The sequence below is a fragment of the Natrinema sp. 1APR25-10V2 genome, from assembly GCF_031626495.1.
GTDB lineage: Archaea > Halobacteriota > Halobacteria > Halobacteriales > Natrialbaceae > Natrinema.
The window spans coordinates 110692-222264 of sequence record NZ_JAMQOJ010000008.1 but is presented as its reverse complement, the minus strand read 5'-3'; the positions used below and the strand labels follow the sequence as shown (position 1 = coordinate 222264).

General features: G+C 66.1%; 116 protein-coding genes (2 of these 116 cut by a window edge). 65 read left to right on the top strand and 51 right to left on the bottom strand.

Features of this window, described 5'->3' with window-relative positions:
• The 6 genes from NDO75_RS23465 to NDO75_RS23440 form a co-directional block, all read left to right on the top strand.
• Positions 1-276: the 3' end of a succinylglutamate desuccinylase/aspartoacylase family protein gene (locus NDO75_RS23465; RefSeq protein WP_310909055.1), read on the top strand. Its footprint begins 522 nt before the window's first position; only the last 276 of its 798 coding nucleotides appear in the window; its start codon lies off the left edge, out of view; the stop codon is at positions 274-276.
• A 123-nt stretch (positions 277-399) separates the two neighbouring features.
• Positions 400-744 carry a glutaredoxin domain-containing protein gene (locus NDO75_RS23460; protein WP_310909054.1) on the top strand — a complete coding sequence of 115 codons (345 nt, stop codon included), beginning with the start codon at positions 400-402 and terminating at the stop codon, positions 742-744.
• A gap of 156 nt (positions 745-900) precedes the next feature.
• Positions 901-1485: a hypothetical protein gene (locus NDO75_RS23455; protein WP_310909053.1), complete on the top strand. Its 585-nt coding sequence runs from the start codon at positions 901-903 to the stop codon at positions 1483-1485.
• A 120-nt stretch (positions 1486-1605) separates the two neighbouring features.
• The gene (locus tag NDO75_RS23450; protein ID WP_310909052.1) at positions 1606-2592 is read left to right on the top strand and encodes a patatin-like phospholipase family protein; all 987 of its coding nucleotides are present in this window, start codon (positions 1606-1608) and stop codon (positions 2590-2592) included.
• Positions 2593-2798: 206 nt separating this feature from the next.
• Positions 2799-4067, top strand: coding sequence for a PQQ-dependent sugar dehydrogenase (locus tag NDO75_RS23445; protein WP_310909051.1), 1269 nt, complete (start codon positions 2799-2801; stop codon positions 4065-4067).
• A gap of 149 nt (positions 4068-4216) precedes the next feature.
• Positions 4217-4543 (top strand): zinc ribbon domain-containing protein, encoded by a 327-nt coding sequence (locus NDO75_RS23440; protein WP_310909050.1) that lies wholly within the window; start codon positions 4217-4219, stop codon positions 4541-4543.
• A gap of 43 nt (positions 4544-4586) precedes the next feature.
• On the opposite strand, the gene NDO75_RS23435 is transcribed toward NDO75_RS23440, so the two are convergent.
• Positions 4587-5327, bottom strand: a complete 741-nt coding sequence (locus NDO75_RS23435) for an SDR family oxidoreductase (protein WP_310909049.1) — start codon at positions 5325-5327, stop codon at positions 4587-4589.
• Positions 5328-5419: 92 nt separating this feature from the next.
• The gene (locus NDO75_RS23430; protein WP_310909196.1) at positions 5420-6532 is read right to left on the bottom strand and encodes a glutamate-cysteine ligase family protein; all 1113 of its coding nucleotides are present in this window, start codon (positions 6530-6532) and stop codon (positions 5420-5422) included.
• Between the two features lie 364 nt (positions 6533-6896).
• On the opposite strand from NDO75_RS23430, the gene NDO75_RS23425 reads away from it, so the two are divergent.
• Entirely contained in the window at positions 6897-7868 is a 972-nt protein-coding gene (locus NDO75_RS23425) for a phosphoadenosine phosphosulfate reductase family protein (RefSeq protein WP_310909048.1), read from the top strand.
• Positions 7869-8008: 140 nt separating this feature from the next.
• Here NDO75_RS23425 and NDO75_RS23420 read toward each other — a convergent pair whose 3' ends face one another.
• From NDO75_RS23420 to NDO75_RS23400, 5 genes are all read right to left on the bottom strand, one after another.
• On the bottom strand, positions 8009-8203 hold the full coding sequence (locus tag NDO75_RS23420) for a hypothetical protein (RefSeq protein ID WP_310909047.1): 195 nt from the start codon (positions 8201-8203) through the stop codon (positions 8009-8011).
• A 603-nt stretch (positions 8204-8806) separates the two neighbouring features.
• Complete coding sequence (locus NDO75_RS23415) at positions 8807-9577, bottom strand: hypothetical protein (RefSeq protein WP_310909046.1); 771 nt, start codon at positions 9575-9577, stop codon at positions 8807-8809.
• 112 nt (positions 9578-9689) lie between these two features.
• Positions 9690-10532: an aldo/keto reductase gene (locus tag NDO75_RS23410; RefSeq protein WP_310909045.1), complete on the bottom strand. Its 843-nt coding sequence runs from the start codon at positions 10530-10532 to the stop codon at positions 9690-9692.
• A gap of 125 nt (positions 10533-10657) precedes the next feature.
• The gene (locus tag NDO75_RS23405) at positions 10658-12082 is read right to left on the bottom strand and encodes an amidase (RefSeq protein WP_310909044.1); all 1425 of its coding nucleotides are present in this window, start codon (positions 12080-12082) and stop codon (positions 10658-10660) included.
• 128 nt (positions 12083-12210) lie between these two features.
• Positions 12211-12954, bottom strand: a complete 744-nt coding sequence (locus NDO75_RS23400) for a proteasome assembly chaperone family protein (protein ID WP_310909043.1) — start codon at positions 12952-12954, stop codon at positions 12211-12213.
• Between the two features lie 124 nt (positions 12955-13078).
• On the opposite strand from NDO75_RS23400, the gene NDO75_RS23395 reads away from it, so the two are divergent.
• Both NDO75_RS23395 and NDO75_RS23390 read left to right on the top strand, forming a co-directional pair.
• Complete coding sequence (locus NDO75_RS23395) at positions 13079-13990, top strand: RsmB/NOP family class I SAM-dependent RNA methyltransferase (RefSeq protein WP_310909042.1); 912 nt, start codon at positions 13079-13081, stop codon at positions 13988-13990.
• Entirely contained in the window at positions 13987-14535 is a 549-nt protein-coding gene (locus tag NDO75_RS23390; protein ID WP_310909041.1) for a hypothetical protein, read from the top strand. Before NDO75_RS23395 ends, NDO75_RS23390 begins: the two co-directional genes overlap by 4 nt.
• Before the next feature lie 64 nt (positions 14536-14599).
• Here NDO75_RS23390 and NDO75_RS23385 read toward each other — a convergent pair whose 3' ends face one another.
• The 5 genes from NDO75_RS23385 to NDO75_RS23365 all read right to left on the bottom strand — a co-directional run bounded on the left by NDO75_RS23385 (position 14600) and on the right by NDO75_RS23365 (position 18529).
• Positions 14600-14947: a four-helix bundle copper-binding protein gene (locus NDO75_RS23385; RefSeq protein WP_310909040.1), complete on the bottom strand. Its 348-nt coding sequence runs from the start codon at positions 14945-14947 to the stop codon at positions 14600-14602.
• Between the two features lie 162 nt (positions 14948-15109).
• Complete coding sequence (locus NDO75_RS23380) at positions 15110-15238, bottom strand: hypothetical protein (RefSeq protein ID WP_310909039.1); 129 nt, start codon at positions 15236-15238, stop codon at positions 15110-15112.
• A 150-nt stretch (positions 15239-15388) separates the two neighbouring features.
• Positions 15389-15853, bottom strand: coding sequence for a response regulator (locus NDO75_RS23375; protein ID WP_310909038.1), 465 nt, complete (start codon positions 15851-15853; stop codon positions 15389-15391).
• A 75-nt stretch (positions 15854-15928) separates the two neighbouring features.
• Positions 15929-16897, bottom strand: a complete 969-nt coding sequence (locus NDO75_RS23370) for a lactate dehydrogenase (RefSeq protein ID WP_310909037.1) — start codon at positions 16895-16897, stop codon at positions 15929-15931.
• A gap of 45 nt (positions 16898-16942) precedes the next feature.
• Entirely contained in the window at positions 16943-18529 is a 1587-nt protein-coding gene (locus NDO75_RS23365) for a DUF790 family protein (RefSeq protein ID WP_310909036.1), read from the bottom strand.
• Between the two features lie 140 nt (positions 18530-18669).
• On the opposite strand from NDO75_RS23365, the gene NDO75_RS23360 reads away from it, so the two are divergent.
• A complete protein-coding gene (locus tag NDO75_RS23360) occupies positions 18670-19245 on the top strand; it encodes a diadenylate cyclase (protein ID WP_310909035.1) in 576 nt (191 codons plus the stop codon).
• 26 nt (positions 19246-19271) lie between these two features.
• Here NDO75_RS23360 and NDO75_RS23355 read toward each other — a convergent pair whose 3' ends face one another.
• Positions 19272-20714, bottom strand: coding sequence for a DEAD/DEAH box helicase family protein (locus tag NDO75_RS23355; protein ID WP_310909034.1), 1443 nt, complete (start codon positions 20712-20714; stop codon positions 19272-19274).
• Between the two features lie 125 nt (positions 20715-20839).
• The gene (locus tag NDO75_RS23350; RefSeq protein ID WP_310909033.1) at positions 20840-21850 is read right to left on the bottom strand and encodes a sulfurtransferase; all 1011 of its coding nucleotides are present in this window, start codon (positions 21848-21850) and stop codon (positions 20840-20842) included.
• A gap of 171 nt (positions 21851-22021) precedes the next feature.
• On the opposite strand from NDO75_RS23350, the gene grpE reads away from it, so the two are divergent.
• The 3 genes from grpE (at position 22022) to dnaJ (ending at position 26826) form a co-directional block, all read left to right on the top strand.
• Positions 22022-23161, top strand: coding sequence for a nucleotide exchange factor GrpE (gene grpE, locus NDO75_RS23345; protein WP_310909032.1), 1140 nt, complete (start codon positions 22022-22024; stop codon positions 23159-23161).
• A 189-nt stretch (positions 23162-23350) separates the two neighbouring features.
• Positions 23351-25291, top strand: a complete 1941-nt coding sequence (gene dnaK / locus NDO75_RS23340) for a molecular chaperone DnaK (RefSeq protein WP_310909031.1) — start codon at positions 23351-23353, stop codon at positions 25289-25291.
• Between the two features lie 353 nt (positions 25292-25644).
• Entirely contained in the window at positions 25645-26826 is a 1182-nt protein-coding gene (dnaJ, locus tag NDO75_RS23335) for a molecular chaperone DnaJ (RefSeq protein ID WP_310909030.1), read from the top strand.
• Between the two features lie 63 nt (positions 26827-26889).
• Here the strand turns inward: dnaJ and NDO75_RS23330 are convergent, their stop codons facing one another.
• On the bottom strand, positions 26890-27123 hold the full coding sequence (locus tag NDO75_RS23330) for a UPF0058 family protein (RefSeq protein ID WP_310909029.1): 234 nt from the start codon (positions 27121-27123) through the stop codon (positions 26890-26892).
• A 220-nt stretch (positions 27124-27343) separates the two neighbouring features.
• Here NDO75_RS23330 and NDO75_RS23325 point away from each other — a divergent pair, with 220 nt between their 5' ends.
• Both NDO75_RS23325 and NDO75_RS23320 read left to right on the top strand, forming a co-directional pair.
• Entirely contained in the window at positions 27344-27937 is a 594-nt protein-coding gene (locus NDO75_RS23325) for a DJ-1/PfpI family protein (protein ID WP_310909028.1), read from the top strand.
• A gap of 112 nt (positions 27938-28049) precedes the next feature.
• A complete protein-coding gene (locus NDO75_RS23320; RefSeq protein WP_310909027.1) occupies positions 28050-28796 on the top strand; it encodes a hypothetical protein in 747 nt (248 codons plus the stop codon).
• Between the two features lie 30 nt (positions 28797-28826).
• Here NDO75_RS23320 and NDO75_RS23315 read toward each other — a convergent pair whose 3' ends face one another.
• Entirely contained in the window at positions 28827-30401 is a 1575-nt protein-coding gene (locus NDO75_RS23315; RefSeq protein ID WP_310909026.1) for an FAD-dependent oxidoreductase, read from the bottom strand.
• A 144-nt stretch (positions 30402-30545) separates the two neighbouring features.
• On the opposite strand from NDO75_RS23315, the gene NDO75_RS23310 reads away from it, so the two are divergent.
• The 3 genes from NDO75_RS23310 (at position 30546) to NDO75_RS23300 (ending at position 32100) form a co-directional block, all read left to right on the top strand.
• Positions 30546-31118: an FAD-dependent oxidoreductase gene (locus NDO75_RS23310; RefSeq protein ID WP_310909025.1), complete on the top strand. Its 573-nt coding sequence runs from the start codon at positions 30546-30548 to the stop codon at positions 31116-31118.
• Between the two features lie 108 nt (positions 31119-31226).
• A complete protein-coding gene (locus tag NDO75_RS23305) occupies positions 31227-31736 on the top strand; it encodes a DUF892 family protein (RefSeq protein WP_310909024.1) in 510 nt (169 codons plus the stop codon).
• 82 nt (positions 31737-31818) lie between these two features.
• A complete protein-coding gene (locus tag NDO75_RS23300) occupies positions 31819-32100 on the top strand; it encodes a ubiquitin-like small modifier protein 1 (protein WP_310909195.1) in 282 nt (93 codons plus the stop codon).
• 110 nt (positions 32101-32210) lie between these two features.
• Here the strand turns inward: NDO75_RS23300 and NDO75_RS23295 are convergent, their stop codons facing one another.
• A complete protein-coding gene (locus tag NDO75_RS23295) occupies positions 32211-33890 on the bottom strand; it encodes an aldehyde ferredoxin oxidoreductase C-terminal domain-containing protein (protein WP_310909023.1) in 1680 nt (559 codons plus the stop codon).
• A gap of 144 nt (positions 33891-34034) precedes the next feature.
• On the opposite strand from NDO75_RS23295, the gene NDO75_RS23290 reads away from it, so the two are divergent.
• Together NDO75_RS23290 and NDO75_RS23285 are read left to right on the top strand one after the other, a co-directional pair.
• Complete coding sequence (locus NDO75_RS23290) at positions 34035-34685, top strand: HAD family hydrolase (RefSeq protein WP_310909022.1); 651 nt, start codon at positions 34035-34037, stop codon at positions 34683-34685.
• A gap of 58 nt (positions 34686-34743) precedes the next feature.
• Positions 34744-35673: a hypothetical protein gene (locus NDO75_RS23285; protein WP_310909021.1), complete on the top strand. Its 930-nt coding sequence runs from the start codon at positions 34744-34746 to the stop codon at positions 35671-35673.
• Positions 35674-35825: 152 nt separating this feature from the next.
• Here the strand turns inward: NDO75_RS23285 and NDO75_RS23280 are convergent, their stop codons facing one another.
• Both NDO75_RS23280 and NDO75_RS23275 read right to left on the bottom strand, forming a co-directional pair.
• Entirely contained in the window at positions 35826-36491 is a 666-nt protein-coding gene (locus NDO75_RS23280) for an HD domain-containing protein (RefSeq protein WP_310909020.1), read from the bottom strand.
• A gap of 180 nt (positions 36492-36671) precedes the next feature.
• Positions 36672-36935 (bottom strand): HalOD1 output domain-containing protein, encoded by a 264-nt coding sequence (locus NDO75_RS23275; RefSeq protein WP_310909019.1) that lies wholly within the window; start codon positions 36933-36935, stop codon positions 36672-36674.
• A gap of 215 nt (positions 36936-37150) precedes the next feature.
• On the opposite strand from NDO75_RS23275, the gene NDO75_RS23270 reads away from it, so the two are divergent.
• The gene (locus tag NDO75_RS23270; RefSeq protein ID WP_310909194.1) at positions 37151-38074 is read left to right on the top strand and encodes a M48 family metalloprotease; all 924 of its coding nucleotides are present in this window, start codon (positions 37151-37153) and stop codon (positions 38072-38074) included.
• A gap of 47 nt (positions 38075-38121) precedes the next feature.
• Here the strand turns inward: NDO75_RS23270 and NDO75_RS23265 are convergent, their stop codons facing one another.
• Positions 38122-38844, bottom strand: coding sequence for a DICT sensory domain-containing protein (locus tag NDO75_RS23265; RefSeq protein ID WP_310909018.1), 723 nt, complete (start codon positions 38842-38844; stop codon positions 38122-38124).
• A 192-nt stretch (positions 38845-39036) separates the two neighbouring features.
• On the opposite strand from NDO75_RS23265, the gene NDO75_RS23260 reads away from it, so the two are divergent.
• Positions 39037-39621: a GNAT family N-acetyltransferase gene (locus tag NDO75_RS23260; protein WP_310909017.1), complete on the top strand. Its 585-nt coding sequence runs from the start codon at positions 39037-39039 to the stop codon at positions 39619-39621.
• A 23-nt stretch (positions 39622-39644) separates the two neighbouring features.
• Here NDO75_RS23260 and NDO75_RS23255 read toward each other — a convergent pair whose 3' ends face one another.
• Entirely contained in the window at positions 39645-39884 is a 240-nt protein-coding gene (locus NDO75_RS23255) for a hypothetical protein (protein ID WP_310909016.1), read from the bottom strand.
• A gap of 56 nt (positions 39885-39940) precedes the next feature.
• Here NDO75_RS23255 and NDO75_RS23250 point away from each other — a divergent pair, with 56 nt between their 5' ends.
• The 5 genes from NDO75_RS23250 to mce all read left to right on the top strand — a co-directional run bounded on the left by NDO75_RS23250 (position 39941) and on the right by mce (position 45941).
• The gene (locus NDO75_RS23250) at positions 39941-40297 is read left to right on the top strand and encodes a hypothetical protein (RefSeq protein ID WP_310909015.1); all 357 of its coding nucleotides are present in this window, start codon (positions 39941-39943) and stop codon (positions 40295-40297) included.
• Positions 40298-40410: 113 nt separating this feature from the next.
• The gene (locus NDO75_RS23245) at positions 40411-42093 is read left to right on the top strand and encodes a methylmalonyl-CoA mutase family protein (RefSeq protein WP_310909014.1); all 1683 of its coding nucleotides are present in this window, start codon (positions 40411-40413) and stop codon (positions 42091-42093) included.
• A gap of 176 nt (positions 42094-42269) precedes the next feature.
• On the top strand, positions 42270-44531 hold the full coding sequence (locus NDO75_RS23240) for a PQQ-dependent sugar dehydrogenase (protein ID WP_310909013.1): 2262 nt from the start codon (positions 42270-42272) through the stop codon (positions 44529-44531).
• 109 nt (positions 44532-44640) lie between these two features.
• Entirely contained in the window at positions 44641-45471 is an 831-nt protein-coding gene (locus tag NDO75_RS23235) for an aldo/keto reductase (RefSeq protein ID WP_310909012.1), read from the top strand.
• A gap of 83 nt (positions 45472-45554) precedes the next feature.
• Entirely contained in the window at positions 45555-45941 is a 387-nt protein-coding gene (gene mce, locus NDO75_RS23230; RefSeq protein ID WP_310909011.1) for a methylmalonyl-CoA epimerase, read from the top strand.
• 16 nt (positions 45942-45957) lie between these two features.
• Here the strand turns inward: mce and NDO75_RS23225 are convergent, their stop codons facing one another.
• Positions 45958-46860 carry a hypothetical protein gene (locus NDO75_RS23225; RefSeq protein ID WP_310909010.1) on the bottom strand — a complete coding sequence of 301 codons (903 nt, stop codon included), beginning with the start codon at positions 46858-46860 and terminating at the stop codon, positions 45958-45960.
• Positions 46861-47218: 358 nt separating this feature from the next.
• Positions 47219-47857, bottom strand: a complete 639-nt coding sequence (locus NDO75_RS23220) for an FAD-dependent oxidoreductase (RefSeq protein WP_310909009.1) — start codon at positions 47855-47857, stop codon at positions 47219-47221.
• A gap of 275 nt (positions 47858-48132) precedes the next feature.
• On the opposite strand from NDO75_RS23220, the gene NDO75_RS23215 reads away from it, so the two are divergent.
• Positions 48133-49887, top strand: a complete 1755-nt coding sequence (locus NDO75_RS23215; RefSeq protein WP_310909008.1) for a 2-oxoacid:acceptor oxidoreductase subunit alpha — start codon at positions 48133-48135, stop codon at positions 49885-49887.
• Complete coding sequence (locus NDO75_RS23210; RefSeq protein WP_310909007.1) at positions 49887-50753, top strand: 2-oxoacid:ferredoxin oxidoreductase subunit beta; 867 nt, start codon at positions 49887-49889, stop codon at positions 50751-50753. Before NDO75_RS23215 ends, NDO75_RS23210 begins: the two co-directional genes overlap by 1 nt.
• A 162-nt stretch (positions 50754-50915) precedes the next feature.
• Here the strand turns inward: NDO75_RS23210 and NDO75_RS23205 are convergent, their stop codons facing one another.
• Positions 50916-51584 carry a DUF6517 family protein gene (locus NDO75_RS23205; RefSeq protein ID WP_310909006.1) on the bottom strand — a complete coding sequence of 223 codons (669 nt, stop codon included), beginning with the start codon at positions 51582-51584 and terminating at the stop codon, positions 50916-50918.
• 211 nt (positions 51585-51795) lie between these two features.
• Here NDO75_RS23205 and NDO75_RS23200 point away from each other — a divergent pair, with 211 nt between their 5' ends.
• Positions 51796-52119 carry a hypothetical protein gene (locus NDO75_RS23200; protein ID WP_310909005.1) on the top strand — a complete coding sequence of 108 codons (324 nt, stop codon included), beginning with the start codon at positions 51796-51798 and terminating at the stop codon, positions 52117-52119.
• 32 nt (positions 52120-52151) lie between these two features.
• On the opposite strand, the gene NDO75_RS23195 is transcribed toward NDO75_RS23200, so the two are convergent.
• Positions 52152-52769 (bottom strand): TlpA disulfide reductase family protein, encoded by a 618-nt coding sequence (locus NDO75_RS23195; RefSeq protein WP_310909004.1) that lies wholly within the window; start codon positions 52767-52769, stop codon positions 52152-52154.
• 199 nt (positions 52770-52968) lie between these two features.
• Between NDO75_RS23195 and NDO75_RS23190 the strand changes: the two genes are divergently transcribed.
• Positions 52969-53592 carry a methyltransferase domain-containing protein gene (locus tag NDO75_RS23190; RefSeq protein ID WP_310909003.1) on the top strand — a complete coding sequence of 208 codons (624 nt, stop codon included), beginning with the start codon at positions 52969-52971 and terminating at the stop codon, positions 53590-53592.
• A 13-nt stretch (positions 53593-53605) separates the two neighbouring features.
• Here the strand turns inward: NDO75_RS23190 and NDO75_RS23185 are convergent, their stop codons facing one another.
• Together NDO75_RS23185 and NDO75_RS23180 are read right to left on the bottom strand one after the other, a co-directional pair.
• On the bottom strand, positions 53606-54595 hold the full coding sequence (locus NDO75_RS23185) for a TlpA disulfide reductase family protein (protein WP_310909002.1): 990 nt from the start codon (positions 54593-54595) through the stop codon (positions 53606-53608).
• Positions 54588-57611: an N-6 DNA methylase gene (locus NDO75_RS23180; RefSeq protein WP_310909001.1), complete on the bottom strand. Its 3024-nt coding sequence runs from the start codon at positions 57609-57611 to the stop codon at positions 54588-54590. Before NDO75_RS23180 ends, NDO75_RS23185 begins: the two co-directional genes overlap by 8 nt.
• Positions 57612-57859: 248 nt before the next feature.
• On the opposite strand from NDO75_RS23180, the gene NDO75_RS23175 reads away from it, so the two are divergent.
• Positions 57860-58459, top strand: a complete 600-nt coding sequence (locus tag NDO75_RS23175) for a hypothetical protein (protein WP_310909000.1) — start codon at positions 57860-57862, stop codon at positions 58457-58459.
• Positions 58460-58788: 329 nt separating this feature from the next.
• Complete coding sequence (locus tag NDO75_RS23170) at positions 58789-59469, top strand: LysE family transporter (protein WP_310908999.1); 681 nt, start codon at positions 58789-58791, stop codon at positions 59467-59469.
• Positions 59470-59474: 5 nt separating this feature from the next.
• On the opposite strand, the gene NDO75_RS23165 is transcribed toward NDO75_RS23170, so the two are convergent.
• The 5 genes from NDO75_RS23165 to NDO75_RS23145 all read right to left on the bottom strand — a co-directional run bounded on the left by NDO75_RS23165 (position 59475) and on the right by NDO75_RS23145 (position 63737).
• Positions 59475-59783 (bottom strand): hypothetical protein, encoded by a 309-nt coding sequence (locus NDO75_RS23165; RefSeq protein WP_310908998.1) that lies wholly within the window; start codon positions 59781-59783, stop codon positions 59475-59477.
• 30 nt (positions 59784-59813) lie between these two features.
• Entirely contained in the window at positions 59814-60020 is a 207-nt protein-coding gene (locus NDO75_RS23160) for a hypothetical protein (protein WP_310908997.1), read from the bottom strand.
• Between the two features lie 198 nt (positions 60021-60218).
• A complete protein-coding gene (locus NDO75_RS23155; protein ID WP_310908996.1) occupies positions 60219-60893 on the bottom strand; it encodes an HD domain-containing protein in 675 nt (224 codons plus the stop codon).
• Between the two features lie 157 nt (positions 60894-61050).
• Positions 61051-61392 (bottom strand): hypothetical protein, encoded by a 342-nt coding sequence (locus NDO75_RS23150; RefSeq protein ID WP_310908995.1) that lies wholly within the window; start codon positions 61390-61392, stop codon positions 61051-61053.
• Positions 61389-63737 carry a penicillin acylase family protein gene (locus NDO75_RS23145; RefSeq protein WP_310908994.1) on the bottom strand — a complete coding sequence of 783 codons (2349 nt, stop codon included), beginning with the start codon at positions 63735-63737 and terminating at the stop codon, positions 61389-61391. The genes NDO75_RS23150 and NDO75_RS23145 overlap by 4 nt, the downstream gene beginning before the upstream one ends.
• 278 nt (positions 63738-64015) lie before the next feature.
• On the opposite strand from NDO75_RS23145, the gene NDO75_RS23140 reads away from it, so the two are divergent.
• From NDO75_RS23140 to NDO75_RS23130, 3 genes are all read left to right on the top strand, one after another.
• Positions 64016-64432, top strand: coding sequence for a cobalamin B12-binding domain-containing protein (locus NDO75_RS23140; protein WP_310908993.1), 417 nt, complete (start codon positions 64016-64018; stop codon positions 64430-64432).
• Positions 64429-65529 carry a methylmalonyl Co-A mutase-associated GTPase MeaB gene (gene meaB, locus NDO75_RS23135; protein ID WP_310908992.1) on the top strand — a complete coding sequence of 367 codons (1101 nt, stop codon included), beginning with the start codon at positions 64429-64431 and terminating at the stop codon, positions 65527-65529. The genes NDO75_RS23140 and meaB overlap by 4 nt, the downstream gene beginning before the upstream one ends.
• Positions 65530-65604: 75 nt before the next feature.
• A complete protein-coding gene (locus NDO75_RS23130; protein ID WP_310908991.1) occupies positions 65605-66543 on the top strand; it encodes an alpha/beta hydrolase in 939 nt (312 codons plus the stop codon).
• A 1-nt stretch (position 66544) separates the two neighbouring features.
• Here the strand turns inward: NDO75_RS23130 and NDO75_RS23125 are convergent, their stop codons facing one another.
• The 3 genes from NDO75_RS23125 to NDO75_RS23115 all read right to left on the bottom strand — a co-directional run bounded on the left by NDO75_RS23125 (position 66545) and on the right by NDO75_RS23115 (position 68823).
• Positions 66545-67201, bottom strand: coding sequence for a DUF502 domain-containing protein (locus NDO75_RS23125; protein ID WP_310908990.1), 657 nt, complete (start codon positions 67199-67201; stop codon positions 66545-66547).
• A 63-nt stretch (positions 67202-67264) separates the two neighbouring features.
• Positions 67265-67657 carry a Zn-ribbon domain-containing OB-fold protein gene (locus tag NDO75_RS23120; protein WP_310908989.1) on the bottom strand — a complete coding sequence of 131 codons (393 nt, stop codon included), beginning with the start codon at positions 67655-67657 and terminating at the stop codon, positions 67265-67267.
• The gene (locus NDO75_RS23115) at positions 67657-68823 is read right to left on the bottom strand and encodes a beta-ketoacyl synthase N-terminal-like domain-containing protein (protein ID WP_310908988.1); all 1167 of its coding nucleotides are present in this window, start codon (positions 68821-68823) and stop codon (positions 67657-67659) included. The genes NDO75_RS23120 and NDO75_RS23115 overlap by 1 nt, the downstream gene beginning before the upstream one ends.
• Before the next feature lie 170 nt (positions 68824-68993).
• Here NDO75_RS23115 and NDO75_RS23110 point away from each other — a divergent pair, with 170 nt between their 5' ends.
• A complete protein-coding gene (locus NDO75_RS23110; protein WP_310908987.1) occupies positions 68994-70061 on the top strand; it encodes a M20/M25/M40 family metallo-hydrolase in 1068 nt (355 codons plus the stop codon).
• Between the two features lie 81 nt (positions 70062-70142).
• On the opposite strand, the gene NDO75_RS23105 is transcribed toward NDO75_RS23110, so the two are convergent.
• The gene (locus tag NDO75_RS23105) at positions 70143-71570 is read right to left on the bottom strand and encodes a heme o synthase (protein WP_310908986.1); all 1428 of its coding nucleotides are present in this window, start codon (positions 71568-71570) and stop codon (positions 70143-70145) included.
• A 127-nt stretch (positions 71571-71697) separates the two neighbouring features.
• On the opposite strand from NDO75_RS23105, the gene NDO75_RS23100 reads away from it, so the two are divergent.
• The gene (locus NDO75_RS23100; protein WP_310908985.1) at positions 71698-72105 is read left to right on the top strand and encodes a hypothetical protein; all 408 of its coding nucleotides are present in this window, start codon (positions 71698-71700) and stop codon (positions 72103-72105) included.
• 17 nt (positions 72106-72122) lie between these two features.
• On the opposite strand, the gene NDO75_RS23095 is transcribed toward NDO75_RS23100, so the two are convergent.
• The gene (locus NDO75_RS23095; protein WP_310908984.1) at positions 72123-72407 is read right to left on the bottom strand and encodes a hypothetical protein; all 285 of its coding nucleotides are present in this window, start codon (positions 72405-72407) and stop codon (positions 72123-72125) included.
• Positions 72408-72547: 140 nt separating this feature from the next.
• Here NDO75_RS23095 and NDO75_RS23090 point away from each other — a divergent pair, with 140 nt between their 5' ends.
• Both NDO75_RS23090 and NDO75_RS23085 read left to right on the top strand, forming a co-directional pair.
• Positions 72548-73456, top strand: a complete 909-nt coding sequence (locus NDO75_RS23090; protein ID WP_310908983.1) for a DUF3267 domain-containing protein — start codon at positions 72548-72550, stop codon at positions 73454-73456.
• A gap of 61 nt (positions 73457-73517) precedes the next feature.
• Positions 73518-73802, top strand: a complete 285-nt coding sequence (locus tag NDO75_RS23085) for a helix-turn-helix transcriptional regulator (RefSeq protein ID WP_310908982.1) — start codon at positions 73518-73520, stop codon at positions 73800-73802.
• A 40-nt stretch (positions 73803-73842) separates the two neighbouring features.
• On the opposite strand, the gene NDO75_RS23080 is transcribed toward NDO75_RS23085, so the two are convergent.
• Positions 73843-74988 (bottom strand): acyl-CoA dehydrogenase, encoded by a 1146-nt coding sequence (locus NDO75_RS23080; RefSeq protein ID WP_310908981.1) that lies wholly within the window; start codon positions 74986-74988, stop codon positions 73843-73845.
• A 139-nt stretch (positions 74989-75127) separates the two neighbouring features.
• Here NDO75_RS23080 and NDO75_RS23075 point away from each other — a divergent pair, with 139 nt between their 5' ends.
• Positions 75128-76885, top strand: coding sequence for an alkaline phosphatase D family protein (locus tag NDO75_RS23075; protein ID WP_310908980.1), 1758 nt, complete (start codon positions 75128-75130; stop codon positions 76883-76885).
• A gap of 50 nt (positions 76886-76935) precedes the next feature.
• On the opposite strand, the gene NDO75_RS23070 is transcribed toward NDO75_RS23075, so the two are convergent.
• Positions 76936-77574: an SDR family oxidoreductase gene (locus tag NDO75_RS23070; RefSeq protein WP_310908979.1), complete on the bottom strand. Its 639-nt coding sequence runs from the start codon at positions 77572-77574 to the stop codon at positions 76936-76938.
• 162 nt (positions 77575-77736) lie between these two features.
• Here NDO75_RS23070 and NDO75_RS23065 point away from each other — a divergent pair, with 162 nt between their 5' ends.
• Complete coding sequence (locus tag NDO75_RS23065) at positions 77737-78783, top strand: phytoene/squalene synthase family protein (RefSeq protein WP_310908978.1); 1047 nt, start codon at positions 77737-77739, stop codon at positions 78781-78783.
• A gap of 83 nt (positions 78784-78866) precedes the next feature.
• Positions 78867-79289 (top strand): thiol-disulfide oxidoreductase DCC family protein, encoded by a 423-nt coding sequence (locus NDO75_RS23060; protein WP_310908977.1) that lies wholly within the window; start codon positions 78867-78869, stop codon positions 79287-79289.
• A 23-nt stretch (positions 79290-79312) separates the two neighbouring features.
• Here the strand turns inward: NDO75_RS23060 and NDO75_RS23055 are convergent, their stop codons facing one another.
• The gene (locus NDO75_RS23055; RefSeq protein WP_310908976.1) at positions 79313-80617 is read right to left on the bottom strand and encodes a hypothetical protein; all 1305 of its coding nucleotides are present in this window, start codon (positions 80615-80617) and stop codon (positions 79313-79315) included.
• A 65-nt stretch (positions 80618-80682) separates the two neighbouring features.
• Positions 80683-81537 (bottom strand): 3-hydroxyacyl-CoA dehydrogenase NAD-binding domain-containing protein, encoded by an 855-nt coding sequence (locus NDO75_RS23050; protein WP_310908975.1) that lies wholly within the window; start codon positions 81535-81537, stop codon positions 80683-80685.
• Positions 81538-81673: 136 nt separating this feature from the next.
• Here NDO75_RS23050 and NDO75_RS23045 point away from each other — a divergent pair, with 136 nt between their 5' ends.
• Both NDO75_RS23045 and NDO75_RS23040 read left to right on the top strand, forming a co-directional pair.
• On the top strand, positions 81674-81967 hold the full coding sequence (locus NDO75_RS23045) for a hypothetical protein (protein ID WP_310908974.1): 294 nt from the start codon (positions 81674-81676) through the stop codon (positions 81965-81967).
• Between the two features lie 58 nt (positions 81968-82025).
• Complete coding sequence (locus tag NDO75_RS23040; RefSeq protein ID WP_310908973.1) at positions 82026-82178, top strand: AbrB/MazE/SpoVT family DNA-binding domain-containing protein; 153 nt, start codon at positions 82026-82028, stop codon at positions 82176-82178.
• Positions 82179-82197: 19 nt separating this feature from the next.
• On the opposite strand, the gene NDO75_RS23035 is transcribed toward NDO75_RS23040, so the two are convergent.
• Entirely contained in the window at positions 82198-82887 is a 690-nt protein-coding gene (locus tag NDO75_RS23035) for a nucleotidyltransferase family protein (RefSeq protein WP_310908972.1), read from the bottom strand.
• The gene (locus NDO75_RS23030; protein WP_310908971.1) at positions 82884-84113 is read right to left on the bottom strand and encodes a molybdopterin molybdotransferase MoeA; all 1230 of its coding nucleotides are present in this window, start codon (positions 84111-84113) and stop codon (positions 82884-82886) included. The genes NDO75_RS23035 and NDO75_RS23030 overlap by 4 nt, the downstream gene beginning before the upstream one ends.
• Positions 84114-84274: 161 nt before the next feature.
• Here NDO75_RS23030 and NDO75_RS23025 point away from each other — a divergent pair, with 161 nt between their 5' ends.
• The 12 genes from NDO75_RS23025 to NDO75_RS22970 all read left to right on the top strand — a co-directional run bounded on the left by NDO75_RS23025 (position 84275) and on the right by NDO75_RS22970 (position 97396).
• Entirely contained in the window at positions 84275-84871 is a 597-nt protein-coding gene (locus NDO75_RS23025) for an SRPBCC domain-containing protein (RefSeq protein ID WP_310908970.1), read from the top strand.
• The gene (locus NDO75_RS23020) at positions 84868-85755 is read left to right on the top strand and encodes a xanthine dehydrogenase family protein subunit M (protein ID WP_310908969.1); all 888 of its coding nucleotides are present in this window, start codon (positions 84868-84870) and stop codon (positions 85753-85755) included. Before NDO75_RS23025 ends, NDO75_RS23020 begins: the two co-directional genes overlap by 4 nt.
• Complete coding sequence (locus NDO75_RS23015) at positions 85752-86411, top strand: 2Fe-2S iron-sulfur cluster-binding protein (RefSeq protein WP_310908968.1); 660 nt, start codon at positions 85752-85754, stop codon at positions 86409-86411. Before NDO75_RS23020 ends, NDO75_RS23015 begins: the two co-directional genes overlap by 4 nt.
• A complete protein-coding gene (locus NDO75_RS23010; RefSeq protein ID WP_310908967.1) occupies positions 86408-88891 on the top strand; it encodes an aerobic carbon-monoxide dehydrogenase large subunit in 2484 nt (827 codons plus the stop codon). Before NDO75_RS23015 ends, NDO75_RS23010 begins: the two co-directional genes overlap by 4 nt.
• A 66-nt stretch (positions 88892-88957) precedes the next feature.
• Positions 88958-90073: an XdhC family protein gene (locus NDO75_RS23005; protein ID WP_310908966.1), complete on the top strand. Its 1116-nt coding sequence runs from the start codon at positions 88958-88960 to the stop codon at positions 90071-90073.
• Complete coding sequence (locus NDO75_RS23000; protein ID WP_310908965.1) at positions 90070-91062, top strand: MoxR family ATPase; 993 nt, start codon at positions 90070-90072, stop codon at positions 91060-91062. The genes NDO75_RS23005 and NDO75_RS23000 overlap by 4 nt, the downstream gene beginning before the upstream one ends.
• Positions 91059-92474, top strand: coding sequence for a VWA domain-containing protein (locus NDO75_RS22995; RefSeq protein ID WP_310908964.1), 1416 nt, complete (start codon positions 91059-91061; stop codon positions 92472-92474). The genes NDO75_RS23000 and NDO75_RS22995 overlap by 4 nt, the downstream gene beginning before the upstream one ends.
• Positions 92471-93379, top strand: coding sequence for a DUF364 domain-containing protein (locus tag NDO75_RS22990; RefSeq protein ID WP_310908963.1), 909 nt, complete (start codon positions 92471-92473; stop codon positions 93377-93379). The genes NDO75_RS22995 and NDO75_RS22990 overlap by 4 nt, the downstream gene beginning before the upstream one ends.
• On the top strand, positions 93376-94545 hold the full coding sequence (locus tag NDO75_RS22985) for an XdhC family protein (protein ID WP_310908962.1): 1170 nt from the start codon (positions 93376-93378) through the stop codon (positions 94543-94545). Before NDO75_RS22990 ends, NDO75_RS22985 begins: the two co-directional genes overlap by 4 nt.
• Before the next feature lie 261 nt (positions 94546-94806).
• The gene (locus NDO75_RS22980; RefSeq protein WP_310908961.1) at positions 94807-95538 is read left to right on the top strand and encodes a hypothetical protein; all 732 of its coding nucleotides are present in this window, start codon (positions 94807-94809) and stop codon (positions 95536-95538) included.
• 191 nt (positions 95539-95729) lie between these two features.
• Positions 95730-96524 carry a class I fructose-bisphosphate aldolase gene (locus tag NDO75_RS22975; protein ID WP_310908960.1) on the top strand — a complete coding sequence of 265 codons (795 nt, stop codon included), beginning with the start codon at positions 95730-95732 and terminating at the stop codon, positions 96522-96524.
• Between the two features lie 2 nt (positions 96525-96526).
• On the top strand, positions 96527-97396 hold the full coding sequence (locus NDO75_RS22970) for a class 1 fructose-bisphosphatase (protein WP_310908959.1): 870 nt from the start codon (positions 96527-96529) through the stop codon (positions 97394-97396).
• A 41-nt stretch (positions 97397-97437) separates the two neighbouring features.
• On the opposite strand, the gene NDO75_RS22965 is transcribed toward NDO75_RS22970, so the two are convergent.
• Both NDO75_RS22965 and NDO75_RS22960 read right to left on the bottom strand, forming a co-directional pair.
• Positions 97438-97674: a hypothetical protein gene (locus tag NDO75_RS22965; protein ID WP_310908958.1), complete on the bottom strand. Its 237-nt coding sequence runs from the start codon at positions 97672-97674 to the stop codon at positions 97438-97440.
• Between the two features lie 65 nt (positions 97675-97739).
• Complete coding sequence (locus NDO75_RS22960; RefSeq protein ID WP_310908957.1) at positions 97740-98915, bottom strand: hypothetical protein; 1176 nt, start codon at positions 98913-98915, stop codon at positions 97740-97742.
• 1007 nt (positions 98916-99922) lie between these two features.
• On the opposite strand from NDO75_RS22960, the gene NDO75_RS22955 reads away from it, so the two are divergent.
• Complete coding sequence (locus tag NDO75_RS22955; protein ID WP_310908956.1) at positions 99923-100273, top strand: DUF5658 family protein; 351 nt, start codon at positions 99923-99925, stop codon at positions 100271-100273.
• Between the two features lie 14 nt (positions 100274-100287).
• Here the strand turns inward: NDO75_RS22955 and NDO75_RS22950 are convergent, their stop codons facing one another.
• Together NDO75_RS22950 and NDO75_RS22945 are read right to left on the bottom strand one after the other, a co-directional pair.
• Complete coding sequence (locus NDO75_RS22950; RefSeq protein WP_310908955.1) at positions 100288-100908, bottom strand: PH domain-containing protein; 621 nt, start codon at positions 100906-100908, stop codon at positions 100288-100290.
• Positions 100886-101491 carry a PH domain-containing protein gene (locus NDO75_RS22945; RefSeq protein ID WP_310908954.1) on the bottom strand — a complete coding sequence of 202 codons (606 nt, stop codon included), beginning with the start codon at positions 101489-101491 and terminating at the stop codon, positions 100886-100888. The genes NDO75_RS22950 and NDO75_RS22945 overlap by 23 nt, the downstream gene beginning before the upstream one ends.
• 388 nt (positions 101492-101879) lie before the next feature.
• Here NDO75_RS22945 and NDO75_RS22940 point away from each other — a divergent pair, with 388 nt between their 5' ends.
• The gene (locus NDO75_RS22940; protein ID WP_310908953.1) at positions 101880-102137 is read left to right on the top strand and encodes a carboxypeptidase regulatory-like domain-containing protein; all 258 of its coding nucleotides are present in this window, start codon (positions 101880-101882) and stop codon (positions 102135-102137) included.
• Between the two features lie 42 nt (positions 102138-102179).
• Positions 102180-102647 carry a carboxypeptidase regulatory-like domain-containing protein gene (locus tag NDO75_RS22935; RefSeq protein WP_310908952.1) on the top strand — a complete coding sequence of 156 codons (468 nt, stop codon included), beginning with the start codon at positions 102180-102182 and terminating at the stop codon, positions 102645-102647.
• A gap of 209 nt (positions 102648-102856) precedes the next feature.
• Here NDO75_RS22935 and NDO75_RS22930 read toward each other — a convergent pair whose 3' ends face one another.
• Positions 102857-104257, bottom strand: a complete 1401-nt coding sequence (locus NDO75_RS22930; protein ID WP_310908951.1) for an NAD-dependent succinate-semialdehyde dehydrogenase — start codon at positions 104255-104257, stop codon at positions 102857-102859.
• 121 nt (positions 104258-104378) lie between these two features.
• Between NDO75_RS22930 and NDO75_RS22925 the strand changes: the two genes are divergently transcribed.
• The 3 genes from NDO75_RS22925 (at position 104379) to NDO75_RS22915 (ending at position 106928) form a co-directional block, all read left to right on the top strand.
• The gene (locus NDO75_RS22925) at positions 104379-104591 is read left to right on the top strand and encodes a hypothetical protein (RefSeq protein WP_310908950.1); all 213 of its coding nucleotides are present in this window, start codon (positions 104379-104381) and stop codon (positions 104589-104591) included.
• Positions 104592-104772: 181 nt separating this feature from the next.
• Entirely contained in the window at positions 104773-106029 is a 1257-nt protein-coding gene (locus NDO75_RS22920; protein WP_310908949.1) for a Glu/Leu/Phe/Val dehydrogenase, read from the top strand.
• Between the two features lie 125 nt (positions 106030-106154).
• Positions 106155-106928, top strand: a complete 774-nt coding sequence (locus NDO75_RS22915) for a DUF6517 family protein (protein ID WP_310908948.1) — start codon at positions 106155-106157, stop codon at positions 106926-106928.
• Positions 106929-106985: 57 nt separating this feature from the next.
• Here the strand turns inward: NDO75_RS22915 and NDO75_RS22910 are convergent, their stop codons facing one another.
• Positions 106986-108128: an acyl-CoA dehydrogenase family protein gene (locus NDO75_RS22910; RefSeq protein WP_310908947.1), complete on the bottom strand. Its 1143-nt coding sequence runs from the start codon at positions 108126-108128 to the stop codon at positions 106986-106988.
• Positions 108129-108188: 60 nt separating this feature from the next.
• Positions 108189-109379 carry a hypothetical protein gene (locus tag NDO75_RS22905; protein ID WP_310908946.1) on the bottom strand — a complete coding sequence of 397 codons (1191 nt, stop codon included), beginning with the start codon at positions 109377-109379 and terminating at the stop codon, positions 108189-108191.
• A gap of 158 nt (positions 109380-109537) precedes the next feature.
• Here NDO75_RS22905 and NDO75_RS22900 point away from each other — a divergent pair, with 158 nt between their 5' ends.
• Together NDO75_RS22900 and NDO75_RS22895 are read left to right on the top strand one after the other, a co-directional pair.
• Positions 109538-110347, top strand: coding sequence for an RIO1 family regulatory kinase/ATPase (locus NDO75_RS22900; protein WP_310908945.1), 810 nt, complete (start codon positions 109538-109540; stop codon positions 110345-110347).
• A gap of 94 nt (positions 110348-110441) precedes the next feature.
• On the top strand, positions 110442-110957 hold the full coding sequence (locus tag NDO75_RS22895) for a hypothetical protein (RefSeq protein ID WP_310908944.1): 516 nt from the start codon (positions 110442-110444) through the stop codon (positions 110955-110957).
• Between the two features lie 28 nt (positions 110958-110985).
• Here NDO75_RS22895 and NDO75_RS22890 read toward each other — a convergent pair whose 3' ends face one another.
• A protein-coding gene (locus tag NDO75_RS22890) for a GIDE domain-containing protein (RefSeq protein ID WP_310908943.1) crosses the window boundary here: on the bottom strand, positions 110986-111573 show its 3' portion. 258 nt of this gene lie beyond the right edge of the window; only the last 588 of its 846 coding nucleotides appear in the window; its start codon lies beyond the right edge, outside the window; it ends in the stop codon at positions 110986-110988.

Genomic DNA, 111573 nt, shown 5'->3' with positions numbered 1-111573 from the left:
GTCGGCGTCCTGCCTGGCGATACCGTCCGCCGGGAGCTACCCGTCTATCGGCTCACCGACGTCATTCGCAAGGAGCAGGCAGAGACCTACGAGGTGTTCGTCGACAACTTCACCGAGGTCGAGGCTGGCTCGCCGTTCGCCGCAGCCGACGGCGACAAACAGATCGCCGAAGAGTCGTTTTATCCGGTCCTCATGTCGCCGAACGGCTATCAGGACGTCTTCGGCTACACCGCCGAGAAACTCGACGTACTCGAGACGGCAGCGACGGCCGACTAGATCGTCGGGAGAGTGACCCGTTCAGGACGCTCGCCACCTTCGTTCGGCGCCGTCGAGTCGCGTCCCGGCTCGCGAGTGCCAATGACGCAAGGCATATCCCCCCTCACTGCCATATACTCCAGTATGGAATTCCCACCGAATCAGGGTCTCGACCAGGACGAGGTCAACGAGCAGGTCGCCGAGGCGATCGAGGAGAACGAAGTCGTCCTCTTCATGAAGGGAACGGAGCTCATGCCCCAGTGTGGCTATTCCCGCAAGGCACTCGGCCTGATCGATCACCACCGCGACGAGTTCGAAACCGTCGACGTGCTCGAGTCGCTCGACGAGTTCCGACAGGCGCTGTCGGAACGCAGCGACTGGGAGACGATCCCGCAGACGTTCGTCGACGGCGAGTTCGTCGGCGGCTCCGACGTACTCGAGGAACTCGAAGAACGCGGCGAACTCGCCGAGACGCTCAACGCGGCCTGATCGGTTTCCCGGCGAGCGTCTCGTCGGCGACGACGTGCAGTCGTAACCCCCACATACGTTTCTCCAACCTGATATTTCACGGATTTAATAGCAGGTCATATAAGTCACGCCCTCGTACTAGCAGACCACGACTGTCGCCGTACCCACCTTCCCACTATGTCAACAGAGGAATCCAGACACGTATATCGGCTGCACTCGACGCTCGAACTGCCCCTCGAAGACCTCCGCGACCACATCGACGACGCGACGTTCCCGGACGGTGTCGACGATGTCGAGATCACGCGACGCAACAACACGCTGATTCTGAAAGCCGTCGCCGAGGACCAATCCGTCAGCAAGTACACGCCGACGGCCCAGCTCAAGGCCAGCGTCACGGAGAACCGGGTCTACGAGGAAGACCCCGACGAACGGCGACAGAAATCCTTCAGCTGGGACGAGGAAGAAGAGGAGGAGATCGAATCGGAACTCGTCGAGTTCGCCGCGTTCAAAGGCGACCGCGAGACCGTGCTCCAGAACTCGCTGTTACAGTACCAGATGTTCCTCGTCCTCTGTGGCATCGCGGAAGCCGCCGAGAAGGGGACTCTCACGGCGATCTCCGAACGCGACGGCGACCTCGAGGCGACCCGAATCGTCGACGGCGAACCCCGCCCCGCAGATATCGAAGTCGTCGAAGGACCACGCGACCGCGGTTCGGGACAGGGCGGCGTCAACTGGCGTGACAACAAGTTCATCACTGACTGACCGAATAGACGGGCTACCGACAGGGCCACGGTCGCCACGGCCTCGAAGCGGATAGCCGCTGTTCGTTCCGGCGTCTGACATCTCCCTACCACTATCTCGAGGCGCGGTGGCGTGGTATCCATGGCGACCGATGTCGATGCCGGCGATTCCACTCGCGTTGCGATCGCCTGTCAGGGAGGCGGTAGTCACACCGCGTTCACCGCAGGCGTGCTCAAGCGTCTCCTCAGAGAGTGTGGTACGGACTCGTACGAGCTCGTCGGACTGAGCGGGACGTCCGGTGGGGCCGTCTGTGCCACCGCCGCTTGGTACGGACTGGCCACGGGTGGGACCGACCGCGCCGTCGCGACGCTCGACGCGGTGTGGCGTGACCTCTCGGCGCAGTCGCCGTTCGAACGGCTCTCCAACGCCTGGCTCGTCGCGTTGGCGCGGTTCGCCGCACGCGGCGGGCCGTTACCGCTGTTCAGTCCCTACGAACTTCCGACCACCGACGCCGGCCGTGCGCGGTTCCTCGAGACGCTCGAGGCGCACATCGAGTTCGAGCGGTTTCCCGCGCTCGCAGACGACGCGTCGACGGATCTGATCCTCGGAGCAGCGGACGTGACCGAAGGCGAGTTCGATACCTTTCGCAACGGGGCCGTCACCGCGGAAGCGGTCCTCGCGTCGGCGGCGATTCCGACGCTGTTCGAGGCGGTCGGAATCGGCAACCACTGGTACTGGGACGGCCTGTTTTCGCAGAACCCGCCGATTCGAGACTTTCTGACGGTACCGGACCGGGCGGCGGAGAAACCCGACGAAATCTGGATCGTCCAGATCAATCCCAGATATCGCGAGGAGGTCCCGAAATCCGTCGAGGAGATCGCCGACCGGCGCAACGAACTGGCGGGCAACCTCTCGCTGTATCAGGAAGTCGACTTCATCGAGACGATCAACGAACTGATCGAGGACGGCAGCCTTCCGGACGAGTACAAGCCGGTCGCCGTCGAATTCATCGATCTCGGGAGCGACCTGAGCGCATCGTCGAAAGTCGATCGCGATCCGGTATTCATCGATCGGTTGATGCAACGCGGCCAGCGGCGCGCCGAGCGGTTTTGCAGGGGTCGGGCGTAAGCGACCTTCGCACGCGAGCGGCGACCAGCCGACCTCGGTGTTCGCGCCAGCGGTCCGACGAGATGCTCTCGGTATCGCCACGAAAGCGACGACGAGAACCCGGTGGTCCGGGGATCGACCGCTCGCTTTCGGACACAGTCGCGGCCGTACGACGTTCTCCGCGGACCTGACAGGCGTATTTTCCGCTCGAGGTGGTACGGGCCACCATGCGAACTGTCCAGAGTCGACGGCGGTTCTTGATGGTCGCAGCCGCTGGCGCGGCCGGAACCGTCGGGTCCGCGCGGCGGTCGGCCGTCGCGCAGGAGTCGAACGACCGAGCGGACGGACTCGATCGATTGCCAGATGCGATCGGGCTCGAGCCGGTGACCGACGAGCTGGCGTTCCCGCTGGCCGTCGAATTTGCCCCCGATGCGGACCGCCGGTACGTCGCCGAGCGCGATGGCCGGATTCGCGTTCACGAATCGGACGGGCTCCGAGACGAACTGCTCCTCGATCTGCGCGAGACGGTGCTCAGCGGTGGCGAACGCGGGTTACTGGGTATGGTGTTGCACCCCGAATTCGGCGACAACCGGCGGCTGTTCGTCCACTTCAGTGCGCCCCGTCGGTCCGGGACGCCCCAGGAGTTCGACCACACGGGCATCCTCGCGGCGTTCGAGGCGAGCGCCGACGGCAGGCGGGTGAAGCGCGACTCCAGCCGCGTCGTCCTCGAGATCCCGCAGCCGGCGGACTTCCACAACGGCGGCGGACTCGCGTTCGGGCCGGACGGCTACCTCTACGTCGGTATCGGTGCGGGTGGCGGCGGTGGCGGCGGCGGTCAGGACGTGACGACGGATTTCCTCGGGAGCGTCCTCCGGATCGACGTCGACGAGCGGGCGGCGGACCGGGCCTACACCGTTCCGGATGACAACCCGCTCGTCGGCCGCGACGGACTCGACGAGTACTACGCGTGGGGATTTCGAAACCCGTGGCGGCTGTCTTTCGACGGCGAGGACTGTTACGTCGCAGACGTTGGCGAGAGCGACTACGAGGAGGTAAACCTCGTCGAGAAGGGCGGGAACTACGGCTGGAACGTCAGAGAGGGGACGCAATGCTTCAAGGCCGATGATTGTCCGGAACGGACCGCCGACGGCGTCCGGGGCGGCGAACGGTTCCGCGACCCGATCATCGAATATCCCCATCCACCCGCCGACACGGCCGTGAGCGGCGTGTCGGTCATCGGCGGCTACGTCTATCGAGGGACGGCACTACCGGCGCTCGAGGGGGCGTACGTCTTCGGCGATTTCGTACCGTCGGGGCGGCTGTTCGCTGCCGTTCCATCCGACGACGGCCTGTGGCCCACGACCGCCGTCCGGGTCACCGACGGTGCGACTCCCGAGCGATTGATTTCGTTCGGCCAGGATGGTGACGGGGAACTGTACGCGCTCGGAGCCGGCGGCGACGGAGGTGGCGTCTTCCGTATCGTTCCGACCCAGTGAGCGGTCTGGGGTCGGTCTCCGGCGACCCGCGGGGCCGCGCCTCGAGACGGTTCCAGTGCGACCCGGGGCGGTAGCTGAGAGATCTAGAGAACGCGCTTCCGGGTTCCGTTCGGCGATAGAGGTTTGATCTCCGGGAGCCAACGACGGCCATGAACGATCCGGGACCGTACGCGCTCGTCGGCCGCCTCGCCGTTGCGGCCTTCGTGATGATCGCCCCGACGCTGTGCTTTCTGGGATTGGTCCGGGGTCTCGAGCGTCTCCGTGATGACGACCTCGTCAACGAGTGGGCGCGGACGCGCGGATACGACGGCGACCGCGATATCACGCCCTCGGACGACGTGCTCTCGACGCTGGCGACCGAACTCGGTGTCGAGGGCGAGGGGTCGTCGACCGTCCAGTGCTCGGCGTGTGGAACGCTGAATCAGCCGGGCGTGAGCTACTGCCACGGATGCCAGAATCAGCTCTCGTCGTCGTAGGTCGATCGATCGTCGGTCGTAGCGACGCGGCACAAAAGCGGCGTTACTCGAGCCGGTCTTCCCACTCTCCGGCGGTCATCGACTCGCCGGTGACCCCGTCCGCACCTTGGGCCGCGAGCAGCGCGACCGCATCGTCCATTACGTCGGGTTGGAGTATCTCCTGGCGCTCGTGCTCGGGCAGGTGGCCCCAGATGCGCGTGTTGACGCGCCCGCCCGGATCGATCGCGTTGACGTTGATTCCCTCGTCTTCGGCCTCGAGTGCGATTGCGCGCGTAAAGCCCTCGAGGCCCCATTTCGACGTGATGTAGGCTGCTGCTCCGGGGACTGCGTGCCGGCCGAGGCCCGAGGAGACGTTCAGAATGTTTCCCGATTCCTGACCGCCCTCGAGCATCGCCTCGAGGACGCGCTTCGTGAACAGATAGACGCCCTTGACGTTGACGTCCATGATCCGATCCCACTCCTCCTCGTCCGTCTCGACCAGCAGCCGGCGCTCGTCGCCGAAGCTGAGCCCCGAGACGCCGGCGTTGTTGATCAGCGTGTCGACGGTCCCGAACCGCTCGAGCGCCGCTTCGACGACGGCGTCGACCGCCTCGGCGTCGCGAACGTCGGCCGGGACGACCAGCGTCTCGCCGTCGGCCTCGTCGGCGACGGCCTCGAGGTCGTCCTCGCTGCGGGCCGTGAGAACGACGTTCGCCCCGAGTGCCGAGAGGTGAAGCGCCATCGAGCGACCCAGTCCTTTGCTCGCGCCGGTCACGATTATCGTCTCGCCGTCTAGGTCCGTCATGCGACCGTCGGTTTCGGCGCCACGGAGTAATACGTTGCCCGCCGGTGGCAGGTGACACACCCGAGAAACGGCGCCGACGGTCGGCGGCCCCGTCAGTCGCCGGTGATCGCCGTCGTGCGCCGAACGTCGTCCTCGAGGCGCTCCGCGTACTCGAGTCGGAGTCGACGCGCGTCCTCGCGGTCGACCGATCCCCGGCCGGCCAGTTCGTGCGCGATCGGCTCGTAGGCCCCGACGTCGAACCCCATCCGCTCGAGGTAGGACCGAACGGCGTCCGAGGCCAATCCGTCCCGGATCGCGGCGTTGACGTACTCGATCACGGCGTCGAAGGTCGGCAAGACGATTTCCTCATCGGTCACCCGCCCGGTGTCGCCCTCGATCCGAACGTCGGCCCCGCGGAGTCGATCGACGGCGTCGACCAGCCGATCCGCCAGTCGGACGACCTGACTCGGGAGGGCGGTGTCGGGCGAGCGCCACTCGACGGTCGAAAACGCCTCGCGCAACTGGACCGGGGTCCAGACGGCGCTTTCCGGATCGAAGTTGGACCGAATAGTCGCCCGATCGACCCCCGCGTTGGTCGCCGCCGTTACGAAGTCCTCGTATCGGCGCTCGAGGCGGCGCGTCCACTCCTCGGTGTCGTCGACGTAGGGCCAGAGCCGGCCCTGGTGGGGCACGTCGTCGTAGGCCATCCAGCGGTACAGCTTCGAGCGGGCGCCCGTCGCCAGGTTCCGGCCGCGGAAGTACGGCGAGGAGTTGACCAGCGCCAGCGCCGGATCGAGGGCGATAAAGGCGTTCAACTGGTCGATCGTCCGCCCCGGCTGTTGCTCGACGTGGATGTGCGTCCCGGCGCAGTGGCGGACGTACTCGAAGTCGTCGCCGATGACCTGCGCCTGGACGCGGGTTCGGTCGCTCGGTCGGTCCCCGATCTCGCCGTGATCGATCGGCGTCGCGAGCGGGACCAGTCCCAGATCGCGTTCGGCTGCTCGCTCGAGGACGGCCCCGAGCCGTTCGTACAGCTCTGCACGCAACTCGGCAGTCGACTCGCAGGGCGTCGTCTTGATCTCGAGCAGCGGCTCGACGAACTCTCGTTCGGCGCCCGGCGACGCGTCGACGAGATCGCCCGGTTCGACGAGCCGGCCCCGGTGATCGACGACCCAGTACTCGACCTCGATGCTCCGTCGTATCGGCGGTGATTCGTGTGCTGACACGGTGTGAGTAGTCGTCGTCTCGGTTCGGACGGCCGACCGATCCGTCCATCCGTCAGTCATCCATCTATGCTAACTGTCCACATTCAAGCGTGGGTGAACGGCTACAAAGAATGTGTCGTGAGTGGAAATATTCGCGGTCGGTTCGCTCGGGCCGCCGCCCGTGGGCGAGACGTTTGCCGGTATCGGTGACTTCGGGTGTCGTCCGCCGTCGTCCCCATTCACGACCGCTCCCGGAGCCGGATATCACCCGATTTTCGCACCCGGATCCATTGCAGCCGAAACCGCTATTCGGTGGGCCGGAATGGCGTCAGACCTTTCCGCCGCCACAAGGAATTTACACCTCCTAATTATATCTAATTACGAGATGGCCGAGAACTTTCCCGACTACGTAGACGTCGACTATACCGACGGCGAGGGCGAAGACCCCGAAGACTATCCGCACATTCAGGACAAGATCGAGAAGGCGATCGAGGTCACCCGAGAAGGCCTCGAGGAGTACGAGAACCCCGCCGTGATGTGGACTGGCGGCAAGGACTCGACGCTCACGCTGTACTTCATCAAGGAGGTCGCCGATCGCTTCGACCTCGAGGTACCGCCCGCGGTCTTCATCGACCACTTCCAGCACTTCGACGAGATCCACGACTTCGTCGATCACTGGGCCGACGAGTGGGACCTCGAAGTGATCTACGCGCGCAACGAAGACGTCGGCGAGTACGCCGAGGAACACGACTTAGAGCCCGGCGACGACATCGACATCTCGGAGCTCTCCGAGCACAACCAACACCACGTCCGCGACATCCTCGAGTACGAGGAAGCGGAGTTCCCGTTCCTGCTGGACACCTACGTCGGCAACCACCTGCTGAAGACAGTCGCGCTCAACGACGCGCTCGAGGAGTACGACATCGACGGCGTCATTTCCGGCGTCCGCTGGGACGAACAGGAGGCCCGCGCCGACGAGACGTTCTTCTCGCCGCGCCACGATCCCGACATCTACCCGCCCCACGACCGCATCCAGCCCATCCTGCAGTTCGACGAGGCCGCCGTCTGGGAGGCCTTCTGGAACTTCGTCGTGCCGGACACGGTCGAGAACTTCCCCGAGGAGGGCTACGTCCCCGAGAGCGACGACGACCTCCCCGAGGGCGTCGACCAGGACGACATCCCGATCTCACCGAAGTACTTCGCCGGCTTCCGCTCGCTGGGCAGCGAAGTCAGCACCGAGAAGAGCGACGAGGACCCCGCGTGGCTCCAGGACCTCGAGGGGACGACCGAGCGTGCGGGCCGCGCCCAGGACAAGGAGGACCTGATGGAGCGCCTGCGCGATCTGGGTTACATGTAGGCCGCCTGCGGACGACGATCGCTCGATAGCTACCCCGGTTTTCCCGGTTCGATCGACTCGAGAGCGACGGCGCCGTCGCTCATCGTATATTGTCCGGCCACAACGTACCGCGAACGCCGGTTCTCGAATCCCGTTCGTCGTTATCGACCCACCGTGCGGTATTCGCCGTGTTTGAGCCCGAGGCCGAACATGATGAGTCCGAAGACGATCATCGACGGCGCGACCATCATCAACACAGTATCCATGGCCATCATGGGCGCGGCGATCAGACCGACGACACCGATCGCGATGACGGCGATGAACGCGGCAGCGGTCGTGGGGAGGTCGAACTCCATATACCGTGTTGGGGACCGGATAATTAAAAATTGGGAGATTGCGGCCTTTTGTGTGACCTACCGGCCGGTACCTGTGAATCACGGAACGCGTACGAACGCGACGAGCGGACGAGGGACGCACCTGTCTCCCAGCGGTGGCAGACGACATCGGAACCCCGGCGGTGTCGTCTGATGGCGATCACAGTACTGGTTCGTGGCGGGACGAGGAAACCGTGCAGGGCGTCCGGTGACCGACACTGGACCGATCGCCTCCTCAGATCACCGCTGCGACCTCGAGTCCGACTAACGCACCGCTCGTGACCCCGATTCCGATCTCGGGTCGTCGGACAAGGCAGCGCGTCACCCATCGAACTGCCCGCCCCAAGCGCCGAGGGGCCGAGTCGGCCGGATCGATGTCGGGGGCGTGAACCCACTCATCGGTATCCGGATTCGAAGCGTAGAGGGACGGACCCGAAGGATCGTCGTCTGAAACTGTCACACGGATGTCCAGATAGGCGGAGAATTAATAGCGCTCCAGGCAGGATCCGCATCTTCTGAAGCGGATGTGAAGGCGAGAAAGCTGCTGACTCGAAACGTTCGGAACAAGCGGGCGGAGTAGTCGGGCTACTCCGACGGGCGAACGAGGTTCGCCAGCGCGACGATGGTCCCGAGGAACCAGCCCAGCGGGAACGAGATGCCCAGCCACATGGCGGCGTAGGCGGCCCCCTCGAGGCTGAAGTTGCCCCGGAGGTAGTCGTTGATACCGCCGACGACGAGCACGTTGTCGAGCGCCCAGGCCGCGAACTCGTAGCTGGGATCGAGGACGTACGGATGGAGCGACGGCGTCACGAGCGCCGCGACGACGGGCGGGAGGAACAGCGCCGTCATCGCGAACGGGTAGGCGAAGACCACCGTCACTGCGCGGCCGCCTTTCTTGGTACACGTCGCGGCGAGCGCGGTCGACACCGTCGCGACGCCGCTGGCCGCCGCGACCGCGAGGACGGCCTCGATGGGAATGTCGACCTGGCTCATGTACGACATCGCGCCCCAGGCGATCGTCAACAGCCCCCAGCCGAGCAGCGCGACGGCCGTCACGCCGACGATACCGAGTCTGGTTCGAGTCGAGTCGAGTTTCGCCGCGTAGAAGCGGGTTGCGAGGCCGAGAACGGTCAGCGGATAGAGGACGAGCAAGCCGATGAGTCCGAGGACGCTCCAGCCGTGATAGCCGACCTTCTGCGGGAGCGTCTCAGGCTTCCACTTGCCCATGACGGAGTGGCCGCGGCCGCGCTGCCTGGGGAAGACGATCTCCATCCAGGCACCGTGTAACCGCTGAACGTCGGCCCTGATTGCACCGACGAACCCACCACCACCACCTCGTTGTGAGCGGGTAGACATACGCGAGCCAAAAGGCCGGCGTACCGTAAACTTTCCTGCTTTTTCTCTACGGCCGACAGGTCTTCAGCCGGCGGAAAAACGAGCGTCTCGCCGTCCGAGCGGCGGCAGTGTGTCAGTTCCAGGGAGCGAAGTCGGGATCGACCTCGCGGCTCGTCTCGTCGATCGCGTCGATCGCGTTGATATCCTCCTGGTCGAGCTCGACGGTCAACGACTCCCAGTTGTCGCGGATGTGCTCCGCGCCGGTCGCTTTCGGGATCGCCGTGACTCCCTTTTCGCGCGCCCAGGCGAGGCTGACCTGCGCCTCGGTGGCGTCGTGTTTCTCCGCGATCTCCTGAATCTCGGGCTGGTTGAACACCTGCCCGCGGGCCAGCGGCGAGTAGCCGACGACCTCGATATCGTAGTTGTCACAGGCCTCCCGGATCTCCTCCTGTGGCAGCATCGGGTGGAGTTCGACCTGATTCGCGAAGATCGGCGCGTCGCAGACGTCGACGGCGACCTCGAGGTTCTCGGGGAGGAAGTTGCTGACCCCGACGTTCTCGATCAGCCCCTCGTCGTGCAGTTCCGAAAGCGCCGACAGCGTCTCTTCGGGGTCGTACTCGCCGGACGGCCAGTGAACGTACAGCAAGTCGACGTAGTCGACGCCGAGTCGGTCGAGACTGTCTCGGGTGGACTCGATGACGTCGTCGTGGCCCAGCTTCGAGATCCAGACTTTGGTCGCGAGGAAGATCTCCTCGCGGTCGACGTCAGCGGCCGCGATGCCGTCGCCGACGGCGTCCTCGTTCCGGTACGCCTGGGCGGTGTCGATGTGTCGGTAGCCCGTCTCGAGGGCCGTTCGGACGCTTTCGGCGCACTGGTCGGCGTCCTCGTTCTCCCACGTGCCGAGTCCGAGCATCGGCATACCGCTGGCGGTCGGGCACGTCCCCGGAGCGATCGCGTCGGCGTCTTCTGTTGCCATGTGCGAACGGTGGAGGAGAACGCGAAAATGGGTTTGGGTTGCGGAGAGCGATTCGGGTTACGACAGCGAAATTCGCGGGTAGACGATTCGTGTGGCCCGGTAACGCCGATCAATAGCGCTCGCCCTTACTCGTACAGGTGGTCCCACGGCCGCTCGCGCTCGAGGGCCGCGCTCGCCGCGAGGATGTCGTCGTCGGCGAATCGACGACCGACGATCTGGAGGCCGACGGGGTGGCCGCGCTCGGTCAGCCCGGCAGGCGCGGAGGCGACGGGGTGGCCGGTCCAGTTGAAGGGCCATGTCATCGGCCACTCCCAGGCCTCGGCACCGAGGTCGGCGTGTAGCTCCACGTCGGCCCGCGAGAGCGTCGGTGCCACGAGCAGGTCGTAGTCGGTCAGCGCGTCCTCGACGGCATCGTAGACGCCCGTTCGAACGATCCCGGATCGGGCGACGTCCGCGGGGCCGTGCTCGTCGGCGATGTGGAGCATCGCGAGCAGGCTGTCGGAGACCTCGTCGGACTGCTCCCAGAAGTCGACGCCGTGGGCCTCCTCGACGATCGTCGCGCTCTCGAGGACGGAACTCGTGTACGCCGGCATCGCGGCCTCGCTCAGGTCGGCCATCGAGTAGCCGTGGTCGAGCGAGATTTCGTCGACCGTTGCGCCGGCCTCGGCCAGCGCGGTGACGGCCTCGTCGACGACCGCCCGCACGTCGTCGGTGACCGGAAAGACGTCGAGATCGGGGCTGTACGCGATCTGATAATCGTCGATCGGCCGCTCGAGCGCGTCCAGATAGTCGATATCGATCGGAACGCTGTTCGGGTCGGCCGGATGCGGGCCGTCCATTACCGAGAGCATGAGCGCAGCGTCTTCCACAGTGCGGCTCATCGGTCCCTTCGTGGTGTGCTGGAGTTCCCGGCCGAACGCGCTCGGCCGGCCGTCGTCGGGCACCAGTCCGAACGTCGGTTTGAAGCCGTAGACGCCGCAGGCCGCGGCCGGAATGCGCAGCGAGCCGCCCGCGTCGCTGCCGGTCGCGATCGGGGCCATGCGAGCGCCGAGCGCCGCCGCCGAGCCCCCGGAGGAGCCGCCCGCGTTCAGTTCGGTGTCGATCGGCGACGCCGTGGCGCCGATGACCTCGTTGTCGGTCGTCCCCTTGTGGCCCAGTTCGGGCGTGTTCGTCTTCCCGATCACGATCGCGCCGGCGTCCTCGAGGCGCTCGACGATCGCCGCCGTCCGATCCGCGACGTGGTCGGAGAACAGCGCCGAGCCGTACGTGTGGCGGATCCCTTCCTTCTCCGAGCCGAGGTCTTTCAGTGCCAGCGGGACGCCGTGAAGCGGTCCCACGTCGTCGCCGTCTTCCAGGGCTCGATCGGCCTCGGCGGCGGCTTCGCGCGCGTGCTCGGCGCTGACCGTGACGTAGGCGTTGATCTCGTCGTCGCGTTCGTCGATCCGCTCGAGGTGAGCCTCGACGGCTTCGGTCGCCGTCACGTCCCCGCTTCGGATTCGATCGGCGAGCTGCACCGCGGAAAGCCGCGTGAGGTCCGTCTCGCGTGACATACCGCTAGAACCACCCGGTTCCGTGATATACGTTAGCTTGACTTTCGAGACGGCGTAGCGTGAATCGTAGCGTGTTTTCGGCCGACTCTCGTGCACGAGTCCGGACGGGGCGAGCGCGCTGACTGCCGCTACTGGTACATCCGCAGGGGCTGGGCCTGCGAACTCTCGTTCTGATCGATCGCCTGCATCTGCTGAGCCAGTCGCTCGCGCTTCGCGCGGATCTCCTCGGCGTGATCGAGGAGTTCCTGCACGTCGACTGCGAGGTCGGCGAGCGGGCCGATCCCGTCCTCGAGCAGGACGCTCGCGGCCTTGGGGTCGGGGAACTGGGGATCGCACTGGACGACGAGCGCGAGCGAGTCGAAGTCCTCGCGAGCGGCGGCGTTGATGAGCGCCCCGGTCGGCCCGGTGATGACGCCGTCCTCCGGCGGGATCGGAATCTCGGCGGTCTCGAGTCGGTCGCCCCCGTCGCCGGTCGCGACGCCGTAGAGGTCGGGCCGCTCGTCGTCGCGCTCGGCGGGGAGGCCGCTGAGGTAGATCGGGGTGGCTCCCTGATCGACGATCCAGCCGGTCAGACAGTCGGCGACGCGCTCGACCGCCGAGGACGCGATTGGGGCGTCGCTCTGGAGCGCGAGCAGATCGTGCTCCTCGCTGACGTAGAGGCGCACTGGCGGTCGGGCCGTCCGGTCACCGCCGCGGTAGACGCCGATTCGGGCCAGCCCCTCGCAGTGGACGCTGGCGTAGTAGCGCATGTCGAGTTCGTCGACGAGGTGGTCGGTCGCGATTTTTCCGACGAGGCCGACGCCGGGAAAGCCCTCGACCAGCGTCGGATTCTCCAGTTCCGCCGCCTGTCCCTGCAAGCGAACTTCTGCCATACGCTACCAGAAGTGCGTCAGGAGCATAAAATCGCGGGCGTCGGGAACGCGGTCCGAAGACGACTCCCCTCGACCGCCGTCCGCTTCGAAACCCACAAACACCAGCCGCTCGAATCCGCGCTCGATGGAGCCACTCGAGCGGTATCGGTCGATCGTCGACGACTTCGACGCCTTTCTGGCGGCCTGCGAGCGGCCGCTGGGCAACGCCGTCCGCGTGAACACGATCAAGGCCTCGGTCGAGCGGACGCTCGCGGCGCTCGAGCGGGAGGGCGTCGGTTACGAGCAGGCCGACTGGAACCCGCGGGTGCTGGACCTCGAGACGGACTCGCCGGGATCAACGTGGACCTCGTTTCACGGGTTCACCCACGGTCAGGAGGAGGTCTCCGCGGTGCCGCCGGTCGTCCTCGACCCCGACCCCGGCGAGCGGGTCTGGGACTGCTGTGCGGCCCCCGGCGGGAAGGCGACCCAGCTCGCGGCGCTGATGGACGACCGCGGGACGGTCGTCGCGAACGACAACAACCTCGGACGAATCTCGGCGCTGCGATTCAACGCCGAGCGTCTCGGCGCGACCAGCCTCGCCGTAACCAACGCCGACGCGCGCAACTACTCGCTCGAGCGCTTCGACTTCGACGAATTCGACCGCACCCTCGTCGACGCGCCCTGCTCCTGTGAGGGGACGATCCGGAAGAACCCCGACGCGCTGGACAACTGGTCTGAAGGCCACATCTCCTCGGTCGCAGGCATCCAGAAGGGGATCATCCGGCGGGCGATCCAGGCTACCCGCGAGGGCGGAACGGTCGTCTACTCGACCTGTACCTTCGCCCCCGAGGAGAACGAGGCCGTCGTCCAGCATGCGCTGGACGAGGAGGACTGCCGCGTCGTCGACTTCGAGTTGGGCCTCGAGCACGCCCCCGGACTGACCGAGTGGGACGGGGAAGCGTTCGACTCGAGCCTCGAGCGAGCCGCCAGAATCTATCCCCACCAGAACGACACCGGCGGCTTCTTCGTGGCGAAACTGGAGGTGACGGCCGAATGAGCGACGGACGAGACGGCGACGGCGGCTCCGAACCGGAGACGAACGACGGACAGCGGTTCGATCGGTTGCCCGCGACCGCGGCCGAGCGGACCGTCGAGGGTCGCGCCACGCGCGAGGCGGTCGTCGACTACTTCGAGGACCGGTTCGGCATCCCGACGGAGACGTTCGACGGCTACACCTTCTGGGAGAAGGGCGCGGGTAAGATCTGGATCTACGGCGGCGCGGCTCCGTCGCCGATAGAAATCGAGGCGATCGGGATGACCTGTCTGCGCACCCGACAGGAACACTGGAAACCCACGACGGACTTCGTCCAGCGCTTCGGCCGGGCCGCGACCGAGTGCGTGATCGACCTCGAGCGCGAGGAGGCCCGGCGGTTCGCCGCCGGGGAGGATCAGGAACTCGAGCGGTGGGACGGCGACTGGGGGTATCTGATCGCCGCACACGAAATCGCGGGAGAGCGAGAACCGCTCGGCGTCGGCCTCTACGTCCACGGCGAACTGCGCTCGATGGTGCCCAAGGGGCGACAGCGCGACCTCGAGGCGTAGCGGGCGACGAATCGCGCACCCCCGTTATCGGAGCGGTTCCGCGAAAAGAGGACGAACGACCGCTTCAGGCCGCCTGCATCATCTCGCGGCAGGACTCGGCGCACTTCTCGACGACGTCGGCACAGGTCTGACAGTGGTCGTGGTCGTGACGCCGGCACTCCTCGGCACACTCCTCTGCGGCCCCGGCGGTCGCCTCGGTGAGTTGGTCGCTGTAATTCGAGTTACGCGCCATGAATCGGGCGTGGTCGCTGGCCAGATCGGCCACGTCTCGACAGAGGCGAATGCACCTGGACATGTCCATGTCCTCGTCGAGACACTGGTCTGCACACCACTCGCAGGCCTGGACTGCTTCGAAGCAGTTGTCGATACACTCTTGCTCGGTATCGTTCAGTTCGAGTTCTGCTAGTGCCATCGCATGGAATCCACAGTTGCGACGGGAAAGGGGATTGTGCCTTCGATTTCAGCGGCTCATCGATCCGGATCTGGCCCCATCTCGCTACCCATCTTCGCGGGGTTCGTCGTCCCTTCTTTGAGGACGGCGGAGATGAACTGGGGATGACGAAATCCGCCACGATCAGTCCGGTCGTGATCGAGGTGACGAGCCGGATTCGGTACAAACCTCGTCCGTGCCGGCCTCGCCGACGAGCCAGATGTCGGTATCGATGGCGACGACTCCCCGCGCCGCGCGGTACGTGGGATTCATAAGGACGTTCCGTATGGTCTGCCGGATCGCCGTGGTCGTCAGCGGGTGCTCGAGCGGGACGATCGTTCGACTTGCGCGAGCGGTGTTGCCCCATTCGGGATGCGATAGATCGTCACGCAGTCGACGGAGAACGGTGAAACGGATCGCCCGTTACGACGGCAGAGACGGAAGCGTCGCCTCGTTGACCCAGAACGATTCGACGGCTCGGCCGATGTCGACGAACTCGTCGGGATCGGTCGGCTTCGTGAGGTAGGCGTTCGCACAGAGTTCGTAGCTTCTGACAATATCTTCGGTCGCTTCGGAACTCGTGAGGACGAGAACGGGCAGCGATGCCAGCATCGGATCGTCCTTGATCTCCTCGAGAACGTCGAAGCCACTCGTTCGCGGCAGGTTCAGGTCCAGCAGCATCAGGTCGAGATCCGGTCCCGATTCGACGGCTGCCTGTTCCCGAAGAAATTCGAGGGCGGCGTCTCCGTCGGTCACCGTATGGAACGTCGTAGCGAACCCCGCCGATTTGAACGCTTCCCGTATCAGGCGGACGTCGCCAGGGTTGTCCTCGACGAGTAGGATGGTGACCGGTTCGCTGGTTGACTGATGGGACACGAGTGTGTTCATGTTGAGGTAGGGACGGTAACTGTATAAGATTGATCACTACAGACGTTGGGTCACGCCGCTCCATCGTCCGGCGTCTCACTCGAGCGAGTCCCGAACGGCGTCGGCCGCGCGCTCGAGACCCTCTCGCTCGACGGGCGCGAGCTCCCAGTCGACGATTTCGGCCACCCCGTGCGAATCGAGCAGCACCGGAACGCTCACACTGACGTCCTCGAGACCGTACTCGCCCGCTAGCGGCGTCGATAGACAGACCGGTTCGTCGGTGCCACCGCCGACGAGTCGGGAGACGATCGCCGCGATCCCCCGGCTGGTGACCCACCGCGACGACTCGTTTCCGCCGCGCTTGGCGATGACGTCGTAGGGAACGTCGCGGACGTAGTCGAGGATCGCCTCGCGCTCGGCCGGGGCGAGATCGATCGGCTCGCCGGCGACCGTCGTCTGCGAGAAGACCGGCACCATGTGTTCGCCGTGCTCGCCGAGGATCGGGCAGTAGACATCGCCCGGTGGGACGTCGAACCGACGAGCCAGTTCGTCGGCGATTCGCGCCGTTTCGGACAGCGAATAGCCGATGAAACACCGGCGCGGCCAGCCGCTCTCCTCCCAGAGACGGTGTGTTATTCTGTCCGACGGGTTGGCGGCGACGATCGTCGGTGTCGGCTCCGCATCGCCGACCCAGTCGCCCACCTCGGCAGCGATCTCGAGGTTCTGCTCGAGGATCGACAGTCGACCACCGCGCTGGAAACTGTCCGGCGGTCGCGCGGTGCTCGCGGCGACGACGATCACGTCGGCCCTGTCGACGGGCTCGAGTCCCGGCTCCGCGCTCGGGTCAATCGCGGTGACGGTCCCGGCGGACTCAGTGTCGAACGACGGGCGGCCTGCCGCGTGAGCCACGTGACACTGCGAGTGACGGAGATCGATCGCGTGTCCGTCGGTGACCTCGGTTTGTGGGTCGGCCAGCGTGACGGTCGCTGCCGGATGTTGTACCACGATCGTGTACGCGACGGTGCTGCCGATCGTGCCACCGCCGCCGACGACGAGCACGTTCATGCCGGTACTATCGGCAACGGTCGTTGTAACGGTCGGGGTCGTCGGCTAGCGCTTGGCGATCGTCCCGCCGGCGAGCCCGTCCCACTCGACGCGATAGCCGAGTCGGGAGAGTATCGCACTCGAGTCGGCGATGCCGTACTCCTCGAACGCCGCCTCCGCGTCGGCGAGGTCCATCCCGGGTTCGATCGCGTCGGCCAGCGACTCGAGAACGACCGGCCGGACCAGCGTCCGGCCGACGCGCTCGTGCTCGGGGAAGGACTTGTCCGCGAGGGCGTCCGCACTTACGCCGCGGCGCTCGGCCACCGCGTCCAGCGCGATCGCGTCCTCGTCCGGTCGCAACTCGTCGGGAATCCGGGCCGCGCTCTCGGCGACCAGCTGGCGTTCGTACTCGCGGAGGACGTCCGCCACGTCTTTGACCCGGACGGACCTCGAGTAGGGGACCGCCCGGTGGTCGCGGGCGGCGATCTCCTCGCCGACGCCCAGCGATTCGTCGACGGCGACGATCATGTCCACGTCCTCGAGGTCGGCGAGCTGGGCGAGCTTCTTCTCGACGTACTCGGGCGTCCAGAAGCCCATGATCTCGAAGTAGACGCGGAAGTCACGGCCGCACGTAGCGTCCCCTGCTCCCGAGTCGATACTGTCGGCGTCGGGACCGCCGTGTGCGTACTCGAAGGCGAAATCGGGGATCATCACTCGCGTTCCCGTCGCGAGCGGCTCAGGCTCGCGCACGAGGTCCCAGTCCAGATCCAGATTCGAAAAGCGGGCGGCGAAGTCGGCCTCGACGCCGCTGTCGAACGACACGTCCGCGACCGGCTCGGCGTCGGGCACTCGAATCGGATCCTCGTGGGACAGCTCGAGGATCCGTTCGGTGCCGCGATCGTCGATGGTCGCCTCGAGTCGCCACTCGTCGGCGTTCGCGACCGTCCGCAGGAGCCGTGCGAATCGGGTGCCGTACCGCCGGGTCGCGCGAAAGAGGTGTGTCGGGCCGGTGACGACGACCTCGCGCTCCGACAGCTCCTCATCTCCGGCCGTGGAATCGCCCTCGAGCCGCCGGATCTCGTACATCAGCCGCAGGCGTTTGATCGCCGAGATCAGCGCCTTCGGATCGCTCGAGCGCACCCGGACGTCGGTCGCGTCGAACAGCGCCGTCTGTGCCAGCGAGAGGTTGTACTGCGCGACGAGTCCGTCGGGGTCCCAGCGCGGCTCGACCGCCGTCAGGACCTGCCGCTCCTCGAGATCGGCGTAGAGCGCGGCCTCGAGGTCGTCAGCCGACACGCCGAGGGACTCGCCGGCACGGACGAGCGCGCGATAGCGCTCGTCCTCGGTGACGACGCCGACGTCTTCGGCGGCCTCGAAGGCCGCTTTGCGCGCCCGCTCGGGCTCGATTTCGGCGTCGGTTTCGAAGGTCGCCTCCCGCTCGAGCAGCGCCGCGAACCCGCGCGCGAGCTTGAAATCGCCCGCGTCGCGCTCGAGGTCGGTGAGCGCCTCCTCCAGCGCCGACTGCGGCTCGCCGACGTGACCCTGATACGTGCCGATGATGCGGGCCGCGAGCGGGCGGTGTTCGCGGCCGGCGAACTGCGGGTGATAGCCGCCGCCGGCCCGCGAGACGCGCAGCAGGTCCTTCGTCAGCATCTATCTCGAGTCAGTGTGGCGTCGGCAAAAGTGGCCCGGACGGCCGTGGACTCCGACCGTGTCCCGCCGACCGAACGCGCCCCCGTCGGCCGTCGCCGTTCAGGCAGCGCGATTACGGCCGTCGCCGTCCAACGGTCCGTATGGACGATTCGGAGCTCCGAATCGCGTACGAGAGCCACGACGGCGTCCGGGAGCTGATCGACTGCGTCCGCTATACCCTCGAGGGGATCAGCCTCGATTTCGACCGGTGGGGCGACCGGTACGTCAAGGGACCCGGGATGTACGTCGCCGTCGTCACCGGGCCGACCGTCGCGGAGTTCGCGGATCCGATGGGGCACAACAGGTGGCCAACGGACCGCTGTCGGGCGGTCCGTCTCGATCTCGAGACCTTCTTCGAGACGGCCCAGGAGGTGGCGATGACACGGGACGGCGCGATCGTCGTCAGCGTCGACGGCGTCGTTCAGGAGCAGATGGTTCGGTTTCGGGATCTCGTTCCCGGCGATCTCGAGGACGCCGACGGCGGCCGCGCCGAGTACGAGGACTGGATGGGGTCGCGACACATGAGTGCGCTGGACACCTCCCAACGAGCGAACGTGATCGCGACGGTGACGCTGAGCGAGGAGACGGGGCGGGTGACGATCTTCGAGCGCGGCTCGTTCGACACCCACGAGCGCGCGGAACTCGGTGGCGAGTGGAACGTGGACGGCTACGTCTGAGTGCCGGCACCGTGATTGGATTGCCGTCAACGACGGCGCTCCGCGACGCGCTCTTCCGAGGTGTCAGCTGTCACGACCTCGTAGAGCAAGGCTCTGTTTTCGCCCGCTTTCGGCCGCAGAATCCGACCGAGCCGCTGCGTGAACTCCCGTTCGCTCCCGCTGCCGGAGAGGACGACCGCGACCGAGGCATCCGGTACGTCGACTCCCTCGTCGAGGACGTTCGAGGTCGCGATGCGAGTGTAGGTACCCTCGCGGAAGCGCTCGAGGATTTCCCGGCGCTCCGCGGCCCCGGTCTGGTGGGTGATCGTCGGAATCAGAAATCGTTCGCTGACGTCGTACGCGAGGTCGTTGTGGGCCGTGAAGACGATGGTCCGTTCGTCGCGGTGGTCGTCCAGAATTTCGGCGAGTTCCTCGAGTTTGGCCTCGCTCCCGAGCATGATCTCGCGTGCGCGCTGGCGAGCGAGGAGCGCCTCCCGGGCCTCGGGATCGGAGCCGGAGCGTTTGACGAGTTCCTGGTAGTCCGAGCCGGTGCGCATGTCGATGTTCGAGCGCGCGAGGTAGCTCGTGAAGACCTCCTGATTGCGCTCGTACGCCTCGCGCTCGTCGGGCGTGAGCGAGACCTCGAGTCGCTTCACGTCGTAGTTCGCGAGGTGATCGCCCGCGAGTTCGTCCACGTCGACGCGGTGGACCAGCGGTCCGACGATCTCCTCGATGACCTCGTGTGCGCCGTCTGGGCGCTCGAAGGTCGCGGTCAGCCCCAGTCGTGCGGGCGCGGCGAGCAGCCGCGCGATCTCGCGGTAGCCCTCGCCGCCGAGGTGGTGGACCTCGTCGAAGACGACGCAGCCGAACCGATCGCCGACCGAGTCCGCCTTCAGATACGCCGAGTCGTACGTCGAGACGGTGATCGGCTCGAGTCGCTGCTCGCCGCCGCCGAAGCGACCGATGGGCCCGCCGAATTCGCGCTCTAGTTCGCGCTGCCACTGCTCGAGCAGGTCGATCGTCGGGACGACGACCAGCGTCGGGACGGCGAGCCGTTCGATCGCCTTCAACGCGATGACGGTCTTGCCGCTGCCGGTCGGCAACTCGAGGATGCCGGCGGGCGCTCGCCCGACCGACTCGAACGCCGACCCGTCGGCACCGGCCCAGCGGTCGGTCTCGAGCCACGTTTCGAGCCCCGTTCGCTGATAGTCGCGGAGTTCGTACGCCGACTCGGGGGCCGACAGGGAGGCGAGGTCGAGAACCTGATCGTCGATCGCGGCGTTCGTTTCCGCCAGCGCCGCGCGTAGAATAGCGTACCGATACGCAGGGACGCGCCAGCCGTCGGTCCGCCGGTCCGGCTCCAGGTCGGGGACACGCTGTTGGAGCGCCGACGGGGAGACGGGGGACTGCTCGAGGCCGTCGATCCGGACCGTTCCGTCCTCGTACCGGAGCTCGATCGCCGCCGGCTCGCCGGTCGGTTGCCGCGTCACGGATGACAGTCAGGAGGGAGACACACATATACCGTCGGGTGTTCGACGGATCGGATCGCTGTGCAGGTCCGTTTTCGTCGGTCCGTCGATGCTGAGAGCCGCCGGGGAACGCGTCTCTCGACGTTTCACGCGAAGGTGTCGATCACTGTGCCCGTCCCCTCCCCAGTGGTGTAGTAGTAGCCGTCCGCTTCGGAGAGCGTCCCCCAGTCGGCCCAGCTGCCCTCGTAGTTCCGGACGGTGTCCCAGCCGAGCTGTTCCATGACGAACCAGCCGACCGATCCGCGGACGGCGGTCGAACAGTACGAGATCGTTTCTTCCGTCGGATCGAGACCGGCGTCCTCGAGCCAGAGCGTTTCGAGGTCGGCCGGCGATCGTAACCGAGCGCCGTCGTCGACGAGGTTCTGCGTGAATTCGATGTTAATCGCACCGGTTATGTGACCGTATCGGCTCACACCGTCGTCTCGTTGGACGCCGAAGTACTCTGCGGGCGTCCGATTATCGACGAGCTGTACGTCTGCACCGTCCTCGCGAACGTTGGCTGCGACGCGTTCGCGGGTCGCGATGACGTCCATCTGGAGTTCGGGTTCGTAGGTCGCGGACGTCGGCTCGGGAGTCCCGGTTTCGGTTTCGCCGCCGGCGTCCGCCCAGACCGGATAGCCGCCGTCGAGCAACGCCACGGTGCCGTCGTGGCCGATCGCGCGAAGCGTGTAGATGGCGTACGTTTCCCACAGATTCGATCCCTCGCCGTAGACGATCACATCGTCGTCGGCCGTGATACCGGCATCCGCGACGGCCGTCGCGATCACGCCGGGCGACGCTTCGTAGCCATCGGGCGTCTCCTCGTAGTGCACCTCCAACAACGCGGTATCGGGAAACCGACGTGCACCCGCGATGTGGCCGTCGGTAAACGCACCTTCGTCTCGGACATCGAGCAGATCGACGCCGTCCAGGTTGTCGGAGAGCCACATACTATCGACGACAGCATCGAACTCACCCGCTGCTGGCGTCGTGTAGAGCTCCGGCTCCGTCCCCGTTTCCCGTGTCGTCCTGAGACAGCCAGCGAGCGAGAGCCCGCCGACGACTGCGCCGATGCCCCCAAGCACGGCCCGTCGACTGGCCCGGCCGGATGAGTCCATGTCCAGTAGCCCGTCCGTGTTGGCGAACCAAGAGCGTAGCGGCGATGTGGGAGGAAGGACACACAGGTAATTCTCGATCCGAAGTCGCTTCCACCCTTTTGGCCGCCATCGTTCGCCGACCGCGGACCGGGTACCTCAACCCTTTTATTACCGCTGTTCGTTGACTGCCACATGAGCGAAGACGAGGGCACGGACGCGTCCGCCCACGGTGTCCCGTCCGAGGAGGAATCCAACGACGGCGAGACGACCGACGCGGATCCCGTAGAGTCGACGGATGGGGAATCGAACCCGGCTCCCGACACGGACGAGGGCGAAACGGAGTCCGCGACCGCTGACGACTCGAGCCCGGACGAACCCGAACGGGAGTCCGCCGAAGCCGCTGAGACGGTCCCCGGTGCCGAAACGGACGATGCGACCGACGAGGCACCCGAAACGAGCGACGATATCCAGCGACTGCTCGACCAGGTTACCGAATACGACGACGAACTCGCGCGCCAGGTCAGTTCGATCGTCGACGAAGCTCGCAGTTTGAACGGGACCGTCAATCAGCAGCGCGAGGAACTCGAGGATCTCGAGGAGCGCATCGAATCTCAGGCCGAGACCATCGGCGAACTCCAGGCCGAACGCGAGGAGTACGAGCAGGCGCTGGCCGAACGCGACGAGGAGATCGAGGAGCTGAAGAGCCGACTCAAGCGCAAACAGGCTGACTTCCAGAACTACAAGAAACGAGCGAAAAAGCGCCAGCAACAGATCAAAGACCGCGCGACCGAGGATCTGGTCGAACGGCTCATCGGCGTCCGCGACAACCTCAAACGCGCCCTCGAGGAAGACAGCGGCGACGCCGAGAGTCTGCAGGACGGCGTCGAGATGACGCTGCGGGAGTTCGATCGCATCCTCGAGGACGAGAACGTCTCCGAGATCGATCCCGAACCCGGCACCGAGACCGATCCGCAGCGCCACGAGGTCATGATGCGGGTCGACAGCGCCCAGCCGGAGGGAACTGTCGCCGACGTCTACACGCCCGGCTACGAGATGGGTGACAAGGTCATCCAGAACGCGCAGGTGACCGTCTCGAACGGCGAACTCGAGGCCGACGGCGAGGACGCGGCCGACGAGGGATCGGAAGGCGCTGACGGATCGGCTGCCGATACCAGTGGCGAGGAGAACGACGGCGGCGATGCGTCGACCGACGATTCCTCCGGCGACGTCGACGCCGCCGATGACGACGCTGCGGACGACGACGGAGACGAAGCGATCTCGCTCGGCGGCGAGGTCGCCGGCGACGACTCGGCCGACGCGACCGACGAGTGAGATACCGGAACCGCTGATCACCGCCGCGATTTTCCGTCGAACGCTGCTCGTACACGATCGACTCGAGTCCGTTTTTACTGACTCACAACTGCCGTAAACGCGGGTGCACACCGACTGTACGGCGTTTTATTCGGTTCCTGCGCTCTCCTAGTAACCTTTAAAACAAAGTGCGCACAATAGCCGTCCACGATGGCGAGCAACAAGATTCTCGGAATCGACCTCGGAACGACGAACAGCGCGTTCGCGGTGATGGAAGGTGGCGATCCGGAGATCATCGTCAATGCGGAAGGCGAACGGACGACACCCTCCGTCGTCGCGTTCACCGACGACGAACGGCTCGTCGGGAAACCCGCGAAGAACCAGGCAATCCAGAACCCCGAAAAGACGATTTCCTCGATCAAGCGCCACATCGGCGAGGAAGACTACACCGTCGAGATCGAGGACGAGGAGTATACGCCCGAGCAGATCTCGGCGATGACCCTCCAGAAGATCAAACGGGACGCCGAGGACTACCTCGGCGACGAGGTCGAGAAAGCCGTCATCACGGTCCCCGCGTACTTCTCCGACCGACAGCGCCAGGCGACCAAAGACGCCGGCGAGATCGCCGGCTTCGAGGTCGAGCGCATCATCAACGAGCCGACCGCCGCGTCGATGGCCTACGGGCTCGACGACGATTCCGACCAGACGGTGCTCGTCTACGACCTCGGTGGCGGCACGTTCGACGTCTCCATCCTCGACCTCGGCGGCGGCGTCTACGAAGTCGTCGCGACCAACGGTGACAACGACCTCGGCGGCGACGACTGGGACGAGGCCATCATCGACTGGCTCGCCGACGAGTTCGAAGACGAACACGGCATCGACCTCCGCGAGGACCGTCAGGCCCTCCAGCGGCTCAAAGACGCCGCCGAGGAGGCCAAGATCGAACTCTCCTCGCGCAAGGAGACCGAGATCAACCTGCCTTTCATTACGGCCACTGACGACGGCCCCATCCACCTCGAGGAGTCCCTGACCCGCGCGAAGTTCGAGTCGCTCACGCAGGATCTCATCGACCGCACCGTCGAGCCGACCAAGCAGGCGCTCGAGGACGCTGGCTACGACGAGGACGACATCGACGAGGTGCTGCTCGTCGGTGGGTCGACCCGGATGCCACAGGTCGCCGAGAAGGTCGAGGAGCTGACCGGCAAGGAGCCCCAGAAGAACGTCAACCCCGACGAGGCCGTCGCGCTCGGTGCGGCGATTCAGGGCGGTGTCCTCGGCGGCGAGGTCGACGACATTGTGCTGCTCGACGTCACCCCACTCTCGCTCGGTATCGAGGTCAAGGGCGGTCTCTTCGAGCGGCTCATCGAGAAGAACACGACGATCCCGACCGAGGAGTCGAAGATCTTCACCACCGCGGCGGACAACCAGACCACGGTGCAGGTCCGGGTCTTCCAGGGCGAGCGCGAACTCGCTGAGGAGAACGAACTGCTCGGCGAGTTCCACCTGACCGGCATCCCGCCGGCCCCCGCGGGGACGCCACAGATCGAGGTCACTTTCTCGATCGACGAGAACGGCATCGTCAACGTCTCCGCAGAGGACAAGGGCAGCGGCACCACCGAAGAGATTACCATCGAAGGCGGTGCCGGCCTCTCCGACTCGGAGATCGAGAAGATGCAGCGCGAGGCCGAGAAGCACGCCGAGGAGGACCAGCAGAAGCGCCAGCGCATCGAGGCCCGCAACACCGCCGAGGCCACGATCCAGCGCGCCGAGACGCTGCTCGAGGAGAACGACGAGCAGGTCGACGACGACCTCCGCGCCGACATCGAGGGCGCGATCGAGGATCTCGAGGAGACGATCGACGACGACGATGCCGACGCCGAGGACATCGAGGCCGCGACCGAGAACCTGAGTGAGGAACTCCAGGAGATCGGCAAGCAGATCTACCAGCAGGAGGCCGGTGCCGGTGCGGCCGGCGGCGCTGCGGGTGCCGGCGGTGCCGCAGGCGCTGGCGGCGCGGCCGGTGCGGGCATGGGCGGCGGCCCGAACCCCGGTCCCGAGGCCGGTGGCGGCGCGGCCGGCGGCGAGGACGAGGAGTACGTCGACGCCGACTTCGAGGACGTCAGCTTCGACGAGGACGAAGACGACGAGTAACGGGTCTTCGTCGGCCCGCAGACGTGGATTTCATTTTCGTTGCCGGAACGGACATAACCGGGCCTACGTTGCCTTTTGAGATCGATAGGCGAACGCAGGGTTTCAATGGGCGGTTCGAAATGCGAGGGGTATGGAGAACCCACCGCGAGCGAACCGCGTGAGCGAGCGGGCCGAGGAACCCTCGAGGCCGCGCCGTTAGCGCGGCTGAGGGGGTGACGCTGTGCTTTTGATCAACCTTTTACCGAGGGACGTCGCAGGCGCGCCGATGTCGCGCCTGCGACAGACCGCAGAGTAAAAGGTTGGGGTGGAACGGTCGTTTCAAGTGGCTCAATCGACTATCAGGGACACAACGAATGAGCGAGGACTTCTACGACGTTCTCGGCGTGAGCCCCGACGCGTCTACCGAGGAGATCAAACAGGCGTATCGGACGAAGGCCACCGAGTACCATCCGGACGTCAGCGATGACCCCGACGCCGAGGAGAAGTTCAAGAAGATCCAGAAGGCAAAGCAGGTGCTGACCGACGAGGAGAAGCGCGAGGCCTACGACCAGATGGGCCACGATCGCTACGAACAGGCAGAGAAACACGGCTTCGACGCGGGCGAGGCCGGCGGTGCCGGCGGCATGGGTGGCGGCCCGTTCGGCGGCATGGGCGGCGGAATGGGTGGTGGCGGCATGGGCGGCGGTGGCGGTCTCGGCGACCTCTTCGAGCAGGTCTTCGGCGGCGGTGGGGGCGGTCGCGGTCGCCGCCGGCCCCGGAAAGGCCGAGACATGCGAACCGAACTCGAGATCGACCTCGAGGAGGCCTACGAAGGCGCTGAAAAGCAGTTTACCCTCGAGCGGCCCGAGGAGTGCGACGTCTGCGAGGGCGCGGGCCATCCGCCCGAGGCCGACGCCGAGACCTGTCCGCAGTGTCAGGGCCGCGGGCAGGTGACGCAGGTCCAGCAGACGCCGCTAGGTCGCGTCCAGCAGACGACGACCTGTCCCCGCTGCGAGGGCGAGGGGACGCTCTATTCCGAGACCTGCGACGAGTGTCGCGGTGAGGGCTACGTCCGCGAGGAGGCGACACTGACCGTCGAAGTTCCGGCTGGGATTCAGGACGGCCAGACGCTCCGGATGGAGGGCGAGGGCGCGCCTAGTCCCGAAGGGGGGCCCCACGGCGACCTGCTAATCGACGTGGCCGTTCGGGAACACGACGAGTTCGAGCGCGAGGGCGACGACCTCCACTACCGGCTCCCGGTCTCGTTCCCGCAGGCGACCTTCGGCGACACCGTTTCGGTCCCGACCCTAGACGGGGCCGCCGAGTTCGAGGTCCCCGACGGGACCCAGAGCGGCGAAACCTTCCGCCTCGAGGGGAAGGGGATGCCCCGACTGCGCGGACGCGGCTACGGCGACCTCTACGTGCAGGTTCAGGTCGTCACGCCCGAGAGTCTGAACGAGGAACAGCGCGAAGCGCTCGAGGCCTTCGCCGAGGCCGGCGGCGACGAGATCGAAGTGAAAGACGGCTTCTTCGAGAAGATCAAGCGCGCGTTCTAGACGGCCCGTCGAAGTCCTTGCTCCGTCTGTTTCGGTCACCGAGCGGCAGCGCTCGGATCGAACTCACCGACGCGCGACGGCGAGGTCGCTCTCCGTCTCGATCGACCGGACGATCCCCCAGAGGAGCAATCGGAGCGACCGCTTGTGGTCCCGTTTCGACCGGTGGAGGTGCATCGGCCTCGTGTGCTGGTAGTCGTACGCAGCGAACGCGTCGGGAGAGCTGTCGCCGTGTTGCTCCATGTACGTTCGAACCAGTCGAAGTAGCGCGTGAAGGTTCAGAAGTTCGTCGTGGCGCATTACCTCCGGTCATCGATGGACACTGTCCGTTAACGTTTGCCCTGAAAACGTAACGTCGGACGACGGTGTGAGCGACACGTCGGCAGCCCACACAGTCCGATCGTCGGACCGTTTGCCGGGGACGGTCGCTTTAAGGCGCTGCTCCCCCCGACGTGAGTGTCATGGTATCTAGTAACACAGGTTATGACCGACGCAGTCGAATGACGGAATGGGAACACCCATGTCAGCAAAACAGATACTACTCCTCGCGGGCGATTTCGTCGAGGACTACGAGGTAATGGTACCGTTTCAGGCGCTGCAGATGGTCGGCCACGACGTACACGCCGTCTGTCCCGAGAAAGAGGCCGGCGAGGCCTGTCCAACGGCGATCCACGACTTCGAAGGCGATCAGACGTATACCGAGAAGCCGGGGCACAATTTCGAACTGAATTACGACTTCGACGCCGTCGATCCGACCGGATACGACGCGCTCGTCGTTCCGGGCGGTCGCGCACCGGAGTACCTCCGGACCTACGACGAGGTTCTCGAGCTAACCCGTCACTTCTTCGAGGAGGGCAAACCCGTCGCGGCGCTCTGTCACGGCGTTCAGATCCTCGCGGCCGCGGACGTACTCGAGGGGCGGACCTGTACCGGCTATCCGGCGCTCGAGGCCGACGTGAAAATCGCCGGCGGCGACTGGGAGGACGGCGTCACGCGCGACGGCAACCTCGTGACGGGACAGGCGTGGCCGGACCACCCCGAGTGGCTCGCCGAATTCCTCGACGTTCTCGGGACCGACGTCGACCACGCCGAACCCGCTGCCGCCGACGACTGAGGCCGGCAGTCGCGGCCGGAGGGCCGCTAACCCCGCCGTATGGCGGGTGACGGAGACTGTACCCTGACCGCGAGTCGGCGCGCTTTTTCCGCCCCGGCCCCCACGTTCGGGTATGAACGCTGGGACGGTCGACGACCTGCTCACCCGGGAGCTTCGCGACGAACGGATCGGCCTCGTCGACGCGACGGGTCGAGAGTACGACTACCACTGGCTGTGTACGACCTCCTGGAAGGCCGGCAATTTCCTGCGTCACTCGGGCGTCCGCGAGGGCGTCACCGTCGGCGTCGTCGGGGACGGCCCGCTGGCCCTGCTCGCCTTCCTCGGCACGACGCTGCTCGAGGGGACGACCCGCTTCGAACCGCCGACGGACCTCGCCGACGACGACGAGTTCCGGGCGCTCGTCGCGCCTGTCGACGCGCTCGAGCGGTACGACCTGCCGCGCGGCGCACAGCGCGTCGGCTACGGCGACAAGCCCGACGCGCCGGACGTCCACCACTTCGACGCGGGCCTCTGGAGCGAGAACCCGTCGTTCCCGCCGCTGTCGATCGATCCCGAGACCGCGATCCTGACCGACGGCGAGCGGACCGTGAGCCACGGACAGGTTCTCGAGGCTGCGCGTGGCGTCGTCGACGACGCTGACCTCGCGGCGGACGACCGGGTCGTCGTCCGTGCGCCGCTGTCGGATCACCGGACCGTCGTCGCGGGCGTAATCGCACCCCTGCTGGCGAGAGGCGTGACCGTGCTCTCGGGAGACGAGGACGAGAGGGAGGGCGAACGCGGAACATACGCCGTCTCGAGCGCGTCCGCCGAGTCGGTCCCCGAACCGAACCGGATCGACCTCGATGCAGTTTCGCTCTGAAATCGGCAGTCTCTCGCTCGCTCGAGCAAGTTAGAGCTCTCGGTACAGCAGCCCCTCGACGGCGGGTCCCGAGAGTACGTCGCCGTCGTAGGTGAATCGCGAGCCGTGGCAGGGGCAGTCCCAGGTCCGCTCGGCGTCGTTCCACCGGACGAGACAGCCCATATGGGGACAGGTCGCCGACACGGCGTGGGTCGACCCCTCTTCGTCGTGGTAGAGTCCCACCGGCTGGCTCGCACGCCGGACGATGCGGGCGTCGCCGCGAGCGAGGTCCGCCGTACTTCCCTTCTCGAGGCCCGCGAGCAGCGATTTGATCCGGTCCGCGACGAAACTGCCACCGACTTTCGCGTTCTCCTCGAGGAAGCTCTTCGCCGATGCGCCGGGCGTGAGCCGCTGGGGATCGAAGGCGTCGGCCCAGGGACTCGAGCCCTCGACGATCAGATCGGCGAGGATCGTCCCTGCGGCGGTCCCGTTCGTCATTCCCCAGCCGTTGAACCCGGTACCGACGTAGACGTTCCCGGCCAGCGGGTCGATCTTCCCGATGAACGGGACCTGATCGACCGGCTCGTAGTCCATCGTCGACCAGCGGTACTCGATCGACTCGACGGTGAAGTGCTCGCGCACGAAGGCCTCGCAGCGCCGATACCGCTCGGAGGTCGGTACCCCGCTGACGCTCGGTTTGTGGCTCTGACCGCCGACGAGCAGCAGTTCGTCGTCTTCGGACTCACCGCCGTGCTCGCCCGCCGCTGTGCTCGGCGAGTACGTTCGCATCGTGGCCGGCGGCGACTCGGTCCCGTAGAACATTCCCTCGAGCGGCGTTTCGTCGACGCGAACGGCGAGCAGGTACGCCCGGTGGGGGTGCATCCGCGCGAAGTAGCCGGCGCGATCGAGGACGGGAAAGTGCGTCGCGACGACCACGTCGTCCGCGATCACGTCGCCGTGCTCCGTCTCGATGCGAGACGGTGAACCGGGCTCGACCTCGAGCGCGCGCGTCTCCTCGAAGACGTGGCTGCCGTCGCCGTGGATTGCCTCGGCGATCGCGAGCAGGTACTTCCGGGGGTGGAACTCGGCCTGCTCGTCGAAGCGGACCGCGCCGTCGGTATCGAACGGCAGCGGCGTTTCCTCGGCGTACGAGGCGGGCAGACCGACCCGCTGGGCGGCCGCTACCTCGTCGCGAATCGTCTCTCGATCGTCCGGCGAGGCGGCGTAGGTGTAGGCTTCCGTCCGGTGAAAGTCGCAGTCGATGTCCATCTCCTCGACGCGCCGCTGGACCTCGTCGATCGCCGCCTCGTTCGCCTCGGCGTACTGTCTCGCCCGCTCTTCGCCGAACTCGGAGACGAGCGTGTCGTAAATCAGCCCGTGCTGGGAGGTGAGTTTGGCCGTCGTGTGTCCGGTGGTGCTCTCGACGATTCGATCCGCTTCGAACACCGCGACGCTTCGCCCGGCTTCTTTCAGGTTGATTGCCGCGCTCAGGCCGGTGATACCGCCGCCGACGACCGCCACGTCGACGTCGAGGCCGTCCTCGAGCGGGCCGTACTCGGTCGTCGGCGTCGTGGCGAGCCACAGCGACTCCTCGCGTGGGGACTCAGGTTGGGTCTGATCCGGCATGGGGTTCGTGGATGATCCTCTCCACACTCGCGACAAAAGGAACAGGGGCTGAGATTGCCTGTGAGCGGTGCATCGCCTTCTATTACGTGACAGTCACGCGTCCCGTCAGAATTCTTTATTCGCTCGTCCGTGGTCGCCCCCCTCATGGCGGACGTTATCGTCGTCGGCGGCGGCCCAGCCGGCCTGAGCGCAGCGCTGTTCACCGGAAAGAACGGACTCGAGACGATCGTCTTCGACACCGACGAGACGTGGATGCACAAGGCCCACCTGTTCAACTACCCCGGCATCCGGAGCATCGGCGGTAGCGAGTTCATGGAACTCACGCGCGGGCAGGTCCGCGACCGCGGCGCGGAGATCCGCGAAGGCGAGGCAGTCACCGACATCGAGTCGGGCGACGACGGGTTCCGGATCGAAACCGACGACGGCGAGTACGAAGCGGACTACGTCGTCCTCGCCACTGGGGCCGACCGCTCGATCGCCGAGGACCTCGAGGTGGCGTTCGACGACGAGGACACCATCGACGTAGACATCGACATGGAGACAAGCGTCGACGGTCTGTACGCTACGGGCGCGATGGTCCGCGCCGAGGAGTGGCAGGCCGTCATCGCCGCGGGCGACGGCGCGTCGGCGGCGCTGAACATCCTCAGCAGGGAGAAGGGCGAACACTTCCACGACTTCGACGTCCCCGACGACGTGCCGGGACACGGCTCAGCGTAAGCGGGTCGCCGAACGGTCTGCTCGCCGTTCCGGTCGCCCTCGAGTGGTACGAGTTCTGCCTGCGTGTTCCGGGTGACCGACTAAACGACTGGTCGGTGGTGGCCCCGTATGGCGATTCACGACCTCCGCGAGCTGTTCGTCCATCGGCTCGCCCAGCAGTATTACGTGGAACGGGAACTCGTCGAGACCCTCGACGAACTCGCCCGACGGACGACTAACGACCGGATGAGCCAGCGCTTCGCCGAGCACCGCGACGAGACTCGGACGCAGATCCAGCGCCTCGAGGACGTCTTCGCGGCGCTCGATCGACCGGCGGAAGCGCGCGACGCCTCGGTCCTCGACGGCCTCGAGGAGGACCGCCGCGAGCTCGAGGCCGAAATCGAGGACGACGACCTGCTGAACATGGTCTATCTCAACGCCGGGATGGCGACCGAACGGATCGAGATGACCGCCTACGAGGGGCTGGTAACGATCGCGGATCAGCTCGCTCTCGATCCGGAGATAGAGGCGCTCCTCGAAGCGAACTACGAGGAGGAGCAGTCCGCCTTCCGCGGGCTGGAGGCGCTGGCTGCGGCGACCGAGCTCAAGTCGCTCTGGGACCGGTTGACGCCGTCGTAATCGACGGGACTCCGCTCTCGACTCGGCGGGCGAGCACCGCGTGACCGTCGGCTACAAGAACCGTCGCGACGAATATCCCGCCGTGCAACTCGAGTGCGTCTTCTTCGGGCCATTTCGCGACGCCGTCGGCGAGAAGACTGTGTTCCACGAGACGGACGCCGAGACTGTCGGCGAGCTTCTGGTCGAGCTCGAAGCGGCGTATCCCGAGCTCGAGGGACGGCTCCTGGCCGACGACGGCGACGGGCTCGCGGGGGAGACGGTCGTCACGAAGGACACGAAACACGTCACGCATCTGGAGGGGCTCGAGACGAGCGTTTCGGCCGAGAACGTGATCCGGCTCGTACCGTCGGTCTACGGCGGCTGAGTGACGAACGGGTATGGGCCGCGTCCGTCGTACGGACTGCTGGAAGTCAGTCCCGGAGCGACCGCCAGGGGGCTCACGATCGCTCCGGAATACAGTTACAGCGGCCCGTATCAGTCGCCGGCGGACCCTGCCGGCGGTGCGACGGGTTCGATCTCGGCCTCGGGGACGGTTCCGTCGTCGTTCAGGCCCCGTGCCGCGTAGTATTCGGCGATCGCGTCCTCGAGGTCGGGGATCTCGTACGGCAGGCCGTCCTCGTTTCGGTCGATCCCGCGCCGATTGTTGAAATGGCGCTCGAGGCGCACCGTTCTCGCGCCGATCTCGAGCAGGTCGTCGTGGTCGGCGTCGAACAGCGTCTCGAGGCGCTCGTCGGTCACGTAGTCGCTGCCGAAGGCGCAGACGATGCCGGTGTCGCGGAACGCGGCCGCGTTCTCCTCGCGGACGAGGGTCTCTGCCTTGCCGAGCGTTCCCTCGGGATCGAGTTCGCCGCTGTACTCGAGGGAAAGCATCCCGGCGTACATGTGGTCCGCGCCGCGGTTCGCGACGGCGTACGAGAGCCCCTGGCCGTGGAGGACGCGGCCGTCATGGGCGGCAAACTCCATGCCCTTGACGGTGTAGTTGTCGACGCCGAGGTCGTCGTGGACGCGGTCGACGCCCTCCGCGAGCGTATCGCCGATCCCCTCGCGGTAGGCGATCTTCTCGGTCACTTCCTGGGCGAGTTCCGCGTTGCCGAACTCGTCTTCGCTGGCGAGATAGGCCGCGACGGTGACGCCCGCGGAAATCGTATCCATCCCGAGCGAGTCGCAGAGTTCGTTGGCGCGCATCACGTCGACGATGTCGCCGACGCCCTGACTCGAGCCGAAGGCGTAGACGGTCTCGAACTCCGGTCCCTCGGTCTCGACGCCGCTCTCCTCGTCCCGTGTCGGGAGTTTGCAGGCGTACGCGCAAGCCGAACACGCGCCCTTCTTGTACTTCTTGGCTTCGACGGCGTCGCCGCCGATGTCCGCGGCGCGTTCGAAGCGATAGTCCTGGAAATACCGCGTCGGCAGCGAGAAGTTGTCGTTGATGAACTCGGTGCTGCCGGTCGTCCCCTGTCGGCGCATCCGGTCGTCGGACTGGGCCGCCTCGCGGTGGATCTCCATCTCCGGCGGGTTCGGGATTTCGACCGGCGGGGTCGCGTCGCCCTCGAACGTGACGCACTTGACGTTCTTCGACCCGAGTACTGCGCCGAGCCCGCCGCGGCCGAACGCCCGCGAATCGAAGGTCATCACCGAGGCGAACCGAACCCGGTTCTCGCCTGCCGGGCCGATAGCGATACAGTTGTCGGGACCGAGCCCGTGCTGTGCGTCCATATAATCGGAAACCTCGGGGACCGTCGCCCCCTCGAGTTCCGGGACTTCCTCGAACTCGACGCCCTCGTCCGTGACGTGGACGGCCAGTAACTCGTCGCTCGCGCCAGCGACCTCGAGGACGCTGATCCCCGTCCCGACGAAGTTCCGCGAGAGGTAGCCGCCGGCGTTCGTCGAGACGAGTCCGTCGGTCAGCGGCGACAGGCCGGTCATGTTCATCCGACCGGTAAAGGACATCTGCGACTGTTGTAGCGGCCCCGTCGCGAGGTACGCCCGGTTCTCCGGCCCGAACGGCTCCGCGTCGAACGGGATTCGGTCGTGTGCCAGCGCCGTCGCCGCGGCTCGCCCGCCGACGTAGTCCTCGAGTACGCCGTCGATAGTCGTCTCGGTCGCCGTTCGCGCTCCGACGTCGACGGTGAGCAGTGGCCCTTCCGCGTGTAGCATTGATATACAATACCTAACGAGGGGACTTAGCTGTGGGTCCCGCCTGCCGGTGATTCGACGCTGTAACAAACTCGATCCGTGCCGTCGGCCGTCACCGGGCCAGCTAGCCAGAGTTATTAGCTTCCACTACTGACGCTGATACCAATGCAGTACGACGCGGTCCTGTTCGACTTCGACGGGGTCGTGGTCGAGACCCCCTCCTCAGAACGGCTCTCGAACGCGCTCGCTCGAACGTACGAAACCCTCGAGCGCTCGGGACCGTCGGCGGAGACGATCCAGGCGTTCCTGCGCGGCGACTTCGACTCGATCGCAAAGCGGTGTCGCGGCCTCGACATAGAGGCCGACGTGCTCTGTGCCCGGGCCGCACGGGAGATGGTTCGCGTCCAGCGCGAGGAGGTCGAGCGCGGGCTGCGCTCGGCGTACGACGACGTGGCCGCAGTGGGCTCGCTCGAGGTCCCGCTCGGGGTCGTCAGCGACAACCATCCGACCGTCGTCTCGACGCTGCTCGATCGGTTCGGGCTCCGATCGCTGTTCGAGACGGTCTACGGCTGTCCGCTGACCCCCGACGGGTTAGCCCGGCGCAAGCCTGACCCGACGAACATCGAGGCCGCGATGGACGCCCTCACCGCCGACGACGCGCTGTACGTCGGCGACCGGGCCGTCGACGTGCGAGCGGCCGACAACGCGGGCATCGATTCCGCGCTGGTCGCTCGCGACGAGGACGACGCGCCGACGGACGCGGACCCGACCTATCGGCTCGCGTCGCTCTCGGACCTTCCCGCGATCCTCGAGTAGGCGAGCCGGCGGCAGATTCGTGGACGCGCTTTTTTACGCTGCCCGACGTAGCGCGCGTATGGAACCCGACGACACCTGGACTACGCTTCGGCGGCAGTGCGAGGCGCTCGAGCCCGGCGCGGAACTGGTCACGCCGGTCTCCGATCGTCCGTTCGGAATCGCGCGCACCGCCGACGACCGGATCGTCGTCCGGTTCGGCGACAGCGGCGAGCGGCGGCCGCTCTGGCGTGAGCAGTTCGTCGTCTTTCTCGAGCAACTCGACGAGGACTCGGTCCCGATCGACGAACTCCCGCCGGGTGTCGAACCGTACGCGACCGTCGTCACGCTCACGGACGAGTACGCGGCCGACGACGACGAGATCCGCCACGATCCCGACGCGACCGCTGCCGGGGAGAGCCCGTTCCTCGTCTCCGCGGCCGCGGCCCGCTCGACGCCCGAGCGGGTCCACGACGACGCCCTACTCCTCGCCGAGCAACTCGAGCGGGTCGACGCTGACGACCCCTCGGCGCTCGATACCGGGAGCGCGACCGACCTCTACGTCCTCGCCTCGGACGTGCAACACGGCGCGAACCGCGTGCGGCGCTCGGTTCGCGACACGCTACTCGAGCGCCTCGGTCCGGACCAGCGGCTCCACGGCCGGTACGGCACCGTTCGGCGGACGACGCGGAAGCGCCGCCAGCCCGAGGACGAGGAGACCGTCTTCGCCGCCCTCGACGACCACGGCATCCCCCGCGAGTGGGTGACGGGCATCGACCGGGACAAACTGGACGTCGTTCTGGCCGTGACCGATCTCGAGGAAGACGAGGTCTACGACGTCGACGAGGACGTCTACGTCCAGAAAACCGACACCGACGAGGACGAGAAGTACTCCCGGCTCGAGGGGATCGCCGACCGGATCGACGAACTCGAGGGCGCCGAGGGCGAGGCCCTTCGCGACGAACTGGACGACATCGAGGATCGGCTCGAGGATGCGTTATCGGCGGACTGACCGCTCTCGGAACGGAGACCGTTGACATCACATTCGAGTCCGGACCTCCTCGGTGGAACCGGGTGAACGTGTCTGAACGGCGGCTTTTGTCGCCGGAAATCGGCGAGAAAGAGGCGCTCGAGTGTGAATACGTCTCGAGCGGGTGAGCCGAGCTACCGTTTCCCGTCGACCCCGATCTCGGCGTCGAACTGCGCGAAGAAGTCCTCCATGAACTCCCATCGTGACTCACCGAGGCGGCGGCCAGGGGACGTATACAACCGATCGAGCCGCTCTCTGGCCCACTTTCGGAGAAGCGAGATATCCGGCTGATCCGACGCGATCGTCCCGAAAACCGATGTGTCGTCGATGACCGCGTGCCTCTCGCCCGTTCGGCCCGATCGCTCGCCGACGATACAGGCCAGTCGAACGAGGCCGCGAGCTCCGACGGCGTCTAACTTGTCCGCGTCGAACAGCAACTTCGCCTCGAGTGTCTCCGGCTCCGGCGAACTCGAGCGAATGCTGTGGGTCCGGATACAGCATGCGACGGCCTCGATTCGATCGGAAGTCACCCCTTCGGCCTCGAGAAGCGCCGCCGCTTCTCTCGCGCCCCACTCGTCGTGATCGTCGATCTCGTTCGTCCGTTCCAGCGGACGACCGATGTCGTGCAGCCACGCCGCTGCGGACAGGACGTCTCTGTCGACGGGTTCGTCGCACTCGTTTGCCAGTCGAATCGAGACGTCGCGCACTCGTTTGGCGTGGAACCGATCGTGCGCCGGGAGGGCGTCTTCGTAGTAGGACATCGCCACCTCTCGAGCAAGCGGACCCAGCTCCTGTGTCATGGGTGCGTATACGGGGTCGTCCGCTGAACAGTATAGCGATTGTGAACGTAGCGGAGGGAGTTAGATTCGAACCGCGCTACCGCGATTGTCGCCGATACCCCGTTCTCGAGCGGGCTCATCGTCCGCTACTCGGACAGTGCTGTTGTCTTTGCGAGACGCTCTCGTCTGTCTCTGACGGGATCACTCACCGATATCGATCCCGACGTCGCGAATTTCGATATGTCCGTTCCCGTGTACCGTTACCAGGTATCCACTGTACTCGAACGTGATGCGGACCGACCCGTCGTTCGGAAAGAGCCTGTCGAGGGCGTCCGGATCGATCGTCTCGTATAGCGGTTCTATCTCGAGCGGGCTGGTCCGTTCTCGCTCGGCGACTCCCATCACGACCGTGCTGCTGGGGGATGCCGGCGTCTCGATCGAGAGTTCGTCAGAGCCAATATCCATTGCTATTCTGTAGGCGCCGTTCTCGGATGGGTATACGGCTTGCCTTGTCACCGGTTTACGTGTGATCCGTCGATCCGGCTCGCCGATCGCCCGTCTCGGCCGATGCGACGATCGTTTCGCCGGCCGAACCTGGCCGCCCCATCGGTACCCGTTTCAGTCAGTCTCCCCTAGCTCGAGCCGAGATGCCCGCTCGTCGAACCGGAACCCGGCTCCTGATGGCGCTGGTCGGCTGTCTCCTCCTGCTGTGGTATCTCGGACTGGCCGCCGTCAGCTACTGGGCACTGTCGATTCTCCGACACTCCGCACCCGACCCTGTGGCGACGCTGGTTCTAATCGTCGTCATCGCGCTCGTCACCGGCGTCCTGAGCTACCGGTTCGGTACCCGACAGTTGCTTGCCAGCCTCGAGGCCGTCGAACTACCGCGGTCGCACGCGCCCGGATTTCACCGCCGGCTCGACGCCCTCGAGTCGCGGATGGCCGTCGACTCGCCGACCGTCCTGATCGCGCGGCTACCGATGCCCAACGCCTTCGCGCTGGGCAGCGCCCGCAACGGCGTGATCGTCCTCGATCGCTCGCTGTTCCGACTGCTGTCGCTCGACGAACTCGAGGCGCTCGCGGCCCACGAACTCGCCCACCTCGAGCGCCACGACGCGTTCGTCCAGACGCTCGCCTATAGCGGTTTCCGGACGGTTGCGGGGCTCGTCTTTCTCGTTCTCGCGCCGCTCCTGATGCCGATCGCCGGGGCCGCTCGCGCGGTCGCCTGGATGCGCGGGAATCCGGCGTCGTGGTCACGGACCGTCTTCGGCCGCCTCTTGGCACTGATCGAGGGCGGGGTGATGGTCGCCTTCCTGCTCGTGACGCTCGTCGTCCGTGCCCACTCGCGCCGCCGGGAGTACGCCGCCGACGACCGCGCCGCCGCAGTCTCCGAGAAGCCGATCGCACTCGCCCGCGCGCTCCGAACGATCGACCGCGCTGCGGAGCCCTCTCGCGGGCTGCTCGCGACGCTCTACGTTCAGACTGACGACGAGGATTCGCTCAGCCGACTACTCGCGACCCATCCCGCGACCGACGAGCGGATCGAGCGACTGGTGGAACGAACGCGCGACTCCAGTGGCCGGACCCACCGTCCGATGCGGTGACGGTCAGCGCACACCCGCCGTAGAGGGGCTCGAGGCGATAGCGCTCTTCAGCCGAGCTGCGCCATACGGTCGATAACGTCGTCGACGATGCCGGACCGTTCGGTCCAGAACCCGTAGAACTGGTTCTCGCCCCGTTCCTGTGCCAGCAACACGACCTTCTCGTCGTCGTCGCCGTCCCCGTCGTAGGCGACCCACCAGTGACGGGCGACCTCCTCCTCGTCGCTCCCGTGGACCGTCAGATCCAGCGATGGGAGCGGTTCGCGATCCGGCTCGCCGTAGACGTGGACATCGACGGCCGACGACGCGAGGTTCCGATAGACCTCGGGTTGGTGGTCGAGCTTCGAAAGCTGCTGGAATCCCGCGTGCAACTCCCCCGAACCGACGTTCCAGGCCTGAAACTCGACGATACGCGAGGCCATGACCATCCGCTGCTTGTCGTAGGATTCGAAGTAGTTGTCCCGGAGTTCGGTGACGACGGCGGGCGGGTCGGCTCGCAGCCCGAGCGCCATCGACTCCTCCCACGCTCGCGCATAGTGGCTCACCACCTCGAGCGGACTCGAGGCGACTCGCCGCCCCTCGGCGAGCAGATCGACGGTGTCGGACGGTCGGCCGGCCGCGTCGACGATCTCTACCTCGAGATCGTGCGGATCGAAAAACGACGTGACGAGGTCCAGTTCGGCGTCGTCGGATGCGTTGCAGACGCGAAGCGTCTTCCGATTCGTCTCGATTCGCTCGATGCACTCCCCCAGTGACTCGGTGACGAGTTTCATTAGCGGTGATAGATATCCCATTTGAATAGTTCTCGAGGCTACGTCGTTAGGGTCCGATGCCGGCCACCGAAATATTCGGTTCACGGTACGCGATACGCACGCTGGGTCTGCGGAAACGGCAGTTCAGGGCCGGCGGGGCCCGATACTGGCAACCCACAAACGCTTTTGCCCGCACGCGCCCTATATCCGACCATGTACGTGCGGGACGCGAAAAACAGGGAGGAGGTCTGGTTGCTCGATCACATCGAGTCGATGGGGCTCGACGAGACGGCGTTCCGCTCGCGCGACTACGTCGTCGCGGTCGACGAGGAGTCCGGCGAGAAAGCCGGCTTCGGCCGCATCCGTGTCCATAAACCCGACGACGCGGCGGACGTCTGCGAACTGACCAGCATCGGTGTTCTCGAGGGCTGGCGGCGTCAGGGCGTCGGGGCCCACGTCGTCGAACGGCTCGTCGAGTACGCGGGAGACGAGGGGTTCGACACCGTCTACGCCCTGACCGGCGAGGGCTCCTATCTCGCGCAGTTCGGCTTCCAGCGGATCGAGGAGTCCGAGTTGCCCGAGGTGCTACAGGACCGGCTCGAGGCCAAACGCGACGGCTCCGATCCGGACGCGGTGCCGCTCTCGATCGACGTCGCCGAGTTCCGGATTCCAGACCCGTTCCGCGAGGCGTTCAAGCGCGCCCCCGAGGGCCGCGACGAGGCCGACGACGAGGAGTCACCGGAGGACTTCGGAATCGATCCCGAATCGGCGACGTACAAGTACGATACGGGCCGGTGACGGCGGATTCGGTTCATTCACAGTCACCGGCTCCGGCCGGGTCCGCCCGGACGCTCGTGAAAGCCGTGGCGGAACGCGACCCAGCCGATGCCGGAGAGAAACAGCATCGGGGGCAGGACGGCAAACGCCCACAGCGGATCCAGGCCCCACCGGAGCAGGAGTCCGAGATTCACCAGCCCGACGACGAGAAACGGCGCGGTGTAGCGGGCGGCACGGCGACGGTCGGCTCCGCTATCGCTCGTTACCGCCGACTCCGATGCCATACGGGAGGCGTCGACGGCTCGAGACATAAGCGGTTGTGCCGACCGACACGATATTCATGAATGCGAACGAATCCGATACGATGGCCGACGGGACCGATTCGACGACGGAGCGAGATACGAATAGCACTGTCGACGAGTCCGACGGCGAAATTCCCGTCTGGCTGGTCGAACGAACCTACGGCGACGACGAACTCAACATCATTATCCTCGTCTACGCTACCGAGGACGGCCGACAGTACCACCGCCGCGAGCGAGCGCTGACGAGCTTTACCGGCTCCGCTCGAACGACCCGCGCCGGCTTGACCGTCTCTCCGGATCAGGTCGGGACCGTCGACGATCCGGAGACGCGGGCGCGCTACGCCGAAGAGGCCTCGCGGATGGCCGAGCGCCACGAGCCGGAAGACAGCGTCTGAGCGGTCCGTCGAGCGCGACCCCAGCGCGGACGGGAGTTCCGCCGAACACAAACGTGACGTATCGCCACGCTGTTCATCAAAGTTCAAGCCCCGCCCCGTCCACGCTAATCATAATGTTCGATCCCGACGAACTCGAGGAGATCCGTGCCAGCAAAGAGGAGTGGCACGAGGAGGAAGTCGAACCGGTCCTCGAGCGCTTTGGCGAGCGCAAAGAAACGTTTACGACCGATACTGGCGGCCAGGAGGTCGATCGACTGTACACGCCGGACGACGTCGGCGACCTCGACTACGAGGAGGATCTGGGGAACCCGGGCGAGCCGCCGTACACGCGCGGGGTGTACTCCACGGGCTACCGCGGTCGGCTGTGGACGATGCGCCAGTACGCCGGCTTCTCGACGCCGGAGGACACCAACGAGCGCTACCACTACCTGCTCGATCAGGGCCAGACCGGGCTCTCGATGGCGTTCGACCTGCCCACGCAGATGGGCTACGACTCCGATGCCGAGATGGCCGCCGGCGAGATCGGCAAGGCCGGCGTCGCGATCGACTCCCTCGACGACATGGAGACCGTCTTCGACGGCATCCCGCTCGATGAAGTCTCGACCTCGATGACGATCAACGCGCCGGCGTCGGTGCTGCTGGCGATGTACATCGCGGTGGGCGACCAACAGGGCGTCGACCGCGAGGAGCTGCGTGGAACGATCCAGAACGACCTCCTCAAGGAGTACATCGCGCGCAACACGTACATCTACCCGCCGGAGCCGTCGATGCGGATCATCACGGACATCTTCGAGTTCTGTGCCGACGAGACGCCGAAGTTCAACACCATCTCGATCTCGGGCTATCACATTCGCGAGGCCGGCTCGACGGCCGCCCAGGAACTGGCGTTCACGCTCGGCAACGGGATCGAGTACGTCGAGACGGCGATCGAGGCCGGCCTCGACGTCGACGAGTTCGCACCGCAGCTCTCTTTCTTCTTCAACGGCCACAACAACATCTTCGAGGAGGTCGCGAAGTTCCGTGCAGCCCGCCGAATGTGGCACGACATCATCGACGAGCGCTTCGACTCGGACGACCCCAAGTCGAAACAGCTCAAGTTCCACACCCAGACCGCCGGCTCGATGCTGACTGCACAGCAGATCGAGAACAACGTCGTCCGCGTCGCCTATCAGGCGCTCGCGGCCGTCCTCGGCGGCACCCAGTCGCTACACACGAACGGCAAGGACGAGGCGCTGGCCCTGCCGACCGAGGAATCCGTCCGCACCGCCCTGCGTACCCAGCAGGTCCTCGCCCACGAGTCCGGCGCGGCCGACACCATCGACCCGCTGGCCGGGAGCTACTACGTCGAATCCCTCACCGATCAGGTCGAGGAAGAAGCCTACGAGATTCTGGACGAAGTCGAAGACCGCGGCGGCATGCTCGAGGCCGTCGAGCAGCAGTGGGTCCAGCGCCAGATTCAGGACACCGCGTTCGACCGCCAGAAGGAGATCGAGGAGAAAGAGCGCATCATCGTCGGCGTCAACGAGTTCGAGGTCGACGAGGACCCCGAGATGGACGTCCAGGAGATCACCGAGGAGGACCAGCAGCGCCAGATCGACAGCCTCGAGGAGACTCGCGAACGACGCGACGACGAGGCCGTCGACGCCGCCCTCGAGGCGCTGCGCGACGCCGCCCGGAGCGACCAGAACCTGATGCCGTACATCATCGACGCCGTCAAGGCCTACGCGACGGTCGGCGAGATCTGTAACGTTATGCGCGACGAGTTCGGCGAGTACCAGCCCGGCAGCGCGGTCTGAACCGCGGAAGTTCGAGTTAGCATCTCGTAACGTCACTGATGCGCTTTCGGTAATCGGATTTTACGGTCGCCTCCGTCTGGCGATCAGGAGATAACTTTCTGTTGAGCGGGAAATTGAGGGGAACGGCCGGGATAGTTTATTCGAATATCGGCCGACTGCGCTGCCGTGAGCATACCATGAGCGAGCAACCCGACGAGCGATCGAACTCCGTACCGGAGGCGACCGACAGCTATCCATCGACGTCCCGCCGGCGAGTGCTGCAAGCCGCTGCGGCCGCCGGTGGCGTCGCCGGTTTCAGTGGCCTCGGCCTCGCACAGGACACGCAATCGTTCGAACTCGGCGGTGAATCGAGCGGGTGGGTCGGCCGGTCACCCTCGGCCATCGAGGGCGAGACGAACCCGACCCTTCAGTTGCAGGAGGGGACGACGTACGAGATTACCTGGGAGAACGTCGACGGCGCGCCCCACAACATCGCGATCCTCGACTCGGAAGGGACCGAACTCGAGGCCACCGAGATCATCACCGAGGAGGGAGCGACCCAGACCCTCGAGTTCGAGGCGACGAGCGAGATGGCCGAGTACTACTGTGCGGTTCATCCCGCCTCGATGCGTGGGACCCTCGAGATCGGCGGTGGCGGCGGTGCGAACGGGGGAGGGACCGAAGGCGCACAGCCGTTCTTCCAGCCGGGAACGGAGGTCGGCGTTCAGACGATCGCGGAGGGGATGACCGCACCGACGGACTTCGCGGTCGCGGACGAGGACCAGAGCCGGTACTTCGTCACCGACCAGACCGGTCAGGTCCGCGTCGTCACCGACGACGGACTGCGGGAAGAGCCGTTCCTCGACGTGAGCGATCGGATGGTCGAACTCGGCACGTTCCAGGGCGACTACGCCGATCCGAATCAGGGGTACGACGAGCGCGGCCTGTTGGGACTGGACTTCCATCCGGAGTTCGCTGACAACGGGCGCGTTTTCGTTCACTACAGCGCGCCGCCGAACGACGAGACCCCACAGGGGTGGAGTCACGTCGAGGTCGTCTCGGAGTTTCAGGCGACCGACGATCTGAGCCAGGTCGATCCCGAATCCGAGCAGGTACTGATGGAGTTCCAGAAGCCACAGTACAACCACGACGGCGGCCCGATGGCGTTCGGCCCGGACGGCTACCTCTACGTTCCGATGGGCGACGGCGGCGGTGCGAACGATAACATGGAGGGTCACGTCGACGACTGGTACGACCAGAACGGCGGCGGGAACGGACAGGACGTCAGCGAGAATCTGCTCGGCAGCGTCCTCCGCATCGACGTGGACGCCGAGGGAGGGGACCGACCGTACGGGATCCCCGACGACAACCCGCTGGCCGATTCCGAGAACGCCCTCCCCGAACACTACGCGTGGGGCTTCCGGAACCCGTTCGGGATCTCGTTCGACAGCGACGGTCGGTTGTTCGTCGCCGACGCCGGACAGAACCTCTTCGAGGAGGCGAACATCGTCGAGTCGGGCGGCAACTACGGCTGGAACGTCAAGGAAGGAACCCACTGTTTCAGCACGGAGAACCCCGGCGATCCGCCCGAAGACTGCCCGGATACGGCCCCGAACGAGCCGCCGTACGACGGTCAGGAGCTGCAGGATCCGATCGTCGAGTACCCCCACATCTATCAGGGAGAAGTCGTCGGTATCGTGATCGTCGGCGGTCACGTCTACGAGGCCGATCAGGTCGAGGGCCTACAGGGCAAGTACATCTTTGGAGACTGGACGGCCGATCCGAAACGACAGTCCCCGCAGGGACGGATCTTCGCGGCGGCCGAGCCTAGCGGCGGAATGGGACAGACGGGCGGTAATCAAACCGAAGGCGTCAGCCCCGATGCAGCGGGCGCTCCGGAGAACGCCACCGAGGACACGCAGAACGAATCGATCGGCGGTAACGAGACCGGTGGCGGTACGAACGAGACGGCCGGCGGAAACGGTATCGAAGACGAAGGCTTCGATAACGAGACCAACGCGACTGCCGGAGACGGTGCAGCGGGTGCCGGCGGTGACGGCCAAGAGCAGGTCGTCCCGCGCGACGAACTCTGGGAGATGGAAGAACTCCAGATCGCGGGCACCGAAGACGGGTCGTTCCCCTACTTCGTCCGTATGTTCGGCCAGGACTCCGACGGCAACGTCTACGTGCTCGCCAATCAGCGCGGCGTCCCCGAGGGCGATACGGGCGTCGTCATGCAGATCGTGCCGCCCGGGGAGGGCGACTCCCTCTCGATGCCCGACGGTGCCGCTGGCGGCAACGAGACCGACGCCGGCGGAAATCAGACAGCTGGGATGAACGAAACCGATGGCGGAAACGCCACGGTCGGCAATGAGTCCGACGGGAACGTGACTGGAAACGAAACAACCGGCAACGCGACTGGCAACGAGTCCGACGGCAACGCGACGGACGACGCGTAGCGACACCTCGAGGTCGCCGTCGCGGCCGGTTCGACGGCGTTCGCTGCGGATCGATCGCTCGTCGCTCGCCGGGCCGGCCTTGATGACGGCCCGTCACGAACGCTCGGCCATGAGTACCGATTCCACGACCGGAACGGTCGTCGCACAGGGGGCCGACGTACCGGTGCTGGGGCTCGGCACCGCACGCGTGACCGGTGACGACTGCCGGCGGGCCGTCGAAACCGCGCTATCGATCGGCTACCGTCACGTCTACACCGCCCAGATGTACGACAACGAGGCCCCAGTCGGCCGGGCCATCGCCGAGAGCGGGATCGACCGCGAGGACGTCTTCGTCGTGACGAAGGTCCATCCGAGCAACGCCGCTCCCGCGGACGTGCGCGAATCGACCCAGCGGAGCCTCGAGCGCCTCGAACTACGGACCGTCGATCTCCTCCTCTTGCACGCCCCGAGCGACCGGGCACCGCTCGAGAGGACGATCGCTGCGATGAACGGCCTCCAGCACGACGGACTGGTCGAGCACATCGGAGTCAGCAACTTCGGCGTCGACGGCCTCGAGGCGGCGATGGGTCACTCCGAGACGCCGATCGTTACGAACCAGGTGAAATACCACCCTTACCACCAGCCCGACGACATCGTCGACTACTGCATCGAGAACGAGATTCTTCTAACGGCGTACAGCCCGCTTGCCGAGGGGAGCGTCGTCGGCGACGACCGGCTCGAAGCGATCGGCGAGGAGTACGGCAAGTCGGCGGCGCAGGTGACGTTGCGGTGGCTCCTCCAGCACCCCTACGTCGCGGCGATCCCGAAAGCCTCGAGCCGAGAGCACATCGAGGCGAACGCGGATATTTTCGACTTCGAGCTCACCGACGACGAAATGCGGACAGTGTTCGAACTCGACGGCGGGCCGTCGGAACGAGTGGCCGACCACCTCGGCCTGTAGGACCCGTCAGTGAGGAGCGACTCGAGCGAAAACCCGACGAAAAATCACAACAGTAACGCCGCCGGTCCGAGGAGTACAGCCCGATGCACTTCGACCACGCCGGCATCGCGATCGACGACGCACAGGACTTCGCGGAACTGTACGGTGACCTCTTCGGACTCGAGGTCGCCCACGAGGAGGAGTTCGACGGCATGCGCGTCGTCTTCCTCGACTGCGGCGACGGCTACTTCGAACTGCTCGAGCCCCTCGAGGACGACGGGACGATCGCCCGCTACCTCGAGGACAACGGCGCTGGTATCCACCACCTCGCGCTCGCGACCGACGACATCGAGGCCGCTCTCGAGACGGTCCGCGACCACGACGTGACGCTGATCGACGAGGAGCCGCGGCCGGGCGCGTGGGGGCATTCGGTCGCGTTCCTGCATCCGAAAGACACCGGCGGTATCCTGATCGAACTGGTCGAACACTGAGCCTGTAGCCGACGGCTCAACCGCTCGTTCGCTCCGTTTCCGCCCCGTCCGGCGGATACTCGGCCGTCGCGACCCGTCGCCTCCCGCCGCCTGACTCGTGGCGGACGACGACGTGACCGGGATAGCGCCCCTCGAGTTCGAGCCGCGCTTCGTAGTCGACGACGCCGAGGCAGTCGGCGCAACTGGCGGCCGACTGCTCGCCGCTGGCGACGGTGATCTCGAGAGCGTCGCGGCGTTCGTCGTGGGTCGCTTCGGCGATCGACGGCTCGTAACACGGCGTCGGCGTCGTGATGGAACCGTCGACGATCACCGCCTCGTCCTCGAAGGCGACGGTCGCGTCGTCGTCATCGGCCTCGTCCGCGCAGTTCTGCTCGAGGGTCTCGATCGATCGCTCCGCGACCCGGAATTCGGGACAGGCGATCGATTTCGAGACCGACTTCGTCCCGGTTCCGTTCTCGCGAAGCGTGACGGTCGTCGACGAGCGCGTACAATCGAGTGGGTCGCGATCGATTCCGACGGTCGCACTCGACGTGCCACCCTGACGGTCCGCCGTCACGGAGACCGTGTACGTGCGCGGCTCGGCGAGGACGATTTCGAGCGACCGGCCTGCGGAAACGGTGAACTCCCGCGCGAGCAGTTCCTCGTCCTCGTCGGTCGTGACCTCGACCGACACCGTTCGTTCCGTGCCGCTCTCGTTTCGGAGGACGAGTTCGTGGGGCGGATGCGCGGCCGGAAACGGAACTGCGTCGAGATCGCCGACGACGATCGTTCGCGGCGAGTAGTCGTCACGCTCGGTCGCGGCGTCGTCGGAACTCGAGGCGTCGACCCCGGTTCTGGAGCTGTCGAATCCCGATCCGACGCAGCCGGCCAGTCCACAGAGCGCGCCGGTCGTGCCGGCGAGTAGGGTGCGCCGTTGCATACAGGCGACCACGACGATGTGACATAAACACCTTTGTCAGGCACGCTAACCCATCGTTTCGCGCGATTGTCGAAACACGTGACACACGCATATGTCGTGGCCGTACTGAATCGGTCGCTTCCGTACCCACGGCGTTGGCTCTTGCAGCGACAGACAGAGCGCGGTAGCAGCGCGCGTCGAGTGAGCGAGCGGGCCGACGACCGACCCGGAGAGCGCGGTGCGAAGCACCGTGGAAGGGCGAACGGTCGAAGGCCGTGAGCCGAGCGCGGCTTGCCGCGCGGAGGGGAGGGAGGAGTGTTTTTACTCAACAGTTTGCCGAGCGACGGAGCGAAGCGATGGAGTGCAGAGCAAACTGTTGTCAGCCGAAGTTCTCGATCAGCGCGTCGTCGGGATCGCCGCCGTCGGCCTCGATCGCCTCGGCGACGGCCGTGACGAAGTCGTCGAAGCCGAACGCGTACAACTGACCCGCCTCGCGGTGGTCAGCGACCGCCTCGGCCAGTTCGTCGTCAGCCTCCTCCTCGAGGAGAACGACCGTCGCACCGGCCTCCTCGAGCGCCTCGAGCCGATCGGTGTGGGCGGGTTCGGCGGCCTGATAGAGCACCGTCGCGTCGTGGCCCGCTTCGTGGGCCGCCTCGGCGATGGCGACCGCCGCGCCGACGCCCGGGCCGCCGGCGACCGCGACCACGTCCCCCTCGCCGTCGTAGGTGATTCGACCGAACGGTCCCTCGACGTGGACCGTATCGCCGGCCTCGAGGGCGGCGAGCCACGGCGAGAGGTCGCCGTCGGGGTCGATCCCGACCGTGAGTTCGAACGTCTCGCCGACCGACGGCGAGGAGAGCGTGTAGTGGCGGGCGAGCTCCTCGTCGTCGGGCTCGGCCCGGAGTAAGACGAACTGTCCCGGCAGGGCGTCGAACCCCGCGGGCGTCTCGAACTCGAGCGCGACGGTATCGGGACCGACGTCGGTGACCGATGCGACGGTGACTGGCGTCCCATCCATGTCGAACGGGTTCGACTGCGGGTTGAAAAGGCGTTCCGTTCCGTCGCGGTCGTGAACCGGTCGCAGTTTCCGACGCTCGTCCCGAAAGCGATCGAGCAGTACCTGGCCACTCTCACACTGTTTCTGGTTTCTTCACCTCGTTAACCGACTGGGCCGGAATTTGTAACGATTAATGCGAACTGACCCCTCCTACCGAACATATCACCCGCTGTTGCGGTTGTCCGGTTGGGGTTTCAGAAGCCTTTTCATTTGTGGGGGGTAAGGCTCAGGATAACATGGCTGAGGATCTCAACTGGGCGATCGGAGGCGAGGCCGGCGACGGTATCGACTCCACGGGTAAAATCTTCGCTCAGGCACTTTCCCGAGCCGGACGGCACGTATTCACGTCGAAAGACTTCGCGTCCCGGATCCGCGGCGGCTACACTGCCTACAAGATTCGCACGTCGGTCGACCGCGTACAAAGCGTCGTCGACCGTCTGGACATCTTGGTCGCACTCACCCAGCGGACCATCGACGAGAATCTCGACGAACTCCACGAAGGGAGTGCCATCATCTACGACGGCGAACGCTCCTGGGAGGCCGAGATCCCCGACGAGATGACCGCAGTCGACGTCCCCCTGAAGTCGCTGGCCGAAGACGCCGGCGGCGCGATCATGCGCAACATCGTCGCGCTCGGTGCCGCGTGTAAAATCACCGGCTTCGACGTCGCGTACCTGGACGAGGCTTTAGAGAAGCGCTTCGGTGGGAAGGGCTCGAAGATCGTCGAGAACAACAAGGAGGCAGCCCGTCTCGGTCAGGAGTACGTCGAGGAGAACTACGATCTCGAGCACCTCGGCTACAACATCGACGTGACCGACAACGATTACGTTCTGCTCAACGGCAACGAAGCGATCGGCATGGGTGCGATCGCCGCTGGTTGCCGGTTCTACGCCGGATACCCCATCACGCCCGCGACGTCCATCATGGAGTACCTGACCGGCCGTATCGAGGACTACGGCGGTCACGTCGTGCAGGCAGAGGACGAGTTGTCCGCGATCAATATGGCACTCGGGGCCGCCCGGTCAGGTGCCAGAGCCATGACCGCGACGTCGGGTGCCGGGATCGACCTGATGACCGAGACGTTCGGTCTGGTCGCGACCAGCGAGACGCCGCTCGTCATCACCGACGTCCAGCGGTCGGGCCCCTCGACGGGGATGCCGACGAAACAGGAACAGGGCGACCTTAACATGGCGCTGTACGGCGGCCACGGCGAGGTGCCGCGGTTCGTCGTCACCCCGACGTCGATCGACGAGTGCTTCTGGAAGACCATCGAGGCGTTCAACCTCGCCGAGAAGTACCAGACGCCGGTCTTCCTCGTCTCCGATCTGGCGATGTCGGTCACCGAGCAGACGTTCGAACCCGAGACGTTCGACATGGACGCGGTCGAGATCGACCGCGGCAAACTCGTCGACGAGGACGAGGTCGACGAGTGGCTCGACTCGCAGGGCCGATTCCGAGCCCACGCCGCCACCGAAGACGGCGTCAGCCCCCGCGCCATTCCCGGCACGACCGACGCCGCCCACATGTCCACCGGCCTCGAGCACGACGAACTCGGCCGCCGGACAGAGGAGGAAGACGAGCGCGTCCAGCAGGTCGACAAGCGCAACCGCAAGGTCGAGACCGCACAGAACGAGGAAGAGTGGGACTACCGCGAGTTCGGCGACGAGGACGCCGACAACCTCGTCATCTCGTGGGGCTCGAACGAGGGCGCGCTCGTCGAGGCCCTCGAGTACCTCCGGGAAGACGGCATCGACGTCCGCGTCATCTCGGTTCCCTACATCTTCCCGCGGCCGGATCTGACCGAAGAGATCGAGGCCGCAGACGACACGATCGTCGTCGAATGTAACGCGAACGGACAGTTCGCCGACGTGATCGAACACGACGTGCTGACTCGCGTGAAGCGCATCAACAAGTACACGGGCGTGCGATTCAAGGCCGACGAACTCGCAGAACAGATCACCGAGCGATTCTCCGAGGAGGTACCAGCATAATGAGCTCCGACGTACGATTCACCGACTTCAAATCCGACAAGCAGCCGACGTGGTGTCCCGGGTGCGGCGACTTCGGGACGATGAACGGCATGATGAAAGCCCTGGCCGAGACCGGCAACGACCCCGACAACACGTTCGTGGTCGCCGGGATCGGTTGTTCCGGCAAGATCGGGACCTACATGCACAGCTACGCCCTCCACGGGGTCCACGGCCGTGCGCTCCCGGTCGGGACCGGCGTCAAAATGGCTCGGCCCGACATCGAAGTAATGGTCGCCGGCGGGGACGGTGACGGCTACTCGATCGGTGCAGGTCACTTCGTCCACGCCGTTCGCCGGAACGTCGACATGTCCTACGTCGTCATGGACAACCGCATCTACGGACTGACGAAGGGGCAGGCGTCGCCGACCTCGCGGTCGGACTTCGAGACCTCGACGACCCCCGAAGGGCCGAAACAGCCGCCGGTCAACCCGCTGGCCCTCGCGATGGCCTCCGGCGCGTCCTTCATTGCCCAGTCGTTCGCCTCCGACGCGTTGCGCCACCAAGAAATCGTCCAGGAAGCCATCGAACACGACGGCTTCGGCTTCGTCAACGTCTTCAGCCCCTGCGTCACGTTCAACGACGTCGACACCTACGATTACTTCCGCGACAACCTCGTCGACCTGCAGGAAGACGAGAACCACGATCCGAACGACTACGAGGCCGCCAAGGAGGTCATCCTCGACAGCGAGAAGGAGTATCAGGGCGTCATGTATCAGGACGAAAACTCCGTGCCGTACCACGAACAGCACGGCGTCACCGAGGACATGTCCGACATTCCGGACGGCGCACCCGAGGACGCGATGGATCTCGTCCGCGAGTTCTACTGACGTCTCGGCCGTTCGCTTTCGTTTACTCGTGGCTCGTCGCCAATCGACTGACAGCCACCTCTGACCGACGGAACCGTCCGTTCATCGTTCATCTGAACCGACCGCTCGTCGTTCCGTCAAACTCGTTCGAAAACAGCGCTCTCCCGTCAGAACTCGCGACCGTCAGCCCTCGTACGGATGCTGGACTGACTCCATCAGCACCTCCGCGTTCGCCGACTCCTCGGTGAGCATCTTCGGATAGAGGCCGATCAGGACGAGCAGATCGCCGTCGTGGTCGAACGACGTGAGCTTGATTTCGATATCGATCGTCTGGCCCTCGAGTTCGGATTTGCCGATGAAGGTGTCGACCGTGCGCTCGTCGCCGAGAACGCCCAGTGGAAACGACTCTTCGTGTTCGATATCTTCGATCGCACCCTGTTCGGACTCGATCTGGCTCATGAACCGATCGAGCAACTCCTTGTTCGACATATCGTCGATCGGGTTTACCGACTTTCCGGCGACCTCCATCCCGGGAACCGAAACGGCGGCGAAGGCCGCCCCTTCACGCTTTTGGCCCGCGTATTCGACCTTCTTGGTGTAGGCCGAGGCCCAGATCGAGGCACTGACGTCGCGCTCGACGCCTCCGGGGAGCTCGACCGTCCGCTCGAGTTTCTCTTCGCGGACTTCCTGTTTCTGGTAGCCGGTCTCCTCGAGCGCCCCGTCTGTCGGTGCGGCACGATCGGAGTCGAATTTCAGCGGCCCGTTTCCGAGGACGAAGTCGAGGCAACCGGCCGTCAGCGCGAGCGAGCCAGTTGCACCCGCGGCGAGTACCGAGCGGCGAGAGTAAGTCATTACCCGTGAGGTTCGTCAGGACCATCATATTAGTTGTGGCTCTGTTCACCGTGTTCTCAGCGAAGTTTACTCCCCCGATAGGCGTGTCAAGACCCCAAAATTCCGCCGACGGAATTGGGAGCCATCGCCTGTGGAATATCATATCTAAAAGATTGTCCAGATAGTGTCATCAACCACACCACTTACCGACGTTGGCCTCTATGCCCATAGCATGGTATCCGTCGATCGCGTGCTTGAGCTGCTGGCCGACCAACGACGCCGCTACGCGCTGTATTGCCTCGAGGATCGCGACGAGCCTATCAGCGTCGACGAACTCGCGGCCGCGATCGCTCGGATGGAGCGAAACAGCGACGAGATACTCGACGACCACCGTAACCGAATCGAACTCCTCCTCCAGCACACTCATTTGCCGATGGCCGAACAAACCGAGTTCGTCGAGTACGATCCGGCCGCCTCGACGGTCCAGCTCACCGCCGAACCGCCCGTGCTCGAGGAATTGCTGACGGTCGCGGAAACGGTCGAGGAGCCGCTGTAGACGACGGTCGAGGGAGCGAAGAATCTGCCGGGTCAGGCTGTCGTCGTCTCGTTCGCGTCGCGTTCGGCTTCGGACTCGGCTGCGGTATCGGCCTCGAGAACGGACTCGACGGACCGAACCATGTCGTCGACGGACCCGACGCCGAGTTTTTCCCACTGTTTCTCGCCCTGGCTGTCGATGGCGATCGTGACGGGGTAGCCGATGACGTTGTACTGGGCCGCGAGATCCGAGTTATCGTCGTAGCCGACGTACCAGTTGCCGCTGTGAGCTCGCCACCACGCGCGGAGTTCGTCTTTCGGCATCGTACCGAACGACTGGTAGGTCAGCGAGAGGAACGTCAGCGAATCGCCGCGGTCGTCGACGAGCCGCGAGCGCGCCTCGGCGAGGTGGGGCATGTGCGCCTGGCACTGGCCACAGCCGGTGACGAAGAACATGGCGACCGTCACGCCGTCGTTCGGGACGGTGAGCGTCCCGGCCTCGCTGCCGCGGGCGTCGATCGTCTCGACCTCGAGTGGCCACTCCGATTCTTCGCCGTCCGTAGACGCTTCGGGACCGTCACCGAACGAGGGGACGCCGCCGAGGACGACACCTGCTGCGCCGCCGAAGACGCCGAGGCTCCCGACGCCGGCCAACAGTTCACGACGCCTCATCGCCGACCCACCCCGTCGGGACTCGTTCGGACGGTCCGACCGAACTCGAGCCCTCGCCGTCCGTACTGGCGACCAACCATAGGTGACAGTTGGGGCGCTAGATACAAATGGTTCACTGGTCCGCGAGTCGAACCGGTCGTGTCGATCCGTGAGCGGAAGGTGGGGTACGAATAAGGTGCCACCGGCCGTCGTCTCCCCCGTGAGCGACGACCGCGAACGGTGGAACGAGCGATACAGCCACCAGGACGACCCCGGCCGAGCCGTCGAGCCGATTCCGCAACTCGAGCGGCGCGCCGACACGCTTCCGGACGGCCGCGCTCTCGACGTCGCCACCGGGACGGGAGACAACGCGATCTTCCTCGCCGAGCGCGGCTACGACGTCGATGCCGTGGACATCTCCGACGAGGCCATCGAGACGGCGCGAGCGCGGGCCGAGGACCGCGGCGTCGACGTCGACTGGATCCGCGCGGATCTGGCCGACTTCGATCCCGGCCGCCGGCGATACGATCTCGTCACCGTCCGATATTTCGCTGCCCTCGAGTATCTCCCCGATCTCAAAGCGGCGCTCGCGCCGGACGGCGTGCTGGTGTACGAGCATCATCTTCGCTCGAGCGATCCGGTGGCGGGGCCCTCGAGCGACCGCCATCGCTACCGGTCGAACGACTTACTACGAGCGTGTCTGGATCTGACCGTTCTCTCCTACGAGGAACGCCGCCGGCCGGTCGACGACGGTGACGACGCTGGCGACGAGAACGCCGTCGCGGTCGCGACGCTGGTCGCGCGGCGTTCGAGCGGCGGTAGCCAATCGTACCCCTTCCAGTGACCGGCCACGGCCGTCAGAACGGCTGATCCTCGAGCGTCTCACTCGTGTTTCCGCCACCACCGTCAGCCGTCCTCTCGGACCCGCGCTCCGTGAGCGCGCGTTCGACGGCGGTGACGATGGTACTCCGTGCGGTCCCCGACTGGTCGCGCCAGCGAACCTCGCCGGTGCCGTCGATCGTCATCGTCGTCGGATAGCCGGAAATCTCGTAGAACTCGTGGCAGGTGCCGTCCCGATCGCGACCGAGCGGCCAGTTCCCCCCGTTTTCGTCGAACCAGGCCCGTAACTCGCCGTCCGACGGATCGGGGCCGCTGGTGCCGTCGACGATCGAGAGGAATCCGGCGTCCGACTCGTCGCCGTCGATAGCGTACCCCGAATCCTCGAGCGTGGCTTTCGCTTCGGCGAGCGTCGAGAGGTGCGCCCGACTGGTCGGACACTGCGTCCGGGTGAAGTTGAGAAGCATCGTCCGTCCGGACTGGGGGACGCGGACGGTACTGGCCGTGCTGCCGGTCGCGTCGATCGTCGCGATCTCGAACGGCAGCGACGGCTGGCTCTCGGTGCCATCGGTGCGGTTCTCGGAGCCGCTGTCGAGACAGCCGCCGAGCGCTGTCATCCCGGCGGTGGCAGCGAGGAGCGCACGGCGGTTCATCGACGTCCCGGTTCGGTCGTCGACCGCAGTGTACCGCATGATCCGCGCCACTGCTTCGTCCTCGCTTCCGCTATGCCCCGCGCTCGAGGGTCGGTCATACCGATCCAGTCGTTTGCCAGACGGATAGTCTCTCGTCCCAACGAGTCCACAGGATCGCCGCAACCGCCGTGTAGTCTCCGACGCTCCGTCGACGCTGCCTGCGTGTCTGGACCGCCGCCGGCCCATCTCGCCTGTCACTGCAACCGGGGCCGTCGAGCGGACTGTCACCGTGTGGTGCCCAGTCCCGCCGGGCGCAGTCGAGCAGGGGTAGTCGGCCGTGACGGTCGACGGCTCGTGCGATACTCGCGTCCTACCCATCGTCGAGAGTCGCCTCGACGGTCTCGATCTCCGTCGCAGTCAGTCCGTAGCAGTCGTAGACTAGCTCGTCGATCCGCCGATCGATCGCTTCGATCCGGGTCTCGAGCTCCGCCGCATCGGTTTTCGTCTCGCGGTAGCGCTCGAGTCCGTCGCGAACGTCGTCGACGACGGGGACTGTGAGGGCTCGAAGCCGGTCCAGCAGCGAGATCGTTTTCGTAGCAGTCTCGCGGACGCCCGCGAAGCCGCCGGCTTCGTCGACGGCGACGGGAACGAAGGCCTCGAGCAGGTCGCCCTCGGTTTTCGTAAGGTCCGAGAGCCGGAGGGCCGGCGTGGGATCGGTCTCGGTGTATCCCCACCGATCGGTCTCGCGGTCGCCGTCGGCCGGTTTGTACCGAGCAGTCGCGTCGATACGAACAGTGTCGGGAGCGACGCAATCGACGGAAGCACGTCCGAGCCGGAGACCCGCCAGTTCGTCGCCGGTCGTTCGAAGCGTCGAGTCCGGCGGGGCTACCGAATCACACGTGCCGATCTCCGAGAGTGAATCGCCGTCCCGATACCGTCCCAACTGCGTTCGGAGGTCGACTGTCAGCCCGCGCCGCTCGCGAGTCAGGCTGATCCGCTCGGCGACGAGGTCGTCGAACTCGGGAGCGTCCGGAACGGCGATCGGATACGACTCGAACGTCGCCTGATTGATCTGGGGGAACACGGTGCGATAGGCAGCGTGCGTTACCTCGTGATAGTACTCGAGCAGCGACGAATTGAGGACGCCCAGCAGCCGGCGGAGATCCGCTTCCGAGCCGTCCGTGCGGATGTTGTACGCCGATTTGATCGTGATCCGATCGTTCGAATCCAGCGCGCCGATCGGCTTCGAGGCCGTCTGCCGGAAGACGAGCTTCGGGCTCCGGTAGTTCCTCAGATCTTTCTCGATCTCGTCGGCCGGAACGTACCGCGTCTCCGTGTCGTCGAATCCGTACGGCACGACGGCCGAACCCGGGACGATCGCTCGCAGTCCACCACGATCGTCCGTCTCGGCGAGGAACTCGGCTCGTTTGCTTATCTCTTCTCCGCGAGAGATATCGACGCGCTCGCCGAGTGACGAAAACCGGTCCAGCTTCCGAAGGACCGAGCGCACGTGACGATCAAGGTGCACCAAGAAGCGACACGCATCCTGTTCTCGAAAGGCTGACTGCGGGATTTCCGCGTAGTCGACCGTCCGAACGGTCGCCTCTCCCTCGAGAGCGGCGCACTTCGTCTTCCCCTCGTCGGCACCGGTCACGACGACCGCCGCACCGTTCTCGACGCCCTCGAACGCGGTGCCGAGGTGAAGCAGGGTCGTGAGACAGGTGGTATCGAGCAGATACCGACGGAGGTGGACGTTCTGCTCCCGCGCGAGTATCGCGTCGGGAACGACGATTCCGATACGGCCCGCGGCGGCGAGGCGGACGAACCGCTCACAAAAGGCGACGTAGAGGTCGAACTGCTGACGCGTCGCGGTGTATCGCTCCTCGAGATACGCCCGCAGGGATCGGTCCATCGATGCGCTGATATCGGCCCGACCCGCGGTCGCCACCCACGGCGGATTGCCGAGCACCGCGTCGAATCCGGCGTCCGGTTGCGGTCGCCCTCGTTCGTCGAGGAACACTTCGGGGAACTCGAGATCCCAGTGGAAGAACCCCCGCTCGTTGCTCATCGACCGTGCGGCCCGAAACCAGTCGGTGGCCCGAAGGTCGGCCCACGCTTCGTCGTCGTCGATCGCGTGCGCCAGTCGCTCTAGAGCGTCGTCCGGGAGTTCGAGGCCGAATCGACTCGCCGTCCGAACGTTCGCCAGTTCGATCCGCCGGCCCAGAGACGGCGACTCGTCGCACCTCGCCGCGATCACTCCCGAACGAGCCGTCGACGCGTCGGAGCCGACCAGTGCATTTCCCACCTCGAGGTGCTGGTCGAGGCCGGTCAGCGGCTGCCCAGTCGCCAGCGTCTCGAGCCACAGCGAGGCCGTCGCGAGTTCGACGGCCAGTTCGTCCCGATCGACGCCGTACAGACAGGATGCGGCGATGTCGTGGCGTACTCGTGGCTCGCCGAGCGCCGTCTCCTCTCCGGTTTCGTGCGCCGCGTCCAGCACCCGCGCGACGAGAAAGTCGAGCGTCCGCGCGAGGAAACGGCCGCTCCCCATCGCCGGATCCAGGATCCGCAGCGCCGTCACCCGCCGGTGGAGCGCGGTCAGGTACTCGCCGGTCCCCGGCTCGAGCCCGTCCGACTCGAGGTCGTCCTCGATGCCGTCGACGAGCGGCCCGACCGTTTCCTCGACGACGTAGTCCACCACGTCTTGGGGCGTGTAGTAGGTCCCCGTCGTCTTTCGCTCGTCGTCGTCGACGACGACGAGTTCGCCCGCCGATCCGATCCGAAACCGGTGATCGAGCAACGTCTCGTAGGCACTTCCGAGCTGGCAGGTCTCGACTGCCGCAAAATCGACCGGTTCGGTCCGTCCGTCGTCGGTCTCGATAGTCGAGAGCCGATGGATGGCTGCGGCGAGATATCGGTCGGCAACCGCGTCGTCAGTGGAGAGATCGTCGTTCGCCGTGTCGAACAACTCGCCGTCGTACGGTGGCACACCGAGCGATTCGTCCCCGTCGTCGAGCAGTCGGAACAGCGCCTCGAGCCGCCGCCATATCGCCGTCGACCGCTCGTCAGCGGCGTCCGCGAACCCCCCGTCGGCCGCATCGCGCTCCCCGCGGCTCTCGATTCGGAGTTCCTCGAGGGAGACGACCGCCTCGGCCGCCGAGACCGCGTTGCCGTCTCCGTCGGCCGCCATCGCGTCGTCACCGGCCCGAACCGTGAGGCCACGGGAGTGGGCGACGAAGGCGACCAGCAGTCGGAGCACGAGAACGGTCGATCGCTCCTCGAGTGCTGCGAGCGAGTCGTCGTCGCTCGGGTCGCCGTCGGCCGCTTCGGCGAAGCCGCGACCGAGCAGTCGCCACGCCGCCAGAACGGGTTCCTCGAGGTCCGCACCGCGATCCATGCTATCAGAACCGTCGAATTGCCGCGGCAAGAAACCACTGGTCGAACGGGGTCGGATCTATCAGAGACGGTCTGTTGAATATAGAGGCTGTCTTCGCACTCAAACGCCGGTAATTCCTCGGGTGTTCAGTGGACGAATAGATCTGTCGGGCGATGGCCGATACACCCGGTTTTGACGACTGGCGTAAACGTTTGGGAGTCCCTGTTATCGACCACAGAGCTATCCGGCTGGAGAGCCAAAATCCCAGAATGGCAGACGATAAGAGCGGTCGAGAGAAGCAAGCACGAGACGCTGAGAGACGCCAGCAAGAACGTGAAATCGCCACTGAACTGGAGCGCGGCGACGAAGCAGAGCCACCGGTGGATGCGGAGGAACTCACCGATTTCGAGGAGAGACTCGAAAAGTTGACATTCCCGGCGACGGGTACCGAGGTCGTCGCGGCAGTCGGCGATCGCGAGATCGAATCGACCGAAGGGAGCTACAGTATCGAGGAATTGGTCCCGGAGACAGACGAGGAAACGTTCGACTCTCCGGCTGCCATCCGGGTGCAGGTACAGCGGCCGACAGTCGCCGCGGCCATGAAACGTGTCGTGGAAGCCAGCGAGACGCTTCGGAATACGGATTTCAGTTGGACACAGCGCAACGCTTACCAGAAGACCTTCCAGGAACTCAAAGCGATCGACGCCGATGACGACGATGAAGGAATCCGAGTCATCAGCGACTGGATCGTCGAGCGAATCCGCGACGAAGAAACGCTCCCGACGTCCCGGGCGGTACGCCGAGAAGCGGCGAAGTTCTGTCGGACGAACGGATACCAAGTCCGAAACGACGAGTGGCTCGGGATATAGACCCACGATCACGGGCGACTGTGGCAACGATTGCTGTCAAGCTCCAAGCGCGACTGATACGCGCCGTGTATTTAGCACGACTCTGTTAACATTCCCGCCAGTTGATGGGTGTGGTCCCGTTAGGTTCGCAGACCTACTGAACGGCTGGTTCATTAGATTGGGCGTGAAACAAACGAAATCGTCGTGCTGAACTCATCCCCCATATTCAGCACGGTGCTTGTATCAACTGCTGAGGATTCCGTCAGAGCTATCGAAATGGGTGCCGTCGATCGGTTACGCCGAAGTCGCTACGTTTTTCGTCACCGCTCGCTCACTCGAGACCGAGATCCGTGCCATCCCTCATCGTCACAGTGCTCGCCGGCAGTCTCTTCGGGCTCGCCCTCGCGGCCCCGCCAGGACCGATGAACGCGATCATCGCCGAGGAGAGCGTCGTCCGCGGCTGGACGGCGGGCTTCCGGGCCGGCCTCGGCGCGATGCTCGCGGACGCGATCTTCTTCGTCCTCACACTGGCGGGCATCGTCGCCGTGATCGACCGCCTCTCCGCCGTTCGACCGGCGCTCTATCTCGCCGGGGGCTGTCTCATGCTGTACTTCGCGGTCGGCGCGTTCGAGGAAGCCAGAACCGCCACGTCGTTTACCGACGGCGGCCGGGACGCGACCACAGGGTTTCGGAAGACGCTCGTCCTCTCGCTGACCAACCCCTATCAGATCGGGTTCTGGCTCACGGTCGGCGTCGGTCTCCTCGAGCCGGGAACGCTCGACGTCCTCGCGCACGCGCCGGCCGTCGGCGAGGCGCTCGCGGGAACGGTCGTCGTCCAGACCGGCTCGCCGGCGCTGCTGGTCGGCTTCTTCGCCGGCATCGCGTGCTGGATCGTCGTCTATCCCGCGGCACTGGCCGCGGCCGGGCGTCGCGTCGACGCCTTTGCACCGGTGGTCGCCGCTCTGAGCGCCGCCGTCCTCGTCGGCTTCGGCCTGCTCTTTCTGGCGATGGGGACGCTTCGGATCGTCTGAGGGGGTCAACACCGAAGCAGTTCGAACGGACTGTCGTTCGAACGCGCGTCCCGGCTCTCGTCGCCGTCGGTGGACTGATTGCCGGTCTCACCGCCGGATCGGTCGCTTCCGGTCTCGCCCACGCCGACGTTCTCGAGCATCGGCAACTGGAAGTCGAACCCCTGGACGAGGTCGAACGATCCGACGGGATCCGAGAGGAGATCGAGGAAGCCGTCACCGACGTACTGGATCCCGGCGACGACCTCGATGATCGAGTTGCCGTTGGTCGAGCCGATGAGTTCGGCACCGATTGACCAGCCGGAACCGGTCAGCATCGCGGCGTGCATCCGAATCCAGATGTTGGTTCAGTTTTCCGCGCCGATGGTGAATTCTGTTCCAGATCCCGTGAAACACGTCGTGACTCGCTGTTCGGGCGCGTCGCTGGCGGCACTCGAGTTGCTTTCGTTCTGTGTCTGCGACCCCGCAGTCGCCGTCGCGACCGGAGCGAGGACGAGAAGAACTGTACAGCAGATCGCGACCGCAACGAGCGTCGGCCGACGGGCGCGTTCCATTACTACCGTCTCGAGACCACACTGCTATGAACGCACTGGCCGTTCGATAGCGGTGATTCGAGCGCCACCTATCGGTCACTCGAGCGTCGACAAGCAGTGAGCGTGCGGCGCGGTCGTTCGAGAAGGGTCTATCGACGCGTCGCCACCGCCCCCGCGTCGATGGGATCGGTAGCTCGTCGACGCCGAACCGCCGACGACTTACTCGCCTAGGGCTGCGATCTCGTCCTCGAGCCACTCGCTGAACCACTTGACGCGTTTCAAGCGCTGGTGGGCGATGCTCTCGGCGGTATCGCTCTGAACGCGCGCGGCGGCGTCGTAGCCGCGCTCGAGGACCCGTTCGACCATCTCCTCGGCGTCCATGTGCGTCCGGGCCTCGTAACCCATGCGCAACAGCATCAGGGCCGTACCGTTGGCACCGATCTTGTCGAGGAGGTCGGCCTCGATGAGACACTGTGTCTCCAGCGCAAGGTCAGTCAGATCGCCCTGATAGGAGTGGTGTTCGACGGCGCGACACACCTGCTGGACGAACGATTCGGGGTACTCCCCGCGGGATTCGAGGTACTCGCGGGCGACGCGCGCGCCGGCCTCGGCGTGGAGTTCCTGATCGGTCTCGAGTTTGGCGACGTCGTGGAAGAGGGCGGCGACGCGGGTCACGTCGACGTCCGCACCTTCTTTTTCGGCGATCTCGGTCGCGAGGTCGACGACGTTGAGGATGTGGTTGTGCCGGTACTCGGCGGAGTGCCAGGGGTACCAGCGCATGCGACCGCCTTCCTCTTCCTTCTCGACGCTGGCCGAGAGGTACTCGAAGACGAACCCTTTCATCGCCTCGAATTCGGCGTCGGACACCCTGGTCTCTTTTATTTCAACGCCCACGATAGATCCCTCCGCAGCAGACGAACGATAGTCATTACCGGAATGTTCGGTCGTTTCGTTCTTTAGCCTTTGGTTCGGCACGGTTTCGCTGAGAGGGGACTGTACTGATATTATGACACTCCGATGACTGACGGCTCGATCGCGCGTTGTGGCGGTATCACCGGAGTCCGCGAACGAGCGATCCGAGCAGTGCACCCGCCGGCGGAATCACGACGCTAACGACGAGTACCTGCCCCATCGCGAGATACGTATCGAGGACGCCAGCCGCCGCGATCCACCCGCCAAAGGTGAGTACGGACAACAGGCCGAATCCGAGACCGGCGAGGACGCCGCGCCGAATCGAGGGCTGTGGCAGCGCCACGACCGCCCCACCGACGACGAACCCTAGCCAGTGGACCCACGCGAACGCGAGTCCAAAGACGACTCCACCAGCGACCAGTAGCCACCGGCGTCGATCGTCAGTTCGAGCCTCGTCGAGCCACGCACCGATCGAACTCATTCGTCACCCTCCGTGAACTGGACGGCAGTGGTATCCGGTGCCGCAAGCGGGATCGGTTTGTACTCCCCGTCAGCCCACTGCCGTAGCTGGTCGGCATAGTGGTCGGAGAACGGCGAGCCATCGTTGCCACCCGGGAACGCGCCCTGGGATGGGCCGCGTGACTTGTCCATCGGACAGATCTGTCGCCAGCTACTCCCGGCTTCGCTCTCCTTCCGGAAATTGTCGAGCGACGCCGCCGAGCCGTCGGTCGCATAGCGCGGATAGTTCAGCCACTCCCGGTCGAAGGGATGGTCGATCGCTGTCGTGTTGTAATCACCGAAGGTCTCCCATCCGTTCTCCTCGAGTTCCCTGGCGGTGCGGTCGAGCGCTTCGGCGATTGCAGCGCTCCGACCGCCGGGGAACCACGGCGAGTCCGGCGGGAGCGTGATGAGGACCCAGTCGTTGCCGTAGTACTCCTCAGGGTCACGTCGACTATCCAGTTCCTCCGCCAGTCGTGACTGGAAGACGACGTCGCGATAGTGAGGGAGAAACCGTGCGAAGACGAGGGCGGCCCGCGAGCTCCGGTCCATCCGATACTCCCACTCCTCGAGATCTGCGAGTAGGTCCGCTGTCGCGCCGTCGACGGCATCCGCTCCTTCCTTTATCATCGTGGGGACGAACATCGCCGCCCGTTCGTCGTGGGTATCGCGCTGGAGGTCGCGCATAAACTCCCGGGTGACCGGTCGATCACTTTCAACGCGATCGTCCAGCCGGTTCCGGAGCCGGATTCCTCGGAAGGGCGTGGAATAGGCTTCCGCGAAGTAGTATGGGTAGTCGGCGTCGTCGACGATGCGCTGATTCGCCGTCCCGATGTAGTCTGGATCGACGATGTGGGGCATCTCCTCGTACGGAACGAACCCGTCCCAGGTGGATTCGCCGTACGGGACAAACCCCGGCCACTCGCCCTCCTGATCGGAGCCGTCGAACACCCGGTTCCCGGGGACGGGTTCGCCGTCCGTCTGCCGGACCGGTACCTTCCCCGTGACGCGATAGAGCGTATTGCCGTCGCGGTCGGCGTACACGAAATTCTGGGTTGGAATATCGAATCGTCGGAGTGCGTCCTGTACGTCGGCAATCCCGCCGCTCCGCCCGAGCTCGAGGACCGCTTCGCTCGTCCGGGTGGCCGTCAACCCGACCCAGGAGACGGCGACCTGACTCCGGAGCTCGTCGCCGTCGCTTTCGGTTCCGAGGACGGGACCGTGGACGGTCTTCCTGACCGTGACCTCGCGGTCTCGCCCGTCAGCGACCTCGATCGTACGTTGCTCCTCGTCGAACTCCTGGAACTCCTCCCCGTAGCGGTAGCGGCCGTCCTGCGTCTCGTACTCGTAGAAGTCGATGGTATCGGCACCGGCGTTGGTGAGTCCCCACGCGCCCGACTCGTTCTCGCCGATGACGACGAAGGGGATGCCGGGGAATGTAACCCCTCTGGTGTGCGTTTCGGGGCCCTCGAGATGCATCTCGTACCAGACCGGCGGCGCCATCAGCGTCAGATGCGGGTCGTTCGCCACGATCGGCGAGCCCGAACGCGTGTGATCGCCCGAGACGACCCACGAGTTCGATCCGACGTCGGGCGGGGACTCGAACGTCGAAACCCATCGTGTCAGCTCGGGGTCGAACCGTCGCTGGCCGATCGATGCGTCCGGCCCACCGTTCTCGGATGAGTCATCGTTGTGGTCGAGAATAGTCGCGTCGTGGTCGAGTCGGTCAGGAAAAAGCGTCTCGGCGGTATCCGTCCCCATCTCGGCCGCGACCGTCTCCTTGCGCAGGGTTCGGAAGCTGCCGGTCAGTCCCCAGGCGATCTGTATCGATGCGAGTAACGTGTCGACCGGTTGCCAGGGTTCGGGCTCGTACTCCAGAAGGTCGAACTCCTGTGGAAGCGGCCGATCGAGGTGTCGGTTGATGCCCGCAGCGAACGCCGCTGTGAGTTGGCCGGATTCGGAGTCCCGGACGAGATTCCAGCTGGCAGCCGCCGCGCCGGCAAAATCCATCTTCACGTGGAACCGATCGGAGGGAAGCGCACGGTCACCGACGATGGCCGAGAGCTGACCGCGCATCTGCCGGCGCTGGAGATCCATCTGGAACAGTCGGTCGGCCCCCTGAGCGTAGCCGGCAGCGAAGTAGAGCGCTTCTTCCGAGTCGGCCTCGACGTGTGGGACGCCGTCGTCGTCGTAGCTGAGTGTCGCCGATCCGTACGGGCTCTCCACCTGCTCCGGGAGGTCGTCGGCGACGGTATCCCAGACCGTACCACTAAACGGCGCGAAGCGATCGAGATAGCCTCGCAGTGGTGTGGCGGTTGCACCCACCATACCGCCACCGAGAATGGCAGCGAGAACGCCGCGTCGTGTCCGTTCTCGAGCGGTAAACTGTTCCCCGATTGTTCGTTTATCATCTCTATCCATGCCACGTGGTTACGTTGTCCGGGCAAAGAAGTTGTGGTTTGACAACAACACACACGGAGGGAATCTGACCGACGAGACGGCGGTCGGTACTGACTCCGACCACTCTCGACGGGGAGCATCAACGACATCAAATAACACAACCATTTTCCGTTAAAGTCAAACAGTCGGCTCGGGTACGTGCCCGTATGAGCAGCGAACAGGAAGCGGAATCCATCCGATGTCTCGTCGCCAAAGTCGGCCTCGACGGTCACGACCGGGGTGCCCACGTCATCGCGCGTGCGTTCCGCGACGCCGGCTTCGAAGTCATCTACTCCGGGCTTCACAAATCGCCGGACGAGATCGTCCAGGCCGCCGTTCAGGAGGACGTCGACGTCCTCGGTATCTCCATTCTCTCGGGCGCTCACGACACCCTCGTCCCGAAGATCATGGACGGGCTCGAGGAGTACGGCGCGAAAGAGGACACGCTCGTCCTCGCCGGCGGCGTCATCCCCGACGAGGACCGCGAGGGACTCAAAGACGAGGGCGTCGCGGCGATCTTCGGCCCCGGGACGTCGATCGAAGAGACCATCGACTTCGTCCGCGAGAACGTGCCCCAGCGATGAGCATGGACGCCGCCGACGAATCGCTGCTCGAGGAGCTGCTGGCGGGGGAACACCGCGCGCTCGCCCGGGTCATCTCGAAGATCGAGAACCGGTCGCCGGGCTACCGCGATCTCGTGTCGGAGCTCTACGCGCACACGGGCAACGCCGACGTGATCGGTATCACCGGTTCGCCGGGTGCGGGGAAGTCGACGCTGGTCGACAAGCTCGCGGAGACCTACCGAGATCGCGGGGAGACGGTGGGCGTCATCGCGATCGACCCCTCGTCGCCGTTTACCGGCGGAGCCGTCCTCGGCGATCGAATTCGAATGGCCTCCACCGTCGGCGACATGGACGTCTTCGTCCGCTCGATGAGCGCCCGCGGCACGCTCGGCGGGCTCTCGACGGCGACCGCGGACGCGGTCAAGGCCATGGACGCCTTCGGGAAAGACAAGATCATCATCGAGACCGTCGGTGCCGGGCAAAACGAGATCGACATCGTTCGGACGGCGGACAGCGTCGCCGTCCTCGTCCCGCCGGGTTCGGGCGACGACATCCAGACGCTGAAAGCCGGTATCCTCGAGATCGCCGATATCTTCGTCGTCAACAAGGCCGACCGCGACGGCGCAGACCGGACCGTCCAGGAACTCCGTGACATGGTCCAGCTCGGCAACGAGAGCGGCCCCGCCGGTGGCGGCGGACACCACAGTCAGGAGGTCATCGACGCCCACGACGACTGGGACGGCGAGCCGGACGACGACGGCGCGGCCGACGAGGGCTGGACGCCGCCGATCGTCGAGACCGTCGCCATCCACGGCACCGGCGTCGACGAGTTCATCGACGAACTCGCGGCGCATCGGGACTACCTCGTCGACTCCGGCGAACACGCCGAGCAGGTACGCACGCGCTACGCCGAGGAGATCCGCACGCTGCTTCGCGAGGACCTCCACGCCGTGCTCGAGGACGAACTCGCCGCCGCCGGCGGGATCGACGACCTCGCCGAGGCCGTCCGACAGGGCGAGACCGACCCATACTCGATTGCCAGCGACGTGCTCGAGCCCGTCGAAGCATGTCTGGAGGACCTCGAGACCGACGCGGACGCGAGTCCCCGTCGGGAGTAATCACCGCCCCGCCGTTCGCAGCACGTTTTGAACCCGAACCCGAGGTCTAAGACCGTTGCCGTCCAACGTCCCCGTATGAAAGTCCGAACAGTCCTCGGTGCAGCGCTCGGAACCGTCGGCGGGGCCATCGTCGGCAACCGCCTCCTGAAACGGCGCGCCGGCGGCCTCGAGAACCCCCTCCCCGGAATCGAACGAACCTATCGCTGGCGGGGGATCGAGACGAATTACACCGTCGCCGGCGATCCGAACGATCCCGACATGCTCCTGCTCCACGGGATTTACGCGGGTGCGAGCAGCAACGAGTTCGCGCCGATCGTGGAGCAACTGGCAGAGGACTACCACGTCTACGCGGTCGACCTCCCGGGTTTCGCCCGCTCGGAGCGGCCGCCGCTTGTATACTCGGCTTCCCTCTATTCCGAGTTCATTCGCGATTTCACCGGCGAGATCACCGACGAGCCGATCATCGTGGCGTCCTCGCTGACCGGTTCGTTCGCGGTCGACGCCGCCGACGAGACCGACGTGGAGCGGTTGGTGTTGATCTGCCCGACCGAGGAGACGAGCGACGCGCGGCCGTGGGTCCGCACCCTCCTGCGGACGCCGATCGTCGGGACCACGCTGTACAATCTGCTCGCGAGCAAGCCGTCGATCCGGTACTTCTACGACCGCGACGGCTACTACGACTCCGATCGTATCGATTCCGACGAGGTTCAGTACGCCTGGGACAGCGCCCACCAGCCCGGGTCGCGCTACGCCCCCGCCTCGTTCGCTGCGGGCACGCTCGATCCCGAGTTCGACCTCGCGACGGAACTGGCGGGCCTCGAGACGCCGACCACGCTCGTCTGGGGTCGCGACGCCGACCTCGTCCCACTCCGGGAGGGTCGTGACCTCGCGGAGGCGGCGGACCTCGATCTGGTCGTCATCGACTACGCGACCCAGTTGCCCCACGCCGAACACCCCGCCAAGTTCGTCGAGTACCTGAGCGCGGAGCTCCCACGGGCCGATACCGGCGACTGAGTCAGTTCTCGATGTGCTCGAGCACCTGCGGCGACACCGCCTGTGGCTCGCGTTCGTCGCCCATGCCGGTCGTAACGACGAGTCGCATCCCGCGGCGGACGCTCATGTCGATCTCGTGGACCTGCTCCTCGGGCAGCAAGACGAGCCGACCGGCGGTCGGATTCGGGCTGTTCGGCAGGAAGACGTTGTAGACGTCCTGCCCGGCCACCTTCTCGACCGGCCGCGGGCTCTCGCCGGTGACGAGGCCGATCATGTAGACGCCCTCGCGGGGGTACTCGACCAGCACGACGCTCTCGTAGCCCGTCTTGCGTTCGACCAGCGAGTCCGCGACCTGTCGGACGCTGCCGTAGATCGTACTGACCAGCGGCACGACGTTGACGAGCCGCCCGATGTTACCGAACAGGTGGCGACCGACGCTCTGCTGGGCGAGAAAGCCGAGCACGACGACCGCCGCGACGATCAGGACGACGGCCAGCAGTTGTGCGACGATTTCGACGTTTCGCGTGTACTGTGCGAGCCCTGCGGCGCGCACGACCGGCGTGACGAACTGCAGGGACCAGTTGACGAGGAAGCGGAGAATGTACAGCGTGACGGCAAGCGGCGCGATCAGGATCAGCCCCGCGACGAAACTACTCCTGATGCGAGACGAGAGAGTCATATCTCGTTGTACTCTCGGAGGTAAAAATACTCACTGCCGATCCGGCGGCCGAACGCGACCGGCTCAGACTGGCCGGAAGCCGATCACGCGCTCGCCGGTCGTCTCCGAAACCGAAATCTCGAGTTCGACCTCGAGCCCGGTCTCGACGGCCGCGGGATCGACGCCGACGACCTGTCCCGTGATACGCACGGGGCCGAAGTCGGCGATGGCCGTCGCGTACGGGGCGTCCTCTTCGAAGGCCGGGGTCGGGACGTGCGTGACGGTGAACGTCTGGATCTCGCCGGCCTCGGGGAGGGCGAGATCCTCGAGGTCGGTCGAACCGCAGTCGGGGCAGACCCGGCGGGGCGGCAGGGAGCCGTGGCCGTTGTCGCACTCGAGGTAGTAGGCCGCGCCCTCCTCGGCGTCGGCGAGCCACCCGTCGAAGCCGGCGTCCTCGACGTCGTTCGCGTCGCTCATCACTCCATCACCTCTAGAACGTGAACCGTCGCACTGGCGACCGTGCCACCCGCGTTGTGGGCGACGCCGGTCGTCGCGTCCGCGACGTGATCGCTGTTTGGATGCTCGCCGGCCAGTAGATCGGTGACTTCGGCGATCTGGGACGCGCCGGTCGCGCCGACCGGGTGGCCCTTCGCTTTCAGGCCGCCCGAGAGGTTAATCGGCGTCTCGCCGTCCGCGGTGGTACGTCCGTCGCGGGCCGCCGAGATTCCCTCGCCGATCGACTCGAGATCGAGCGCCTCGAGCGCGAGCACTTCGGCGATGGTAAAGCAGTCGTGGACCTCCGCGAGGTCGACGTCGCTCGCGTCGACGCCGGCGTCTGCGTAGGCCTCCTCGCCGGCCTCGCGGGCCGCGGGCGAGCGCGCGAGGTGCTCGCGGTCGTGCAGCGCCATCCGGTCGCCGCCCTGCCCGGTGCCGGTGATCGCGACCGGCGCGTCGAGGTCGTGTTCCGCGGCGTACTCCTCGCTCGTGAGGACGAGCGCCGACGCGCCGTCGGAGATCGGACAGGCGTCGTAGAGGCCGAGCGGTTCGGAGACCGGCGGGGCCTCGAGCACGTCGGAGACCTCGATCGCGCTCTGGTACTGGGCCTTGTCGTTGGTCAGGGCGTTCGCGTGGTTCTTGACGGCGATGTGGGCCAGGTCCTCGCGCTCGCCGCCGAACTCGTCGAAGTAGGCCTGGGCCATTAGCGCGTACGCGCCGGGGAAGGTCACGCCGGCGCGAACCTCCCAGAGGTCGTCGGCGGCGATCGCGAGCGCTTCGGTCGCGCCCGCGGTGCCGAGGTTGGTCATCCGCTCTGCCCCGCCGACGAGGAGCACGTCGTTCTCGCCGGTTCGGATCCGTTTGACCGCCTCGCGGACTGCGGTGCCGCTCGAGGCGCAGGCGGACTCGTAGCGGGTGGCGGGGGCCTGAACGCCCGCGGCTTCGGCCATCAGGGGACCCTGATGGCCCTGATGCTCGGCGAGTTCGCCCATGAAGTTGCCGTAGAGGAGGGCTTCGACGTCGTCTCGGGGGACGCCGCTGTCCTCGAAGGCGGCGATGCTCGCTTCGGCAAAGAGATCACGGCCGGTCCGTTCGGGACTGTTCCCGAACGGCGTCAGCCCTGTGCCCGCAACACGTACGTTACTCATATACACGGATGTAGTGGACGGATCCGTTAATACTCCGCGGTTACGGATGTGCATCCACCTGCAGTGATAGCTCTCGCTTGGCGATACGTTCGAACTGAATACAACTGCAGCGCGTCTCGAACGCATCCTGTTTCCGCGGTCTTATGTAATCTCACGCCACATATGCGGCCATGACAGCCGTTCCGTTCGATCTGGAACTCCTCACGGAACTGACGGAGACGAGTGGTGTTCCCGGCTACGAGGACCGCGTCCGCGACCTCGTGGTCCGGGAACTCGAGGACTGCGTCGACCGCGTTCGCACCGACGCGATGGGCAACGTCGTGGGGACGCTCGAGGGCGAAAGCGACTATTCGGTCGCGGTCGCGGCCCACATGGACGAAATCGGCTTCATGGTCAGACACGTCCGCGGCGACGAGGACGGCTTCGGCTTCGTCGAACTCGACGCGCTCGGCGGCTGGGACGCCCGCGTTCTCAAAGCCCAGCGCGTGACGATCCACGCCGAGGACGAGGATCTCCCGGCCGTCATCGGCTCGCCGCCGCCCCACACGATGGACGACGACGAGCGCGAGAAGAAACCGAAGGTCGAAGACGTAATCGTCGATCCCGGACTTCCGTACGAGGACCTGAACGAGCGCGTCTCGCCCGGCGACCTCGTCACGATGGCCCAGACCACCGAGCGCGTCGGCGAGACGATTACCGGCAAGGCGCTGGACGACCGGGTCTGCCTCTTCGCCATGCTCGAGGCGGCCCGTCGACTCACCGAGCCCGACGTGACGATTCACTTCTGTGCGACCGTCCAGGAGGAGGTCGGCCTCCGGGGTGCCCGCACCCTCGGCGTCGATATCGATCCCGACCTCGCGCTCGCGCTGGACGTCACCGTCGCCAACGACATCCCCGGCTTCGACGCCGGCGAGCGCGTCACCGAACTCGGCGACGGCACCGCAATCAAGCTCAAGGACTCGAGCGTCATCACGAACCCCAAGCTCCACGGCCGGCTCCAGTCGCTCGCCGAGGACAGGGAGATCGACTACCAGCTCGAGATCCTCCCGTCGGGCGGCACCGACACCGCGGGCTTCCAGCAGGCCGCCGGCGCGAAACCCGTCGGCGCGATCTCGGTCCCGACGCGGTATCTCCACACCGTGACAGAGGCCGCCCACGTCGACGACGTTTCGGCGACGATCGACCTGCTCGAGGCATTCCTCGAGACCGAGAACGGGGAGTACGACTACACGCTTTGAGCCGACCGCTGAAACCGCCGAGACTCGCCGTTTTTGGTCTCGTTCGGGAGTGAGGAACGGGTCCGGAAATCGATTCGAGGATCAGAACGCGAGCGCGTCCACGAGGATCGCGACGAGCACCGCGCCGAGGAAGGCGTTCGAGGCGTGGAACGAGCGGAACGCGGCCGCTTCGGTCTGCTCGAAGTGGAGCCGGACGGCGGCCCAGAGGAAGATCCCGCCGAAGAGGACGACGGTGCCGGCGTACAGTGCGCCGAGGTCGGTGATCCAGGCCAGCGCGATCGTGCTCACGAGCGTCGCGGCGATGTAGTAGATGATGTGTTTTCGGGTGACGGTCTCGCCGCGGACGACCGGCATCATGGGGAAGCCGCCGCGGGCGTAGTCGTCCTTGTAGGCCAGCGCGAGGTTGTAGAAGTGCGCCGGCGTCCACAGGAAGATCACGCCCGCGAGCGCGAGGCCGGGCCAGCCGATCTCGTTCGTGACCGCGGCCCAGCCGATCAGGGCCGGCAGCGCGCCCGCCGCGCCGCCGATGACCGTGTTCTGGACCGTATTCGGTTTGAGCAACAGCGTATACACGACGCTGTAGAACATGATCGCGGCCAATCCGAGCGCCGCCGCGAGCCGGTTGATCGTCAGGAAGGCGGCGAGCGAGAGCACGGTCAGCCCGAGGCCGAAGGCGAGCGCGTTCCGGACCGGGATCAGATCGACCGCGAGCGGCCGATCGGCGGTGCGGGACATCTTCTGGTCGACGTCACGCTCGAGAACGTGGTTGAACGTTCCGCTCGCGCCGATCGCGAGGACGCCGCCGCCGAGCGTCGCGACGATGGTGTAGATCTCGAGGCCGGGACCGGCGGCGAGCGCCATGCCGGCTGCGGCGACCAGACAGAGCAGCCACATCAGCCGCGGCTTCATCATCTTGAAGTAGGCGAACGCGGTCAACCTGGCCCGAGCCAGTCGGCTCGAGGGGAGCGTGCGGCCACTCGCGGCCGGTGCGCCATCGTCGAGTTCCTCGAGCGGTTCCGGCGAGTCGATGGCGTCGTCGTCGCTGCCGGTCGCGAGCTCCAAGTCCCAGGCGAGCGCGAGGACGATGCCCGTGAAGATCACGAGCCCGAGCGCGAGGTGGAGTCCGGGGAGGATCGCGGCGGGACCGATCGTGGCGGTGACGGCTCCGACGCCGACCTGGACGACGTAGAGGGCGGCGGCTGCCGCGAGCGCCGCCCTGACGCGCCTCGAGGCGTCGCCGAAGATCGCAGCAGCGGCCGTCGCGGCGACGAGCAGTCCGACGACGACGGCGGTGAGCCGGTGGGCCCACGCGATCGCGAGTTCGGTCTGGTTCAGCGGATCGACCGGGGCGTGGCAGGTGGGCCACGTCGAACACGACGCGGCGGCGTTCGTCAGCGAGGTCGTCGCGCCGACGATCAGTAGTAGATAGACGCCCAGCGCGGTCGCTGCGAGCAGTGCGGAGAACCGTCGGCGGGTGCCGATCGGGCGGGGAAAGGACTCAGTTGCCACGGCTATTCTCGTCTCTAGCGTTCGACTCCGCGTATTTATGGCTCCCGCTTCTTCCCGTGATCTCGGACTGTGACCCTGCGACGGCAGACGAGTCGGGGGAAGCGATGACCGGTGCTGGCCGGCCCCAGTGTCGGTACTATCACAGCGCTCGAGCGGCGACCAAAGAACAATCGGACTGCTCGTCGTAGCCGACGACGTGCCCGGCGACTCACACGGTCGCGGCCGCGCACCTTCCGCCGATGAGCACTCGGTAGCGAACGCGTCCAGGGCCGGGGCCGAATCCGCGTTCGATGTCAGTGCAGACGATTCCCCCAATCGCTGTCCGTACTGTGATCGGCCCTTCCGACGGGCCCGGTCCGAGACCCTTCACCGCGGCCTCGAGCATTCGGAGCGCCTCTCCGACCGCGAGCGCGCCGCATTCGACCGCGCCGTCCGCGAGGAGGACGGAGAGATTCGCCGATTTCGGCTGTACGCGCTCGGCGTCCTCGTTTTGCTGTACTTCGGACTGTTGATCCTCGCCGCGTTCGTCGTGTGACCGTCACGAACCGACCATCACATTCCCATGTCCGCCGCGGCCTCCGGCACTGGCAAGTCGTGGGGCGAGACGCCCAACAGCTCACCGACGTGGTCGAGGGCCATATCGAACCCGTAGTAGCGCTCGAGTTCGTCGCCGTCCGCGGACGGCCGCACCTTCAGCATGGCGTATCCCTCGATGTTCTGTGCGATCGCGGCCGTCTTTCCCGCACCGTCGTGTTCGAACGCGAGGACGCGCTCCGACTCGGTTTCGTCGTAGGTCGCTCTGATGCCGTTCTCCTCTGCGGTCCGGTCGTCTGTCATGGTCGGTACTCGCGGGCCGACCACCGGGAAGCTGTCGGTTCCGGACCGGGATCGCCGGTACCGCCGCAGTCGGCTTCGGAAGCGGCCGCTGGGGCGGCGAACATCGACACCGATTTTTCGGTCGCCTGCGAGGTTCGCCCGTGAGCCGTTCGGACCTCGTTCGAGCCCGCCAGCCGCTCGCGACGTTTCGACTCACGCGAGCGGTCGCCGCCCAGTGGCTCGTCGTCGCCGCCGTCGGCTTCTTCGGCTTCGCCTACTGCTTCGGCCACATCGTCGCGTGGATTCGCGGCGTTTCCCTCGAGCCGATCGTGATCGCTGCCTCGTCGCCGCCCACCATCTTCGTCTGGCTGCTCGTCTCGCTGGGCCTGCTCGCCTGCGTGGTCGTCCCCCACGAACTCATCCACGGCGTAGTCATGGCGCGTTACGGCGGCTCCCCGTCGTACGGCGTGGGCGTCTCGCACTTCGTCGTTCCGTATGCGTACGCGGAAACCAGCGGAACGGAGTACACGCGAAATCAACTTCTCGTCGCCCTGCTCGCGCCGTTCGTCGGAATCACGGCGATCGGGCTCGTCGCGATGGCCGTCTTCCCGTCGCCGCTGCTCGTCGTGCCGCTGGCGGCGAACGCGGCCGGCTCGATCGGCGACCTCTGGATGGCAGCCGTCCTCTGTCAGTATCCCGCGGACGTCCGGATCGGCGGACTACCCGGAGACGCCGGACAGGGGTTCGGAATCTACGGCGTGAACGACGACACCGGCGGCCGACTGCCGGGCGCGGCGCTCCTCTCGCGGTTCGTGACCGGCAGCGTCGGTACCCTCGTTTCGGTCGCGGCGTACGCCCTCTTCGCCGTCATGATCTCGCTCGCGTTCGGCTCCGGCGACGTCGTTCTCGGCGATCCGGACGCCGGCTGGCTGCTCGTCCGACACGACCGTCGACCGGACGGCAGTGCCCTCCTCGAGATCGGTGACGGCCCGCTGCTCGCGCTCGCAGCGGTCGGCGGGCTCGCGTGGACGCTCGTCGCGACCGTTCGCCGGCGACTCGAGCGCGAGTAATTCTGCCGGCCGAGCGTCGGAAACCGTAACGCTCGAGCGGGTGCCCTTCCCATCACGGCCCATGAGCAAGTGGCTCCGGAGCGGCCGCCGTCGGGACTGCTGTTTCCTGCTCGCCGCCGCCGAGGACGGCGAACTGCGCGGCCAGCGGCTGAAATCGCGCCTCGAGGCCCACTACGACGAGCGGCTCGAGCCCAAGTCGTTCTACGGCTCGCTGTCGGCGCTGGTCGACGCGGGCTTCGTCGAGAAGCGGACCGAGGGACTGTACGACGTCTACGCGCTGACCGACGCCGGCAGGCGGCGAGTCCGCGAGCACTACCAGTGGGTTCGAGAGTGTCTCGAGGAGTAGCGAGAGTGCGGGGTATGAGACGGCGAGCGACGGTCCGGCGCTATTCGTCGAGCAGTTGGTCGCCGATCGTGTTCCGCAGCACTTCGCTGGTGCCCTCGTAGATCTCGTTGAGTTTGGCGTCGCGGTAGAACCGCTGGGCGGCGAAGTCCTTGGTGTAGCCGTAGCCGCCGTGGATCTGAATGCCCTCGTTGGCGACCTCACGGCTCACCTCGGAGGCGTAGAGCTTGGCCTGCGAGGCGTCCTTGATGTAATTCTCGCCGCGGATCTTCTTGTCGGCGGCCTTGTGCATGAGCATCTTGGCGGCCTGAATCTTGGTGTCCATATCCGCCAGCTTGTGCTTGATCGACTGGAATTCGCCGATGGGCTGGCCGAACTGCTCGCGCTCGTTGGCGTAGTCGCGGGCCTCCTCGAAGGCCGCGCGGGCGATGCCGACCCCGCGGGCGGCGATCGTGATGCGGCCGCCGTTCAGGGTCTTCAGCGCGTGGACGAACCCGTCTCCTTCCTCGCCGAGCCGGCGCGATTCCGGGATCCGGAGGTCGTCGAAGCGGAGTTCGGCGGTCGGACAGCCCTTGTCGCCGAGTTTGTCCTCCGTGCCCTCGACGATGAAGCCGTCGTCCTCCTCGGGCCGGACGACGAAGGAGGTGATGCCCTTGTTGCCCGCGTCGGGGTCGGTCTTCGCAAACAGTGTGACCGTGTCGGCCACCGAGCCGTTCGAAATCCAGAGCTTGCCGCCGTTGATGACGTACTCGTCGCCGTCCCGTTCGGCGACCGTATCCATCGCCGGTACGTCGCTGCCCGCGCCCGCCTCCGAGAGCGCGAACGCACCGACGTCCTCACCGGCGGCCAGCGGCGTCAGGAACTCTTCCTTCTGGGACTCGTCGCCGAACTCGTAGAGCATGTTCCCCGCCAGCGAGGTGTGGGCGGCGACGATCGTCCCCAGCCCGCCCGAGCCCCGAGAGATCTCCTCGAGGCCGATCGCGTAGGAGTGGTAGTCCAGCCCGGCTCCGCCGTACTCCTCGGGGAAGGGCATGCCCATCAGCCCCAGCTCGGCCATCTCGTCGACGAGGTCCTGCGGGAACTCGTCGTCGTGGTCGATCTCGTCGGCGACGGGGACGACCTCCTCGTCGACGAACTCCGACACCATGTCTCGAATCTGTTGCTGCTCGGCCGAGAGTGCAAAGTCCATACCCTGAGATTCGGTACCTCGTCCCTTTATTGTTCTCTCTTCGGTCGAGCGTTCCTCGAGACGAGGTCGACGACCCCTTCTCTCCTCTCCTCTCTTCGCACCCATAGCTCTACAATCCCGTACCCCCCAACGGGCCTCTATGTCGGAGGACATCGACCTGGGTGGGCGCGACGAGCCGTCGCGGGGCGCGGACGATCACGCCGAACTGCTATCCGAACTCGACTCGCACGACCTCGCGGTCGCGACCGATCTGGACGCCGAGATCGACGCCGACCGGTTCGAGTACGACCCCGACGCGGATCCGGACACGGTGTTCCCCCAGTCGGTCGCCAGCGGCGGGCCGACCCCTACCGGCGTGATACTCTGGACGCGAATCGCACCCGCCGCCTTCGACGCGGACGAGCCACTGGCCGTTCGCGTCGCTCGAGACCCCGATTTCGACGGTGTCGTCTACGAGGGCGTGGTCACCGACGCCGAGCGGATCCGGGCTCACGACTACACGGTCAAAGTCGATCTCGACGGCCACCTCGAGTCGGATCACGAGTACCACTATCGGTTCTACTACCGCGGTACGGCCTCCAGGGTCGGACGGTGCCGGACGCTGCCCGACCCCGACGCATCCCTCGAGTCCGTTCGGTTCGCGGTGCTCGCCTGTCAGAACTATCTCAACGGCTACTATCCGGCGTATCACTACGTCGCCCGCGAGGACGTCGACTTCATGGTACACGTCGGCGACTTCATCTACGAGTCCGAGGACGGCCACTTCAAGGGCTTCGGATCGTACGACTACCCCGGGCGCGAGAAGGAGTTGCCGAGCGGAAACGGCCGCGTCTGGAACCTCGAAGACTACCGGTACCTGTACCGGACGTATCGAAGCGACCGCTTCCTGCAGGAGGCGCTGGAAGCGCACACGCTGATCGCCGGCTGGGACGACCACGAGATGGTCAACGACCTGTACTGGGACAAGCGAACTGACGCCCCCGCGGGCGACCACCCCCGGGGCAACGATCCGGCGTTCATGACCGACCTCGTCGCCGACGCGATGCACGCGTGGTGGGAGTACATGCCCGCTCGCGTCCACTACGATCCCGGCGGGGACACCCTCCAGGACCGGTTCCAGCTCTGGCGCGAGTTCGAATTCGGGAACCTCGTGACGCTCGCGATGACCGACGAACGACTGTTTCGCGACCCTCCTCGCGAAGCGATTCCGACGCCGGACAACGTCGGCCCGCACCGCGAACCGCCCGGCCGGACGATGCTCGGCGAGGAGCAGCGCGAGTGGCTCGTCGACACTATCACCGGCTCGGACGCGACGTGGACGGTGTGGGCCGACGAGGTCTTGACCGTCCCGCTCCGGATCGGCTCCGGTCCGCTCTCGCTGTACCCCGTGCAGGGCGGCTGGGACGGCTACACGAGAGAACGAATGCAGATCACCGAGCGGATCGCGGCGGCCGACGTCGATAACTTCGTCACGCTGACGGGCGACATGCACTGCTACGTGGCCGCCTACTCGCAGACCTCCTATCCCGGGCGGATCACGGGCGGCGAGGGCGTCGCACAGGGCGAGCGGATCGGCGTCGAATTCATGACGCCCGCCGTGACCTCGCTCAACGTGGCTGAGGCCCTGCACCTGACCCGCGGCCGCCGGCGTCGGCTCACCGAGCCGCTACTGTCGTGGCTGATACCCGCGATGAATCCGCACATCGAGTTCTTCGACAGCCACCACTGGGGGTACTCGGTGGTCGAATTCACGCGCGAGGCGTGTACGTACGTCGGTTACGCCGTCGACAAGACGACGAACAGCCCCGACGCCGACCGGGCGGTCGTAGCCGCCTATCGCGTCCCTGAGGGCGAAGTCGCCCTCGAGGACGTGACAGAACGGTATCGAACGCGGTGAACTGACGGGGGTAGACCGCGTCGCCTCGCCGAAACCGACGTCGGGTTCACTCAGCGAGAACCGACCGACTGGAGCGCGTCCTCGATAGCGTCTTCACCGGACAGGATCTCGAACGTCTCGCCGTAGACCGGCTCGAAGTCGATCGCCGCCACGAGCGTCCGGGCCACGTCTTCGCGGGGGATGTCGCCGTCCCCCGACTCGAGGGCATCGTTCGCCCGGATCTCACCGGTCCCCGGTTCGTTCGTTAGTTCACCCGGTCGAACGATCGTCTCCGTCAGCCCGCTGCTGCGGAGGTACTCGTCGGCCTCGGCCTTGGCGATCAGGTAGTCTCGGAGCGGTTCGGGGCCGGATTCTGGGTCGTCGGCACCCATAGAACTGAGCATGACGAACCGGTCGACGCCCGCCTCGACCGCCGCATCGATCAGGTCGATCGCTCCGTCGCGATCGACGCCGTACACGTCGTCGCCGCCGGAGCCGGCCGCGAAGACGACCGCGTCACACCCCTCGACCGCGTGGGTCACGTCTTCGGTGAGGTCCGCAACGACGGGTTCTCCGCCCAGTGACTCCATCTCGTCGACCTGCGACTCGTCGCGGACCATCGATCGAGCGGTCCCTTCGCCGTCCCCGAGCAAGTCCGTAACGTGCTTGCCGACCCCGCCGTGTGCGCCGGCGATGAGTACGCGATTCACATCACGGAGTTTGCCGTTCGACGTGATACGGATTTCGTCGGAGTACGCCGGGCCGTCGATACGCAGTGATATTAGTCACCTGATGCGTCTCTCTCGTGGGTCGGAAGATCACGCCGCGACCGCGGCGTTTTTCCCGGATGGTCACCAAACTAACTCGAGTAGATGACCACGGGCCAGCCCGAACCCCCCACCGACGCCGACCTCGAGTGGTGTTACGACGCGGTTCACGGCGTTTCGCGGACCTTTTCGATCACGATCGATCGGCTCGAAGAGCCGATGGCGAGACACATCTGTCTCGGCTACCTTCTTTGTCGAATAGCTGATACGATCGAGGACGCGGGACACATCCCGCCGGAGACCCAGACCGAACTGCTCGAGGAATACGATCGGTTACTCGATCCGGACACCTCGGGCTCGGTCGCGGCGTTCATGGACGACGTCGAGCCCTGGATCCCCGAGGATCGGAACGAGGACTGGGAGGTCGTCGCCGAGACGCCTCGCGTCCTGTCCACGTTCGAGTCGCTCGACGAGGAACCCCGCGAGATCATGCGCGAACCCGTCCGCGAACTCGTCGGCGGGATGGCGATGTTCACCAGCCGGTACGCCACCGAGGGCGGACTGCGCCTCCAGACCATCGAGGAACTCGAGGAATACTGCTGGTACGCCGCCGGTACCGTCGGCACGCTGATCACCGGGCTGGTCGCTCGCGGCACCTCCCAGGAGCGAGCCGACGAGATGCGGGAGAACGCTCGGTCGTTCGCCCTGCTCCTCCAGCTGGTCAACATCGCGAAGGACGTCGAGGACGACTATCACGAGGAGAACAACGTCTACCTCCCCGCCGAGTGGCTCGCGGCGGAGGACGTCGACGTCGAGTCCGTCACCGACGAGGCCCACCACGGCGGCGTCACCAACGTCATCAGGCGGGTCACCGGCCGGGCCGAACGCTATCTCGACGACGCACAGCGGTACCTCGAGATCGTGCCCGAACACCACGGCAACCGGCTCTCGGCGTGGGCGATCCCCTACCTGCTCGCGGTCGGCACCCTCCGAGAACTACGCGAGCGCCCCGAGGACGTCGTCCGTGAGGGCGACGTGAAAGTCTCCCGCGCGGAGGTATACGCCCTCCTCCAGCAGTTCGAGGACGACGTCCCCCGCTCGCGGCTCGACGAACTCCGGCGGGAGATGTCGAATCGGCCGCTCCACCAGTGACGGTCGCGGGTTTCGACCGCAGACGACCGCGTTCGAACGACCGGAACGCTGAATTACGGCCGGCCCCAAGCGTCTGCTAACCGATGAGCGACGCGACCACGGGCGAGAATCCAGTCATCCTCTTCGACGGCGTCTGTAACCTCTGTAACGGGTTCGTCCAGTTTCTCCTCCCGCGGGATACGGACGGTATCTTTCGCTTCGCCTCGCTCCAGTCGGACGTCGGCAAAGCGTTGTTGGCTGAACACGGACTCCCGACCGACGAACTCGAGTCGGTCGTCCTGATCGAGGGCGACGACTGCTACGTGAAATCGAGCGCGGTCATCCGGATCGCTCAGTTGCTCGGCGGCGTCTACGGCCTGCTCGGCCCGTTTCGATTCCTGCCGCGGGCGATCCGAGACCGCGCGTACGACTTCGTCGCCGCCCGGCGCTACCGCTGGTTCGGCAAGAAAGACCAGTGTGCGATGCCGCCTGCGGGCGTGGACGCGGGTGCGCGGTTTCTCGAGTAGCGGTCAGTCGTGAGATCGAACCGTTAGCCGTCCTCGAGCGCGAGGTGGCGTCCGAGCAGCGCGAGCGGGTAGCCGAACACGGCGACAGCGGCGACCCACGGCAACAGCAAGAGGCCATACAGTGCCGGACCGTACCCGAACACCGAAACGGGTGCGACAGCCGCGAGCGCGGCGATCGGGGTGAGCGCGGCGACGGCGACGAGCGCGATCGGCGTCCGGCCGCGTTCTGCCGCGTGGCCGATCGGCAGACAGAGCGCGGTGGCCAGTCCGAAGCAGAGCGGAAACGCGTACACGGGCGGTCCAGCGAGCAGGAGGGAGCATCCCGCGGCGACGAGCGTCGCGAGCACCGCCAGGCCGAGCAGCCCGCGCGTCTCGAGCCGACCACCGAAACGCCGTGCTCCACTCCCCAGTAGCGCGTAGCCGACCCCGAGCCCGGCCAGCGCGACGGCTCCCGGTGCGATGCCGGCCCCGGTCGAAAGGACACCGATGACGAGGAAGCCGACCGCCCCGGTGGATCCGACGGCGACGATCAGTCGCTCGAGCGTCGCCGCGTCGACGGCCGTGCTCCCCCAGTCGGTTCGACCCATTCCGAGGCCGACGAGTCCGAGCAGTATTCCCGGGACGAATCCGCCGCGGATACCGTGATCGAGTGCCGACGGACCCACCTCGAGGCCGATCGTCGCGTGGCCGCTTACGGTGCCGAGAAGGCCGTTCTCGCCGTAAGTAATATAGACCGCTTCGTCGAAGCCGCGCTCGCTAGAGTCCGCGCCGTCGATCCGCCACGTCGCGGCGTTCCCGTCGACGGTGGCGTCGGTCGGGCGATTCGTGACGACCGTCCCGTCGGGCGTGTGTATCGTCACTCGCCGGGCTTGCTGGTCGTAATTGGTCGTCGGCCCTTTTTCGTGGAAGTAGTCGAGGATCCAGGACTCGCCGACGCCGCGTCGTGCGACGTCGTCGACGGTGTAGTTGACGACGACGGTCTCGTTCTCGAGCGTCGTCTCGACGGTTCGAATATCGCCGTCGGCGACGTGATAGCGAGGCCACGCACGATCGACCGCGGCCTCGAGGGCGGTCGCGTTGGTCCGGTACCGTTCGGCGGCCGGTTCGGTGACGGGGACGCGAGCATGCCACAGCGAGTCACCGGTCTCGTCGACGTAGATGTCGAGCGTTCCGGAGCCTGTTGCGCCGGAAATGCTGGCGTTTTCGACGCTGGACCCGCAGACACCACAGACCGGTGCCGGGGGAGGGGCCGCGGCAACGGCGCTGAAGGCGGCGATACCGACGAGGCTACAAAGGAGGGCGATGGCAGCGAAGCGGGCGAATCGCATCGTCTTCTCGAACGCGTATCAGCGCCAAATAAATTATGCTGTGGTGAAACGAACGGCCGAAGCGACTACTCGTAGTCGTAGAACCCCTTTCCCGTCTTCTTGCCGAGGTCGCCCGCCTCGACCTTTCGCTTGAGGAGGTAGGCGGGTTTGTAGCGATCACCCAGTTCCTCGTGGAGCGTCTCGGAGGCGTGCAGACAGACGTCCAGCCCGATGTGGTCGGCCAGCGTCAGCGGCCCCATCGGGACGTTCGTTCCGAGCTCCATCCCTGCGTCGATGTCCTCCTTCGTGGCGACGCCCTCGTCGTAGGCCCGAATTCCCTCGTTGATCCAGGGCATTAGGATACGGTTGGTGACGAAGCCGGGCTTGTCGTCGGCCTCCCAGGTCGTCTTCTCGAGATCCTCGGCGAGCTCGTGGGCCAGTTCGGTCGCCGCGTCGGTCGTCTTCTCGCCGACGACGACCTCGACGCCCTCCATGATCGGGACGGGGTTCATGAAGTGCAGTCCGATCACGCGCTCGGGGTGCTCGAGGTCGGCCGCGATCGAGGTGATCGAGAGCGTGCTCGTGTTCGTCGCGAGCAGGATGTCGTCGTCGCAGACCCGCTCTAAGTCGGCGAACACCTCCCGCTTGACCTCGAGTTCCTCGAGCGCGGCCTCGACGACGAGGTCACAGTCCGCGAGGTCGTCGAGCAGCGTCGTCCCCTCGATCCGGTCGCGGATCGTCTCGGGGTCTTCTGCGAGGCCGTCCCGATTCGCGAGGCGACCGAGACTGTCGTCGATCGTGTCGAAGCCGTTCTCGACGAACTCACGTTCGATGTCGCGCATCACTACGTCGTAGCCGGCGGTCGCCGCGACCTGTGCGATGCCGCTGCCCATCGTTCCCGCGCCGACGACGCCGATCCTGTCGAGTTGCTCGCGAACCATAGCGCGCGGTACGCCGAAGATCGGGGTAAGCCTGATGGTACCCGCCGCGTTCGTCTGGGGTTGGTTCGCAGAATCCTCGTATGGCTTGCAGATTCCCGTCAGAAACTATAACAACCTCGCCCTCGAGGTACCCGTCATGTGTCGGGAGACGAAACGCGAACCGGCGTGGGTGTCGGCGATCCGACTCGCCTTTCTCGAGGGGCGAGTCGATGTCGACGGCGTGATGGACGAAGCGAACTTGATCCCCGGCCGCGAAGGGACGGTCCGAGACGTGCTCTCGACGATGGAGGAACGGAACCTCCTCGAACCGGTCGCCGGATCCGAATATACCTACGTCCCGGGACCGGTACTCATCGAGTCCGACCGGTACAACCTCGATTTCACCAAGGCCTCGGACGGGGGCGCACACCGCTGGCGCTCCAGTGGCTGATCTCCTATCCTTCGGTATAGCGAAAGCTATGTATTGACTACGGCTGTACGCCACCCCGATGGGTACGCTTACGGATACGAAGATCTCTGAAAAGAACCTAACGACGGTACCGAAACCGGTTCGGAACTTCCTCGATGTCGGCGAGGGAGATCGGATCGAATGGCACGTCGAGAACGGACAGATCGTCGTCAAGAAACTCGAGACGGATTAAGTCTTCGCGAGACGTCGCTCTACACGTCGCTGGGGACGTCGACGTCGCGTCGCACGCCCGAATCGTCTACGTCAACGAGGACGCTCGCGTCGCTCTCGAGCAGGATCTCGCGACCGCCGACGTCACCGTCCACGGCGGTCAGCGGTTCGAAGAACCGTTCGTCGAACAGCACCGGGTAGCCACGGACGCCCTCGAGCGCCGCCGCGATCGCGTCGCCGGCGTCCGCGGCGTAGGCCACCACCAGCGCATCGACGGTTTCGGGGGAGACGAACGGCATGTCCCCGAGTGCGACGACGGTCGCCTCCGGCTCGTCGTTCCGACGTTGTACGGCTTCGATCCCGGTCCGAAGCGACGACGCCTGCCCGTCGTCGTAGTCTTCGTTGACGACCGTCTCGACAGGCAGTCCCGCGAGCGCGTCTCGGACGCGCTCGGCTTCGTGACCGAGGACGACGACGACCGGATCGACGACACTTTCGACGAGCGTCTGCGCGGCGTGACGGACGATCGGCTCCCCCTCGACGGTCGTCAGCAGTTTGTTTTCCGCGCCGAAGCGGCTGCTCGTCCCGGCCGCCAGCACTATGCCGGCGACGGTCGGTGCGTTTCCACTGGCACCGTTGTCGCACCCCTCGGCGGCCGCGTCGGGCAGATCGGCGGGCTCGAGGACCGGAAGGTCGGTGGTCGACGGCCGGTTCGATCCGTCGTCCGTCATCGCTCCAGCGCCGTCGACGGAACGACGTCGACCGTTTCGTCAGCAGCGAGGGCGTCCGTCGTCAACACGAACCCGTCGGCGCGGCTCGCGCGCGTACTCGAGGAGAGCACGCTCGGGTCGAACGTCTCCTCGTAGACCGGCAGCGCCGAGTCCGTGTGGCCGAGCGGCATCGCGGTGCCGTCGTCGAGCGTCACCGGGACCGCGTAGGTGAACCCGGGGGTTCCGATCCCCACGTCACGGGCCAGTTGCGCGGAGACGGTCGGCAGATCTGTATCGTCGGTGAAGAACGGGCGCGCGACCAGAGCCGTCACCAGATACGCGCCGACCGGTTTCCCAGGGATGGCGAAGGCCACCGCGTCGTGGTCTGGGAGACGCGCGACGGCGATCGGTTTGCCTGGACGGAGTCGAACCCGATGGAACAGGACCTCGCCGAGCGAGGCGAGCGCGCGAACGACGTAGTCCTTGTCGCCGACGCTCGTGCCGCCGGTCGTAACGACGATGTCGTGTTCGCGTGCGAGGTCGTCGATCCGGGACTCGACACGGTCGTTCTCGTCCGGCACCGAGCCCTCGTAGGTCGCCTCGTGGCCCCACGACCGGGCGAGTCCCGCCAGCATCGGCGAGTCGAGGTCCCGATGGTGGCCCTCGTGAATCTCTGTGCCGGTCGCCAGCAGACCGACAGACGCGCGGTCGCGAACGGACACCTCGTCGATCCCGAGGTCGCCGAGGAGCAACGCGTCCTTCGCTCCGAGTCGCTCGTCCGCGTCGAACAGCCGTTCGCCCTCGCTGACGTTGCTACCTCGTTCGTAGACGTAGGTCCCGGGCTCGAGCGCCGTCCCCGTGAGCCGGCCGTCCTCGACGGACGCCTCCTCGCGTTTGAGCACGGCGTTGGCCGACTCCGGCACCGGTGAACCGGTCGCGATCCGAACCGCCGTCCCGGGCTCGAGCGTCGGCGGTTCGTCCTCGGGATAGACCGGGTCGTCAACCACCTCGAGGGGGTAGTCTTCGGTCGCGTCGAACGCGAAGCCGTCCATCGTGGCGTGGCTCCGTTCGGGGACGTCGATCGGCGCGTGAACCGGCTCCGCGAGGGTCCGACCGGCCAGGTCGTCGAGGGGGACGCGCTCGGTTTCGAGAGACGGCAGCCACGCCGAGCGCAGCGCGCGAACGCGCTCGACAGCCGCATCGAGGCTGATTAGATCGTCGCCGTCGTGTAGTTTCCCTCCCGTCATTAGTTTAAATGGCTCCTGGAACGTGTCCGCTGAGAAACGCTAACGTTTATCTGCATGCTACGGGATACCATATGGTGTGGTAAATAGTATGCACATAGTGCAGGGTTATAAAAGATGATGGCGAGGGAGACGGGACGACTGCGGTTCGTCGGAGGAGCGGTATGATGGAGTTCGACGGCGAGTTCGAACTCGAGGACGTCCCGCCGGGGAAGGCGTGGGTGGTCCTCTCGGATCCGATCGCGGTTCGGAATTCGCTGAAGGGCTGTCAGTACATCACGCCGATGAACGACGACTTCAGCTTCGACGACTACGAGGCCGACGAGGAGGCCGAGACGCTACCCGAGGCCGATCCAGAGGAGGTCGCGGCGCGTGCGTTCGTCGAGGGGCAGGAGTACGCCGCCCTGATGCAGGTCGGCGTCGGGAGCGTCAAACCCCGGTTTGAGACATCGGTGACGATCGAGGAGCGAGACGAGGAGAACTTCATTATGACGGCTACCGGGAGCGGGACCGCGAGCGGCAGTAGCTTCAGCATGGAGTCGGGGATGCAGATCCACCCGCTCGAGGACGGCGAGGGATCGCGCATCGAGTGGTGGACCGAGGCCGACATCTCGGGCCGCATCGCGCAGCTCGGCTCACGGGTCATCGACCCCGTCGCCAACAAGATCGTGAACAACTTCTTCAGCGACATCGAGCGCCAGATGAGCGACGTCGAGGAGACGGATTCGGGCATCACGGACCGGATCCGCGGGATGCTATGAAACCGGCACAGTTCGAGACGCACGAACCCGCGACCGTCGAAGAGGCCGTGAGCCTCCTCGAGAGCCTGGACGACCGGGCGATCCTCGCCGGCGGGCAGAGCATGGTCCCGATGCTGCGGTTTCGACTCGCCGTGCCGGAGACGGTCATCGACATCAACGGCATCGAGGGGCTCGACTACCTCGAAGAGGAGGACGGCTGGCTCAAGATCGGCGCCCTCGCACGTCACGCCGACGTCGAGGAGTCGGAGCTGATCGACGAGAGGTACGGCAGCTTCGCGGACGCGGCACCGCTGGTCGCGGATCCGCAGATCCGGAACCGCGGGACGGTCGCGGGCGCGATCGCGCAGGCGGATCCGAAAGGCGACTGGGGCAGCGTTCTGCTGGCCCACGAAGGCGAGGTCGTCGCACAGGGGCCCGACGGCGAGCGGGTCGTTCCGGCGGAGGACTTCTTCCTGCTGCCCTACGATACGACGCTCGACGAGAACGAACTCATCACCGAGATCCGGGTCCCGACGCCGGCTCCCCGCGAGGGCAGCGCCTACCACAAGCTCAAACGAAAGGTCGGCGACTACGCGATGGCCGGCTCGGCCGCGCGGCTCGTCCTGGACGAGGACGGCCGGATCGAGACCGCCGATGTCGGGCTCACCGCCGTCGACATCACGAACGTCCGGGCGACCGACGCCGAGGACCACCTCGAGGGCGAGCGGCCTGGCAGCGAGGTCTTCAAACGTGCCGGCGAGCTGGCGGCCGAGCAGTCGAATCCCGAATCGGACGAACACGGCGACGCCGGCTACAAGGAACGGATGGTAAACGTCCTCACCCAGCGGGCGCTGGGCGACGCCGCCGAGCGCGCCGGACTCACCAAACGGAGGGTATCACAGTGACAGACACACGAGAGATCACGCTGACGGTAAACGGCACGGAACACACGATCGAGGTCGAGCCGCGACAGTTGCTCGTCCACGCGATCAGGGAGGAACTGGACCTGACCGGGACCCACATCGGCTGTGACACCGGCAACTGCGGGGCCTGTACGGTCCTCAAGGACGGCGAGCCGATCAAGTCCTGTCTCATGTTCGCGACGCAGGCCGACGGGAGCGAACTCATGACCGTCGAGGGCATGGAGGACCTCCCCGAGGCCGGCGACGACCTGCACCCGCTGCAGGAGGGCTTCCGCGAGGAACACGGGCTGCAGTGTGGCTACTGCACGCCCGGGATGATCATGTCGGGCAAGGCGTTGCTCGACGAGAACCCGGATCCCAGCGAGGAGGAGATCCGCGAGGCTATCAGCGGCAACCTCTGTCGGTGTACCGGCTACCAGAACATCGTTCGCTCGATCGAGTACGCCGCCGAGGAACTCGAGGAGGGGGAGATCGCCGCCGCGGACGGCGGCGTCGTCACGGACGCCGACGGCTCGACGGTCACGCCGGCCGAACTGACGACCGAGGACGGCGAGTTCGACTGCGGCGTCGAGAACTGCTGTGGCGGCCCCGCAACGGACCGAGATCACGATCCCGTCTCCGGGGGTGAGAGCGAATGAGCAGCGACTCCGAACAGTACGCCGAGGCCGAAGACGGCGGGCCACAGCCCGAGAAACACTGCGGCCACGGTCGCGGCGGCATGGGCGAGGAGGTCACGCGGAAGGAGGACCAGCGGTTCATCACCGGCCGGGGCAACTACGTCGACGATATCAAGAAGCCGGGGATGCTCCACTGCGAGATCGTCCGTAGCCCCCACGCCCACGCCCGCATCGAGGACATCGACAAGTCCCGGGCACTGGACGTCGACGGCGTCGTCGCCGTCCTCACCGCCGAGGACCTGCTCGAGCACGACCTCGCGACGATGCCGACGCTGATGGACGACACCCAGGACGTCCTGGTCAACGACAAGGTGAAGTTCCAGTCCCAGGAGGTCGCCGCCGTCATCGCCACCGACCGGTACACGGCCAAAGACGGGGCCGAGAAGGTCGTCGTCGACTACGACGTCCTCGACCCGGTCATCGGGGCGGAGAACGCGCTCGAGGACGACGCGCCGGTGATCAGGGACGACATCGAGGGCAAGGAGGACAATCACTGCCTCGACTGGGAAACCGGCGACGAAGAGGCGACCGCCGAGGCGTTCGAGCAGGCCGACGTCACGGTCAAAGAGGACATGCTCTACCAGCGGCTCCACCCCGCGCCGATCGAGACCTGCGGTGCCGTCGGGGACTACGACCCCGGCAAGGACAAGCTCACGGTCCACATGACCTCGCAGGCGCCCCACATCCACCGGACGCTGTTCGCGCAGGTCTCGGGGATTCCCGAACACAAGATCCGGATCGTCAGCCCGGACGTCGGGGGCGGCTTCGGCAACAAAGTGCCGATCTACCCCGGCTACGTCGTCGCCGCGGCGGCGTCGTACGTCCTCGAGGAGCCGGTCAAGTGGGTCGAGGAGCGCTCGGAGAACATCCAGTCGACCGGGTTCGCCCGCGACTACGACATGACCGGCGAACTCGCCGCGACCGAGGACGGCGAGATCCAGGCGGTCCGAACGGACGTGCTGGCCGACCACGGCGCGTTCAACGCCGTCGCCCAGCCCTCGAAGTTCCCCGCGGGATTCTTCAACATCTTCACCGGGTCGTACGACATCGACACCGCCTACGGGACGCTGACGGCGGCCTATACCAACACCGCGCCGGGCGGGGTGGCCTATCGATGCTCGTTCCGCGTGACGGAGGCGGTCTACCTCATCGAACGGATGGTGAAGGTACTCGCAGACGAACTGGACATGGACCCCGCCGAGATCCGGCGGAAGAACTTCATCCAGCCCGACCAGTTCCCCTACGAGAGCGCGACCGGCTGGAACTACGACTCCGGCGACTACGAGAAGGCCCTCGACAAAGCCCTCGAGATGGCCGACTACGAGTCCTACCGCGAGGAACAGCAGCGGCGGATCGAGGAGGACGCCGACAAGCTGCTCGGCATCGGGGTCTCCTCCTTTACCGAAGTGGTCGGGGCCGGCCCCGGCAAGTCCTGTGACATCGCAGGCGTCGAGATGTTCGACTCCGCGGAGATCCGGGTTCACCCGACCGGGAACGCCACTGTCCGGGTCGGCGTGCAGACCCAGGGTCAGGGCCACGAGACCACCTTCGCGCAGATCGTCGCGGAGGAACTCGGGATGAACGTCGACGACATCACCGTCGAACACGGCGACACCGACACCGACCCGTACGGCCTCGGGACCTACGGTTCGCGGAGTACCCCGGTCGCCGGCGCGGCCGCGGCCGTCGCCTCGCGCAAGGTCCGCGAGAAGGCCAAAGCGATCGCGGCCAACGAACTCGAGGCCGCCGAGGAGGACATCGACTGGGACCGCGAGAGCGGCGAGTTCCACGTCGCCGGCGCCCCGGACCGCTCGATCACGATCACCGAGATCGCCGCGGGCGCGTACATGAACCACCCGACGAGCGAGGAGCCCGGCCTCGAGGCGGTCAACTACTACGATCCGCCGGAGATGACCTACCCGTTCGGATCGTACATCGTGATCGTGGAGGTCGACCGCGAGACCGGTGAGGTCGAGTTCGAGAAGTTCGTCGCGGTCGACGACTGCGGCAACCGAATCAATCCGATGATCATCGAAGGGCAGATCCACGGCGGCCTGGCCCAGGGGATCGGGACGGCGATGCTCGAACACGTCACCTTCGACGACAACGGCAACGTCACCGGCGGAGACTTCATGAACTACCTGCTGCCGACGTCCATGGAGATCCCCGAGTTCGAGACGGGCCACACCGTCACGCCGTCGCCGCACCACCCGATCGGGGCGAAGGGCGTCGGCGAGTCGCCGACCGTCGGCTCGCCGCCGGCGATCGTCAACGCCGTCGTCGACGCCATGTCCCACGGCGGGATCAGTCACGTCGAGATGCCCATGACGCCCGATCGCGTCTGGAAGAAACTCGACGAGGCGGGGCTGGCGATGGACCCCGCGGACAACGTCGAACTCGCCTTCGAGGGTCAGGAGAGTGACGGCGTCGCGGACGACTGAGCGCTCGACCCCGCGGGTCCTTCGGATCCGACCCGCGGACGGACGCCGCCGACACGACATCACCGAATGACAGGGGACACACCACCAGACGACGCGGACGAGACCGACGGTCGAAGAGCCGAAACGACAGACAGCGACCTCGCGGCGCGGGAACGCGCGCTGCGAGATCGCGAGGAGCCGTACGCCCGGGCGACTGTCGTCCGGCGAGAGCCGCCGGTGTCGGCGAACGTCGGCGACCGCGCGCTCGTCACGGCGGACGGCGACCTGCACGGCTGGATCGGCGGCGCCGCCTGCGCGCAGTCGCGCGTCGTCGAGGTCGCTCGAGCGGCTATCGCCGACGGCGAGCCGCGGCTACTGGGGCTCGCGCCTGACCCCGACGACGTCGACCGCCCCGGACTCGAGGCCTATCCCATGCTGTGTCACAGCGAGGGGACCCTCGAGATATTCGTCGAGCCGGTGGTCCCGACGACCCGACTGCTCGTCGTCGGCGGCTCGCCGATCGCGCGGTCGCTGACCCGGCTGGCACCGGAACTCGACCTCGAGGTGACCGTCGTCGACCCCGACGCCGACGGGGACGAGTACCCGGCGGGGACGACCGTCCTGTCGACGCTCGAGCCCGCCGAGATCGCCGATGCGGTCGGCGCGGGGCCGTTCGTGGTCGCGGCCTCGATGGGTGAGTACGACGCCCGCGGGGTCGCCGCCGGCGTGCTCGCCGACGCGCCTTACGTCGGTCTCGTCGCGAGCGACGGCCGGGCCGCAGAGGTCGTCGAGCGGGCCGCCGGACTCGTTGACCGCGACCCAGAGACCGTCCGCGAGCTGGTCACGAACCCCGCGGGGGTCGACGTCGCGGCGTCGTCGGGCTCCGAAATCGCGGTGAGCCTGCTGGCGGAACTGATCGACGTTCGGGCCGAGACCGAAACCGTCGTCGCGTCCGCCTCGAGCGGCGATGCCTCAGGCGAGGCGGTCGACGAGTCGGACGAGCCCGCCGCGGCGACCGACGCCCCCGCGAAGCCGGCGACCGACCCGGTCTGCGGCATGACCGTCGAGCCGGCGGACGCGCCGAGCGTCACCCACGACGGAACGACCTACTACTTCTGTTGTCCCGGCTGCGCGGACTCGTTCGAGAACGACCCCGAGGAGTACCTCGAGCCCGCCGAGGGAGAGACGACGGAGCTAGCATGACGGGCGAAACGCCGGTGACGCCGGTCGAACCGCTGACCGAGGCGGCGATTCGCGAGCGGTTCGGCCGCCAGCAGTACGTCGCCGACGATCGCGTGGTCACGACCGTCCACCTGGCGCTGCAACTCGGCCGCCCCCTCCTCGTGGAGGGGCCGCCCGGCAGCGGCAAGACCGAACTCGGCAAGGTCCTCGCGGACGGGTTCGACACGGAGCTGATCAGGCTGCAGTGCTACGAGGGTCTGACCGCCGAGAACGCCCTCTACGAGTGGAACTACACGAAACAGCTGCTGGCGGTGCAGTCGAACGAGGGGACGGTCGCTGACGACGCCGCGGGAGCCGCGGACCGGCCGTCCGACGCCGAACGCGACGATCGACCCCAGTCCGTCTTCGACGAGGAATACCTGCTCGAGCGCCCCCTGTTGCGCGCGCTCACCGCCGGCGAGGACCGCTCGCCGGTGCTGTTGATCGACGAGATCGACCGCGCCGACGAGGCCTTCGAGGCCTTTCTGCTCGAGCTCCTCTCGGACTACCAGGTGTCGATTCCGGAGCTGGGGACGGTCAGCGCCGAGCACCCGCCGATCGTCGTCCTCACGTCGAACCGGACCCGCGGACTCAGCGACGCGCTCAAACGGCGCTGTCTCTACTTGCACGTCGAGCCGCCGTCGTTCGAGACGGAGTACGAGATCGTCTCGCGGAAGGTCCCCGAACTCGACGCGGCGATCGCGGCCGAGGTCTGTGCCGTCGTCGAGCGGCTCCGCGAAGAGTCGTTCCTCAAGCGGCCCGGCGTCGCCGAAACGCTGGACTGGGCGCGGGCCGTCGCCACGCTCCGGACCGACGACCGGGACCGACCGCTCTCGACCGACGAAATCGAGCGGACGATCGGCTGCCTGCTCAAGGAGGTCGAGGACGTCTCCCGGATCGACACCGAATTGCTCGAGCAGCTACGGGCGGCCGCAGCCGACGCCGACGCGCGAGTCGAGACAGAGCCATGACACCGAACTCCGACGCCGAGCGGCGCGATTACGACCGCCGAGCCGACGGCGGTCGCCGCGGTCGACGGGGGCTCGAGCGGCCGACGGCCGGCGGTGTGCCGGACTTCGAAGCCGCCCGGACGCACGTGTTGACGGAACTCGTGCGCTTCGTCGGGCGGCTCCGCCGAGAGGGTGCGACGGTCGCGGCCGACGGCACGCTCGAGGCGGCGCGGGCGCTCGCCGCGGTCGGACTCGCGGATCGAACGACCGCCGCGGACGCGCTCCGGGCGACCCTGCTCACCGAGGCCAGCGACGGCGAGGTTTTCGACGCGGAGTTTCCGACCTTCTGGCACCGGTTACGGACCGGTCTCGACCGCATCGCGACCCACGAGGGGAGTGGCGCTGCCGACGGCGACGGCCCCGAGAGCGGGCCCGCCGCAGACCTCGAGGCCGACGACGGGGCGACGGTCCCGTCGGCCGACGACGAGGCGCCGACGCCAGACTCGAGCGACGAGTCGGGCGACGTCGACGTTCGGATCGCGACCGGCCGGCGCCACGCCGCCGGCGAGCGAGCGGTCGACGACGGCGACGACGCCGCGCGCAGGTACAGCGCCGTGGGGGGGCGTCAGCCGGTCGAAGCCGACGACGCGTCGCTGTCGGCCGCCGACGACGCGGCGATCGATCGGTTCGTCGCGGCGCTCGCGACCATTCCGGGCCGGCGCACCCGAGCGGCCCCGGACGGCGACCGCGTGGACGCGCGTCGGGCGCTCCGCGCGAGCCTCGGGACCGGCGGAACGGCGATGGAACTCCCCGCTCGCGACCCAGTGCCGACCGAACTCCGGTGCTGTCTGTTGATCGACGTCAGCGGGTCCGTCCTCGACACGATCGACCGCGACGCGCTGCTGGCCGTGGCCGAACGGCTCCGGGAGCGCGCGCGGACGGCCTCGGTCTTCCTGTTCGACACCGACCTCGTCGACGCCACCGGGGAGTTCGAGCGCGCCGGCGGCGATCCGGCAGGCGCCCTCCGCGAGGCCGAGATCGAGTGGGGCGGCGGGACGCGGATCGGCGACGCGTTCCAGACGCTGCGGCGACGCCACCCCCACGCGGTGGACCGCCGGACCGTCGTCGTCGTGGTCAGCGACGGTCTCGACGTCGGCGACCAGACGTCCCTGGAGGACGGGATCACCTGGCTGGCCCGCCGGGCCGACGCGGTCGTCTGGCTCAATCCGCTGGCCGTCTCGCCGGCGTACGAGCCCCGATCGCGGGGGATGGCGACCTGTCTCCCGTACATCGACGGCCTGTTCGGCTTCGCGACGCCGCCGGACCTCGCCGCCGCCGCGCGCCAACTCGAGCGCCGCGGGATCGACGGCCCGGTCGGTTACGAACACGACCCGCGACGAATCGCGGCCGGAGACGGGGGCGATCCCGAGTGACCGATCCGATTCTCCCCGCGGTCGTCGACCGCCTGCGGGCCCGCGGCGCGCTCGAGGGGGCGACGGTCGACCGCGTGACCGTCGGCGACGCGGCGGTGCTCGTCGAACTGGCGAGCACCGGCGGCGGCGCGACGGCGCGGAACCGACCCACCGCTGGTCTCGCCCACCGCCCGTCCGAGGGGGCCGAAGCGGCAACCGACTTCGCGGGGACGGCCGACGGGGTCGATCTCGAGACGCTCCTCGCGTGGGCGACGCGGACGGCTTCCGAGTCGGGGACAGATCTGCTCGAGACCGCGGTCGGCGTCGCCGCGATCAACGCGCTGTCGGCCCCGTTCGTCGACTGGACCGCCGGCGATCCGATGGCGCTGTTGGACCCCGCCGTCGAGACGGTCGCGACGGTGGGGCTCTTCCGGCCGGCGTTCCGGAAGTTCGCCGACGTCGACGTCCGTGTCGTCGAACGGCGGGCCGTCGGCTCCGTATCGGCTCCAGAGGGGGTCCGAGCCACCGCGTACAGACCGGACGAAGCGAGCGCGGCGATGGCCGGCGCTTCCGTCGTCTTCGTCACTGGTTCGACCCTCATCTACGGCGGACTCGAGCGCTATCTCGCGGCCGCACCGGTGTCGGCGACGGTCGTCCTGATCGGCGCGACGGCGTCTCTCCTCCCGGGACCGGCGTTCGACGCCGGAGTCGACGTCGTCGCCGGCGCGGCGGTGACGGACCGCGAGCGCGTCCGCGAGGCCATTCGGGCCGGCGCGTGTGGGACTGACCTGCACGACGCGGGCGTTCGCAAGGTCTACGCGGTGGCCAATCGGGAGACGACGGGGGTCGGGGGACTGCGAGGGGTGGACGGCAGCGCGAACAACCGAGGCGGAGCGACCGACGACCGAACTGATCTGAACCAATGACACGAAGCAACTGGAGCGTTCCCGAGACCGAGGTGGTACAGCGAATTCACGAGCGACTCGACGCCGCTGGAACCGACGTGCTGGCGACGATCGTCGACGTCGAAGGCAACGCCTACCGGCGACCCGGCGCGAAGATGCTCCTCGACGAGGCCGGCGAGGGCGTCGGCTCTATCACCGCGGGCTGCCTCGAGGACGACCTGCTCGCGACGGCCGAGTCGGTCCGCGAACGCGGCCGCCCGGAGCTGGTGACGTACGACCTGATGGAGGACGACGAGGACGTCTGGGGGCTGGGCGTCGGCTGCAACGGGATCATCGACGTCCTGCTGGAGCCCCTGACCGAGACCTACCGCCCGGCTGTCGAAGCGTTCGACGAGGGGCGAGACGTCGCTGTCCTCACCGTCCTCGAGGGCGGGGACGGCCCGCTCGAGCGGGGGGATCGCGCGTACTACCGACCCGACGAGGAGGGGCTGTCAGCGCCGGACGGCGGCCCTGCGATGGGGTGGCCCGAGCGACTCTCGGGGCCGGCGGGCGACCTCGCCGAACGCGGGCGAGCCGACGTCATCGAACTCGACCCGGGGGACAGCCGCCTCGAAGTCTTCATCGACGGCCTCGCGGCTCCGACGGAGCTGCTAGTCTTCGGATCCGGTCACGACGTGGGGCCGGTCACGGAACTGGCCGCGAAGAACGACTTCCGGGTAACCGTCGTCGGCTTCCGCGGGAGCGTCGACCTCGATGAGCGGTTCCCCGACGCCGACCGAACGCTGACGACCTCGCCGGGAACCGTCGACGACGCGGTCGACCTCGACGAGCGCACCCACGCGGTCGTCATGACCCACAATTTCATCGACGACCGACTGACGGTCGAGCAGTTGCTGGACGCGTCGGTCCCCTACGTCGGGCTCATGGGCCCTCACGAACGGTTCGAAGAGATGCTCGAGGCCTTCGCGGACGAAGGGCGGACGTTCGACGAGAGGGCGCTGTCGTCGCTGTACACGCCGATCGGGCTGGATCTCGGCGGCGGCTCGCCCTACCAGATCGCACACAGTATCGTCGCGGAGATGCTGGCGGTTTCGAACGACCGGACGCCGCGACACCTGAAGCGGCGCGAGGGACACATCCACGACCGGGTGACCGTCGAGTCGGCGGGCGATGTCCCGTCACAGTAACGCGGTGCTTGCCCGTCGCCCGCTCGATGGACGATCTCGAGCCATCTTGGAGATGTCCGTTACCGGTTGCTCACCCTCTGTATCACGGTCGGGTCGCCTGGCTGGTCGTGCTCTTCTGTACGGCGCTCGCGATCGCGCTCCTGTAAGGCCGGAACTGGCCCAGCTTCGAGCCTGCCCGCCGTCCTGATGCGCCGGCGGTCGCTCGAACGGAGAAAGTTTCAAGGTCGGCGGATGTGAGTTCCAGACGAACTGGTGAGTCGTGTGAGCGAAAAGAACGTCGCGTCCAACGGGGGTTCGGGGACAGCCAGCGAAAGCGACGAAGCCAACGTCGTCGATATCGGGATTACTATCGACGTCACCGAAGTCGACGACCCTGTCCCCGACGACAGCGTCGAACTCGAGTTCGACGAGGCCGACCTCCTCGAAGCCGCCGACGCGGCGTCCGAACGCGACGCCACCGCCGATCGCCGGACCGAGACCGCGATCGAACCCGACGAACGCGAGGCCCTCGAGGAGTGCGACATCGACCCCGAAACGGTCGCCGAGAAGGAGTACTCCTACCGGTGCCTGCTCGACGAAGGGATCGGCGAATCGGTCGCGGCTGCCCTCCGCAGGCAGTTCTCGCTACCGTGGTCGTTCGACTCCGACGGCGACCTCGACCGGCGCTCGAGCGAGGTGCGCGGGCTCGGCGACGCCGAACGCGAGTGGATCGCGGTCAGCGAGGACGACGACTGGGAGTCCTTCGAGTACGAACACACCGAACCCGTCTCGTCCGCGCGAGAGCGGCCGTCGGAGCGGCCGTATCCGAAGCCGACGCCGGTGACGGCGGTAACGGGCGTCGGCCCCGAGGACGCCGACGCGCTGGCCGAGGCCGGGGTTCAGTCGGCCGAACGGCTGGCGACCGTCGATGCGATGACCGTCGCCGACCTCCTCGAACTGAACGTTCTCCACGTCCGGATGTGGCGACACAACGCCCGCGAACTGCTCGAGTAAGCGGATCGACCGTTTCGCAGCCCGCCGAAATTCGACCACTATTACAAGCCAAAACCGCCGCGTGTAGGCCGAAATCGCCGCTCGAGCGTTCCGTCGATCTCCAGTCGGCAGACGAGATTACTACTCTTGTACGTAATTTCGATAATCAGGACCATCAGAGATATATAGCGCACTGTTGGACCGTCTAACAGATGATTCCGATCGACGACTCTCCGATCGTTCGCGACGGCAAGTCACTGATTCTGGCGATGGACCACGGACTCGAGCACGGCCCCGTCGACTTCGAAGACGTCCCGGAGAAACTCGACCCGTCGACGGTCTTCGAGACGGCGACCCACGACGCCGTCACCGCGATGGCCGTCCAGAAGGGGATTGCGGAGGGCTACTATCCCAGCTACGAGGACGACGTAAACCTCCTGTTGAAGTTGAACGGAACCTCGAACCTCTGGATGGGCGAGCCAGACTCGGCGGTCAACTGCTCCGTCGACTACGCCGCCGAACTGGGTGCCGACGCGCTCGGCTTTACCGTCTACGGCGGCTCGAACCACGAGATCGAGATGGTCGAGGAGTTCCGCGACGCGCAGGAGAAGGGCCGCGAGTACGACCTCCCGATGGTCATGTGGTCGTACCCGCGCGGACAGGGACTGAAAAACGACACCAAGCCCGGCACGATCTCCTACGCGACCCGACTGGCCCTCGAACTGGGCGCTGACATCGCGAAAGTCAAATACCCCGGCAGCAAGGACGCGATGGCTCACGCCGTCAAGTGCGCCGGTGACATGAAGGTCGTCATGTCCGGCGGCTCCAAAACGTCGGACTACGAGTTCCTCTCGCAGGTCGAGGCCGTCATCGACGCCGGCGCGAAGGGGCTGGCCGTCGGCCGCAACGTCTGGCAGCGCGAGGACCCCACCCGGCTGCTCGACGCGCTCGAACAGGTCATCTACGAGGAGGCGACCGCCGACGCCGCGCTCGAGGCGACCGAATAGGAATGACGGTCTCCGACCCAGTCGTCGAGGAGGTCGTGTCGACGATCGGTCGCTCGGCGACCGAGATCCGGCAGGGGCTGATCGGTCGCCGGGGGACGGTCGACGAGGAGAACCCCAGCGGCGAGACCCAGGCCGAAGCGGATGTCTGGGCCGACGACCTGCTCGCCGACCGGCTCGCCGAGATCGACGGCGTCGGCGAGTACGCGAGCGAGGAACGCGCCGACGTGATCGACTGCGGCGACGACCCTACCGGCTCGGACGCCTACGCCGTCGCGGTCGATCCGCTCGACGGCTCGTCGAACCTCAAGTCCAACAACACGATGGGGACGATCTTCGGCGTCTACGACGACGCGCTCCCCGCTCGCGGCGACACCCTCGTCGCCGCCGGGTACGTCCTCTACGGCCCCATCACGACGATGGTGATCGCCACCGACGAGACCGTCGCCGAGTACGAACTCTCCGGCGGCGAGCGGGCGATCGTCGACGACGACGTGACGCTGCCCGACGAACCGGTCGTCTACGGTTTCGGCGGCCGCGTCCCCGACTGGCCCGACGACTTCCGGGAGTACGCCCGCGAGATCGAGGCGGAGCTCAAACTCCGCTACGGCGGCGCGCTGATCGGCGACGTGAACCAGGTCCTCACCTACGGCGGCACGTTCGGCTACCCAGGCCTCGAGTCCCGCCCCGAGGGCAAGCTCCGGCTCCAGTTCGAGGGGAACCCGATCGGCTACGTCGTCGAGCGCGCCGGCGGGCGCTCCTCGAACGGCGACCGATCGCTGCTTTCCGTCGAGCCCGACGACATCCACGACAGGACGCCGGTCCACGTCGGCAACGTGGCGTTGATCGACCGCCTCGAGGCAGCGCTCGAGTAACCCGCGGTCCCGTTGCGTTTTCGATCCGTTTGTTTTCGCAGTCAGCGGAGCCAGCCCGCCGTCACGCTGACGTAGACGCCGACGCCGATCAGCAACAGCGCGTAGAACGCCCACCGCGGCCAGGCCGTCTCGAGGAACAGCAACGTCAGAAACAGGACCCACAGCGAGACGGCGAGCAGGTCGCCGAGGAGGCGGAGGCTGCCGTTCGTAAGCGCGGCGAAGGCGCTCCGGTCGGACTCGGCGTCGGATCGGGAGGGACGACCGGAATCGTTACTCATGCGGGATCGTCGAGTGAGTTTCGGGTGCCTGGCGAGCGCGGTTCGGACGGTCGGTCGGACGGCGGTCAGAAGTGGTAGCCATGTTCTTCGGTCAGTCGGTACGCGCCGACGCCCCAGACGTAGCTCTGTCCGGGCCACCAGGTGCGGGCGTTGTTGAACCCGGCGACGAGGACCTCGCCGTCCTCGCCGTCGGGGTCGCGGTGGTAGCTCACGGAGCCGCTGTCGCCGTCGATCAGGTCCATCTCGCCGCCCCAGCGGATCTGCCCGCGGCGACAGAACTCGTCGGTGAAACAGGTCACTGCATCGACGCCCTGGATCTTCCCCGTCGTGTGGCCGCTCAGCGCGCCGACCTTCTCGAGTTCGCGGTCCCGCGCGACCAGATCGGCGAGCCCGAATCTGGTGAACTGGCCGCGGACGCGCGGTACCGATGGTGCGTCGATCCGGCTTGCGGGTGCGAGCCAGCTGGCAGGCTCGACGGTAGCGACATCCAGCACGGGATGGTAGTTCGTCACGGTCCCGAGTTCGACAGCATCGCCGTCTTCGCGCGGGAGGGTCAGGGATCCGTCGGTCGCCGCGCGGTCCTCGGCAAACGCGTGTTCGGCCGTCACGAAGAACCGCCGTTCGCTGGCCGGATGGTACAATGCCGGTGCGAGCGTTGCCAGGCTCGAAGAGGTCTCGCAGGCAACGCCGCTGGGAACGTGGCCGTCCGCGACGGCGTCTGCGAGCCGGGGCTCTACGGATTCGGCGCTGTCTCGAAAGTCCTCGATCTCGATGATCGTCTTGACGTCGATGTCGATCCCCTCCGCGATGTCGGCGAACATATCGCCGACGGAGTGTCCGTCGCTCGAGACGCCGATGGAGACGGTGGCGGTCGCGCTGTCGTAGCTGCCTGGGATGACCGCACTCCCGAGATAGCCGGTGAACGCGATCTGGGCGAGCCGCTCGTTGACCTCGAACGCTTTTTTGACGGCGGCGTACCACTCCGCGGGTACGTTCTGGGTCCGTTCGCGAACCGACCACGGATCGTCGGGATCGTCCCTGACGAGTGCGGTGACGACGGGAACCGTGCCGTCGTCGGCCGTGAGGAAGTCGTCGACCCCGAGCCACTGGGCCATGCCGATGGCGTAGCCGCCGCTGACCAGTGTTCTGAGGAACTGCCGTCGATCCATTCCCGTCTCGACCCGATCGCCGAGCGTTGCGAGCCGCTGGACGAGATGATCGGTATCTGACTCGTCGGACATACTGCGACACCGGTGTTTGGCCGCTATTGCCCCCGTTCCGCCAACGCATCTGTTCACGGACACAGGATCGGTTACCGTCGAAAGGAACGGCAAAATCGATGAAAGGGGTTCTGCCTGCAGTTGCCGCCAAGCGTCGTTCCCGCCGGTACTGACAGGAAGGCGACTAGTAGTTGGGCGACGTATTCGACCGGTGGTCAGTGTGCGCTCGCCGCCTCCAGTCCCTCGAGGATCACCCCCTGATATCGGTCCGACATAAAGGCTGCACGACTGAACGCAAGCGTTCGTGGCCCACGGCTGTTCACTGATAGCCGTCTCCGTGTTGGTGACCACGGGGGCAGGACGCACTCTCGATCGGTCCGCGCCCCGACCGCGATACCCAACCTCCTCACCCCTCGCGGCGAGCTCCGACGATCAGTGGCGATCGATTCGGCGCGGACCGATCTCTCCTCTTTCCCTCTGCTTCCGTAGCCGACTGGAACTCGTACTCGAGCGCGTGAGCGACGGCAAACCGGGCAAACCGTATCCGATCGACACAGACAGTAGTAAGTTGGAACGTATCGTGGCGGGTACCGGTGACGAAGCGGATACAGGTCGTAGTGGTACTCACTGCCTACACCCGGATCGACTGCCGGCCGGTCGACATCGTGGCCGACCAGCCTGCTCACCGCACCAGCGCGATCATCTCCGACGCGGCCGAGAAAGCGCGGCGTTCTCTCGAAGTCGGGTGCGTTCACTATCCCGTTGCTCTATCTCTGTGTCCCGCAGGTTCGTAGCTGGCTCGCAGGTCGAGACGGAGAGCTCTCTAACAGGCCGACAGCGTACGTGCCTCCGTCGTGAGCGGCCGTCTTCCGATCCCGAGAAGCGCCTCGAGTGACTGTTTCGAGCAGTTATGACACCTTACTGGCCGCGGAACGGTCCCTACGACTCCCATAACAATACCCGCGGTGGTGGAACCAGTGCCTGCTCCCAGTGGTACGGCGATCCGGTTCGACTCCGGCGGGGAGGCTATGAGTTCCGAGGGCGCGTTCCTGCGCCGTCGACTACCCGGCGACGTGACGCCCGTCGACCTCGAGCGACTGCTCTGGGCGCTCGTGATGCTCGCCTTGCTGGCCGACGTGGCGACGACGTTCGTCGGCCTCCATCTCGGGCTATCAGAATCGAACCCGGCTGCTCGCGGGGCGATCGAGGGGTACGGCGTGGCGGGGATGGTCGGCCTGAAAGCGTTCGCAATCGGCGTCGGACTGGTCTGCCGGCCGCTGCTCGAGCAGGCCTATCGTCCGATCGTCCCAGCCGGGCTCGCGGTGCCGTGGTTTGCCGCCGCGTTATTGAACCTCTATACGATTTCACTGGTTCTCTGATCGGCCGAGACGGTTCACGGATTCTGCTCGAGGAGCCGTCGCCACGCGCGAACCTCCTCGAGGACGGCCGTCCACTGCTCGCGCGAACCGGGCACCTCGCCGCCGGTCAGGCGCTCGCGTTCCGCCTCGAGCCGGTCGCGGATCCGCGCCGGTTCCTCGACGTTCCAGAACGCGATCTCGGTTCCGCTCGCGGTCTCGATCGTGACGGTGCCGTAGCCGACGAACCGCCCGATCGGGGTCTGCTCGACGGTCGTGTTCTGGATCCGTTCGAGGGAGACGGTCCTGACGGTCCGGCCGAGCACGCCGTGGCGGGTCGCGGCCACCGCGTCGGTGACGACGAACGCCGTCCGCGAGACGCGGGCGTACGTCCACAGCGCCGGCGCGACGACGAGGGGGATTCCGACGGCGGCGAAAACCGGCAGGAAATCGAGGGCGATCGCGGCCAGCAGTGCGACCGTGCCGACGACGGCGAACGCGGCCGACGGAAGCACGGTCTGAATTCGCGGTCCGCCCTGCCAGCGGATCTCCTCGCCGTCCTCGACCGGGAGCCAGGTCGGAATCGCTGTCCCGGGTTCGCCGGCGCTCGGCCTCGAGTCGACTCCCGCCGCCGGCTCAGACCGATCGGTCCTCGTCATACTCGTAGGGGGAGCCGCCGTCGGTGCCGTCTCGGGTGGACGATCGAACGGCCTCGTCGTCCTCGAGCGTCGTCCGGATCGCTCGGAGTTCGGTGAGGATCTCCGCGAGAACGTCCTCGCTCGACTCGCCGTCCGCGGCGGCACCTCGCTTGCGGTCGATCCGCTCGCTGATCCGCTGCTGGACGCCCTTCGGATCGGGGACCGCGTCGAAGGACATCTCGACGCCGGAGCCGCCGGCGGTGCTCACTTCGACGTCGCCGTACCCGAAGTGGGTCCCCAGCGCGCTCTGGCTGTAGGAGATGTCCTGCACCTTCTCGTGTTCGATCCGCTTGACGTCCCGCGAGAGGACGCCCGTCTTCTTGTACAGCGCCCGGGTCGTCACGACGTAGTGGGTGTTCGTCACCCGAAGGTACTCGCTCGCGATGATGACCAGGCCGATCAGGACGATCGAGAGCGGGATCCCGATCGCGACCGCCGGGATGAGCGTCCGTCGGTCAGGGCCACCGGCCCAGAGGATCTCCTCGTCGGCCTCGAGCGACAGCCACTCGAGGTCCGCGTCGGTGTCGATCGATTCCGTGCTCATGGGACGATCACTCCTCCTCCCCAGCGGCGTGTTCGCGTTTCAGCGAGAGGACGGTTCGGTCGAACTCGTGGACCGCGAACTCCTCGTAGTACTGATTGATCATGACTTTCCTGTCACACAGTGTCCACAAAAACGCGTCGGAAACACTAACGACCGCGCCTCGGCCCGCAACCGGTAACCTCATAGAAATAATAATTATTCGCGGGAAACTACTCCCACTCGAGATGTCGGAAAACGTATGGGTGTTACTGGAAGACGAACGATCGCCGTCGTCATATCTATCATATTTATTGTATCTCTGCCGACCACTACAATCACTCGGTCCAATTCAACTGAGATACCGGTCGAGCAACCGACTGCGATCCGAACAGCGACGGCCGGCGAGACTGTGATCGGTATCGGTCAGGCGGCGAACGTCAACTCGGCTGACGACGAGAATACGGGCCGTCTCAGTGGACGAGTGACCGACGAAGAGGGGAACCCCATCATGGACGCGACAGTCGCAGTGAACGGTACTGAAAGGAAAACGACCCCTGCCAGCGACGGATACTACAATCTGAAACTCCCCGAGGGTACGCACGAAATCGTCGTCTCCGCGGACGGCTTCCATCGGGAAACGGCGACTGTGAACGTCACGTCGACCTAGTGGGCGACCCTCGACGTCACGCTCTCGGTAGCGACGGCTAAAGTGCTCGGAACAGTACGGGACGAGACGAACGACCCAATCGAGAACGCGACGATAGCAATCAGAAGTATCGGTGCCGAGACGGTGACAGGGCCTGACGGTGCGTACGAAACAGTCGTCCCGCGAGAGCGGCATACGCTCGAGGTGAACGCGACCGGCTACTACATCCGGCGAGTCGCGATCGAGGCCGAGAACCGCGAGTCGATCGAGCAGAACGTGACGCTCGTCCCCAAACGAAACGACAGTCCGAACGAGACGACGAACCGATCGACAGCCAACGAGACGCCGGTCACCAATGTGACGAATAACGTTACCGACGACGCCGATAGCGACTCTCGAACTCCCGCTTCGGAGCGGTCTTCGGTTCGCTTTCGAGTGATCGATCTCCTACTGTTCGCCGTCCTCTTTCTCGGCGCGTTGGTCTCGGCCACGCTCGCCGGGTTGTATCGGAACCGATCGGACAGACCGTAACCGTGCGTAGTGACGATTCGTCGTACGCAATCGGTCTTTCGAGCAGATCGTCTCGGTGTTGCGACCGTCGCCGACGCATGCGAAACTGTCTCCTCGAGTTCGATCGGGGATACCGCCCGGCGGACGACCTCGGCGAGATCTAGTCGCTCTCCTGTTCGAAACCGAGGACGGCGAGACGCCGCCGGTGAGGTATGTTCGGAGCGGCTACGTTATTCCACCAGTCCCGTCTCGTCGCCGGCGTCCTGCTGGACCCAGATCGTCTTCGTGTTAACGAACTCTCGGATCCCGTGTTCCGAGAGCTCCCGACCGTAGCCCGAGTCTTTCACGCCGCCGAAGGGGAGCCGGGGATCCGACTTGACGAGTTCGTTGACGAACGCCAGCCCGGACTCGAACTCGCGGGCGACGCGTTCGCCGCGCTCGAGGTCCTCCGTCCAGACGCTCGCGCCGAGCCCGAAGCGGGTGTCGTTGGCCTTCTCGATCGCGGCGTCTTCGTCTGGGACCCGGAAGACGGTCGCGACGGGGCCGAACAGTTCCTCCTGATCCGCGGGGGCGTCTTCGGGCACGTCGGTCAGGACCGTCGGCGGGTAGTACGCGCCGTCGCGGTCCATCGGCTCGCCGCCGAGTTCGATCTCGCCGCCTTTCTCGACTGTCTCCTCGACCTGCTCGTGGAGGTCCTCCATGAGGTCCTCGCGGGCCTGCGGGCCGATATCGGTCTCCTCGTCCATCGGATCGCCCACGGTCTGGTCGTTCATCTCCTCGACGAATCGGTCGACGAACTCGTCGTAGACCTCGTCGACTACGATGAATCGCTTCGCTGCGATACAGGACTGGCCGTTGTTGATCAGGCGGGCCTGTACTGCCGTCTCGACCGTCTCCTCCATCGGCGCGTCCTCGAGCACGACGAAGGGGTCACTCCCGCCGAGTTCGAGAACGGTTTTCTTGAGCTGGCTGCCGGCCGTTTCGGCGACCGCTCGGCCCGCGCCGCCGCTGCCGGTGAGGGTGACGCCCGCGATGCGGTCGTCTTCGATCACCTCGTCGATTTCGTCGGAGCCGATCAGCAGCGTCGTGAACGCGCCTTGGGGGAAGCCGGCCTCCTCGAAGATGTCTTGAATGGCCTGCGCACAGCCGGGGACGTTCGAGGCGTGTTTCAACAGGCCGACGTTGCCAGCCGCGAGGTTGGGAACGGCGAAGCGAAACACCTGCCAGAACGGGAAGTTCCAGGGCATAATCGCGAGGATCGGACCGAGCGGCTGGTAAGCCACGACCGTCTTCGCGTCTTCGTCGCTCGCGATCACCTCGTCCTGCAGGTGTTCCGCGGCGGTTTCGGCGTAGTAGTCACAGAGCCACGCGCACTTCTCGACCTCGCTGTGGGCCTGCCCGATGGGTTTCCCCATCTCCTCGGTCATCAGTTCGGCGTACTCGTCCGCGTTCTCTCGGAGCACCTCACCCGCGTTCGCGACGAGTCGCTGGCGCGTCTCGATCGGCGTCTCAGACCACTCCTCAAAAGTTTCTGTCGCCCGCGCGATGCGCTCGTCCCGTTCGTCGGCCGACGTCTCCTCGAACCTGTCGACCACGTCTCCCGTCGCCGGATTCGTACTCTCGATAGACATACGGCGGTCGACCACGACGAGCGGCTTAGTACGCGGGGCTGCCAGCTAAGGGACGGTCGTCGTTCGTCACGATCGTTCGTCCCACACAACCCCTAAACCCGCAGGATTCCTAGGAATTCCCATGACGACGTACACGTACCACGACGATTCGCATCCGCCGCCAGCACGGGGAAAGACCGTCCTCTTCTGTCCGGACTGCGGTCACGAAGGAACGATCGCCGACGACTGGGAGACCGAGACGGAACGGGGCGATCGACTGCTCGTCTGTCCCGTCTGCGGAACCGTCGTCGACCGGCGATCGCGAACCGGCTGCGATCCCGTCGAAGCGGCATAATCCGGACGCATCTCGATCGCGCTCGAGTCGAGTGAATTCGGGATCGGGTACAGCCGCTTTAGGCGAAAAGTGACCGAACGGTCGATATAATGGGTGATTAAGTCGTCCTGAGTGAACACCCATACCCTTCTATGATAGATATTCGCTACGCTTATCCCCCGGTCGCTAGAATCTCCCTCCTATGAGCGAGGAAGCCAACCCGTTCGAAAGCCTGCAATCGCAGATAGACGAGGCAGCGACCTATCTCGACATCGGCGACGACGTGATCGAGCGGCTCAAACACCCCGAGCGTGTCCTCGAGACGAACCTCACGATCGAACGCGATGACGGCGACCTCGAGCGGTTCAAGGCCTTCCGCTCGCAGTTCAACGGCGACCGCGGGCCGTACAAGGGCGGCATCCGCTACCATCCGCAGGTCTCCCGCGACGAGGTCAAAGCGCTGTCCGGCTGGATGACCTACAAGACCGCGATCGTCGACATCCCGCTCGGCGGCGGCAAGGGCGGTATCGTTATCAATCCCGACGACTACTCCGAGGCGGAACTCGAGCGCCTCACCCGCTCGTTCGCGAAGGAACTGCGACCGATGATCGGCGAGGACCGCGACGTGCCCGCCCCCGACGTGAACACGGGCCAGCGGGAGATGAACTGGATCAAGGACACTTACGAGACTCTGGAGAACACGACGGAACCGGGCGTCATCACGGGGAAGGCGCTCGATTCGGGCGGCAGCGAAGGCCGGGTCGAGGCGACCGGTCGCTCGACCGTCCTCGCCGCGCGCGAGGCGTTCGACTATCTCGACAAGGACCTCGAGGGTGCGACCGTCGCCGTGCAAGGCTACGGCAACGCCGGCTGGATCGCCGCGAAACTGATCGACCGGATGGGCGCGACCGTCGTCGCCGCCAGCGACTCGAGTGGCGGCATCTACAACCCTGACGGCTTCGACCCGGTCGGGGCCAAGCAGCACAAAAACGAGACCGGCAGCGTCGTCGGCTACAGCGAGAGCGAGGAGGAGATCACCAACGACGAGGTACTCACCCTCGACGTCGACCTGCTGATCCCCGCCGCGCTCGAGAACGCGGTCGACGAAGACCTCGCAAAAGACGTGAAAGCCGACGTCATCTCGGAGGCGGCGAACGGACCGCTGACCCCCGCGGCTGACGACGTACTCGAGGGGAAGGACGTCTTCGTCATCCCGGACATACTCGCGAACGCGGGCGGCGTCACCGTCTCCTACTTCGAGTGGGTCCAGAACCGCCAACGCTTCTCCTGGTCGGAAGAGCGCGTCAACGACGAACTCGAGACGGTCATCGTGGACGCCTTCGACGCGCTGGTCGAGGCCTACGAGGAGAACGACCTCGAGAACCCGCGGACCGCGGCATACGTCGTCGCGATTCAGCGTGTCGCCGACGCGTTCGAAGAGGCCGGTAGCTGGCCCTGATCGGCCGGTCACCGCTCGGTCGGTAGCGGGGTCCGAGTCGCGGATCGATGACCGACTGTTTTCAGTTTGACAGACACTCGTAGTTCCAACAAACACTTACCAGCTGGACCGTCATTTGTAGGGAGATGAATCGACGACGCGTACTGGCCGGGATCGGAACCGCCGGTCTCGCCGGCCTGTCCGGCTGTCTGGGTGTGATCGGCATGGCTAACCACGAGTCAGCCCCGGCTGGGGTCGAGGCCAGCGCCCGCGACGACACGGGATACGAACAGACCACCGTCGACGAGATCGGGGTGGAGAAAGAGGTCCCCGGCGGGGGGCTCACCGGGACGGTATCGGTTACGAACCACATGACGAAACACGAGAAATCCGTCGACATGGGGCCGCTGGGGAGCCGGCGCGGGGCCGTCTTCAACGTCCTGACGACGCCGAAAGTCAAACTCCTCGGCAAGCAGTTCAACCCCGTCGAAGAAATGTCGACGAAAGAACTCGTTGATCTCGTCGAGAACAACTACAACGGCATCGAAAACATCTCTCACGTCGAGGACGCCGAGGTCACGATCCTCGAGGAGACGACGACCCAATCGCAGTTCACCGCCGACGCGAAATTCGACGGTCAGAGCGTTACGGTCGACCTTCACGTCACGAAAGCCGTCGAGGCAGACGACGACCTGCTCGTGACGATCGGCGTCTATCCCGAACAGCTCCGGATGCAGGAAAAGTCGAATATCACGTCACTCGCCGAAGCGGTGACGACCGAGGTCGACGAAAGCGCCTCGAGCGGCGACTCGAGCGACGATGGCGGAAACGAGAGCAGCGGCGATTCGAACAGCACCGACGAAAAGAGCAAAGACGGCAATCAGAGCGACGGGGACGACGACGGCGGCGTGCTCGGCTGAGGTCCGATCCCGTCGAAGCGGTGCGTCGTCGCTCGAGGCCGAGTCGAACGAATCCGATCAGAGGCCGAGTTCGCGGCCGATGACCAGATGCTGGATCTCGCTCGTTCCCTCGCCGATCTCCATGAGTTTCGCGTCACGATAGAAGCGCTGGGGGGCGAAATCGGTCGTATAGCCGTAGCCGCCCAGCACCTGCACGGCGTCCTCGGCCACCTCGCGGGCGGCCTCGCTAGCGTCCAGTTTCGCGAGCGCCGACTCTCGAGTCACGGTCTCGCCCCGATCGTACGTTCGGGCGGCCCGTCGGGTCAGTAGTCGAGCGCGCTCCGTCTTTCGGTACATGTCGACGATCGTGTCCCGGATCGCGTCGAACTCGCAGATGGGCTGGCCGAACTGTTCGCGCTCTTTGCTGTAGGATTTCGCGTGTTCGTAGGCACCCTGTGCGAGTCCCGTCGAGAGCGCGGCGATCGAGATTCGGCCGCCGTCGAGGGTCTTCTTCGTCTGCTCCCAGCCGTCACCTTCGTCACCGAGCAGACGATCTTCGGACAGACGGACGTTCTCGAGCGATATTTCGCAGGTCGGCGAGGCGTTGAGCCCCATCTTGTCCCAGACCGTGGTCACCTCGAAGCCGTCGTCTTCGCGGGGGTCGACGATGAACGTCGAGATGCCGTCGTAGCCCGCGTCGGGGTCTGTGACGGCCTTGACGAGGATCGAACCGGCCTCGGAGGCGTTCGTGATGAACTGCTTGGTCCCGTTGAGCACCCACTTGTCGCCATCCCGTTCGGCTCGTGTGTTCATGTCGGAGGCGTCCGACCCGCTGTCGGGTTCAGTCAGCGCCCAGCCGCCGACGTACTCGCCCTCGGCGAGCGGGCGTAGCCACTGCTCTTTCTGGGTCTCGGTACCGAACAGTTCGATCGGTTTCGACGCGAGGGACGTGTGCGCGACGTAGGAGAGTCCGATCGCGCCGGAGACGCGGCCGAGTTCCTCGGCGACCAGCGCGTACATGAGCGTATCGCCGCCGAGGCCGCCGTACTCCTCGGCGATCGGGACGCCCATCATATCGAGATCGGCGAGTTGATCGAAGATATCCGCGGGGAACCGGTGTTCGTCCTCGATCTCCTGGGCGATCGGCTCGATCTCAGTCTCGCAGAAGTCCCTGACGGTTTCCCGGATCATCCGGTGTTCGTCGGGCAGATCGACGGCCATACGTGGTACTCGATGGCGCGGGAAATAAGGCCACTGCCGATATCGGTTCCGAACGCGGCACTACCGCCAGCCGCCGTTTTCGTCGCCGTCGGTGTCGTCCGTGTCGTCGGTTTCGTCGTCCCAGCCGCTCGAGCTCCCCCAGTCCGTTTCGTCGTCGGCGTCGCCTCGATCACGGTCGTCGTCCCAGCCGGTTTCGTCGTCGAACTCGTCGGGTCGATTCGTCGGGTCGGCGTCCTCCGGCCGGTCGCGCCAGTCCGCCGTCCCCTCGCGGGTCGCTGCACGCTGGTCGGGGATCAGGTCGAGGTCTGCGTCCGTATCGCCGAGCAACAACAGCGCATAGTACTGGAAGTACGACGCGATCGGCGCCCAGACCGCGCCCAGCAGGAGCAGCCCGAGCACCGCGCCGACCAGACCGACTGGGATCGAGAGGAGGACGCCGAGCGGCCCGAGAGCGAACACGAGGAGTGCAACGACGATGACGAACGGGACCGCGAGGACGAATCCGGCGATTCCGACGACGATCCAGGCCGCGCCCCCGACCACGAGTTGCAGGATCCAGACCAACAGCAGATACACGAGGTACTCGGCCCAGTTCCGTCGCAACGTCCCCCAGAACCGACGCCACGACGCGAGGACGCCCCTGTCCTCGAGCAACATGATCGGGGCGACGAACGCGGAGGTGAACTGCGATAGAATACCGAAGAGCAGTCCGACGACGATTGCGTACGGGATAAACGCCAGAACGGATCCGGCCGTAAGCGCTCCCTGCCCACCCGTCGCGAAGAGAACGATCAACAGAATCGGCACGCCGAGGAGGAACAGCGCCACGAGTCCGAGTCCGAGTCGAAACAGGAATAGCCACAGTCCGCGGCCGATATTGTTTCCGAAGTAGCGTCTGATGTGGACTTCTCCGGACCGAAGCGACTCGAGAAAGACGAACGTCATGACGGCGGAGAGAAACGCGTAGCCGAGCCAGAGTACGAGTACGATTCCGAGTACGATGAGTCCCCAGAACAGAAGTTGTGACGTCGACGCGTCGCTTTCGAACTCCGATGGGAGGTCGTCTTGGGCGGGATCGTCGGTGACCGTACCGGCGTTTCCGCCCCCACCACCGAACGCCGGCCCACCGGCCCCGAACGAGGTCACGAACAGGACGACGATCGCGAGTCGGAGCCACTGTCCCCTGTCGATCGGCGTGAAAAACTCCCGGGTGACGTCGATCGCATCGCTTAAATTATCGATCGCGAACATTTCTCTCGAATACCATGTTTACAGTGATAGGTGTGATGGATCGGATCCAGCGACCACGTCTTCCGATCGCCGCCCGCGATTCGAACGTGACCTTCCGATCACGTTCTCCCGGTGTCACTTCGAGACGCATTTAACGCCGCCGGTCGTGACACCGACGTATGGACATCCGCCGGCTCGCACGCGGGACCGTGGAGTGGAGCCGCATCGAGCGCGTCGCTCGCACGCTGGCGGATCGGTACGACCGCGAGTCGGTCCGCGTGGAGTTCCTCGAGGCCGACAACTGGCTCTCGACGCCCTGCGTCATCGACGACGAGTGGTTCGTCAAGATCGTCTCCCGGCAGAACGCGCTGGTCCACGCCGTCCTGACGACGGGCCGGAACGTCGGCGCCTTTTCGTCGGGCACGGAGGGCTTCTTCGACCGGTTCGACACGCCCCGCGAGATGGTTGAACACGAGTACGAGGCGACCGAGCGGATGCGCGAGATCGGCGTCAACGCGCCCCGCCCGATCGACGCCTTCGAAGTGAACGGGCTCGGCGTCCTCGTCCTCGAGTACCTCCCCGAGTTCGAGTCGCTCGACGACGTCTCCGACGCGACCGTCGCGGAACGAGCACCGGAGCTGTTCGAGATGCTCGCGACGTTGCACGACCACGGGCTGGCCCACGGCGACCTGCGAGCCGAGAACATCCTGCTCTGCGACGACGAGTTCTATTTCATCGACGCCACAAGCGTCCACGCCGACCGCGTCGACGAGACGACGGCGTACGATCTGGCCTGCGCGCTGGCAGTCCTCGAGCCCCGAATCGGTCCCCGGGACGCCGTCGACGCGGCCGCGACGGCCTACGACGCCGCGGCGCTGCTCTCGGCGCGGGAGTTCCTCGATTTCGTCCGGCTCCGGCCCGACCACGAGTTCGACTCGACGACGCTGCGCAGCGAGCTCGAGAAGGCGGCCGATCTGAACGAGCGGTAAGTACAGACGCTCTCGCGACGTATGCTCGTCACGTCCCGACTCACAGGCCACTGCAGGCACCAGCGGTTTTCCCGGGATAGCGCTACGCCGACGTATGTGCGCAACGTTCACCGACGACGACGTCGGCAAGCGGGTCGAGACCGCCAGCGGCGAGCCGATCGGCTCCGTCAGGATGACCGAGGCGGACACGGCGTACGTAGACACCAACGCGGACGCGGGGAGCGCGATTCAGGCGATCCTCGAGTCCGACGCCGACGAGGATATCGTCCCGATGGACGGGAGCGCAATCGCCGAAATCACCGACGACGCGATCAGGCTGGCCGACGAGCGCGCGTCCCCGGACGATTCTGGCGGGGCCGAGCCAGTTGTCGAGCGCGACGAGGACACCGGGGGACGCAACGATAGCGACGAACAGCGGACGCTCGGAACGGAGCCGGGCGACCCCGGCGAGCCGGCAGAGAGCGTGGAAGGGCGGTCCGGGCAGGACATGGAGCCGTCGACCGAGGAGATGGACGAAGCGGGGAAAGAGCGCCACGCCGACAAGGAGGACGCGCCGCCGGAGGGCGACCGAACCGTCACGACGGAGCGCGGCGAGAAAGAGGACCAGTGAGCGATTCGCGCGCGGGCGAATCGGACGCTCAGAGGAGCAGGTACGCGACGCCGACGACGCCGACGACGGTCGAAACGCCACCCGCGACCAGTCGAAACCGCGCTGACGACTCGAACTCGGCCTCCAGGCTCGCCTCGTCCTGACTCGAGACGACGAGGGGGCCGTCCGCGGGCGTCGTCACCGCGGCGTCTTCCGGACGGAAGCGCGCTCGCTCCGGATCCTCGCGGTCTCGAACGCGCCCGAGGACGTAGACGGCTTCGCCGGGGCTGACGATCTGTTCGGTGTAGCGCCGGCGGCCGTGTTTCTTCCCCGCGTCCACCACGTTGGTGATCGAGCCGGTGTCCTCGTAGAGGCCGTGATCGTCGTGCAGCCGTCGAATGCGCTCCGACGGCGTCTCGTCCGGATCGAACGCCGTTTCGGTCGGGAAGGAGTCGAACTCGGCGAGCACGTCGTCGATGCGGACGCCGTCCGAGGCGCTGACGCCCGTGGTCTGTGTCCACTTGCCCGCCGTCGATCGCTTCGATATCGGTTCGACCCGGACGGCGGCGGTGTCGTCGTCGACCGCGAACGCGGTCGCCTCGATGCCGCGAGCGACCTCGCGCCACCGCGACGCGTC

Coding starts and splice junctions, on each gene's coding strand:
- NDO75_RS23460 (WP_310909054.1), top strand. CDS start 400: ATGGAATTCCCACCGAATCAGGGTCTCGACCAGGACGAGGTCAACGAG.
- NDO75_RS23455 (WP_310909053.1), top strand. CDS start 901: ATGTCAACAGAGGAATCCAGACACGTATATCGGCTGCACTCGACGCTC.
- NDO75_RS23450 (WP_310909052.1), top strand. CDS start 1,606: ATGGCGACCGATGTCGATGCCGGCGATTCCACTCGCGTTGCGATCGCC.
- NDO75_RS23445 (WP_310909051.1), top strand. CDS start 2,799: ATGCGAACTGTCCAGAGTCGACGGCGGTTCTTGATGGTCGCAGCCGCT.
- NDO75_RS23440 (WP_310909050.1), top strand. CDS start 4,217: ATGAACGATCCGGGACCGTACGCGCTCGTCGGCCGCCTCGCCGTTGCG.
- NDO75_RS23435 (WP_310909049.1), bottom strand. CDS start 5,327: ATGACGGACCTAGACGGCGAGACGATAATCGTGACCGGCGCGAGCAAA.
- NDO75_RS23425 (WP_310909048.1), top strand. CDS start 6,897: ATGGCCGAGAACTTTCCCGACTACGTAGACGTCGACTATACCGACGGC.
- NDO75_RS23420 (WP_310909047.1), bottom strand. CDS start 8,203: ATGGAGTTCGACCTCCCCACGACCGCTGCCGCGTTCATCGCCGTCATC.
- NDO75_RS23415 (WP_310909046.1), bottom strand. CDS start 9,577: ATGTCTACCCGCTCACAACGAGGTGGTGGTGGTGGGTTCGTCGGTGCA.
- NDO75_RS23410 (WP_310909045.1), bottom strand. CDS start 10,532: ATGGCAACAGAAGACGCCGACGCGATCGCTCCGGGGACGTGCCCGACC.
- NDO75_RS23405 (WP_310909044.1), bottom strand. CDS start 12,082: ATGTCACGCGAGACGGACCTCACGCGGCTTTCCGCGGTGCAGCTCGCC.
- NDO75_RS23400 (WP_310909043.1), bottom strand. CDS start 12,954: ATGGCAGAAGTTCGCTTGCAGGGACAGGCGGCGGAACTGGAGAATCCG.
- NDO75_RS23395 (WP_310909042.1), top strand. CDS start 13,079: ATGGAGCCACTCGAGCGGTATCGGTCGATCGTCGACGACTTCGACGCC.
- NDO75_RS23390 (WP_310909041.1), top strand. CDS start 13,987: ATGAGCGACGGACGAGACGGCGACGGCGGCTCCGAACCGGAGACGAAC.
- NDO75_RS23385 (WP_310909040.1), bottom strand. CDS start 14,947: ATGGCACTAGCAGAACTCGAACTGAACGATACCGAGCAAGAGTGTATC.
- NDO75_RS23380 (WP_310909039.1), bottom strand. CDS start 15,238: ATGAATCCCACGTACCGCGCGGCGCGGGGAGTCGTCGCCATCGATACC.
- NDO75_RS23375 (WP_310909038.1), bottom strand. CDS start 15,853: ATGAACACACTCGTGTCCCATCAGTCAACCAGCGAACCGGTCACCATC.
- NDO75_RS23370 (WP_310909037.1), bottom strand. CDS start 16,897: ATGAACGTGCTCGTCGTCGGCGGCGGTGGCACGATCGGCAGCACCGTC.
- NDO75_RS23365 (WP_310909036.1), bottom strand. CDS start 18,529: ATGCTGACGAAGGACCTGCTGCGCGTCTCGCGGGCCGGCGGCGGCTAT.
- NDO75_RS23360 (WP_310909035.1), top strand. CDS start 18,670: ATGGACGATTCGGAGCTCCGAATCGCGTACGAGAGCCACGACGGCGTC.
- NDO75_RS23350 (WP_310909033.1), bottom strand. CDS start 21,850: ATGGACTCATCCGGCCGGGCCAGTCGACGGGCCGTGCTTGGGGGCATC.
- grpE (WP_310909032.1), top strand. CDS start 22,022: ATGAGCGAAGACGAGGGCACGGACGCGTCCGCCCACGGTGTCCCGTCC.
- dnaK (WP_310909031.1), top strand. CDS start 23,351: ATGGCGAGCAACAAGATTCTCGGAATCGACCTCGGAACGACGAACAGC.
- dnaJ (WP_310909030.1), top strand. CDS start 25,645: ATGAGCGAGGACTTCTACGACGTTCTCGGCGTGAGCCCCGACGCGTCT.
- NDO75_RS23330 (WP_310909029.1), bottom strand. CDS start 27,123: ATGCGCCACGACGAACTTCTGAACCTTCACGCGCTACTTCGACTGGTT.
- NDO75_RS23325 (WP_310909028.1), top strand. CDS start 27,344: ATGTCAGCAAAACAGATACTACTCCTCGCGGGCGATTTCGTCGAGGAC.
- NDO75_RS23320 (WP_310909027.1), top strand. CDS start 28,050: ATGAACGCTGGGACGGTCGACGACCTGCTCACCCGGGAGCTTCGCGAC.
- NDO75_RS23315 (WP_310909026.1), bottom strand. CDS start 30,401: ATGCCGGATCAGACCCAACCTGAGTCCCCACGCGAGGAGTCGCTGTGG.
- NDO75_RS23310 (WP_310909025.1), top strand. CDS start 30,546: ATGGCGGACGTTATCGTCGTCGGCGGCGGCCCAGCCGGCCTGAGCGCA.
- NDO75_RS23305 (WP_310909024.1), top strand. CDS start 31,227: ATGGCGATTCACGACCTCCGCGAGCTGTTCGTCCATCGGCTCGCCCAG.
- NDO75_RS23295 (WP_310909023.1), bottom strand. CDS start 33,890: ATGCTACACGCGGAAGGGCCACTGCTCACCGTCGACGTCGGAGCGCGA.
- NDO75_RS23290 (WP_310909022.1), top strand. CDS start 34,035: ATGCAGTACGACGCGGTCCTGTTCGACTTCGACGGGGTCGTGGTCGAG.
- NDO75_RS23285 (WP_310909021.1), top strand. CDS start 34,744: ATGGAACCCGACGACACCTGGACTACGCTTCGGCGGCAGTGCGAGGCG.
- NDO75_RS23280 (WP_310909020.1), bottom strand. CDS start 36,491: ATGACACAGGAGCTGGGTCCGCTTGCTCGAGAGGTGGCGATGTCCTAC.
- NDO75_RS23275 (WP_310909019.1), bottom strand. CDS start 36,935: ATGGATATTGGCTCTGACGAACTCTCGATCGAGACGCCGGCATCCCCC.
- NDO75_RS23270 (WP_310909194.1), top strand. CDS start 37,151: ATGGCGCTGGTCGGCTGTCTCCTCCTGCTGTGGTATCTCGGACTGGCC.
- NDO75_RS23265 (WP_310909018.1), bottom strand. CDS start 38,844: ATGAAACTCGTCACCGAGTCACTGGGGGAGTGCATCGAGCGAATCGAG.
- NDO75_RS23260 (WP_310909017.1), top strand. CDS start 39,037: ATGTACGTGCGGGACGCGAAAAACAGGGAGGAGGTCTGGTTGCTCGAT.
- NDO75_RS23255 (WP_310909016.1), bottom strand. CDS start 39,884: ATGGCATCGGAGTCGGCGGTAACGAGCGATAGCGGAGCCGACCGTCGC.
- NDO75_RS23250 (WP_310909015.1), top strand. CDS start 39,941: ATGAATGCGAACGAATCCGATACGATGGCCGACGGGACCGATTCGACG.
- NDO75_RS23245 (WP_310909014.1), top strand. CDS start 40,411: ATGTTCGATCCCGACGAACTCGAGGAGATCCGTGCCAGCAAAGAGGAG.
- NDO75_RS23240 (WP_310909013.1), top strand. CDS start 42,270: ATGAGCGAGCAACCCGACGAGCGATCGAACTCCGTACCGGAGGCGACC.
- NDO75_RS23235 (WP_310909012.1), top strand. CDS start 44,641: ATGAGTACCGATTCCACGACCGGAACGGTCGTCGCACAGGGGGCCGAC.
- mce (WP_310909011.1), top strand. CDS start 45,555: ATGCACTTCGACCACGCCGGCATCGCGATCGACGACGCACAGGACTTC.
- NDO75_RS23225 (WP_310909010.1), bottom strand. CDS start 46,860: ATGCAACGGCGCACCCTACTCGCCGGCACGACCGGCGCGCTCTGTGGA.
- NDO75_RS23220 (WP_310909009.1), bottom strand. CDS start 47,857: ATGGATGGGACGCCAGTCACCGTCGCATCGGTCACCGACGTCGGTCCC.
- NDO75_RS23215 (WP_310909008.1), top strand. CDS start 48,133: ATGGCTGAGGATCTCAACTGGGCGATCGGAGGCGAGGCCGGCGACGGT.
- NDO75_RS23210 (WP_310909007.1), top strand. CDS start 49,887: ATGAGCTCCGACGTACGATTCACCGACTTCAAATCCGACAAGCAGCCG.
- NDO75_RS23205 (WP_310909006.1), bottom strand. CDS start 51,584: ATGACTTACTCTCGCCGCTCGGTACTCGCCGCGGGTGCAACTGGCTCG.
- NDO75_RS23200 (WP_310909005.1), top strand. CDS start 51,796: ATGGTATCCGTCGATCGCGTGCTTGAGCTGCTGGCCGACCAACGACGC.
- NDO75_RS23195 (WP_310909004.1), bottom strand. CDS start 52,769: ATGAGGCGTCGTGAACTGTTGGCCGGCGTCGGGAGCCTCGGCGTCTTC.
- NDO75_RS23185 (WP_310909002.1), bottom strand. CDS start 54,595: ATGGGTAGGACGCGAGTATCGCACGAGCCGTCGACCGTCACGGCCGAC.
- NDO75_RS23180 (WP_310909001.1), bottom strand. CDS start 57,611: ATGGATCGCGGTGCGGACCTCGAGGAACCCGTTCTGGCGGCGTGGCGA.
- NDO75_RS23175 (WP_310909000.1), top strand. CDS start 57,860: ATGGCAGACGATAAGAGCGGTCGAGAGAAGCAAGCACGAGACGCTGAG.
- NDO75_RS23165 (WP_310908998.1), bottom strand. CDS start 59,783: ATGCTGACCGGTTCCGGCTGGTCAATCGGTGCCGAACTCATCGGCTCG.
- NDO75_RS23160 (WP_310908997.1), bottom strand. CDS start 60,020: ATGGAACGCGCCCGTCGGCCGACGCTCGTTGCGGTCGCGATCTGCTGT.
- NDO75_RS23150 (WP_310908995.1), bottom strand. CDS start 61,392: ATGAGTTCGATCGGTGCGTGGCTCGACGAGGCTCGAACTGACGATCGA.
- NDO75_RS23145 (WP_310908994.1), bottom strand. CDS start 63,737: ATGGTGGGTGCAACCGCCACACCACTGCGAGGCTATCTCGATCGCTTC.
- NDO75_RS23140 (WP_310908993.1), top strand. CDS start 64,016: ATGAGCAGCGAACAGGAAGCGGAATCCATCCGATGTCTCGTCGCCAAA.
- meaB (WP_310908992.1), top strand. CDS start 64,429: ATGAGCATGGACGCCGCCGACGAATCGCTGCTCGAGGAGCTGCTGGCG.
- NDO75_RS23130 (WP_310908991.1), top strand. CDS start 65,605: ATGAAAGTCCGAACAGTCCTCGGTGCAGCGCTCGGAACCGTCGGCGGG.
- NDO75_RS23125 (WP_310908990.1), bottom strand. CDS start 67,201: ATGACTCTCTCGTCTCGCATCAGGAGTAGTTTCGTCGCGGGGCTGATC.
- NDO75_RS23120 (WP_310908989.1), bottom strand. CDS start 67,657: ATGAGCGACGCGAACGACGTCGAGGACGCCGGCTTCGACGGGTGGCTC.
- NDO75_RS23115 (WP_310908988.1), bottom strand. CDS start 68,823: ATGAGTAACGTACGTGTTGCGGGCACAGGGCTGACGCCGTTCGGGAAC.
- NDO75_RS23110 (WP_310908987.1), top strand. CDS start 68,994: ATGACAGCCGTTCCGTTCGATCTGGAACTCCTCACGGAACTGACGGAG.
- NDO75_RS23095 (WP_310908984.1), bottom strand. CDS start 72,407: ATGACAGACGACCGGACCGCAGAGGAGAACGGCATCAGAGCGACCTAC.
- NDO75_RS23085 (WP_310908982.1), top strand. CDS start 73,518: ATGAGCAAGTGGCTCCGGAGCGGCCGCCGTCGGGACTGCTGTTTCCTG.
- NDO75_RS23080 (WP_310908981.1), bottom strand. CDS start 74,988: ATGGACTTTGCACTCTCGGCCGAGCAGCAACAGATTCGAGACATGGTG.
- NDO75_RS23075 (WP_310908980.1), top strand. CDS start 75,128: ATGTCGGAGGACATCGACCTGGGTGGGCGCGACGAGCCGTCGCGGGGC.
- NDO75_RS23065 (WP_310908978.1), top strand. CDS start 77,737: ATGACCACGGGCCAGCCCGAACCCCCCACCGACGCCGACCTCGAGTGG.
- NDO75_RS23060 (WP_310908977.1), top strand. CDS start 78,867: ATGAGCGACGCGACCACGGGCGAGAATCCAGTCATCCTCTTCGACGGC.
- NDO75_RS23055 (WP_310908976.1), bottom strand. CDS start 80,617: ATGCGATTCGCCCGCTTCGCTGCCATCGCCCTCCTTTGTAGCCTCGTC.
- NDO75_RS23050 (WP_310908975.1), bottom strand. CDS start 81,537: ATGGTTCGCGAGCAACTCGACAGGATCGGCGTCGTCGGCGCGGGAACG.
- NDO75_RS23045 (WP_310908974.1), top strand. CDS start 81,674: ATGTGTCGGGAGACGAAACGCGAACCGGCGTGGGTGTCGGCGATCCGA.
- NDO75_RS23040 (WP_310908973.1), top strand. CDS start 82,026: ATGGGTACGCTTACGGATACGAAGATCTCTGAAAAGAACCTAACGACG.
- NDO75_RS23035 (WP_310908972.1), bottom strand. CDS start 82,887: ATGACGGACGACGGATCGAACCGGCCGTCGACCACCGACCTTCCGGTC.
- NDO75_RS23030 (WP_310908971.1), bottom strand. CDS start 84,113: ATGACGGGAGGGAAACTACACGACGGCGACGATCTAATCAGCCTCGAT.
- NDO75_RS23025 (WP_310908970.1), top strand. CDS start 84,275: ATGATGGAGTTCGACGGCGAGTTCGAACTCGAGGACGTCCCGCCGGGG.
- NDO75_RS23020 (WP_310908969.1), top strand. CDS start 84,868: ATGAAACCGGCACAGTTCGAGACGCACGAACCCGCGACCGTCGAAGAG.
- NDO75_RS23010 (WP_310908967.1), top strand. CDS start 86,408: ATGAGCAGCGACTCCGAACAGTACGCCGAGGCCGAAGACGGCGGGCCA.
- NDO75_RS23005 (WP_310908966.1), top strand. CDS start 88,958: ATGACAGGGGACACACCACCAGACGACGCGGACGAGACCGACGGTCGA.
- NDO75_RS23000 (WP_310908965.1), top strand. CDS start 90,070: ATGACGGGCGAAACGCCGGTGACGCCGGTCGAACCGCTGACCGAGGCG.
- NDO75_RS22995 (WP_310908964.1), top strand. CDS start 91,059: ATGACACCGAACTCCGACGCCGAGCGGCGCGATTACGACCGCCGAGCC.
- NDO75_RS22985 (WP_310908962.1), top strand. CDS start 93,376: ATGACACGAAGCAACTGGAGCGTTCCCGAGACCGAGGTGGTACAGCGA.
- NDO75_RS22975 (WP_310908960.1), top strand. CDS start 95,730: ATGATTCCGATCGACGACTCTCCGATCGTTCGCGACGGCAAGTCACTG.
- NDO75_RS22970 (WP_310908959.1), top strand. CDS start 96,527: ATGACGGTCTCCGACCCAGTCGTCGAGGAGGTCGTGTCGACGATCGGT.
- NDO75_RS22965 (WP_310908958.1), bottom strand. CDS start 97,674: ATGAGTAACGATTCCGGTCGTCCCTCCCGATCCGACGCCGAGTCCGAC.
- NDO75_RS22960 (WP_310908957.1), bottom strand. CDS start 98,915: ATGTCCGACGAGTCAGATACCGATCATCTCGTCCAGCGGCTCGCAACG.
- NDO75_RS22955 (WP_310908956.1), top strand. CDS start 99,923: ATGAGTTCCGAGGGCGCGTTCCTGCGCCGTCGACTACCCGGCGACGTG.
- NDO75_RS22950 (WP_310908955.1), bottom strand. CDS start 100,908: ATGACGAGGACCGATCGGTCTGAGCCGGCGGCGGGAGTCGACTCGAGG.
- NDO75_RS22945 (WP_310908954.1), bottom strand. CDS start 101,491: ATGAGCACGGAATCGATCGACACCGACGCGGACCTCGAGTGGCTGTCG.
- NDO75_RS22930 (WP_310908951.1), bottom strand. CDS start 104,257: ATGTCTATCGAGAGTACGAATCCGGCGACGGGAGACGTGGTCGACAGG.
- NDO75_RS22925 (WP_310908950.1), top strand. CDS start 104,379: ATGACGACGTACACGTACCACGACGATTCGCATCCGCCGCCAGCACGG.
- NDO75_RS22920 (WP_310908949.1), top strand. CDS start 104,773: ATGAGCGAGGAAGCCAACCCGTTCGAAAGCCTGCAATCGCAGATAGAC.
- NDO75_RS22915 (WP_310908948.1), top strand. CDS start 106,155: ATGAATCGACGACGCGTACTGGCCGGGATCGGAACCGCCGGTCTCGCC.
- NDO75_RS22910 (WP_310908947.1), bottom strand. CDS start 108,128: ATGGCCGTCGATCTGCCCGACGAACACCGGATGATCCGGGAAACCGTC.
- NDO75_RS22905 (WP_310908946.1), bottom strand. CDS start 109,379: ATGTTCGCGATCGATAATTTAAGCGATGCGATCGACGTCACCCGGGAG.
- NDO75_RS22900 (WP_310908945.1), top strand. CDS start 109,538: ATGGACATCCGCCGGCTCGCACGCGGGACCGTGGAGTGGAGCCGCATC.
- NDO75_RS22895 (WP_310908944.1), top strand. CDS start 110,442: ATGTGCGCAACGTTCACCGACGACGACGTCGGCAAGCGGGTCGAGACC.